The organism is Sulfitobacter sp. R18_1, from assembly GCF_017743915.1.
GTDB lineage: Bacteria > Pseudomonadota > Alphaproteobacteria > Rhodobacterales > Rhodobacteraceae > Sulfitobacter > Sulfitobacter faviae.
The window spans coordinates 1-109,754 of record NZ_JAGHRG010000007.1; the positions used below are offsets into that span (position 1 = coordinate 1).

General features: G+C 63.5%; 113 protein-coding genes and 1 pseudogene (1 of these 114 running past the window's edge). 54 read left to right on the top strand and 60 right to left on the bottom strand.

Annotated features, from left to right (window positions below):
* The 8 genes and pseudogenes from J7392_RS14165 to ruvC form a co-directional block, all read right to left on the bottom strand.
* Positions 1-444, bottom strand: a pseudogene (locus J7392_RS14165) (energy transducer TonB); the annotation flags it as partial.
* Positions 445-447: 3 nt separating this feature from the next.
* Positions 448-921: a protein TolR gene (gene tolR / locus J7392_RS14170; protein ID WP_209218187.1), complete on the bottom strand. Its 474-nt coding sequence runs from the start codon at positions 919-921 to the stop codon at positions 448-450.
* 3 nt (positions 922-924) lie between these two features.
* On the bottom strand, positions 925-1,620 hold the full coding sequence (tolQ, locus tag J7392_RS14175; protein ID WP_209218188.1) for a protein TolQ: 696 nt from the start codon (positions 1,618-1,620) through the stop codon (positions 925-927).
* 130 nt (positions 1,621-1,750) lie between these two features.
* Entirely contained in the window at positions 1,751-2,149 is a 399-nt protein-coding gene (locus J7392_RS14180) for a YbgC/FadM family acyl-CoA thioesterase (RefSeq protein WP_209218189.1), read from the bottom strand.
* The gene (locus J7392_RS14185) at positions 2,146-2,769 is read right to left on the bottom strand and encodes a hypothetical protein (RefSeq protein ID WP_067263567.1); all 624 of its coding nucleotides are present in this window, start codon (positions 2,767-2,769) and stop codon (positions 2,146-2,148) included. The genes J7392_RS14180 and J7392_RS14185 overlap by 4 nt, the downstream gene beginning before the upstream one ends.
* 30 nt (positions 2,770-2,799) lie before the next feature.
* Positions 2,800-3,819, bottom strand: a complete 1,020-nt coding sequence (gene ruvB / locus J7392_RS14190) for a Holliday junction branch migration DNA helicase RuvB (RefSeq protein WP_067263549.1) — start codon at positions 3,817-3,819, stop codon at positions 2,800-2,802.
* Between the two features lie 76 nt (positions 3,820-3,895).
* Positions 3,896-4,573 (bottom strand): Holliday junction branch migration protein RuvA, encoded by a 678-nt coding sequence (ruvA, locus tag J7392_RS14195; protein ID WP_209218190.1) that lies wholly within the window; start codon positions 4,571-4,573, stop codon positions 3,896-3,898.
* Positions 4,570-5,076, bottom strand: a complete 507-nt coding sequence (ruvC, locus tag J7392_RS14200) for a crossover junction endodeoxyribonuclease RuvC (protein WP_067263543.1) — start codon at positions 5,074-5,076, stop codon at positions 4,570-4,572. The genes ruvA and ruvC overlap by 4 nt, the downstream gene beginning before the upstream one ends.
* Before the next feature lie 354 nt (positions 5,077-5,430).
* Between ruvC and J7392_RS14205 the strand changes: the two genes are divergently transcribed.
* Entirely contained in the window at positions 5,431-5,649 is a 219-nt protein-coding gene (locus tag J7392_RS14205; RefSeq protein WP_209218191.1) for a DUF1127 domain-containing protein, read from the top strand.
* Positions 5,650-5,738: 89 nt separating this feature from the next.
* Here J7392_RS14205 and J7392_RS14210 read toward each other — a convergent pair whose 3' ends face one another.
* The 4 genes from J7392_RS14210 to J7392_RS14225 form a co-directional block, all read right to left on the bottom strand.
* The gene (locus tag J7392_RS14210; RefSeq protein WP_209218192.1) at positions 5,739-6,083 is read right to left on the bottom strand and encodes a hypothetical protein; all 345 of its coding nucleotides are present in this window, start codon (positions 6,081-6,083) and stop codon (positions 5,739-5,741) included.
* 110 nt (positions 6,084-6,193) lie between these two features.
* Positions 6,194-7,066, bottom strand: coding sequence for a 50S ribosomal protein L11 methyltransferase (locus tag J7392_RS14215; RefSeq protein WP_209218193.1), 873 nt, complete (start codon positions 7,064-7,066; stop codon positions 6,194-6,196).
* An 82-nt stretch (positions 7,067-7,148) separates the two neighbouring features.
* A complete protein-coding gene (locus J7392_RS14220) occupies positions 7,149-8,381 on the bottom strand; it encodes an MFS transporter (protein WP_209218194.1) in 1,233 nt (410 codons plus the stop codon).
* Positions 8,382-8,630: 249 nt separating this feature from the next.
* Complete coding sequence (locus J7392_RS14225; protein WP_209218195.1) at positions 8,631-10,820, bottom strand: primosomal protein N'; 2,190 nt, start codon at positions 10,818-10,820, stop codon at positions 8,631-8,633.
* Positions 10,821-10,942: 122 nt separating this feature from the next.
* Between J7392_RS14225 and fsa the strand changes: the two genes are divergently transcribed.
* Complete coding sequence (fsa, locus tag J7392_RS14230) at positions 10,943-11,596, top strand: fructose-6-phosphate aldolase (RefSeq protein WP_067623130.1); 654 nt, start codon at positions 10,943-10,945, stop codon at positions 11,594-11,596.
* Positions 11,597-11,659: 63 nt separating this feature from the next.
* On the opposite strand, the gene J7392_RS14235 is transcribed toward fsa, so the two are convergent.
* Positions 11,660-12,580 (bottom strand): nitrilase-related carbon-nitrogen hydrolase, encoded by a 921-nt coding sequence (locus tag J7392_RS14235; RefSeq protein WP_209218196.1) that lies wholly within the window; start codon positions 12,578-12,580, stop codon positions 11,660-11,662.
* A 269-nt stretch (positions 12,581-12,849) separates the two neighbouring features.
* Between J7392_RS14235 and J7392_RS14240 the strand changes: the two genes are divergently transcribed.
* The 3 genes from J7392_RS14240 (at position 12,850) to J7392_RS14250 (ending at position 15,033) form a co-directional block, all read left to right on the top strand.
* Positions 12,850-13,557: a DUF484 family protein gene (locus J7392_RS14240; protein ID WP_067263525.1), complete on the top strand. Its 708-nt coding sequence runs from the start codon at positions 12,850-12,852 to the stop codon at positions 13,555-13,557.
* A complete protein-coding gene (locus J7392_RS14245; RefSeq protein ID WP_209218197.1) occupies positions 13,554-14,498 on the top strand; it encodes a tyrosine recombinase XerC in 945 nt (314 codons plus the stop codon). The genes J7392_RS14240 and J7392_RS14245 overlap by 4 nt, the downstream gene beginning before the upstream one ends.
* A gap of 106 nt (positions 14,499-14,604) precedes the next feature.
* Positions 14,605-15,033, top strand: a complete 429-nt coding sequence (locus tag J7392_RS14250) for a PACE efflux transporter (RefSeq protein WP_067263523.1) — start codon at positions 14,605-14,607, stop codon at positions 15,031-15,033.
* On the opposite strand, the gene meaB is transcribed toward J7392_RS14250, so the two are convergent.
* Positions 15,030-16,004, bottom strand: a complete 975-nt coding sequence (gene meaB, locus J7392_RS14255; protein ID WP_209218198.1) for a methylmalonyl Co-A mutase-associated GTPase MeaB — start codon at positions 16,002-16,004, stop codon at positions 15,030-15,032. The two genes, J7392_RS14250 and meaB, sit on opposite strands and share 4 nt — an antisense overlap.
* An 80-nt stretch (positions 16,005-16,084) precedes the next feature.
* On the opposite strand from meaB, the gene hrpB reads away from it, so the two are divergent.
* A complete protein-coding gene (gene hrpB / locus J7392_RS14260) occupies positions 16,085-18,508 on the top strand; it encodes an ATP-dependent helicase HrpB (protein WP_209218389.1) in 2,424 nt (807 codons plus the stop codon).
* A 54-nt stretch (positions 18,509-18,562) separates the two neighbouring features.
* Here hrpB and msrB read toward each other — a convergent pair whose 3' ends face one another.
* From msrB to J7392_RS14280, 4 genes are all read right to left on the bottom strand, one after another.
* Complete coding sequence (gene msrB / locus J7392_RS14265) at positions 18,563-19,045, bottom strand: peptide-methionine (R)-S-oxide reductase MsrB (protein ID WP_209218199.1); 483 nt, start codon at positions 19,043-19,045, stop codon at positions 18,563-18,565.
* An 83-nt stretch (positions 19,046-19,128) separates the two neighbouring features.
* Positions 19,129-19,683: a fasciclin domain-containing protein gene (locus J7392_RS14270; protein WP_067268384.1), complete on the bottom strand. Its 555-nt coding sequence runs from the start codon at positions 19,681-19,683 to the stop codon at positions 19,129-19,131.
* 171 nt (positions 19,684-19,854) lie between these two features.
* A complete protein-coding gene (locus tag J7392_RS14275) occupies positions 19,855-20,547 on the bottom strand; it encodes an anti-sigma factor (RefSeq protein WP_209218200.1) in 693 nt (230 codons plus the stop codon).
* Entirely contained in the window at positions 20,544-21,044 is a 501-nt protein-coding gene (locus J7392_RS14280; protein WP_209218390.1) for a sigma-70 family RNA polymerase sigma factor, read from the bottom strand. Before J7392_RS14280 ends, J7392_RS14275 begins: the two co-directional genes overlap by 4 nt.
* Before the next feature lie 256 nt (positions 21,045-21,300).
* Here J7392_RS14280 and J7392_RS14285 point away from each other — a divergent pair, with 256 nt between their 5' ends.
* The 4 genes from J7392_RS14285 to J7392_RS14300 are packed head-to-tail and all read left to right on the top strand — an operon-like array spanning position 21,301 to position 25,390.
* Positions 21,301-22,503, top strand: coding sequence for an FAD-binding oxidoreductase (locus J7392_RS14285; protein ID WP_209218201.1), 1,203 nt, complete (start codon positions 21,301-21,303; stop codon positions 22,501-22,503).
* Positions 22,500-23,279: an aldolase/citrate lyase family protein gene (locus J7392_RS14290; RefSeq protein ID WP_209218202.1), complete on the top strand. Its 780-nt coding sequence runs from the start codon at positions 22,500-22,502 to the stop codon at positions 23,277-23,279. The genes J7392_RS14285 and J7392_RS14290 overlap by 4 nt, the downstream gene beginning before the upstream one ends.
* A gap of 12 nt (positions 23,280-23,291) precedes the next feature.
* On the top strand, positions 23,292-24,134 hold the full coding sequence (locus J7392_RS14295) for an NAD(P)-dependent oxidoreductase (protein WP_209218203.1): 843 nt from the start codon (positions 23,292-23,294) through the stop codon (positions 24,132-24,134).
* Between the two features lie 23 nt (positions 24,135-24,157).
* Positions 24,158-25,390, top strand: coding sequence for a mandelate racemase/muconate lactonizing enzyme family protein (locus J7392_RS14300; protein WP_209218204.1), 1,233 nt, complete (start codon positions 24,158-24,160; stop codon positions 25,388-25,390).
* Between the two features lie 224 nt (positions 25,391-25,614).
* Here J7392_RS14300 and J7392_RS14305 read toward each other — a convergent pair whose 3' ends face one another.
* Positions 25,615-27,789 carry a thiamine pyrophosphate-dependent enzyme gene (locus tag J7392_RS14305; RefSeq protein ID WP_209218205.1) on the bottom strand — a complete coding sequence of 725 codons (2,175 nt, stop codon included), beginning with the start codon at positions 27,787-27,789 and terminating at the stop codon, positions 25,615-25,617.
* A 127-nt stretch (positions 27,790-27,916) separates the two neighbouring features.
* Positions 27,917-29,140, bottom strand: a complete 1,224-nt coding sequence (locus J7392_RS14310) for an acyl-CoA dehydrogenase (protein ID WP_209218206.1) — start codon at positions 29,138-29,140, stop codon at positions 27,917-27,919.
* A gap of 97 nt (positions 29,141-29,237) precedes the next feature.
* Here J7392_RS14310 and J7392_RS14315 point away from each other — a divergent pair, with 97 nt between their 5' ends.
* Both J7392_RS14315 and J7392_RS14320 read left to right on the top strand, forming a co-directional pair.
* The gene (locus J7392_RS14315) at positions 29,238-30,137 is read left to right on the top strand and encodes a LysR substrate-binding domain-containing protein (RefSeq protein WP_067263618.1); all 900 of its coding nucleotides are present in this window, start codon (positions 29,238-29,240) and stop codon (positions 30,135-30,137) included.
* 89 nt (positions 30,138-30,226) lie between these two features.
* Positions 30,227-30,556 (top strand): hypothetical protein, encoded by a 330-nt coding sequence (locus tag J7392_RS14320; RefSeq protein WP_209218207.1) that lies wholly within the window; start codon positions 30,227-30,229, stop codon positions 30,554-30,556.
* Positions 30,557-30,626: 70 nt separating this feature from the next.
* On the opposite strand, the gene J7392_RS14325 is transcribed toward J7392_RS14320, so the two are convergent.
* Both J7392_RS14325 and J7392_RS14330 read right to left on the bottom strand, forming a co-directional pair.
* Positions 30,627-31,040, bottom strand: coding sequence for a VOC family protein (locus J7392_RS14325; RefSeq protein ID WP_209218208.1), 414 nt, complete (start codon positions 31,038-31,040; stop codon positions 30,627-30,629).
* 183 nt (positions 31,041-31,223) lie between these two features.
* Complete coding sequence (locus J7392_RS14330; protein WP_209218209.1) at positions 31,224-32,783, bottom strand: bifunctional metallophosphatase/5'-nucleotidase; 1,560 nt, start codon at positions 32,781-32,783, stop codon at positions 31,224-31,226.
* Positions 32,784-32,912: 129 nt separating this feature from the next.
* On the opposite strand from J7392_RS14330, the gene J7392_RS14335 reads away from it, so the two are divergent.
* The 3 genes from J7392_RS14335 to arsC are packed head-to-tail and all read left to right on the top strand — an operon-like array spanning position 32,913 to position 34,641.
* Positions 32,913-33,263 (top strand): DUF952 domain-containing protein, encoded by a 351-nt coding sequence (locus J7392_RS14335; protein WP_209218210.1) that lies wholly within the window; start codon positions 32,913-32,915, stop codon positions 33,261-33,263.
* Positions 33,260-34,303 carry a quinone-dependent dihydroorotate dehydrogenase gene (locus tag J7392_RS14340; protein ID WP_209218211.1) on the top strand — a complete coding sequence of 348 codons (1,044 nt, stop codon included), beginning with the start codon at positions 33,260-33,262 and terminating at the stop codon, positions 34,301-34,303. Before J7392_RS14335 ends, J7392_RS14340 begins: the two co-directional genes overlap by 4 nt.
* A complete protein-coding gene (arsC, locus tag J7392_RS14345; RefSeq protein WP_209218212.1) occupies positions 34,300-34,641 on the top strand; it encodes an arsenate reductase (glutaredoxin) in 342 nt (113 codons plus the stop codon). The genes J7392_RS14340 and arsC overlap by 4 nt, the downstream gene beginning before the upstream one ends.
* Here the strand turns inward: arsC and J7392_RS14350 are convergent.
* From J7392_RS14350 to J7392_RS14360, 3 genes are read right to left on the bottom strand one after another with little or no spacing between them, the layout of a single operon-like run.
* Entirely contained in the window at positions 34,638-35,975 is a 1,338-nt protein-coding gene (locus J7392_RS14350) for an MATE family efflux transporter (protein ID WP_209218391.1), read from the bottom strand. The genes arsC and J7392_RS14350 overlap by 4 nt on opposite strands.
* 37 nt (positions 35,976-36,012) lie before the next feature.
* On the bottom strand, positions 36,013-36,525 hold the full coding sequence (locus J7392_RS14355; protein WP_209218213.1) for a PaaI family thioesterase: 513 nt from the start codon (positions 36,523-36,525) through the stop codon (positions 36,013-36,015).
* On the bottom strand, positions 36,522-36,944 hold the full coding sequence (locus tag J7392_RS14360; RefSeq protein ID WP_209218214.1) for a PaaI family thioesterase: 423 nt from the start codon (positions 36,942-36,944) through the stop codon (positions 36,522-36,524). Before J7392_RS14360 ends, J7392_RS14355 begins: the two co-directional genes overlap by 4 nt.
* Before the next feature lie 118 nt (positions 36,945-37,062).
* Here J7392_RS14360 and J7392_RS14365 point away from each other — a divergent pair, with 118 nt between their 5' ends.
* Positions 37,063-37,443, top strand: a complete 381-nt coding sequence (locus tag J7392_RS14365; RefSeq protein WP_209218215.1) for a MerR family DNA-binding transcriptional regulator — start codon at positions 37,063-37,065, stop codon at positions 37,441-37,443.
* A 9-nt stretch (positions 37,444-37,452) separates the two neighbouring features.
* Here J7392_RS14365 and J7392_RS14370 read toward each other — a convergent pair whose 3' ends face one another.
* Positions 37,453-37,677 carry a hypothetical protein gene (locus J7392_RS14370; protein ID WP_209218216.1) on the bottom strand — a complete coding sequence of 75 codons (225 nt, stop codon included), beginning with the start codon at positions 37,675-37,677 and terminating at the stop codon, positions 37,453-37,455.
* A gap of 99 nt (positions 37,678-37,776) precedes the next feature.
* Complete coding sequence (locus tag J7392_RS14375; RefSeq protein ID WP_209218217.1) at positions 37,777-38,538, bottom strand: LuxR family transcriptional regulator; 762 nt, start codon at positions 38,536-38,538, stop codon at positions 37,777-37,779.
* Between the two features lie 185 nt (positions 38,539-38,723).
* Here J7392_RS14375 and J7392_RS14380 point away from each other — a divergent pair, with 185 nt between their 5' ends.
* The 7 genes from J7392_RS14380 (at position 38,724) to J7392_RS14410 (ending at position 46,620) form a co-directional block, all read left to right on the top strand.
* The gene (locus J7392_RS14380; RefSeq protein WP_209218218.1) at positions 38,724-39,125 is read left to right on the top strand and encodes a MerR family DNA-binding transcriptional regulator; all 402 of its coding nucleotides are present in this window, start codon (positions 38,724-38,726) and stop codon (positions 39,123-39,125) included.
* A 52-nt stretch (positions 39,126-39,177) separates the two neighbouring features.
* Complete coding sequence (locus tag J7392_RS14385; RefSeq protein WP_209218219.1) at positions 39,178-40,959, top strand: acyl-CoA dehydrogenase C-terminal domain-containing protein; 1,782 nt, start codon at positions 39,178-39,180, stop codon at positions 40,957-40,959.
* 50 nt (positions 40,960-41,009) lie between these two features.
* On the top strand, positions 41,010-41,222 hold the full coding sequence (locus tag J7392_RS14390; RefSeq protein WP_067261198.1) for a hypothetical protein: 213 nt from the start codon (positions 41,010-41,012) through the stop codon (positions 41,220-41,222).
* A gap of 23 nt (positions 41,223-41,245) precedes the next feature.
* The gene (locus J7392_RS14395) at positions 41,246-42,394 is read left to right on the top strand and encodes an acyl-CoA dehydrogenase family protein (protein WP_209218220.1); all 1,149 of its coding nucleotides are present in this window, start codon (positions 41,246-41,248) and stop codon (positions 42,392-42,394) included.
* A gap of 134 nt (positions 42,395-42,528) precedes the next feature.
* On the top strand, positions 42,529-43,167 hold the full coding sequence (locus J7392_RS14400) for a glutathione S-transferase family protein (RefSeq protein WP_209218221.1): 639 nt from the start codon (positions 42,529-42,531) through the stop codon (positions 43,165-43,167).
* Positions 43,168-43,182: 15 nt separating this feature from the next.
* Positions 43,183-44,397 (top strand): acetyl-CoA C-acetyltransferase, encoded by a 1,215-nt coding sequence (locus J7392_RS14405; protein ID WP_209218222.1) that lies wholly within the window; start codon positions 43,183-43,185, stop codon positions 44,395-44,397.
* A 21-nt stretch (positions 44,398-44,418) separates the two neighbouring features.
* Complete coding sequence (locus J7392_RS14410) at positions 44,419-46,620, top strand: 3-hydroxyacyl-CoA dehydrogenase NAD-binding domain-containing protein (protein WP_209218223.1); 2,202 nt, start codon at positions 44,419-44,421, stop codon at positions 46,618-46,620.
* A 224-nt stretch (positions 46,621-46,844) separates the two neighbouring features.
* On the opposite strand, the gene J7392_RS14415 is transcribed toward J7392_RS14410, so the two are convergent.
* Complete coding sequence (locus J7392_RS14415) at positions 46,845-47,486, bottom strand: sulfotransferase family 2 domain-containing protein (protein ID WP_209218224.1); 642 nt, start codon at positions 47,484-47,486, stop codon at positions 46,845-46,847.
* The gene (locus tag J7392_RS14420; protein WP_209218225.1) at positions 47,483-48,415 is read right to left on the bottom strand and encodes a DMT family transporter; all 933 of its coding nucleotides are present in this window, start codon (positions 48,413-48,415) and stop codon (positions 47,483-47,485) included. The genes J7392_RS14415 and J7392_RS14420 overlap by 4 nt, the downstream gene beginning before the upstream one ends.
* A gap of 94 nt (positions 48,416-48,509) precedes the next feature.
* On the opposite strand from J7392_RS14420, the gene J7392_RS14425 reads away from it, so the two are divergent.
* Both J7392_RS14425 and J7392_RS14430 read left to right on the top strand, forming a co-directional pair.
* Entirely contained in the window at positions 48,510-50,135 is a 1,626-nt protein-coding gene (locus J7392_RS14425; RefSeq protein ID WP_209218226.1) for a long-chain-fatty-acid--CoA ligase, read from the top strand.
* Positions 50,136-50,219: 84 nt separating this feature from the next.
* Complete coding sequence (locus tag J7392_RS14430) at positions 50,220-51,233, top strand: hypothetical protein (RefSeq protein ID WP_209218227.1); 1,014 nt, start codon at positions 50,220-50,222, stop codon at positions 51,231-51,233.
* A 69-nt stretch (positions 51,234-51,302) separates the two neighbouring features.
* Here J7392_RS14430 and J7392_RS14435 read toward each other — a convergent pair whose 3' ends face one another.
* From J7392_RS14435 to J7392_RS14455, 5 genes are all read right to left on the bottom strand, one after another.
* Positions 51,303-52,736, bottom strand: a complete 1,434-nt coding sequence (locus tag J7392_RS14435; RefSeq protein ID WP_209218228.1) for an SPOR domain-containing protein — start codon at positions 52,734-52,736, stop codon at positions 51,303-51,305.
* Between the two features lie 87 nt (positions 52,737-52,823).
* The gene (gene upp, locus J7392_RS14440; RefSeq protein WP_067263778.1) at positions 52,824-53,465 is read right to left on the bottom strand and encodes a uracil phosphoribosyltransferase; all 642 of its coding nucleotides are present in this window, start codon (positions 53,463-53,465) and stop codon (positions 52,824-52,826) included.
* A gap of 70 nt (positions 53,466-53,535) precedes the next feature.
* Positions 53,536-54,726, bottom strand: a complete 1,191-nt coding sequence (locus J7392_RS14445; protein WP_209218229.1) for a phosphopentomutase — start codon at positions 54,724-54,726, stop codon at positions 53,536-53,538.
* Complete coding sequence (locus J7392_RS14450; RefSeq protein ID WP_209218230.1) at positions 54,726-56,030, bottom strand: thymidine phosphorylase; 1,305 nt, start codon at positions 56,028-56,030, stop codon at positions 54,726-54,728. The genes J7392_RS14445 and J7392_RS14450 overlap by 1 nt, the downstream gene beginning before the upstream one ends.
* A 4-nt stretch (positions 56,031-56,034) precedes the next feature.
* Positions 56,035-56,427, bottom strand: coding sequence for a cytidine deaminase (locus J7392_RS14455; protein ID WP_067267269.1), 393 nt, complete (start codon positions 56,425-56,427; stop codon positions 56,035-56,037).
* A gap of 220 nt (positions 56,428-56,647) precedes the next feature.
* On the opposite strand from J7392_RS14455, the gene J7392_RS14460 reads away from it, so the two are divergent.
* Entirely contained in the window at positions 56,648-58,921 is a 2,274-nt protein-coding gene (locus J7392_RS14460; RefSeq protein WP_209218231.1) for an NADP-dependent malic enzyme, read from the top strand.
* Between the two features lie 42 nt (positions 58,922-58,963).
* Here the strand turns inward: J7392_RS14460 and J7392_RS14465 are convergent, their stop codons facing one another.
* Positions 58,964-59,725, bottom strand: coding sequence for a MipA/OmpV family protein (locus J7392_RS14465; RefSeq protein ID WP_209218232.1), 762 nt, complete (start codon positions 59,723-59,725; stop codon positions 58,964-58,966).
* A gap of 190 nt (positions 59,726-59,915) precedes the next feature.
* Between J7392_RS14465 and J7392_RS14470 the strand changes: the two genes are divergently transcribed.
* From J7392_RS14470 to J7392_RS14480, 3 genes are all read left to right on the top strand, one after another.
* Positions 59,916-61,808 (top strand): propionyl-CoA synthetase, encoded by a 1,893-nt coding sequence (locus J7392_RS14470; protein ID WP_209218233.1) that lies wholly within the window; start codon positions 59,916-59,918, stop codon positions 61,806-61,808.
* A 226-nt stretch (positions 61,809-62,034) separates the two neighbouring features.
* Positions 62,035-63,129 (top strand): carboxynorspermidine decarboxylase, encoded by a 1,095-nt coding sequence (locus J7392_RS14475; protein ID WP_209218234.1) that lies wholly within the window; start codon positions 62,035-62,037, stop codon positions 63,127-63,129.
* A 20-nt stretch (positions 63,130-63,149) separates the two neighbouring features.
* Complete coding sequence (locus tag J7392_RS14480; protein ID WP_209218235.1) at positions 63,150-64,391, top strand: saccharopine dehydrogenase family protein; 1,242 nt, start codon at positions 63,150-63,152, stop codon at positions 64,389-64,391.
* Between the two features lie 64 nt (positions 64,392-64,455).
* On the opposite strand, the gene J7392_RS14485 is transcribed toward J7392_RS14480, so the two are convergent.
* Positions 64,456-64,653, bottom strand: coding sequence for a CsbD family protein (locus J7392_RS14485; protein WP_067267282.1), 198 nt, complete (start codon positions 64,651-64,653; stop codon positions 64,456-64,458).
* Between the two features lie 123 nt (positions 64,654-64,776).
* The gene (locus J7392_RS14490) at positions 64,777-65,538 is read right to left on the bottom strand and encodes an NAD kinase (protein WP_067267283.1); all 762 of its coding nucleotides are present in this window, start codon (positions 65,536-65,538) and stop codon (positions 64,777-64,779) included.
* A 181-nt stretch (positions 65,539-65,719) separates the two neighbouring features.
* Between J7392_RS14490 and glyA the strand changes: the two genes are divergently transcribed.
* Together glyA and J7392_RS14500 are read left to right on the top strand one after the other, a co-directional pair.
* Positions 65,720-66,997 carry a serine hydroxymethyltransferase gene (gene glyA, locus J7392_RS14495; protein ID WP_209218236.1) on the top strand — a complete coding sequence of 426 codons (1,278 nt, stop codon included), beginning with the start codon at positions 65,720-65,722 and terminating at the stop codon, positions 66,995-66,997.
* A gap of 282 nt (positions 66,998-67,279) precedes the next feature.
* Entirely contained in the window at positions 67,280-67,678 is a 399-nt protein-coding gene (locus J7392_RS14500) for a cupin domain-containing protein (protein ID WP_209218237.1), read from the top strand.
* An 18-nt stretch (positions 67,679-67,696) separates the two neighbouring features.
* Here J7392_RS14500 and J7392_RS14505 read toward each other — a convergent pair whose 3' ends face one another.
* Positions 67,697-68,071 carry a hypothetical protein gene (locus tag J7392_RS14505; protein WP_209218238.1) on the bottom strand — a complete coding sequence of 125 codons (375 nt, stop codon included), beginning with the start codon at positions 68,069-68,071 and terminating at the stop codon, positions 67,697-67,699.
* Positions 68,072-68,125: 54 nt separating this feature from the next.
* Here J7392_RS14505 and J7392_RS14510 point away from each other — a divergent pair, with 54 nt between their 5' ends.
* Both J7392_RS14510 and carB read left to right on the top strand, forming a co-directional pair.
* Positions 68,126-68,911, top strand: a complete 786-nt coding sequence (locus tag J7392_RS14510; RefSeq protein ID WP_209218239.1) for an alpha/beta fold hydrolase — start codon at positions 68,126-68,128, stop codon at positions 68,909-68,911.
* 156 nt (positions 68,912-69,067) lie between these two features.
* Positions 69,068-72,427, top strand: a complete 3,360-nt coding sequence (gene carB, locus J7392_RS14515; protein WP_209218240.1) for a carbamoyl-phosphate synthase large subunit — start codon at positions 69,068-69,070, stop codon at positions 72,425-72,427.
* A 55-nt stretch (positions 72,428-72,482) separates the two neighbouring features.
* Here the strand turns inward: carB and J7392_RS14520 are convergent, their stop codons facing one another.
* From J7392_RS14520 to J7392_RS14530, 3 genes are read right to left on the bottom strand one after another with little or no spacing between them, the layout of a single operon-like run.
* The gene (locus J7392_RS14520) at positions 72,483-73,046 is read right to left on the bottom strand and encodes a hypothetical protein (RefSeq protein WP_209218241.1); all 564 of its coding nucleotides are present in this window, start codon (positions 73,044-73,046) and stop codon (positions 72,483-72,485) included.
* Entirely contained in the window at positions 73,043-73,573 is a 531-nt protein-coding gene (locus tag J7392_RS14525) for a TadE/TadG family type IV pilus assembly protein (RefSeq protein ID WP_067267295.1), read from the bottom strand. Before J7392_RS14525 ends, J7392_RS14520 begins: the two co-directional genes overlap by 4 nt.
* Positions 73,570-75,273 carry a TadE/TadG family type IV pilus assembly protein gene (locus tag J7392_RS14530; protein WP_209218242.1) on the bottom strand — a complete coding sequence of 568 codons (1,704 nt, stop codon included), beginning with the start codon at positions 75,271-75,273 and terminating at the stop codon, positions 73,570-73,572. The genes J7392_RS14525 and J7392_RS14530 overlap by 4 nt, the downstream gene beginning before the upstream one ends.
* Positions 75,274-75,689: 416 nt before the next feature.
* Between J7392_RS14530 and J7392_RS14535 the strand changes: the two genes are divergently transcribed.
* Positions 75,690-76,814, top strand: a complete 1,125-nt coding sequence (locus tag J7392_RS14535; RefSeq protein ID WP_209218243.1) for a beta-ketoacyl-ACP synthase III — start codon at positions 75,690-75,692, stop codon at positions 76,812-76,814.
* 76 nt (positions 76,815-76,890) lie between these two features.
* Complete coding sequence (locus J7392_RS14540) at positions 76,891-77,472, top strand: thymidine kinase (protein WP_067267300.1); 582 nt, start codon at positions 76,891-76,893, stop codon at positions 77,470-77,472.
* On the opposite strand, the gene J7392_RS14545 is transcribed toward J7392_RS14540, so the two are convergent.
* The 5 genes from J7392_RS14545 to J7392_RS14565 all read right to left on the bottom strand — a co-directional run bounded on the left by J7392_RS14545 (position 77,469) and on the right by J7392_RS14565 (position 80,639).
* Positions 77,469-78,419, bottom strand: coding sequence for a D-glycerate dehydrogenase (locus J7392_RS14545; RefSeq protein ID WP_209218244.1), 951 nt, complete (start codon positions 78,417-78,419; stop codon positions 77,469-77,471). The genes J7392_RS14540 and J7392_RS14545 overlap by 4 nt on opposite strands.
* Entirely contained in the window at positions 78,416-78,754 is a 339-nt protein-coding gene (locus J7392_RS14550; RefSeq protein ID WP_209218245.1) for a tRNA-binding protein, read from the bottom strand. The genes J7392_RS14545 and J7392_RS14550 overlap by 4 nt, the downstream gene beginning before the upstream one ends.
* Entirely contained in the window at positions 78,747-79,562 is an 816-nt protein-coding gene (gene proC / locus J7392_RS14555) for a pyrroline-5-carboxylate reductase (protein WP_209218246.1), read from the bottom strand. The genes J7392_RS14550 and proC overlap by 8 nt, the downstream gene beginning before the upstream one ends.
* Positions 79,563-79,592: 30 nt before the next feature.
* Positions 79,593-80,093 (bottom strand): YbjN domain-containing protein, encoded by a 501-nt coding sequence (locus tag J7392_RS14560; protein ID WP_209218247.1) that lies wholly within the window; start codon positions 80,091-80,093, stop codon positions 79,593-79,595.
* A gap of 303 nt (positions 80,094-80,396) precedes the next feature.
* Positions 80,397-80,639 carry an accessory factor UbiK family protein gene (locus J7392_RS14565; protein WP_209218248.1) on the bottom strand — a complete coding sequence of 81 codons (243 nt, stop codon included), beginning with the start codon at positions 80,637-80,639 and terminating at the stop codon, positions 80,397-80,399.
* A gap of 94 nt (positions 80,640-80,733) precedes the next feature.
* On the opposite strand from J7392_RS14565, the gene lgt reads away from it, so the two are divergent.
* The 5 genes from lgt to J7392_RS14590 all read left to right on the top strand — a co-directional run bounded on the left by lgt (position 80,734) and on the right by J7392_RS14590 (position 84,825).
* Positions 80,734-81,618: a prolipoprotein diacylglyceryl transferase gene (lgt, locus tag J7392_RS14570; RefSeq protein ID WP_209218249.1), complete on the top strand. Its 885-nt coding sequence runs from the start codon at positions 80,734-80,736 to the stop codon at positions 81,616-81,618.
* A complete protein-coding gene (locus tag J7392_RS14575; RefSeq protein WP_209218250.1) occupies positions 81,615-82,673 on the top strand; it encodes an SAM-dependent methyltransferase in 1,059 nt (352 codons plus the stop codon). The genes lgt and J7392_RS14575 overlap by 4 nt, the downstream gene beginning before the upstream one ends.
* Complete coding sequence (gene pgeF / locus J7392_RS14580; protein ID WP_209218251.1) at positions 82,670-83,425, top strand: peptidoglycan editing factor PgeF; 756 nt, start codon at positions 82,670-82,672, stop codon at positions 83,423-83,425. Before J7392_RS14575 ends, pgeF begins: the two co-directional genes overlap by 4 nt.
* Positions 83,426-83,696: 271 nt before the next feature.
* Positions 83,697-83,840, top strand: coding sequence for a hypothetical protein (locus J7392_RS14585; RefSeq protein WP_169306083.1), 144 nt, complete (start codon positions 83,697-83,699; stop codon positions 83,838-83,840).
* A 271-nt stretch (positions 83,841-84,111) separates the two neighbouring features.
* Positions 84,112-84,825, top strand: a complete 714-nt coding sequence (locus J7392_RS14590; protein WP_209218252.1) for a Hint domain-containing protein — start codon at positions 84,112-84,114, stop codon at positions 84,823-84,825.
* Positions 84,826-84,827: 2 nt separating this feature from the next.
* On the opposite strand, the gene J7392_RS14595 is transcribed toward J7392_RS14590, so the two are convergent.
* Positions 84,828-85,328: an Lrp/AsnC family transcriptional regulator gene (locus J7392_RS14595; protein ID WP_067267317.1), complete on the bottom strand. Its 501-nt coding sequence runs from the start codon at positions 85,326-85,328 to the stop codon at positions 84,828-84,830.
* A gap of 215 nt (positions 85,329-85,543) precedes the next feature.
* On the opposite strand from J7392_RS14595, the gene trxB reads away from it, so the two are divergent.
* Entirely contained in the window at positions 85,544-86,548 is a 1,005-nt protein-coding gene (gene trxB, locus J7392_RS14600; RefSeq protein WP_209218253.1) for a thioredoxin-disulfide reductase, read from the top strand.
* A gap of 193 nt (positions 86,549-86,741) precedes the next feature.
* The gene (locus tag J7392_RS14605; protein ID WP_209218254.1) at positions 86,742-88,454 is read left to right on the top strand and encodes a bifunctional sulfate adenylyltransferase/adenylylsulfate kinase; all 1,713 of its coding nucleotides are present in this window, start codon (positions 86,742-86,744) and stop codon (positions 88,452-88,454) included.
* 59 nt (positions 88,455-88,513) lie between these two features.
* Here the strand turns inward: J7392_RS14605 and J7392_RS14610 are convergent, their stop codons facing one another.
* The 3 genes from J7392_RS14610 to J7392_RS14620 form a co-directional block, all read right to left on the bottom strand.
* Positions 88,514-89,392: a PhzF family phenazine biosynthesis protein gene (locus tag J7392_RS14610; RefSeq protein WP_209218255.1), complete on the bottom strand. Its 879-nt coding sequence runs from the start codon at positions 89,390-89,392 to the stop codon at positions 88,514-88,516.
* A gap of 78 nt (positions 89,393-89,470) precedes the next feature.
* On the bottom strand, positions 89,471-89,689 hold the full coding sequence (locus J7392_RS14615; protein WP_007119022.1) for a DUF1150 family protein: 219 nt from the start codon (positions 89,687-89,689) through the stop codon (positions 89,471-89,473).
* Positions 89,690-89,693: 4 nt separating this feature from the next.
* The gene (locus tag J7392_RS14620) at positions 89,694-90,107 is read right to left on the bottom strand and encodes an Hsp20 family protein (RefSeq protein WP_067267324.1); all 414 of its coding nucleotides are present in this window, start codon (positions 90,105-90,107) and stop codon (positions 89,694-89,696) included.
* A 163-nt stretch (positions 90,108-90,270) separates the two neighbouring features.
* On the opposite strand from J7392_RS14620, the gene J7392_RS14625 reads away from it, so the two are divergent.
* The 3 genes from J7392_RS14625 (at position 90,271) to J7392_RS14635 (ending at position 92,139) form a co-directional block, all read left to right on the top strand.
* A complete protein-coding gene (locus J7392_RS14625; protein WP_067267347.1) occupies positions 90,271-90,495 on the top strand; it encodes a DUF465 domain-containing protein in 225 nt (74 codons plus the stop codon).
* A gap of 95 nt (positions 90,496-90,590) precedes the next feature.
* Complete coding sequence (purE, locus tag J7392_RS14630) at positions 90,591-91,076, top strand: 5-(carboxyamino)imidazole ribonucleotide mutase (RefSeq protein ID WP_209218256.1); 486 nt, start codon at positions 90,591-90,593, stop codon at positions 91,074-91,076.
* On the top strand, positions 91,069-92,139 hold the full coding sequence (locus J7392_RS14635) for a 5-(carboxyamino)imidazole ribonucleotide synthase (RefSeq protein WP_209218257.1): 1,071 nt from the start codon (positions 91,069-91,071) through the stop codon (positions 92,137-92,139). Before purE ends, J7392_RS14635 begins: the two co-directional genes overlap by 8 nt.
* Before the next feature lie 2 nt (positions 92,140-92,141).
* Here J7392_RS14635 and J7392_RS14640 read toward each other — a convergent pair whose 3' ends face one another.
* Both J7392_RS14640 and J7392_RS14645 read right to left on the bottom strand, forming a co-directional pair.
* Positions 92,142-93,284, bottom strand: a complete 1,143-nt coding sequence (locus J7392_RS14640) for an alpha-D-ribose 1-methylphosphonate 5-triphosphate diphosphatase (RefSeq protein ID WP_209218258.1) — start codon at positions 93,282-93,284, stop codon at positions 92,142-92,144.
* Positions 93,271-94,071: an alpha/beta fold hydrolase gene (locus tag J7392_RS14645; RefSeq protein WP_209218259.1), complete on the bottom strand. Its 801-nt coding sequence runs from the start codon at positions 94,069-94,071 to the stop codon at positions 93,271-93,273. The genes J7392_RS14640 and J7392_RS14645 overlap by 14 nt, the downstream gene beginning before the upstream one ends.
* 63 nt (positions 94,072-94,134) lie before the next feature.
* Here J7392_RS14645 and J7392_RS14650 point away from each other — a divergent pair, with 63 nt between their 5' ends.
* Complete coding sequence (locus J7392_RS14650; protein ID WP_209218260.1) at positions 94,135-94,599, top strand: NUDIX domain-containing protein; 465 nt, start codon at positions 94,135-94,137, stop codon at positions 94,597-94,599.
* Here the strand turns inward: J7392_RS14650 and J7392_RS14655 are convergent.
* The 3 genes from J7392_RS14655 to J7392_RS14665 form a co-directional block, all read right to left on the bottom strand.
* Entirely contained in the window at positions 94,565-95,413 is an 849-nt protein-coding gene (locus J7392_RS14655; protein WP_209218261.1) for a DMT family transporter, read from the bottom strand. The two genes, J7392_RS14650 and J7392_RS14655, sit on opposite strands and share 35 nt — an antisense overlap.
* Positions 95,414-95,599: 186 nt before the next feature.
* Positions 95,600-96,349 carry a HAMP domain-containing sensor histidine kinase gene (locus J7392_RS14660; RefSeq protein WP_209218262.1) on the bottom strand — a complete coding sequence of 250 codons (750 nt, stop codon included), beginning with the start codon at positions 96,347-96,349 and terminating at the stop codon, positions 95,600-95,602.
* A gap of 70 nt (positions 96,350-96,419) precedes the next feature.
* The gene (locus J7392_RS14665; RefSeq protein WP_348540704.1) at positions 96,420-97,868 is read right to left on the bottom strand and encodes an extracellular solute-binding protein; all 1,449 of its coding nucleotides are present in this window, start codon (positions 97,866-97,868) and stop codon (positions 96,420-96,422) included.
* A gap of 110 nt (positions 97,869-97,978) precedes the next feature.
* Here J7392_RS14665 and J7392_RS14670 point away from each other — a divergent pair, with 110 nt between their 5' ends.
* Together J7392_RS14670 and J7392_RS14675 are read left to right on the top strand one after the other, a co-directional pair.
* The gene (locus J7392_RS14670) at positions 97,979-99,958 is read left to right on the top strand and encodes an ATP-binding protein (RefSeq protein ID WP_209218263.1); all 1,980 of its coding nucleotides are present in this window, start codon (positions 97,979-97,981) and stop codon (positions 99,956-99,958) included.
* Positions 99,959-99,981: 23 nt separating this feature from the next.
* Positions 99,982-100,410, top strand: a complete 429-nt coding sequence (locus J7392_RS14675) for a response regulator (RefSeq protein ID WP_209218264.1) — start codon at positions 99,982-99,984, stop codon at positions 100,408-100,410.
* 99 nt (positions 100,411-100,509) lie between these two features.
* On the opposite strand, the gene groL is transcribed toward J7392_RS14675, so the two are convergent.
* From groL to J7392_RS14690, 3 genes are all read right to left on the bottom strand, one after another.
* Positions 100,510-102,153 carry a chaperonin GroEL gene (groL, locus tag J7392_RS14680; RefSeq protein ID WP_209218265.1) on the bottom strand — a complete coding sequence of 548 codons (1,644 nt, stop codon included), beginning with the start codon at positions 102,151-102,153 and terminating at the stop codon, positions 100,510-100,512.
* Positions 102,154-102,217: 64 nt separating this feature from the next.
* Positions 102,218-102,505: a co-chaperone GroES gene (gene groES / locus J7392_RS14685; protein WP_067267338.1), complete on the bottom strand. Its 288-nt coding sequence runs from the start codon at positions 102,503-102,505 to the stop codon at positions 102,218-102,220.
* A gap of 166 nt (positions 102,506-102,671) precedes the next feature.
* Positions 102,672-103,352, bottom strand: coding sequence for a DUF2161 family putative PD-(D/E)XK-type phosphodiesterase (locus tag J7392_RS14690; protein ID WP_209218266.1), 681 nt, complete (start codon positions 103,350-103,352; stop codon positions 102,672-102,674).
* 151 nt (positions 103,353-103,503) lie between these two features.
* Between J7392_RS14690 and J7392_RS14695 the strand changes: the two genes are divergently transcribed.
* From J7392_RS14695 to J7392_RS14720, 6 genes are all read left to right on the top strand, one after another.
* A complete protein-coding gene (locus J7392_RS14695) occupies positions 103,504-104,424 on the top strand; it encodes a manganese-dependent inorganic pyrophosphatase (protein ID WP_209218267.1) in 921 nt (306 codons plus the stop codon).
* Positions 104,425-104,474: 50 nt separating this feature from the next.
* A complete protein-coding gene (locus J7392_RS14700) occupies positions 104,475-105,347 on the top strand; it encodes a TIGR01459 family HAD-type hydrolase (protein ID WP_209218268.1) in 873 nt (290 codons plus the stop codon).
* An 89-nt stretch (positions 105,348-105,436) separates the two neighbouring features.
* A complete protein-coding gene (locus tag J7392_RS14705; RefSeq protein WP_067267345.1) occupies positions 105,437-105,880 on the top strand; it encodes a MaoC family dehydratase in 444 nt (147 codons plus the stop codon).
* 62 nt (positions 105,881-105,942) lie between these two features.
* Positions 105,943-106,875, top strand: coding sequence for a bifunctional riboflavin kinase/FAD synthetase (locus J7392_RS14710; protein WP_209218269.1), 933 nt, complete (start codon positions 105,943-105,945; stop codon positions 106,873-106,875).
* Positions 106,872-107,342, top strand: a complete 471-nt coding sequence (locus J7392_RS14715) for a YcgN family cysteine cluster protein (RefSeq protein WP_067262747.1) — start codon at positions 106,872-106,874, stop codon at positions 107,340-107,342. The genes J7392_RS14710 and J7392_RS14715 overlap by 4 nt, the downstream gene beginning before the upstream one ends.
* Positions 107,342-108,376, top strand: a complete 1,035-nt coding sequence (locus J7392_RS14720; RefSeq protein WP_209218270.1) for a beta-eliminating lyase-related protein — start codon at positions 107,342-107,344, stop codon at positions 108,374-108,376. Before J7392_RS14715 ends, J7392_RS14720 begins: the two co-directional genes overlap by 1 nt.
* 4 nt (positions 108,377-108,380) lie before the next feature.
* Here J7392_RS14720 and J7392_RS14725 read toward each other — a convergent pair whose 3' ends face one another.
* Positions 108,381-109,178: an alpha/beta hydrolase gene (locus J7392_RS14725; protein WP_209218271.1), complete on the bottom strand. Its 798-nt coding sequence runs from the start codon at positions 109,176-109,178 to the stop codon at positions 108,381-108,383.
* On the bottom strand, positions 109,175-109,754 hold the 3' portion of the coding sequence (locus tag J7392_RS14730; RefSeq protein WP_209218272.1) for a 2-hydroxychromene-2-carboxylate isomerase. The gene runs 17 nt beyond the window's last position; only the last 580 of its 597 coding nucleotides appear in the window; its start codon lies beyond the right edge, outside the window — the gene reads right to left on this strand; it ends in the stop codon at positions 109,175-109,177. The genes J7392_RS14725 and J7392_RS14730 overlap by 4 nt, the downstream gene beginning before the upstream one ends.

Below are 109,754 nucleotides of genomic sequence, written 5' to 3' on the forward strand. Positions count from 1 at the left end.
CGCCACGCGCGGGGCTTCGCGGGGGCGGGCCTCGGGGGCGATCTCGGGCACCAGAACGGCGGTGTCGCCGATAGGCTCGTTGAGTTCGGGCGCGCTGTCGTCCACTTCGGTCTGCGGCGGCAGTTCCAGCTCGGTCACTTCGGGCGGCCTGTCCTCGGGCGGAGTTTCGGTCTGCACCGGTTCGGGCTGTTCGATCTCTGTATCCGGCTCGGCGGTGACCTCGGGCGCCTCCTCGCTCGGCGCGGGCAATGCGGGCTGGGCCACTTCGGTGGTCGAGGCGGGCGGCTGCTGGGCCGAGACGAGCGCGTCATATTCCGCCGCCGAGATCACCGAGACCTCGGTCATCTCGACCGGGTCCGGCTCGGAGGTGAAAATGTTCCCGAGCAGAAGCCAGCCGATAAGACCCAGATGCCCGGCACCTGATATGTAATGCCCGGTATGCACCGCTCAGCCACCCGACGTGTCGCTGCCGTCCATCGCCGGGCCGCCGATGTCGGTCACCAGACCGATGTTTGAAAATCCGCCCGCGTTGAGCGCGCCCATGACCTCCATGACCTGCGCATAGGGCACGGCGCCATCGGCGCGCAGGAAGACCCGGTCGCTGGCGCGCTCCGCCGCGATGGCGCGCAGCTTGGTCACCAGCTGATCGCGTGGCGTGTCGGTGGTCTGGATCTGCACCGCGCCTTGGGCGGTGACGGTGACGGTCAGCGGCTCTTCCTGCTCGGCTGGCAGGGCCGTGGCGGCGGTCTTGGGCAGTTCCACCGGCACGCCCACGGTCAGTAGCGGCGCCGCAACCATGAAGATGATCAGCAGCACCAGCATCACGTCCACGAAGGGCGTGACGTTGATCTCAGCCATCGGCTGGGCGCGGCCCCGCCGCCGCCCCTTGCCGCCTTGCTTTTTCATGACACCCGCACCCATGGCTTAGCTGTCCAACTGGCGGCTGAGGATGGTCGCGAATTCGTCCGAGAAGGCCTCGTAGGTGCCCAAGATCCGGTCGCTGTCGGCGCTCAGCTTGTTGTAGAAGACCACCGCCGGGATCGCGGCGAGAAGGCCGATGCCGGTCGCCAGAAGCGCCTCGGCGATGCCCGGGGCCACGACGGCGAGGTTGGTGTTCTGCTGGGCCGCGATCTCGATAAAGGAGTTCATGATGCCGAAGACGGTGCCGAAGAGGCCAACGAAAGGCGCGGTGGAGCCCACGGTCGCCAGCACCGGCAACCCCTTTTGCAGGCGCTCGCCCTCCTTGGCGATGGCCACGTCCATCGACCGGTCGATCCGCGCGGTGGCGCCGGGGATGAGCGCGCCATCCTCGCGGTGCGAGCGGCGCCATTCCGACATGCCGGCGGCGAAGATCTTTTCCGAGGGGCCGTCGGGGTCCGCGCCGATGGTGTCAAAGAGACCGTCCAAAGGCTCACCCGACCAGAAGGCCTGATCGAACTGCGCCGCCTCGGCTCGGGCTTTGCGGTATTGGATGGTTTTCTGAATGATGATCGACCAAGACCAGAAAGAGGCCCCGATCAGCATGATCATTACAAGTTTGACCGTGACCGTCGCCTTCGCGAACAGACCCCACAGGGAGAAATCGATCCCCTGTGCCAATGCCAGCGTCTCTGCTTCCATTTAACTATGCTCTTTTACTGCCGCCCCTTCGGGGCATTCTGCCTCTGGGTTCTATCTCTGGGCCCTATTTTCCGGCCTCAATTTGGAGCAAAGCTAACGGACTGCAACCTAGATTGCCAGAATTATGGTATCACCGCGCCGGATCGCCGTCCGACAGGCGGAGTTTCGCTGGCAGCCGCGTGGGTTTTCCGCCCGTTGTCATGCAAACGGCGGTAACTTTGGCGCGAAAGATGACCTTGCCATCGCGCAGCACGTCTTGGTCGAACACCCAACGCACGGGCCCTTCGGCCTGGTGGGTGGTCTGCACCTCCAGCCGGTCGCCAAAGCGCGCGGCGCCGAGGTAATCCGCCTCCACCCGCGTCACGACAAAGACCAGCCCCTCGTCGCGCATGGCGCGTTGATCAAGGCCGATCTGTTCGACGATATCCGACCGCGCGCGTTCGATATAGCGCAGGTAGTTGGCGTAATAGACGACACCCGCCATATCGGTATCTTCATAGAAGATGCGGACCGGGAAGCTATGGCTCATGACGCCACCTGCACCCGTGCGGCAAGGCGCAGCGCGTGGCTGGCATCATTGGCGGCGGGGGGCATCACCGGGTCATAGGCCGCGCGGATCACATCCGCGACCTCGGGGCGCAGCACCAGCGCGTCGTCGGCCATCGCCAGTGGGGATTGCTCTTGAAAGGCATCCTCGGACCACAGCAGAATGACCTGCACCGCTTGGCTCAGCGCCAGCACCTGCGCGGACATGTCTTGCAGGCTCTCGTCCATGCGCAGGAAGACGAAAGCCGCCTTGATCGCGCCGTTCTCCTCAAAGCGGAAAAAGCGGTATTGGTTGGCCCCCGCCGCCTGCAACCGCTCGACCTGCGCGGCGAGGTCCGGCACCAGACCCTCCATCCCTGGCACGTCGAGCAGTTCCGCCCAATCGGCGAAGAAGAACATCATCAGGTTGCTGCCCAACTCCGGGTCGGTTTCGGCCATGTCGTGACCGGCAAGCTTGGCCACCGCTTCGAGCGCGCCTTTCACCACCGGCAGCGCCTCTTCTTCGATCCCGAAGGCCACGGGGGCGATGGGCCGGCCCCAGCGGGCAAAGGCGAACTGCCCGTCGCGGCGGGTGAAAAGGGTCTCGATCTGCTCTGCGGTCATCGTCATCTGGTCTACCTTCGCTCCGAAACGTCAGCCAAAAAGGTCGCTCTGCCCTCTGGGCGCGGCAAGCCCGAGATGGCTCCACGCCTTGGCGGCCAACATCCTGCCGCGCGGGGTACGCTGGATCAGCCCCTGCTGCAACAAGAACGGCTCAATGACCTCCTCCAGCGCATCGCGGCTTTCCGACAGCGCGGCGGAAAGCGTCTCAATCCCCACCGGGCCGCCTTGATAGTTCTCAGCCATCAGCCGCAGGTAGCGCCGGTCGGCCCCGTCGAGGCCGAGATGATCAACCCCGAGCCGGGTCAGCGCCATATCGGCCAGCTCGCGCGTCACGCGGCCATCGCCCTCCACCACCGCGAAATCCACCACCCGGCGCAACAGGCGCCCGGCGATGCGCGGCGTGCCTCGGGCGCGCTTGGCGATCTCGCGCGCGCCGCCTTCGTCCGCCGGCGCACCGAGTTTGCGGGCGTTGCGGTCGACAATGATGTAAAGCTCGTCCTCGGTGTAGAATTGCAGCCGCGTCGGAATGCCGAAACGGTCGCGCAGCGGCGTGGTCAGAAGCCCCATGCGCGTGGTGGCGCCGACCAGCGTGAAGGGCTGCAACTCGATCCGCACTGTGCGCGCGGCGGGGCCTTCGCCGATCACCAGATCGAGCTCGAAATCCTCCATCGCGGGGTAAAGCACCTCTTCGACGGAGGCATTCAGCCGGTGGATCTCGTCGATGAACAGCACGTCGCGCGCCTCAAGATTGGTGAGGATCGCGGCAAGGTCACCGGCCTTGGCCAGCACTGGGCCGGAGGTCATGCGAAAGCCGACGCCAAGCTCGCGCGCCATGATCTGCGCCAGTGTCGTCTTGCCCAAGCCCGGCGGCCCGTGAAACAGCGTGTGATCCATCGCCTCGCCCCGCTGGCGGGCCGACTGGATGAAGACCGACAGGTTCGCCCGCGCCTCCGCCTGCCCGACGAATTCGCCAAGCATCTGCGGCCGCAGCGCGCGGTCGGTGTCTTCGGGCAGCGGGTCGGGCCGCACGGTGGGGTCGATGTCGGTCATAGGGCCTCGTTATGCCGTAGGGTGCGTGGTTCTTCCAGCGGAAGGTTCACGCACCAGCCGCCGCGCGCATTCGTGCTCACCCCTTCGGCGCCAGCAGCTTCAGCGCCGCGCGGATGAGCGCTTTGGTATCGGCCTCGGGCGTCTCTCCGGCGGCCTGCGCCACGGCGCCCGCCGCATCGCCCGGCGCATAACCGAGGTTGCCAAGCGCCGAGAGTGCCTCGGACTGTGCAGAGGCGTTGGGTGCGGCAGGTTTCGGCGCGGGGCGCGGGGCGGCGGCCTCGATCACCGCCTCGTCGGCGGCGGCCTCAGTCTCGCCCATCGCATCAGCCACGGTGCCGGTCATCGCCATGACGCCGGGCGCCTTGTCCTTGAGGTCCAGCACCACGCGTTGCGCGATTTTCGGGCCGATGCCCTTCGCGGCCTTCACCGCGTTCCAATCGCCAAGCGCGATGGCGCGGCTCACGCCATCCGGCCCCAGCGTGCCGAGGATCGCGAGCGAGGCCTTGGCCCCCACCCCCTGCACCGAGGTCAGCAGCCGGTGCCATTCCTTCTCCACCAGTGTCTGGAAGCCGAAAAGCTGCATCAGGTCCTCGCGCACCACGAGGTCGGTATAAAGCGCCACCGCCTCGCCCATGCCGGGCAGCGCGGCCATGGTCCGGTCGGAGACATAGACGAGGTAACCCACCCCGCGCACGTCGATCAGCACGTGATCGGCGGCGCGGTAATCAATGCGGCCCGAAAGCTTGCCGATCATGCGCTTGCCCTCGCCACCGCCTGCGCCAGCGTGCTCGCCCCGCCGTGATGCGCGTGACAGATCGCGATGGCCAGCGCGTCGGCGGCATCCGGCCCCGCAATCTCGATCCCCGGCATCTGCATCTTGACCATATGCGCCACCTGTCCCTTATCCGCATGGCCGACGCCGACCACGGTTTTCTTGACCTTGTTGGGGGCATATTCGCCCACCGTCAAACCAAACTGCGCGGGCACCAGCATGGCGATGCCCCGCGCCTGCCCCAGTTTCAACGTCCCGGCCCCGTCCTTGTTCACGAAGGTCTGCTCAACCGCTGCCGCTTGGGGCCGCCATGCCGTCAGCACGCGCGTAAGCTGCCCATGCAAGGACAAGAGCCGCGCGCCAAGGTCGTCGCCTTCGGAGTGACAGATGCCATTGGCCACATGCGCGATTCGGCTGCCCGAGACATCGATCACGCCCCAGCCCAGATTGCGCAGCCCCGGATCTATGCCGATCACCCGTATCATCTCTGCCCCTCGATAAAATTGTTGCTTTTTTGGTGCACTAGCACGAAAGGCGAACATCGCAAAGCCCTGATGCGCCGCGGGCGCTTTGCGACAGGCGCTCTGTCGCTTTTAAACCGCGGTGTCGAATTGCGCCTCTCCATGGTTCAAAACCGACATGTCGGGCGGTGAATTTTTCCCTTAATGAGAGTGGGTTAACCCTATTTTCGACCCATGCAAAAAACGCAAGCCTCACCGTCGTTTTTGAGGGATTGCGCGGGGCGAATTTCGGGCATACTTGCCGAAAGTTCCGTTCGGTAAGGAAGGCCATCCTGTCCCCCTGCCGGCGCAACCTGAGATCAAACAAAGGACGGCCCCATGGCAGCTTTCGACACCACCCGCACCGCTTACGGCTCCCCCTCGGCCGTCACACGCATCCTTGGCTTTTTCGGCGCCTTCTTCGCTGCTGTCGAAGCTTGGCAAGACAGCCGCGCCACCCGCAAGGCGCTGTCGGACCTGACCGATCTTGAACTGCAAGACATCGGCTTGATCCGGGGCGACATTGACCTTGTCGCACAGAACCACTTCGTGCGTTGACCCTAAGGGATAAGCACCAGCCCAATTAGAAAAGCCGTAGCGGAGAGCCTCCGCTACGGCTTTTTCTTTACGCAAGGGGCGGTGCCACGTTACCGCATGATCGGGCCGGTCAGCTCGGCCAATGTCTGGGTCACCGGGTCGATGGCCATCATCTTGGCGCCGATCTGCTCAAGGTTCGACCCATTGGCGAGGCGTGAGAGGCGTTCGTTATAGGTCACCGGGCCGATTGCGGCGAGGGTGAACGCTTTGAAGCCGAAAAACACCAGCACGATCAGGAAAAGCCCTGTCAACGGGAACCCCCGGCGGGCGCGTTTCGGCAAGACAGAGATCAACCCATCGCGTCCGACGCGGGTGACATATCCTCGTTCCAACTTCCGATGCTTGCGCCCCAGAAGTTCGATCCGTTTCGCGAATTGAGCGTGTCCTTCAGCCATCACAGCCTCCGTAGCAATCCGGCCCCCACCGTTTGCTGCCAATTTGAATAAAGTCCAAATGTGGCAACAAAGCGGCAAAAGGGTCGAATGCAACGAAAATGAGGCGTGAATTATACTTTCGTTTGAAGCGTTAGTGTCGTCCAGTCACCAATACTCTCGCGGTGGGTCAGATTGATGCCGGATCGTGCATAAACCTCGATCACCTCTTCCGCCTGTTCGTTCAGCAGGCCGGAGAGAATCGCATAGCCGCCGGGTTGCAGCGCCGCCGCCATGTCGGGCGCCAGCGCCACCAGCGGGCCTTTGAGGATATTGGCGAAGACCAGATCGAAAGGCACGGCTTCGGCCAGCGCGGGGTGGTCAAAGCCCGCGGCTTCCACGCAGGTCACGCGGCCCGTTAGCCCGTTGGCGTCGACGTTGGCCTGCGCCACCTCCACCGCGACTTCGTCGATGTCACTGGCCAGCACGGTTTCCGGCCAGATGCGCGCGGCGGCCATCGCCAGCACCGCGGTGCCGCAGCCGATGTCGGCGACATTCTTGCCGTGGAACCCATCGCTTGCCAGCCGGTCGAGCGCCTTGAGGCAGCCCAAGGTGGTGCCGTGGTGCCCGGTGCCGAAGGCCATGGCGGCCTCGATCAGCAGCGGCTCGCAGTCTTGCGGCACCTTGTCGGCGTCATGGCTGCCGTAGACGAAGAAGCGGCCCGCCTCGACAGGCGCCAATTCGCGCCGCACATGGGCGACCCAATCGGTCTCGGGCAGTTCGGAGACGGTGAATTCCTTGGCGCCCATGGCCTTGGCCAGCACGGCAAGTGCTGCGGTATCGGGCGCTTCTTCGAAGTAGCCGCCGACTTCCCACAGGCCCGAGCCGTCCTCGACCTCGAAAACACCCACGCCGGTGGGCTCAGGGGTCAGCCGTTCCATCGCCTCGCCCAGAGCATAGGCGGGGTCGCGGCCTTCGAGGGTGGTCAGGGCGGTGAAAGTGGGCATGGCGCGGTCCTTTGCTGCGGTGCGGTTGCGTTTCGCCTAGGGCCGCGCGCGCGCCGGGTCAAGCCATGCCGGGTTTCGCGCCCTATTCGGCGGCCTGAGGCACGACAGGTTGAAAGATCGTCTCATGCCCCGGCGCGGGGTGGCGCGGGATCAGCAGCGACAGCATCAGCGACACAGCCGCCATGCCCGCCGCGAGGAAGAACACCGCCGCCGGGGAAGCGAGCCACAAGAGCCCCAAGAGCACCGGCAGAAAGACCGCGGCGATATGGTTGATGGTGAAAGCCACCGCCGCCGTGGGCGCGATATCCGCCGGTTCTGCGATCTTCTGGAAGTAGGTCTTCAGCGCCAGTGCGAGGGCAAAGAACATGTGGTCGATGACATAGAGCGCCGCCGCGATCACCACGCCCCAGCCGAGGTAGTAGACCCCGCCATAGGCCAGAAAGACCAAGATTAGCCCGATGTATTCCACTGCCAACGTCCGGCGTTCGCCGAAATGGCCCACCGCGCGGCCCATCAGCGGGGCAAAGAGCATATTGGCGACGAGGTTGATGAGGTAGAGCATGGTGATCTCATGCACTTCAAAGCCGAAGCGTTCGACCATCATGAAGCCCGCGAAGACCACGAAGATCTGCCGCCGCGCGCCGGACATGAATTGCAGAGCGTAATAAAGCCAGTAGCGGCGGCGCAGCACCATTTTCTTGTTCTGCACCGTGGGCGCCTCGAACTGCGGATAGGCCAGCATGGCGGTGAGTGCGATGGCGACGGTAACGCCCCCGCCGATCATATAGACGATGCTGTAGCTCAGGCTCAGCGTCTCCCAAAGCGCCATGATCGCGAGATAGGCCACCAGCGTGGCCAGCGAGCCCGCCGCCATGAGCCAGCCGATCATGCGCGGGGCGTCCTCAATCTTCAGCCATTGCAGTTGCAGCGACTGGTTCACCGTCTCGTAGTAGTGAAACCCGATGGAGCTGAGCATGGTGATCGTCAGGATACCGCCCATGGAGGGGAAATAGGCCGTGACCGCCGTGGCTGCGCCCAGAAGCGCGAGCGAGACCAGCCCCAACACCTGTTCGCGCATGAAGAGCAGAATGGCGATGACACCGATGGCGAAGAAGCCCGGGATCTCGCGCACCGTATGCAGCAGCCCGATGTCGGACCCGTCGAAATCGGCGACCTCGATGACGAAGTTATTGAGCAGCGCCGACCATGTGTTGAAGGCGATCGGCATGGCCAGCGCCATGAGGAACAGCAGGGCCACGGGACGGCGCCAGAACGGCAGGCGCTTGGCCTCTTCGAGGGTGATGAAACGGGTCATGGGATTTCATTACGCCGGGGTATCGGGAATGGCGAGAGAAAAGGCGCGGAGCCGGGCAGCGCCAGACCGGGGGCTGGCGCACACGAACTTTCAGGTGGGCACTTTATGGCAGCTACTCATATGACACATGCGCAAGCTGCCACTCCGATTGCAAAAGCGCCAGACCATGGGACGGTCTGGCGCTGCCCGGCGACCTTCGGCCTTGATTCCGGGCTGTTGCGCGAGGTGCAAACGTCTTGCCAGCCAGCTTCAATAAAAACTCTGCGGATCAATATCCACCGCCAGCCGCAAGTCCCCCTTGAGCCGCAGCCCCCCGACCCAGCGACCCAGCGCCTCCTGCAACGCCACGCCCTTATCCGCCTTAACCAACAACCGCACCCGATGCCGCCCGCGCACCCGGGCGATCGGCGCGGGCGCGGGGCCGAAGACCTGCGCCCCCACCGCACGCAAAGGCCCGTCATGCCGCGCCAGATGGTTGCCCAGATCAAAGACCGCCGCCGCATCGCTGCCGCTCAAGATGATCCCCGCCATACGCCCGTAGGGCGGCACCCCGGCTTGCCGCCGCTCTCCGGCCTCGGCGGCCCAGAAGGCCTCCTCCTCGCCCGCCAAGATCGCCCGGATCACCGGGTGCTCGGGCTGATAGGTCTGCAACAGCGCCGCGCCCGGCGCTTCGGCCCGGCCCGCACGCCCCGCCACCTGCCGCATCAGTTGAAAGGTCCGCTCCGCCGCGCGCAGGTCCGAGCCGGTGAGTCCGAGATCGGCGTCGATCACCCCCACCAGCGTCAGCTTGGGAAAGTTATGCCCCTTGGCCACCAGCTGCGTGCCGATGATGATATCCGCCGCCCCCTCGGCGATGCCTGCGATCTCGGCCTTGAGCGCGCGGGCCGAGCCGTACATGTCCGAACTCAGCGTCGCGATCCGCGCCTCGGGCCAGAGTGCTGCGGCCTCCTCGCCCAAACGCTCTACCCCCGGCCCCACGGGCGCGAGTTTGCCCTCGACCTCGCAGGAGGGGCAGGCCTCGGGCATCGGCTTACTCTCGCCGCATTGATGACAGATCAGCCGCTTGAGAAACCGATGCTCCACCATCCTCGCGTCGCATTGGTCGCAACCGATCTGCTCGCCGCAGGCACGGCAGAGCGTCACCGGCGCATAGCCGCGGCGGTTGATGAAGAGCATCGCCTGTTCGCCGCGCGCCAATCGCGCATCGACCTCGCGCTTCATCTCGCCCGAAATCCATTTATCCCCCGGCAGCCCCGCCTGCCGCATGTCGATCGCGCCCATCTGCGGCATCACGGCCGGTCCGAAACGCGAGGTCAGCTCCAGCCGCCGGTACTTCCCGGCCTCGGCATTGGCCCATGTCTCGAGGCTCGGCGTGGCGCTTGCGAGCACCACCTGCGCGCCGCAGATTGAGGCCCGCAGCACCGCCATGTCCCGCGCGTTGTAAAGCACCCCGTCCTCCTGCTTGTAGGAGGTGTCATGTTCCTCATCCACGACGATCAGCCCGAGGTTCTGGAACGGCAGGAACAGGGCCGAACGCGCGCCGATCACCAGTTGCGCGTTGCCCTGCCCCACCATGCGCCAGATGCGGCGCCGCTCGGTCATGGTCACGCCCGAATGCCATTCGGCGGGCTTGGCGCCGAAACGCTCTTCGACACGCTCCAAAAACTGTTCGGTGAGCGCGATCTCGGGCAGCAGCACCAGCGCCTGCCGCCCCGCCTGCACCGCCGCCGCCACGGCTTCGAGATAGACCTCCGTCTTGCCCGAGCCGGTGACCCCGCGCAAAAGCGTCGTGCCGTAGGTCTCGGACTTGATCCCCTCGCGCAGCACCGCCGCCGCCTTGGCCTGATCCTCGGTCAGCGCCTTGCCCGGCAGCGAGGGGTCGAGCGGGCGAAACGGCAGGTCGCGGGGGCTTTCCTCCTCGCGCACCGCGCCTTGGTCGACGAGGCCCTTCACGACCGAGGACGTCACCCCGGCCATCTCCGACAACTCCTTCAGCGTGAAAGCCAGATCGCCATATTCCTCCAGCACCGCCATGACCCTTTGTCGCGCATCGGTCATGCGCGACGGCATGCCATCGCCGGCGCGGTAAATCTTGCGCATCGACGGCGGATCGCCCAGGCCCGGGGCGCGGGTGGCGAGCCGCAGCATGGCGGGCAGCGGCGTGAGCGTATAGGCAGCGGACCGGAGCAGAAACTCTCGCATCTCCTCGCGCATCGGCGGCGCGTCGAGCACCCGGATCACATGGCGCACCTTGTTGATGTCATAGTCCCCGGCCCCCGGCCCCCAGACCACACCCATCACCTTGCGCGGCCCCAGCGGCACCTCGACAAAGGCCCCTGCATGGCAACCGCCCTCGGGCGCGCGATAATCCAGCGCGCGGCCCAAAGGCTGGGTGGTCATCACCGACAACAACTCACCATGGTGGTAGAATTCAGCCATACCTGCCGCATGCTCCGTGTCGCTTGGGGGAATTGAGGCTTTAAGCATCGCAGATCATGCGGTAAAGCCAAGGCAACGAATTGACCCGATAGCGATCACATTCCAACCCGGAAGGAAAGCCCATGAAATTCTTCGTAGATACAGCCGAGATCGACGCCATCGCCGAACTTAACGACCTTGGCATGGTCGACGGCGTGACCACCAACCCCTCCCTCATCCTGAAATCGGGCCGTAACATCCTTGAAGTCACCAAAGAGATTTGTGACCTCGTCGATGGCCCCGTTTCCGCCGAAGTCGTGGCGCTGGAAGCCGACGCGATGATCGCCGAGGGCCGCAAACTGGCCGAGATCGCCGACAACATCACCATCAAACTGCCGCTGACATGGGACGGGCTGAAAGCCTGTAAGGTTCTGTCGGGCGAAGGTCACATGATCAACGTGACGCTCTGCTTCTCGGCGAACCAAGCGCTGATCGCCGCCAAAGCTGGCGCGACCTTCATCTCGCCCTTCATCGGGCGTCTGGACGACATCAACCTCGATGGCATGGACCTGATCCAAGACATCCGCACCATCTATGACAACTACGGGTTCGAGACTCAGATCCTCGCGGCCTCCATCCGTAGCGTGAATCACGTGCTCGACGCCGCGCGCATCGGTGCCGACGTGATGACCGCGCCGCCAGAAGTGATCAAGAAACTGGCCTCCCACCCGCTGACCGACAAGGGGCTGGAGCAGTTCATGGCCGATTGGAAAAAGACCGGTCAGAACATCCTCTGATCCAGCCATAGCCTGCGAACATCAAACCCCTTCCGCCCGTGGCGGAGGGGGTTTTTCTTTGCCTTAGGCCGCATTCCCTTCGACAGTCAGGTGATCGCCCGACCACAGGCCGGGGCGCACCTCGGCCTCGGCCGCGCCTGCGCGGATGCGACGGCACTGCCCCACGGGAATCGCCGGAGCCTGCAACACCAAATCCATGCCCTGCGCCGCTGTCTGGGGCGGCAGGGCCGCATGCATTCCGTCCAAAGCCACCGAAACGTCGCAGGGTAGGTAAACGCTCGCCCCGCCCACGCCGGTATCCTGCTGCCACGGGGTCAGCGGCGCGCCCACTGCGCCGACACAGCAAACGGCGGTCTGCAATTCAATGGCCCGCGCCCGTGCACAGCTAAACACGCGGTTGTAGCCGGTGATCATGTCGGTCTTGGCGGGGATGATCACCAGATCAAGGTCCAGCTCGCCCAGTTTCGACCAGAGCGCGGTATATTCCGCATCCAGACAGATCGCGATGACACAGCGCAGCCCGTTCCACTCGAACAGGTTGATCCCGGTGCCCGCGATGGTCACGCCGCTGGCGCCATTTGCCTCAAGCGGCGTCAGGCTCAGCTTGTTTTGCACCTGCATTCCGCCATCCGGGGTCAGGAACCACGCCTGATTGAGATACCCCTCGGGCGCATCGACCGACGGAAAGGCCACGGGAAATGTGCCGGGCAGCAGGGCGACGCCTGTCTGCTCTACCATGCGGCGCATCGGGTCGAGCGCCAGCGCGGCGGTCTGCGCGAGCCAGCCCAGTTGCTGCTCTGCGGGCAGGTCCGCCGGGGCAAAACTCAGCCATTGTGCGCAGCAAAACTCAGGCATCACCAAAAGCTGCGCCTCGCGCGCGGCGGCTTGTTGCAGCCGCAGTTCCACACTGGCAAGCCAGCTTTGCAGCGAATCCGGCGTGACCTGAAGGTTGGCGGCCCAAAGATCGACAGAGACATGTTCCATGTAAGATTTCCTCTCCCGGCAAGGGCCATTTCGCCACATCCGGGGATATGCAGCAGGCTTCGATCAGGCGCGCGTGCCTTGCGGCTGAAATCCGCGCGTCGACCGGGGCCAACACACCCGCGCCGCTTTTGTTCCCGTGGGCTTCGTTCTACATCCCGGCCTGACGCAAGGCGGCAACAAAGACCGCAGGCGGCAAGACCCGTGACCAATTGGGGGCAGATCTTGACGCCCCAGCATGCTATGATACCGCAAATCAAAAAGAGACGCCCATGAGCAGCAGCCCCAAAATCGACGACGCCCTGCGGGAGGCGATCATCTCAGCGCCCGATGTCATTCTTGACGACAGCGACGTGATGCAGGCGCTGATTGCGGCGAATGAAAAGGCGATGGGCGGCAATATCGTCGATCTTCGCGGCATCGCGATGGAGCGGCTGGAGACCCGTCTCGACCGGCTGGAGGACACCCACCGCAGCGTCATCGCGGCGGCCTATGAAAACCTTGCCGGGACCAATCAGATCCACCGCGCCATCCTGCGCATGCTCGACCCGGTGGAGTTTGAGACCTTCCTGCGCGATCTCGGCGGCGAAGTGGCCGATATCCTGCGCGTCGATGCGGTGCGGCTGGTGTTGGAATCCACCCAGAACGACAATGACCCGGCGGTGCAGCGCTTGGGCGATGTGCTCAGCGTGGCCGAACCGGGGTTCATCGACGACTACCTTAGCCAAGGGCGCGGCGGCATGGTGCGGCAGGTGACCCTGCGCGCGCTGCAAGATGGATCCGAAGCGCTCTATGGCAGCAAGGCGGGGTGGATCCGCTCGGAAGCCTGCCTCAAGCTTGATTTCGGCCCCGGTCGGCTGCCCGGCCTGTTGGTCATGGGCGCCGAAGACCCGCATATGTTCGGCCCGCAACAGGGCACCGATCTGCTCACCTTCTTTACCGGCGTGCTGGAGCGCTCCATGCGCCGCTGGCTGTCTTGAGCGAGAAGGCAAATCCGCTGCTGATCAGCCCCGCCGCGCGGGACGCGCTTCAGACGTGGTTGGAACACCAAAGCGCGCTGAAGGATGCAGCCGAAAATACCATCATCGCCTACCGGGGCGATGTGACCGAATTCCTCACCTTCATGACGCTGCATAAGGGCGACACCCAAGGTCTGGGGGCGCTGGCCAAAATAACCATCAGCGATATGCGCGCATGGATGGCTAGCACCCGCAGCGGCGGGGCGGGGTCACGGTCAGTCGCGCGCAAGCTATCGGCGGTGAAAGCCTTTTACCGCTGGCTGGCCGAGCGGGAGGGGTTCGAGCCTACTGCGGTCCTCCTCGCCCGGTCGCCCAAGTTCACCAAGAAACTGCCCCGCCCGCTGGCCGAAGACGCCGCCCGCGCGCTGATCGACTGTGTCGAGACCCAAGCCCGCGCGCCATGGGTGGCGGCGCGTGACGTGGCGGTGCTGACCCTGCTCTGGGGCTGCGGACTGCGGATTTCTGAGGCGCTGGCGCTGAAAGGCGGCGATGCGCCCCTGCCCGCCAGCCTGCGCATCCTTGGCAAAGGCGGGAAGGAACGTGTCGTGCCGGTCTTGCCCGCCGCCCGCGCCGCGGTCGAAGACTACCTCGCCCTCTGCCCGCACCCGCATGAGGCGCAGGCCCCACTGTTTCGCGCCATCCGCGGCGGTGGTTTGGGCGCGCGCGCCGTGGCGCAGGTGATGGCCGATGCGCGGATGCAACTGGGCCTGCCCGCCAGCGCCACACCCCACGCCATGCGCCACAGCTTTGCCACCCATCTGCTCGACGCGGGCGGCGATCTGCGCGCCATTCAGGAGCTTCTGGGCCATGCCTCGCTCTCGACCACGCAGGCCTATACCGCCGTCGATACCGCGCGGCTGATGGAGGTCTATAACAACGCCCACCCCAAGGCGGGCCGCTGAGCCCCTTGCACCCCGCGCGTCAATCGCCATATTGGCCCCAAGCGAGGACGACCTCCCCCATTTGGGCAGCCACTCGGGACGACCCGACCAATACCGGGACCACCCCATGCGCAGCACCGCAGACCGCATCCGCCACGCCCTTAGTTTTGAGATCATCGCCCTGCTGATCGTCACCCCCGCCAGTGCTTGGCTCTTTGACAAGCCCATCGGCCATATCGGCGTCGTCGCCGTGGTCAGCGCCAGCATCGCGACGGGGTGGAACTATGTCTACAACCTCGGCTTCGACCACGCCCTGCGCCGGTTGCGCGGCACGGTGAAAAAGACGGTACCGATCCGCGTGCTTCATGCCGTGAGTTTCGAGATCGGGCTGCTCTTCGTGCTCTTGCCCTTCATCGCGTGGTATCTTGAGATTTCTCTGCGCGAAGCCTTCTTGATCGACGTGTCCTTGGCGGTGTTCTACCTGATCTACGCCTTCGTCTTTAACTGGATCTACGACGTGCTCTTCCCCGTCTCGGAACCCGCAAACGCGTCTTAATCTGCCCTGAGGCGGCGAACGAATTCCGCCGCCGCTTCCGCAGGATCACGCGCCCCATCGGCCACGGCATCGCTGAGCCGCGTCAGATCGTTCCTGGCCTGCGGGGTCTCAAGCTGCGCCAAAAGCCGCTGCTTCACATCCTGCTCGAACCAATAACGCGCCTGTGCGGCGCGGGTGCGGTCCCAGAACCCCTGTTCGCGGCGCCAGTCGGTCAGCTCCTGCAAGGCAGCCCAGGTCTCTTCCAGCCCGTTTTCCTCCAGCGCTGAAACGGCGGTGGCGCGCGGAAAGCCCTCAGGGTCCTGCGGCCGCTTGCGGAGCAGGCGCAGGGCACCGGCATAGTCGGCGCGGGTGCGCGCGGCGGTGGATTTCAGATCGCCGTCGGCCTTGTTGATGACGATGAGGTCGGCAATCTCCATGATGCCGCGTTTCACGCCCTGCAACTCATCCCCGCCAGCAGGGGCCAGAAGCAGCACGAAGGCATCCGACATCTCGGCCACCACGGTTTCCGACTGGCCGACGCCCACGGTCTCGATCAGCACCACGTCAAAGCCCGCCGCTTCGCAGAGCCGCACTGCCTCGCGCGAGCGGCGCGCAACGCCGCCAAGGTGGGTCTGGCTGGGCGAGGGCCGGATGAAGGCATTGGGATCACGGCTCAGCCGGTCCATCCGCGTCTTGTCGCCGAGGATCGACCCGCCCGAACGCGCCGAACTGGGGTCCACCGCCAGCACCGCGACGCGTTTGCCCTGCCCGGTCAGCATCATGCCGAAGCTTTCGATGAAGGTGGATTTGCCCACACCGGGCGTGCCCGAAAGGCCGATGCGCAGCGCCTGCCGGTCGGCGGGCAGCTTCGCCAGCAGTTCCGCCGCCGCCGCGCGGTGATCGGCGCGGCCTGATTCCACCAAGGTGATCGTCCGCGCCAATGCGCGGCGCTCTCCTGCTATGATGCCTTCGGCCAATGTCTCGATATCCATGGGGCAACTTTTGCGGGGGCGGCGTGGAATTGTCCATCCCCACCCTTGGCGCGGCGACGGCTTTGCCCGATAACCCCGCCATGTCCAACGCTGATTTCGCCCTGCCCATCGACGCCGTCCTGCCGGATGTAATCGCCGCCCTCCGCGACACCGGCCGCGTCGTGCTGCAAGCGCCCCCCGGCGCGGGCAAGACGACGCGGGTGCCGCTGGCGATGCTGGAGGCCGGGCTGACCCAAGGCCGCATCCTGATGCTAGAGCCGCGCCGCCTCGCCGCCCGCGCCGCCGCCGCGCGCATGGCGGAAAGCCTTGGCGAAGAGACCGGCCAGACCGTCGGTTTCCGCGTGCGCGGTGCCTCGGCGGTGTCGAAATCCACGCGCATCGAGGTCGTCACCGAAGGCATCCTGACCCGCATGTTGCAGGACAACCCGGACCTGCCGGGCGTCGGCGCGGTGATCTTCGACGAGTTTCACGAACGCTCGCTCAACGCCGATCTCGGCCTCGCGCTGGCGCTCGAAGTTGCGGGCGCCCTGCGCGACGACCTGATGCTGGTGGCCATGTCCGCCACGCTTGACGCCGCCCCGGTGGCCGCGCTGATGGCGGCACCGATCGTGACCTCAGAGGGGCGTAGTTTCGAGGTCGAGCCGCGCTGGCTCGACAAGCCGATGGGCAAACAACGGCTAGAGAACGCCGTGGCCGACCTCACGCTGACGGCGCTGTCGGAGGCGCCCGGCTCCGCGCTGGTCTTCCTGCCCGGCGAGGGGGAGATTCGCCGGGTCGAGGCGCTTTTGCGCCCCGCCCTGCCAGCAGATTGCACCCTCGCCCCGCTTTTTGGCGCGCTCGACTTCAAGGCGCAGCAGGCCGCCATCGCGCCCGCGCCCTCGGGGCGCAAGGTGGTGCTGGCGACCTCCATCGCCGAGACCTCCCTGACCATCGAAGGCATCCGCATCGTCGTTGACGCGGGCCGCGCGCGGCGCGCGCTTTTCGATCCGGCCTCGGGCATGTCCCGGCTGGTGACCGAGCGGGTGACCCGCGCCGAGGCGACGCAGCGCGCGGGCCGGGCCGGGCGGCTGGATACCGGGGTGGCCTACAAGCTCTGGACCCGGGGCGAGGAAGGCGCGCTGGCGGCCTTCCCCCCGGCGGAGATCGAGGCGGGCGACCTGACCGGTTTCGCGCTGGAACTGGCGCTCTGGGGCGCGCCGGCGAGCGAGTTGAGCTTCGTCACCCCGCCCCACGCGGGCCGTCTGGCCGAGGCGCAATCGGTGCTGCAGATGCTGGGCGCGCTGGACGCTGCGGGGCGCATCACCGAACATGGTCGCGCCTTGGCAAAACTCCCCCTGCACCCACGACTGGCGCATATGGTGGCACGCGGAGGACCGCGTGCGCCGATGCTCGCCGCCCTTCTGGCCGAGCGTGACCCGATGCGCGGCGCGCCCGTTGATCTTGCGTTGCGGATGGACGCGCTGGCCGGAAAACGCACCGCCACGCCGCCCCATGCCCCGACGCTGGCCCGTATCAAGGACGAGGCGAAACGCCTTGCACGCGGTGCGAAGGGCGACGGGCCGGACTCCTTGGGCGTGCTGGCCGCCCTTGCCTACCCCGACCGCGTCGGCCTGCGCCGCAAGGGCGAGGCACCGCGCTATGTGCTCTCGGGCGGCAAAGGCGCGGTGCTGCCAGAGGCCGACCCGATGGCGGGCGCGCGGCTCTTGGTGGCCACGGACCTTGACGGCGACCCGCGCGAGGCGCGTATCCGGCAGGCGGCGCTGATCTCGGACGCCGAGCTGCGCGCCACCTTTGCCGATCAAATCCGCTGGCAGGATGTCTGCCTATGGTCGCGCCGTGAGGGGCGTGGGCTGACCCGCAAGCAAGAGGTCTTCGGCGCGCTGGTTCTGGAGGACCGGACATGGCCCGATGCGCCCGCCGACGCAGTGGCGGTTGCGATGCTGGACGGTGTGCGGCAATTGGGGCTGAACCCCGGCAAGACGGCGGCGCTGTTTCTGGCCCGCGCCCGGCTGATGCCCGCGCCCTTCCCCGATTTCACCGAAGCGCATCTGATGGAGACGCTGGAAAACTGGCTGCTGCCGCATCTGACGGGCGTGCGCAGCAGCGCCGATTGGAAAGTGTTCGACATCACCCCGGCGCTCAAAGCCCGGCTGAATTGGGAGCAGCAGCAAGAGTTGGACCGCTCGGCCCCTGCCCATTTTGAAACCCCGCTCGGGCGGCGCGTGGCCATCGACTATAGCGGTGAGAACCCCGGCATCGCGCTGCGTTTGCAAGAGATGTTCGGCGTCACACAGCACCCGACGGTGGGCGGCCAGCCATTGCAAGTCACCCTGCTGTCGCCTGCGCAGCGCCCGGTGCAGGTCACGATGGATATCCCCGGCTTTTGGGCAAGCTCCTATGCCGATGTGCGAAAGGACATGCGCGGGCGGTATCCGCGTCACCCCTGGCCCGAAGACCCCACGGTGGCAGACCCGACCCTGCGCGCCAAACCGCGCGGCACCTGACAAGACAACGCGCGCCGAAAATGGCGCGCGATCCGTTTGGGTGAGACCTATCTGTTAAGCCGCGACGAACTTCAGCGAGACGCCGTTGATGCAATGCCGCTTGCCCGTGGGCTCCGGCCCGTCATCAAAGATATGGCCCAGATGGCTGCCACAACGGTCACAATGCACTTCGGTCCGGCGCATGAAGAAACTGTTGTCGGCCATGGTCTCAACCGCATTGTCGAGCGGCTGATAAAAGCTCGGCCAGCCGGTGCCGCTTTTGAACTTGGTCACCGCATCGTAAAGCGGCTGATCACAGCCCTTGCAGATGAAGGTGCCGGGGCGTTTCTCGTCGTTCAGCGGGCTGGTAAAGGCCCGCTCCGTATCGCCTTCGCGCATGACCGCATATTCCAAGTCGCTCAGCATCGCGCGCCACTCGGCCTCGCTGCGGGTAATCTCGAAGTCGCCCTCGACATAGGCCGCCAAGGTGCCGCGCGCACCCAACCCGATGGCGGTGGCGCCCAGAAAGGTCGATGTCAGAAAATGACGTCTGTTCATGGTGTTACTCCTCGCGTTCGGGTGGGATGGCGCCGGGCCAGCATGGGGGGTACTGGCCCGGCAACAGGGGTATAGGCTGCCTCTTACTTGGGCACCAGCACGCTGTTTACAACATGGATCACCCCGTTGGACTGGTTCACATCAGCGATAGTCACGCGCGAGGCATTGCCGCTTTCGTCGATGATATAGACGTTGCGGCCCTTCACCTGCGCCGACAGCGCATCGCCGGAGACGGCGTTGAAGTGATAGAACCCATCGCTGGAGGCGCGTGCCTTGGCGGCGATGTCGGCGGCGGACCATTTACCGGCCACCACATGGGCGGTCAGCACTTTTGTCAGCATGTCCTTGTTCTCGGGCTTGAGCAGGGTCTCGACAGTGCCTGCAGGCAGCGCGTCGAAGGCGGAGTTGACCGGGGCGAAAACGGTGAACGGCCCTTCGGAAGCCAGCGTATCCACCAGACCGGCAGCCTTGACGGCGGCGACCAGCGTGGTGTGATCGGCGGAGTTCACGGCGTTTTCGACGATGTTCTTATTCTCGAACATGGGCGCGCCGCCCACTTCGGGATTGGCGGCGATGGCACCGGTGGCCAGCAGAGCGGCAGTGGCGGTGGCGGCGGCGAATGTCTTGAGCGTCTTCATTGGGTTTCCTCCCTTGAATGCCTCCCGTTGTGGGCGGCGATACTGGACCCACGGGGCAGACGTGAGAGGAGTTTCAGAATGGTTCAGAAAATTCGCAACAAAATCATAACGCGTTGTAAGGGAGGTGAAAAATGAAACGCCCCGCTTAATCAAAGCAGGGCGTTTCGGGGTTTAGAGTTCCGCAACAGCACCAGCGGCCATGACCTCCCCGGTGGGGACACCGCCGGGTGCGCCGCCGGGCGGCTCATCGGTGATGGCCAGCGTGATCTGCGCCGCCTCGGGCGCCAGATCGGCGGGCAAGGCCACGCGGTTGACCTCCCCCTCAGGCAGCACGCCTAGAGAGATCGGCGCACGATCCGGCAGGATTGCCCAAAGCTCCAGCACGCGGCCCGCGGGCGCGTCGCCCGAGACGCGGCGCAGCGCGATATCGCCGCGCGACATATCCATGACGGCCAGCAATTCCAGCGCGCTGTCCTCGGCGGCCATGCGGGTGGCATAGACCTCGGCCGGGGGCTGCATCGGCGGCTCGCGCAGCATCGGCAGGGCAAGGAAGGCCACGGTGGCCAAAGCCGCCACCGAAACCCCCTGCCACAGCCAGAGCCGCTGCAACAGCGGCACCTGCCGCGCGGGGAAGAGCCGCGCCATCAGCGCGCGGCGCAGCTTCGCGGGCGGGGCGACGGGGGCGATATCGTCGGTCATCGCCACGAACCGCTCCTGCCAATCGGCCACGCGGCGGGCGAAATCACGGTCTTGCATCAGCCGGGCGCGTGCCGCGGCACGGTCTTCGCCTTCCAACAGGCCCAAGGCCATTTCGGCGGCCAGCAGATCGTCGTCTTCGGGCGGGGTGATGGGGGTGTCGCTCATATGCTCATACACTCCCGCAGGGCCATCAGACCACGGCGCAGCCATGTGCGCATGGTGTTGAGCGGCACGTTGAAACGCTGCGCAAGCTCGGCATAGCTGTCGCCATCAAGATACGCCCCGCGCACCGCAGCACCGCGATCCGCTTCAAGATCATCCAGACAATTGGTCAGCCGCTTGGCCTCTGACGCGGCCACGGCGGATTGCTCGGGGTTCGGCCCCGGCGCGGCCAGTTCCAGCCCCGGCGTGTCGATGTCCTGATGGCCCTTGCGGGTGGCGCGCAGACGGTCGATCGCGGTGTTACGCGCAATGGTGATCAGCCACGTCATCGGCGACAGGCCATTGGCCTGATAGCGGTCGGAATTATTCCAGATTTTGACGAAACTGTCCTGCATGGCATCCTCTGCTGCGGCGCGTGTATCCAACACACGCAGGCAGACCCCGAATAGTTTCGCAGACACCCGATCATAGAGCGCCTCAAAAGCGGCACGGTCCCCCATTGCGACCTGCGCAATCAGACGCTCAATCTCTTCGCGGTCGCTGTTCAAGGGCCACTCCTTTGGGCGGTCATCTGTGTTGCGGCATTGCGCTCATGGTGCGACAGCCGCAGTAAAAGTCAACCCTGCCTCATTCATGGGCACAGGCGCAACCCATCGCCGTAAAACGAAAATTCGCGCCGCGCTTCACAAAGATTGCAGGCTCTGAATGCTTAGGCTACCCACGATTCAGAGGGGAATGCGCAAAGGGAGACTGTGCATGCAAAACGCGCTTGAGACGTCCTATGACGTGGTGATCGTGGGCGGGGCCATCTATGGCTCGGCTTTGGCTTGGTGGCTGACCAACACGCCGGGGTTCGACGGCGAGGTGCTGGTGGTCGAGCGGGATCCGACCTATGAATTCGCCTCGACCAGCCATACGAATTCCTGCATCCGCCAGCAGTTCAGCGCCCCCGTGAACATCCAGATTTCGCAGTTCGGGGCCGAGTTCATCAAAAACTTCCGCCACTTCATGCATGACGATCCCGAGGTGCCGGAACTGGCGCTGCAAAGCTTTGGCTACCTCTATCTTGCTGACACGCCCGAGCTTGCCCAGACCCTGCGCGAGGCGCAGGGCATCCAGACCTCCATGGGCGCGCACACCCAGCATATGACCACGGATGAGATCGCCGCGCGCTATCCCTTCTACATGCTCGACGATGTGATTGCCGCCAATCACAACACGGTGAATGAGGGCTATTTCGACGGCGGCACGATGTTCGACTGGTTCAAACGCATGGCCAAGCGCCGCGGCGTGACCTTTGTGCATGACGAGGTGACCGGCATGGTGCTGAACCCCGCAGGCAGCGCGATGGATGCGGTGACCTTGAAGTCAGGTGCGACGGTGTCCTGCGGCACGGTCGTCAATGCCTCCGGCCCCCGCGCGGCGGCGACGGCGCAGATGGCGGGGATCACCCTGCCCGTGGTGCCGCGCAAACGCTACACCTTCATCTTTGATGCCGCCGAACCGCTTGAGATGGACCTGCCGCTGACCATCGACCCCAGCGGCGTGCATATGCGCCAAGAAGGCAAATATTACATGGCCGGCTGCCCGCCAGAGGATGACTATGACGCGGCCTATGACGATTTCACCTTTGACCATTCGATCTGGGAAGAGAAGGTCTGGCCCACCATCGCCACCCGCGTTCCGGCCTTTGAGAGGGTCAAGGTGATCAACGAATGGGTCGGCCACTACGCCTATAACACCGTCGACCAGAACGCGATTCTGGGGCGGCACGACAAAGTCGCGAACTTCGTCTTTATGAACGGCTTTTCCGGCCACGGCTTGCAACAGGCCCCCGCCATCGGGCGCGGCACGGCAGAGTTGATCACCCATGGCGGCTACCGCACGCTCGACCTCACCCCGCTAGACTACGCGCGGATCGTGCGTTCCGAGAAATTCGTCGAAAGGGCCGTGATATGAAACTGCGCGAGAACAGCTTCCTCAAGGCCATCCGTGCGGGGCAAAAGCAGCTTGGCCTCTGGGTCTCCCTCTCCAACGGCTATGCCGCCGAGGTGGTGGCCCACGCGGGCTATGACTGGGTGATGCTGGATATGGAACATGCGCCCAGCGACATGGCCTCGGTACTCGGCCAGTTGCAGGCGTTCTCGGGCAGTGAGACCACGGCGATGGTGCGGCCCGATTGGAACGATGCGGTCAAGGTCAAACGGCTGATGGACCTCGGCGCACCGGGCCTGCTATTCCCCATGGTGCAGACACCCGATGAAGCCCGCGCCGCCGTGGCCGCCAGCCGCTATCCGCCCCGCGGCATTCGGGGCGTGGCCGGGCTGAACCGCGCCAATCAATTTGGCCGGGTCGCGAATTACAACATCGAGGTCGAGAACCAGACCGCCATCCTGATCCAGCTTGAAACCCGCGCCGCCGTCGAAAACGCCGCCGCCTTTGCCGAGGTTGAGGGGATCGACGGCATCTTCTTTGGCCCCGCCGATATCGCCGCCGACATGGGCCATCTGGGCCAGACCCTGCACCCCGAGGTCTGGGAGGTGATCCGCCCTGCGGCCAAACTCTTGATGGACAAGGGCATTCCCGTCGGCACGCTGGTCACCGACCCCGATTTCGCCGCCCAGCTGCTGAACGAAGGCTTCACCTTTGTCGCCTGCGGCACGGATGTGGGCCTTTTGGCCCAAGGGGCCGATGCGCTGCGCGCGAAGGTGCGCGGCAAGATTTCTGAGACGTGAAAGGAAGATGTTATGAAATTTAAGAAACTGGTCCTGACGGGCGCCGCAGGGCGCCTCGGCTCCTACCTGCGCGAGCCGCTGGCCGCGATGTGCGAAGAACTGGTCAGCTCCGACATCGCCGAGGACATTGGCAAGCTTTACGACGGGGAGCGTTATCAGAAGGCCGATCTGGCGGAATACGACCAAGTCGCGGCGCTATTGGAGGGCGCTGACATGGTGGTGCATTTCGGGGCCATCGTGGATGAAAAACCCTTCATGGAATTGCTCGGCCCGAACTTCGTCGGCTCTTACAACGTGTGGGAAGCTGCCTATCAGGCAGGCGCACGCCGCGTCGTCTATGCCTCCTCGATCCACGCCGTGGGGATGCACAAGAAATCCGATTTCATCGGCATTGACGCCCCCCACAAGCCCGACACGTTCTACGGCCTCGCCAAATGCTTCACCGAAGACCTCGGCTCCATGTACTGGGACAAACGCCAGCTTGAGTCCGTGCATCTGCGCATCCTGAGTGCGGCACAGGTCAACAACTCCCGCGCGCTCGGCTCTTGGCTCAGTTATGACGACCTGATCCAACTGGTGACCCGCGCGGTGGACACGCCCTCGGTCGGTTTCTCGGTGATCTACGGCGTGTCGAACAACGACCGCGCCCCGGTGGACAACTCAAAAGCCTCCTTCCTCGGCTACCGCCCGAAGGACAACGCCGAGCAATTCGCCGAAAAAGTGCTCGCCGAAGAAGGCCCCGTCGACATCACCGACCCCGGCCAGATGTGCCACGGCGGCCCCTTCGCCAAGGTCGATCTGGGCGAAAGCGGCATCGCGCAGATGACCATCGTCGACGACAAGAAAGAGACCTAAGCGGCCAAACGAAAGGGACCGTCATGAAACTGCAAGACCTCGATATCATCGTGACGGCCCCGCCCGCCCCCGGCTGGGGCGGGCGCTATTGGATATTGGTCAAACTGACCACCGACACCGGCATAACCGGCTGGGGCGAATGCTATGCCGCCAGCGTCGGGCCCGACGCGATGCGCGCGGTGATCGAAGATGTCTTTGCCCGCCATATGCAGGGCGAAAACCCCGAGAATATCGAGCTGATGTTCCGCCGCGCCTATTCCGCGGGCTTCACCCAGCGGCCAGACCTGACGGTCATGGGCGCGTTTTCGGGGCTTGAGATCGCCTGTTGGGACATCTTGGGCAAGGACCGCGACCGCCCGGTGCATGCGCTGATCGGCGGGCGCACCAATGACCGGGTGCGCGGCTATACCTACCTCTACCCGCTGCCGCATCACAGCATGGCGGATTTCTGGACCTCGCCCGAGATGGCGGCGGAATCGGCGGCGGATTGCGTGGCGCGCGGCTATACGGCGGTGAAATTCGACCCCGCTGGCCCCTATACGCTGCGCGGCGGGCATATGCCTGCGATGTCGGACATCAGCACCTCGGCGGCGTTCTGCAAGGCCATCCGAGAGGCGGTGGGCGACCGCGCCGACCTGCTGTTTGGCACCCATGGGCAGTTCACCACCGCGGGCGCAATCCGGCTGGGCCAAGCGATCGAACCCTATAGCCCGCTGTGGTACGAAGAGCCGATCCCGCCAGACGCGCCTGAGCAGATGGCCAAGGTCGCACGCGGCGTGCGCATTCCGGTGGCAACGGGCGAGCGGTTGACGACAAAGGCCGAATTCGCGCCTTTGTTGCGGGCGGGCGCGGCGGAGATCCTGCAACCGGCCCTGGGCCGTGTGGGCGGCATCGCGGAGGCCAAGAAGATCGCCACCATGGCCGAGGTGTACAACGCGCAAGTGGCGCCGCATCTCTATGCCGGACCGGTGGAATGGGCCGCGAATGTGCAGCTTGCCACCGCCATCCCGAACATCCTGATGTGCGAATGTATTGAGACGCCGTTCCATGACCAATTGATCAAAGGGTCGATCCGGGTGGAGGACGGTTTTATCACCGCCCCCAAAGCGCCCGGTCTGGGGATCGAAGTGGATGAGGCGCTGGCCCGCGCGCATCCCTATACAGGCGATGGCCTGCATCTGGAGATGCGTGAAGAGCCTTGCGATTATGTGAATGGGAATAATTTCCAAGGCGGCGCACCGGCGGATAGCCACTAAGGGCCATCGCCTGCCCGCGGGTCGGCGATCCAACGTGCCTTCGTGCCGCTTTATGGTTCAACCATGATGTGCTTGAGCAATGTGCCACCCAGCCTCAACAAATCGCCTACCCGGTCGCACCGAAGGTGCGCCCAGCATATTCTGGCACGCCTTCGGCGTGACGGGCGGGCAGGCGATGGCCCGGCGCCTGCGGCTTGTTCCGGGCCGGGTGGCAGAAGCTAACCCTACCCCAGCAAGTCCCGCGCCGCAGCGACAATCCCCTCCCGCGAGGGCAACGTCGCCGCATAAGCCGGCCCCGTGGCGATGAAACTGTCCTCCGCCGTAAGCCGAGCAAACTTTGCCACACCACGCTCAGCCATCAGCGCCATCAGCGCCTCGGCCTGCCCACCCGTGCGGCGGCATTCGTCGACGATCAGCACCGGACGATCCCCGATGGCCTCGATCAACGCATCCTCCGGCAAAGGCGCCAGCCAGCGCAGGTCGATCACCCGCGCGTCGACACCTGTCTCGGCGAGATCCCGCGCCGCCTGCTGGCTCAGGTAATGCCCGTTGCCGTAGCTCACGATCGCCAGATCGCTGCCCGCGCCCGTGACCCCGACCTCGCCCAGCCCGATCCGCCGGTCCGGCGCCGGGTAGGTCCGCATCCAGCCGCCGTCCCCGGCCTCCATCAGGTCGCGCATCGGGTAGAGCGCAATGGGCTCGACAAAGACCACCACCCGCTGTTCCTCCCGCGCCAGACGATGCGCCTCGCGCAGCATCATCGCGGCGTCGTCCCCTGCCGAGGGGCAGGCGATGATAATGCCGGGAATGTCGCGCAACACGGCCAGCGAATTGTCGTTGTGGAAATGCCCGCCGAACCCTTTCTGATAGCCCAGCCCCGCGATGCGCAGCACCATCGGGTTGCTCCACTGCCCGTCTGAGAAGAAGGGCAGCGTCGCCGCCTCGCCGCGCAGCTGGTCCTCGGCATTGTGCAGATAAGCGAGGAACTGGATCTCCGGCATCGGCACGAAGCCGTTGTGCGCCATGCCGATGGCGAGGCCGAGGATGCTCTGCTCGTCCAGCAGCGTGTCGATCACCCGCCCGGGGCCAAAGCGGTTCTGTAGCTTCTGGGTGACGCCGTAAACGCCCCCCTTTCGGCCCACATCCTCGCCCATCAGCATGGTCTCGGGATGCGAGAGCATCAGGTCGTGCAGCGCCCAGTTGATCAGCCGCGACATCGGCTGGGGGTTGTCCATCTGCCCCATATCGCTGCCAAAGGTCTCGGCCCGCGCCTCGGCGCTCGGCCCGTTGCTCGGCACGCAGTCGCGCTTTGGCGGCACGAGGCTCGCCATTACGTCCGACGCTGTCTTGAGCCGAGGCCGTTTCACCACTTCCTCCGCAGCCTTGGCCACCGCATCCTGCGTATCGCGGTAGATCGCCATCGCCTCCTCGGCAGACGCCCCGGCCTCCACCAGCAGCCGCGCGGAATGCAGCAGCGGATCGTTGGCCTCATCTGCCTCCACCTCGGCGCGGGGCAGATAGGAGGTCGCTACATCCGCCCCGGCATGGCCATAGAGCCGCACGGTGCGCAGATGCAGGAACGCCGGCTTGCGGTGCACGCGCACGTAATCCGCCGCCTCTTTCGCCGCCGCATAGGCCGCGTGCAGATCGAGCCCGTCGCCCTCGAAATACTTCAGCCCCGGTCGGGCAGACATCGACGCCTTGATCCAGCCCGTCGGCGTCTTGGTCGAGATGCCGATGCCGTTGTCCTCGCAAACGAAGAGTAGCGGCAGCGGCACGCCCTGCACGGCGGTCCAGCAGGCAGCGTTGATCGCCCCCTGCGCCGTGGAATGATTGGCCGAGGCGTCGCCGAAGCTGCACATGGCAATGCCATCGCGCGGCAGGATCGCGTGCTCAGGCCGGTGCCGCCGCGCCATACCGATGGAATGCGCCGCCCCCACCGCCTTGGGCAGATGGCTGGCAATGGTCGAGGTCTGCGGCGGGATCATCAGTGGGCGCGAGCCCAAGACCTTGTGCCGCCCGCCGCTGGTCGGATCCTCCGCCGAACAGGCAAAACTGAGCAGCATGTCGCGCATCATATCCTGCCCACCCGCCTGATCGGCCCGGGCGATTTGGAAGGCCGCATCGCGGTAATGCAGGAAAGCGATGTCATCAACGCGCAGCGCCGCCGCAACCGCCGCCATCCCCTCGTGGCCTGAGGAGCCGATGGTGTAGAACCCCTGCCCCTCCTGCTGCATCACACGGCTTTGCAGATCGAGCGCTCGGCTCAGCACCTGCGCGCGGTAGAGCTGCGTTAACTGGTCGCGATCAAGCGCCTTTTGGGGGGAGGTGGAATCGGGAAAATCCCCCGCCGCGACGCGACGGAGGAAGTTCTCATGAACGATGGCAACGCGGTCCATGGGGCCTCTTAAAATAGAAATTAATCGCTCTCGGCGAAAGCATGTCGGCCAGAAAGAAAGGCGCCGCCCCTCTTTCTGGCCATAAGTATTTTCGGTGGCCGGGGGGAGTGCCCCCCGAAGCCATTGTTTAGAAGAACGCCTGCAGGCCGGTCTGGGCGCGGCCCAGGATCAGCGCGTGCACATCATGGGTGCCCTCGTAGGTGTTCACCGTCTCAAGGTTCATCATGTGGCGGATCACTTGGAATTCGCCCGAGATGCCGTTGCCGCCGTGCATGTCACGCGACATGCGGGCCACGTCCAGCGCCTTGCCGCAGTTGTTGCGCTTGACGATAGAGATCATCTCAGGCGCGGCGTTGGCGGCATCCATCAGGCGGCCCACTTGCAGGGAGCCCTGAAGGCCGAGCGAAATCTCGGTCATCATGTCCGCGAGCTTCTTCTGGAACAGCTGCGTTTGCGCCAGCGGCTTGTTGAACTGCTTGCGGTCCAGCCCGTATTGCAGCGCGGCGTGCCAGCAGAACTCGGCAGCACCCATCGCGCCCCAAGAGATGCCGTAGCGGGCGCGGTTAAGGCAGCCGAAGGGGCCTTTCAGGCCTTCTACATGCGGCAGCAGCGCATCTTCACCGACTTCAACACCGTCCATGACGATCTCGCCGGTGATCGAGGCGCGCAAGGAAAGCTTGTTGCCGACCTTCGGCGCGCTCAGGCCCTTCATGCCCTTCTCCAGCACGAAGCCGCGGATCTTGCCGTCATGCGCTTCGGACTTGGCCCAAACCACAAAGACATCGGCGATGGGGGAGTTCGAGATCCACATCTTGGAGCCGGTCAGCTTGTAGCCCGTGTCGGTCTTCACGGCGCGGGTTTTCATGCCCGCGGGGTCGGAACCCGCATCGGGCTCGGTCAGGCCAAAGCATCCGATCCATTCGCCCGAGCAGAGCTTGGGCAGGTATTTCTGGCGCTGTTCTTCGGAGCCATAGGCATAGATCGGGTACATGACGAGGCTCGCCTGCACCGACATCATCGACCGGTAGCCACTGTCCACGCGCTCGACCTCACGCGCGACGAGACCGTAGGAGACATAGCTGCCGCCCAGACCGCCGTATTCCTCGGGGATGGTGACGCCAAGAAGGCCCATCTCGCCCATCTCGCGGAAGATCTCGGGGTCGGTCTTTTCCTCGGCAAAGGCTTCGATAACACGCGGTTGCAGCTTTTCCTGCGCATAGGCGCGAGCGGAATCGCGGATCATGCGCTCGTCTTCGGTCAACTGGCTGTCGAGGCGGAAGGGATCCTGCCAATCGAAGGTTCCGAGATCGGGTTTGTCCTTGGCGCGCAGCTTGGGGGCGACAGCGGTCATGATGCATCCTTTCGGGTGATGTGATTTGCGGCAGTATTGCAAATCGGCGGCGCGAACTCTATCGCTGCTTTGTCCTGAGTTCATGAGAAAAAGTCATATGATCGCGCCGCGCCGCTTCCTGCCTTCGATCTCGGCCCTGCTGTCTTTCGAGGCGGTCGTGCGGCTCGGCACCGCCACGGCGGCGGCGCAGGAATTGAACCTCACGCAGAGCGCGGTGAGCCGTCAGATCAAGACGCTGGAGGAACAGCTGGGCGTGACGCTGATGATCCGTCAGGGCCGCCGTCTGACCCCGACGCAGGCGGGATTGGATTATGTAACGCAGGTGCGCGACATCCTGAACCGACTGGCGCAGGCCTCGGTCTCGGCCCGGACGAACCCTACGGGGGGCACGTTGAATTTGGCGATCCTGCCTGCCTTCGGGATGCATTGGCTGGCCCCGCGCCTGCGCGATTTCGCGCGGGATCACCCGGAGGTGACGGTGAACCTATCGACCCGGCTGCGGCCCTTTGCCTTTGCGGGCAGCCGATTCGACGCCGCCATTCATTTTGGTCATGAAGATTGGCCCGGCGTGCGCTACCTGCCGCTTTTGCCGGAAACGGTGGTGGCGGTCTGCGCGCCCGATCTGCTGCCCGCACCCTTGGAGGATGCACGCGACGTGCGCCATCTGCCGCTGCTTCACCTAGAGACCCGCCCGCGCGGATGGGCGCGCTGGCTGTCCTCGCTCGGGGTGACGGATGAGCCGCCCGGCGGCATGATGTTCGACCAGTTCTCGACCATGGCGCAGGCGGCCATTCACGGGCTGGGGGTGGCGCTGCTGCCGACCTTCTTCGCCCGCCCCTACCTGCGCGACGGGCAATTGGTGCTGGCCGCTTCACCGACCACGCAAAGCATCGGGAACTACTACCTCGTCTGGCCCGACGACCGGGATGAGACGGCGGCGCTTGCGTCATTCCGTGGCTGGCTGGCCCAGCAGGCGGAGCCTGCGACGGCGGGGTGAGCCGCGCAAGGCTGGCCCAAGTTATGCCGCATTTACCTTGTAAGAAACCGGCTAACCCGCCCGCATCGGGCGTTCCAAAGGAGCAGATGATGCCAAGTTCATACCGCAAAAGCACCGGCGCTCTGGCCCTTGCCCTGAGCCTCTGCGCCGCTGGCGCCACGGCCGAAAGCCGCAACGTGCTGATCGTCGACGGCGCCTATTTCCCATCGCTGTCCCATGTGCAGCCGGGCGATCAGGTGGTCTTTACCAACAACGCCACCGGCAGCCATACGATCACCGGCGAGGATGAGGCTTGGACCAGCGGCCCGATCCCCGTGAACGGCAGCTACACGCTCGACATCACCGCACAGACCCCGACGCGTTTCAGCGGGCAGACTTTGGAAGAGCCTGCTTTCGAAGGGGCGATCAGCTTCGACTGAGCCCGCAGCAGCATGAGCCACTCAAGGCCCCGCTTGTGACAGCGGGGCTTTGTCGTTTCAGCGCTTGGCCTTATTGGGCAAAGACGCGGTCCATATCGGCGAAACCCTTGACCTCGATCGGATTGCCCGACGGGTCGCGGAAGAACATGGTCGCTTGCTCGCCCGGCTCCCCTTCGAAACGCAGCGAAGGTTCGATTACGAAGTCGACCTCTGCGCCCTTCAGCCGCTCCGCCAGCGCCTTCCAATCCTCCATCCGCAGGACGATGCCCAGATGCGGCATCGGCACCATATGCTCACCGACCTTGCCGGTGGCCTCTGTCTTAAAAGGCTCGCCCAAATGCATGGAGATCTGGTGGCCGAAGAAGGAATAATCGACCCAAGTTTCGGTCGAACGGCCTTCGGTGCAGCCCAGCACATCGCCGTAGAAGGCGCGGGTCTCGTCAAGGTCGCGGACGTTATAGGCAAGGTGGAAGGGGGTGAGCATAGCGGTCTCCTGTTTGGTTGCCGCATGTGTATCCCTTGGCGGGAAAGGTGCAAGGGGCTGGCTTGCGGGGGGCGCGCAGCTTGGGCATCAGCCCGAAAGCAAGGGCGTAGGCCCTGCCCGGCTATTCACAAACAAAAAGGGCGCACCCCGCTGGACGCGCCCACTCGCTAAGGCCCGAGGCCCTTACTTCATCTTGATGCGGCCATCGGTGTAGGGCTTGTAGCTGCCGTTCTTCGCCAGATACTCCGCCGTCACATCCGCCAGATCGGGGCCGAAATCATAGGCATTCTCGGCGTCCTTGAACATCGCGTAGCCGTCGCCGCCATTGCGGACATAGTTGTTGGACACGGCGCCATAGGTCTTTTCGGGATCAATCGGTTCGCCACCCACCATCACATCGCTGATGCGGCTGCCGGGCTCGGCCTTGGGATCAAAGGTATAAGACATGCCCGCCACCTGCGGGAAACGGCCCGCGCCGTCTTCCAACTGGCTCACCCCGTTTTCCAGCGCTTCGAGCAGGGTCGCGCCGCTAATCTGGAAGGTCGAGAGCGTGTTCTGGAACGGCAGCACGGTCAGCACCTCGCCCATGGTCACCTCACCCGCGTCGATGGAGGCGCGCAGACCGCCCGCGTTGGAGATCGCCACGTCGATGCCCTGATCCTTCACCCGGTCCAGCATCGCGTCAGAGACAAGGTTGCCCATCGCACATTCCTGCGCGCGGCAGATGTCACGGCTGCCTTCGATGGTTTCCGACGTCTCGGCCACGACCTTCTGGCGCAGCTCCTCCAGCGGGGCGGCGCGTTCGGCCACCAGATCGACCGTCGCCTGATCCTCTTCGACCGAGGCGTCGAGCAGGATCGGATCGCCGGAAATCGCGGTCACCTCCCCCGCGTCGTCGAAGGTGACATTCACCTCGCCCAGATACTTGCTGTAGGCATAGGCCTGTACGATCGGCACGTCGTTGACCATGGTCGGGTAAGCGCCCTCGGCCCGTTCCTCGCTGTTGCTCAGAAGCGTGTGGGAATGGCCGCCGACGATCAGGTCGACGCCGGTCAACTCCTCGGCCAGCCGCTTGTCGCCCGCCAGCCCGATGTGGGTGAGCAGGATGATCTTGTTAACCCCATCCTCGGTCAGCGCGTCGATCTCGGCCTGTGCCGCGTCGGCTGCGGGGGAGAAGATCACCTCCGCCCCGGGCGAGGAGGTTTCGGGCGTATCTTCGGCAAGGACGGAAACGATGCCGATCCGCTCCCCACCAACCTCAACCACGGTGGATTTGCCGATCTCGCCCTCCAGCCCCTCGACACCGCTCACGTCGATATTGGCCGAGAGCACGGGGAAATCGACCTTGGCCACGAAATCGGCCAGCCCCTCGGGGCCGTCGTCAAACTCGTGGTTACCAACGGCCATCACGTCATAGTCGAGCTTTGACATGAACTCGGCCGCCATGTCGCCCTTGTAGCGCGTGTAGAAAAGCGAGCCTTGGAACCAGTCGCCCGCATCCAGCAGCAGGTGGTTCTCGCCCGCGCGTTCGCGGGCGGCTTCGATGGCGGTAACCATCCGCGCGACACCGCCAAAGCATTTGCCCTCGGCATTATCCTCGGCGCTGCAGGGGCCGTCATATTTGCTGATCGGCTCGAACCGGTCATGGAAATCATTGGTATGCAGAATGGTCAGATTATATTCAGCCGCCGCCATGCCGCTGGTCAAAGCCAGCGCGGCGGTCGCGGTCAGGAATCGTTTCATGATAGTTCCCCTGTTGCTTGTTATGCCGGTATCGTGGCGCGGGGTTTGGCCCGTGTCAAAGGTCATATGACCTGCCCTATGGTCACCCGCGGGTCTTGACCCCGCCCCGCCCGGCGGGCATCAGAAGCCATGCTGATTTTCAAGATATTCCGCGCAGACGAATGGGCTGCGCTGCGCAAGAATGGGGTCTCGGACGGGGCGCCGATCGACGTTACCGATGGCTATGTGCATTTCTCCACCGCCGAACAGGCGGCGGAAACCGCTGCCAAACATTTCAAGGGGGAGGACGGCCTGTTCCTGCTCGCGCTAGAGGCCGACGCTCTGGGCGATGCGCTGGAATGGGAGCCGTCGCGGGGCGGCGCGCTTTTCCCCCATCTCTACCGCCCGCTCAAGATCGAAGACGTGGTTTGGGCGCAGCCCTTGCCGCTGGTGGATGGCGTGCATGAATTCCCCGCAGGATTGGGCGAGGCCAGCAAATGACGCCGCTCTTGGAAAGGCTGGGCCTGCGGGCGCTGCACCGGGTCGATCCCGAAGCGGCCCATGGTCTGGCGATCCGCGCGCTGCGCGCAGGGCTTGCGCCCGCGCCGGGGCCGCAGACTTCGGCGCGGCTGCACACCACGCTTGCCGGGCTGGACCTGCCGAACCCGGTTGGGCTGGCGGCGGGGTTTGACAAGAACGCCACCGCAATCGCCCCCCTCTCCCGCGCCGGGTTTGGCTTTGTCGAAGTGGGGGCCGCCACGCCCCTGCCCCAGCCCGGCAATCCGCGCCCGCGCCTGTTTCGCCTGACCGAGGACCGCGCCGCGATCAACCGTTTCGGCTTTAACAACGAGGGGATGGAAGCGATCTGCGCCCGGCTTTCGCGCCGTGGCGCGGGGGTGCCGGTGGGGTTGAACCTTGGTGCGAACAAGACCAGCAAAGACCGGGCCGCCGACTTTGCCCGCGTGATGACCGCCGCGCGCAATCACGTCGATTTCGCGACGGTCAATGTCTCGTCCCCCAATACCGAGAAGCTGCGCGACCTTCAGGGCAAGGCGGCGCTCTCGGCCCTGCTCGAAGGGGTGATGGACGTGCGCGGCGCCACGCCGGTTTTCCTGAAAATCGCCCCCGATCTCAGCGAAGCCGAGATTGAGGATGTGGCCGAGGTTGCCCAAAAATCGGGCGTTGCTGCCATCATCGCGACCAATACCACGCTTGACCGGACTGGCCTTGCCAGCGCCCATGCAGGCGAAGCGGGTGGTCTGTCGGGTGCGCCGCTGTTCGACCGCTCGACCCGCGTCTTGGCGCGGCTGGCGGGGCTGACGGATATTCCGCTGATCGGCGTCGGCGGGGTGTCGGACGCGCAGACCGCCTATGCCAAGATCTGCGCGGGGGCCTCTGCCCTGCAACTTTACACCGCGCTGGTCTTCGGCGGTCTCGGACTGGTGCGAGAGATCACCACCGGGCTGGATGCACTCTTGGCCCGCGACGGTTTCGCTAACGTGGCCGAGGCCGTGGGCAGCAAACGCGAGGATTGGCTATGATCACCCTATGGCATAACCCGCGCTGTTCGAAATCGCGGCAGACGCTGGCGCTGATCGAAGCGGCGGGGGTGGAAGCAACCCTCCGCCGCTACCTCGAAGACGCGCCGACACGGGATGAGGTCATCGCCGCCCGCGACACCCTTGGTTTGCCTGCGATCAAGATGATGCGGACGGGCGAGAAGCTGTTCAAAGAGCTGGGCCTGAGCAAGGACAGCCCCGAAGAGGCTCTGATCGACGCCATGGCCGCCCATCCGATCCTGATCGAACGCCCCATCGCCTTTGCCAATGGCCGCGCTGTGATCGGCCGCCCGCCCGAAGCGGTGCAGGCGCTGCTCTAGCCCGCCGCGCGCTCCAACGCCGGATAGCGCAGCGCCAAGGTGATGCCGCGCACCACGAAGGACACCAGAAGCGATATCCAAAGCCCGTGATTGCCCAAGCTCGGCACCAATGCCAGCGCGGTCACGGCAAAGATCAGAAACGACACCAGCATCATATTGCGCATGTCGCGCGACCGCGTGGCGCCGATGAAGATGCCGTCGAACATATAGGCCGCACAGCCCAGCAGCGGCGCCGCGACCATATAGGGCAGATAGACCCGGGCGAGCTCTTGCACCTGCGGGGCCTTGGCCATCAGGTCGATAATCGCGCCACCGCTGGCGGCAAAGACCACCGCCAACAGCAGGCTAACCAACAGCGCCCAAGCGGAGGTCAGCACCGCCCCGCGCCGCAGCACATCACGCTGCCCCGCGCCGTAGGCCCGGCCAATGATCGCCTCGGCGGCGAAGGCGAAACCGTCCAGCCCGTAGGAGGTGATCATCAGGAATTGCAGCAGCACCTGATTGGCCGCCAAGGTCACATCGCCCAAGCCCGACCCCATGAAGAGAAAGGAGACAAAGATCGCCTGCAACAAAAGCGAGCGGATCAGGATATCGGTGTTCACCTGCATCATGCGCGTCCAGCGCGGCCCGTCAAAGACCTGCGCCCAATCGCGCCACGCCACCCCTGCGAAAGCCGCGCGGCAGAACCACAGGCCCAAGGCCGCGCCGCTCCACTCCGCAAGGAAGGTGGCGATGGCCACGCCCTCCACGCCCCAGCCGAGGCCCAGGACGAACCACAGATCCAGCAGAATGTTCAGCCCGTTCATCCAGACCTGCAACACCAGCACGGCGCGGCTGCGCTCCTGCGCGATGAGCCAGCCCGTGATCGCATAGATCGAGATCGCGGCGGGGGCAGACCAGATGCGGATCGCCATATATTGCCGCGCCAGCCCCTCGACCTCGGGCGATCCGGGGGCGATCTGGAACGAGGCCCAGAAAAGCGGCCATTGCAGCGCCATCAAGGCCAGCCCCGCCCCCGCGCCGATCAAAAGCCCGCGCGTCAGCAGCGCGGCGACCTCGCCCTCTTCGCCATTGCCCGCCGCCTGCGCGGTGAGGCCCACCGTGCCCATCCGCAGAAAGCCGAAAATCCAGTAGAGCGCCGAGAGGATGATCGCCCCCAGCCCCACCGCGCCAATCGGGGCAGCGGCGCCCATCTGCCCCACCACGCCGGTATCGACCGCGCCGAGGATCGGCACGGTGGCGTTGGAGATGACAATGGGAACCGCGATCTTGAGCACGCGGCGGTGGGTCACCACATCACGCGCCGCCAGCGTGCCACGCTCAACCGCGCGCACCTCTGCCTCGGTCAGCGGCTCTGTCTCTGATTGCGGCTCAGCCACGCCGTTGCGGCATCAGGAAATGGCCTGTGGCCTGCGCGAAAATACGGCTGCGGTTATCCTGCCATGCCTCGACATGGACGCTGGCATAGCGCCGCCCCGACCGGTTGATCCGCGCCCGCGCATAGGCATCGCGCGGCAGGCCCGACCGCAGGTAATCCACGGTGAAATCGATCGTCTTGGGCAGCCGCGGCAAGTGGTCGGCATCCAGATTGTCCAGATCGAGCGCGCCGCTTTCCATGTCCTCCCAGATCAGCCCCCAGCTGAGGGTGATGATCGCGGTCGCCTCAAGAAAGGCCGCCGTGGCCCCGCCATGCAGGGCGGGCAGGATCGGGTTGCCGATCAGTTGCTCGGAAAAGGGCATGATGCCGGTCAGCTCATCGCCACGGCGCTCGAACTCGATGCCCAGAAAGCGGATGTAGGGCACGCCTTCGACCATGGCGCGCAGCACCCCGTCGCGGCGTTGCTTGATGACCTGAACCGGCTCCGGCTTGCGACGTGTGGTCATGTGTGCCCCTCCACGGTGAAAGTGCCGGTCGCCGTGGCGACAAGGTTGTCGGCGTCCTCATCCGTCGTCGTGGCCCGCACGAAGGCGACCGAACGGGTGACGTGATAGCAGGTCGCGCGGGTGATGATCGTCTGCCCCGGTGTGGCGGCGCGCAGATATTCGATCCTAAGATCCATCGTGGCGGTGGCCGCCGGGTTGCTCGGATGGCTCATCACCGCAGCCCCGCAGCAAGTGTCCATCAGCGCTGAGACCGCCCCGCCGCTGATCACCCCGGTCTGCGGGTCGCCGATCAGCTTGTCGTCATAGGGCATGGTGATCACGGCAGAGCCATCGCCCAACTCCTGCAACTCCATCCCCAGAGCCAAGGAATGGGGCAGCGCCTGAATGAACTGTCGCGCCAGCTTTAATTTGTCAGACATGCAACCCAACCCTCTGCCTCTGGTTTTGTCCTTTATCAGGGCGAGATAGCCAAAGGGCAAGACCGCCTGTTGCGCATCCCCGCGCGTGACCATAGTTTGCCGGAAGGGAGAAGATGCTTTGGACGATGAACGCCTGACATTCAAAGAGATGTGCGCGGCATTTGACGTGACGCCACGCACGTTGCGCTATTACGAGTATATCGAATTGCTGCAACCGCACCGTGAGGGGCGCTCGCGTTTCTATGGCCCACGCGAACGGGCGCGGATGAAGCTGATCCTGCGGGGCCGCAAGTTCGGCTTCGCGCTGGAGGACATCCGCCAGTGGCTGCTGATCTACGAAAAAGAGGGGACCGAGGCGCAGATGCGCACTTGGGTCACCATGGCCGATGGTCAATTGGAAGAACTGGCCGAGCAGCGCCGCCAGTTGGACGAAGCCATGGCGGAATTGCAAAAACTGCGCGACGACACCGCCGCGGCCATCGCCTCGGACAAGAGCTGAGCGGCGGGCTCAGCGGCTGTTGCGCTGCGCCAACTGCCCGATGAGCATCTGCAAATCCGCCGTGATGCGGATGAGATCGGACACCACATCCGCGCTCGCGTCTCCGGCCAGATCGAATGCGCCGTTTTCGATGGTCTCGGACGCGCCTTTCAGCTCTGCAACCACGCGCGCGCGCGTTTCTACCACGGAACCGTTTTCAGCCCCGCTACCTGTCTGCTCTTGTTTTTCTGACATGCCTGGTGCCTCTTTAGGTCGAGCGCCCGCACCTACAGCCCCCACGACGTGGGGTCATGTCACGCAGTCACGCGACAGCGACGCGAGGTCAACCTTGCCCTAGGGCGCGCCCTCTTTCGGGCGGCGCAGCAGCCCTGCCCCCAGCCCGCGAATGGCCGCGGTGGTGCGGTCATTCACCTCAAGTTTGGAGAAAATCCGCCGCACAATCGTATCGACTGTATGAGGCGAAATCCCAAGTATCTCGGCAATGACCCCGTTGCTCTTGCCCGTGGCGATCCATTCCAACACCTCAACCTCGCGCGGGGACAGGCCGAAATCACGCGGCGATTGGCTTTCGGCCAAGGCGCAATAGCGCAGATGCGCGATCTGGGCGGCGCTGAGAAGTTTGTACAACGCCTCCGGCGACAGACGCGCCTGTTTGGCGGAAAACCCCAGTCCTACCACGGCGGAATCCCTGCCCGGGCCATGCACCCTGAGCGAAATGCCATCATTCGGATAGCGCCGCATCAACCCTTTCATATAGTGATTTTCCGCAGCAGTCAGCCGCGCGGTGCGGGCCACATCCGACCAGTAGATCGGCATCACCTGCTGCCGGGCCAGCGCCTCCACCGGGCTTTCGCGCAGCTTTTCCACATCCAAAAACTGCGAATGCCACTGCGCCCCCACCGCGCCCTTCCCGTCGAACTGATAAAGGATCGCGGGCGCGCCGGGGCTGTCCCCGTGATAGCTGACCAGATCGATCTCAAACCGTTGAAAATAGCCAAGACCGCAGGCCAAAATGCCCGCCGCACTCGTGGCGTTCTGCGCGCAGTGGACCAGCCCGTCCAGCGTCTTCGGCCCATTTTGATCGAAGTTTGCCATCTCCTACCCGTTTTGCTGCCCAGCGCCGTGGCGGCGGCACGCGCCCGATCCTCTTTCAAACCTAAAGGAAATTACCCTGCGCATAAAGTGACGCAACGTATCACTTACGTCAACGTCAACTCCCATTGTATCAGAAATGCCAGCCCCCAACTGAAGTCTCGAAACGACGATTGGAGAGTGATGAGATGACCGCCGACACGCTGACCATTCGCCAGATGTGCGACGCTTTCGAAGTGACACCCCGCACCCTGCGGTTCTACGAAGCGAAAGAGCTGCTCTTCCCATTGCGCGAGGGCCAGAAACGCCTGTTCACCAAAAGCGATCGCGCCCGGCTCAAGCTGATCCTGCGCGGCAAGCGCTTTGGCTTCAGCCTCGAAGAAATTCGCCAGCTGCTCGACCTTTATCATATGGGCGACCAGCAACAGACGCAGATCGCCGCGGCCTATGAGATCGCCCGCGCCCGTCTGACCGACCTCGAGTCGCGCCGCGAAGAGCTGAACGAGGCCATCGAAGACCTCAAGGACCAGTTGAAATGGGGGGAAAAGATGATCGCCTCCATGAACCAACCCCGCCGCGCCGCCGAATAGCCCCGGCGACGCCGCCCCTCACATCCATAAAAAGACGACCCGGAGAGCAAAGATGCCCAGTTACACAGCCCCCACCAAAGACCTGCAATTCGTTCTGCACGACGTGCTGAAGGTGACCGAAAGCAAGACCCCCGGCTATGATGAGCTGGAGCCTGATTTCACCTCCGCCATCCTAGAAGAGGCGGGCAAGCTCACCTCCGAAGTGCTCGCTCCGCTGAACGTCGTGGGCGACAAGGAAGGCTGCCGTCTGGAGAACGGCGTCGTCTATACGCCCAAGGGGTTTAAGGAAGCCTTTGAAAAAGTGAAAGAAGGCGGCTGGCCCGGCCTCGACATGCCCGAAGCCTACGGCGGGCAGAACATGCCCTACGTCCTCGGTACCGCCGTGGGCGAGATGTTTTCGGCGGCGAACCAAGCCTTCACCATGTACCAAGGCCTGACGCATGGCGCGGCCTCGGCGATCCTTGCCCATGGCACCGACGCACAGAAGGACACATACCTGCCCAAGATGGTCTCCTGCGAGTGGACCGGCACCATGAACCTGACCGAGCCGCATTGCGGCACCGATCTGGGCCTGATGCGCACCAAGGCGGCCCCGCAGGACGATGGCAGCTACAAGATCTCTGGCCAGAAGATCTTCATCTCCTCCGGTGAGCATGACATGGCCGACAACATCATCCACCTCGTGTTGGCCAAGATCGAAGGCGGGCCTGAGGGCATCAAGGGCGTGTCGCTCTTCATCGTGCCGAAGTTCATGGTCAACGAAGATGGATCTTTGGGGGAGCGTAACGGCGTCTCCGTCGGCTCCATCGAAGAGAAAATGGGCATCCACGGCAACTCCACCTGCGTGATGAACTACGACGGCGCCACTGGCTATCTGCTGGGGACCGAACACAAGGGCATGCGCGCCATGTTCACCATGATGAACGAAGCCCGCGTCGGCGTCGGCATGCAGGGTCTGGCACAGGCCGAGGTGGCCTATCAAAACGCGCTGGAATACGCCAAGGACCGCCTGCAGGGCCGTGCCGTCACCGGTGCCGTCGCCCCCGAAAAGCCCGCCGATCCGCTGATCGTGCATCCCGACATCCGCCGTTCGCTGATGGACCAGAAAAGCTTCGTCGAAGCCGCCCGTGCCTTCATCCTCTGGGGGGCCACGATGATCGACGCGGCGCACCGCGCCGAGGATAAGGACGCCGATGGCCTCGTGTCGCTGCTCACCCCGGTCATCAAGGGCTTCTTGACCGACCAAGGCTACGACATGACCGTAAAGGCGCAGCAGGTCTACGGCGGCCACGGCTATATCGAGGAATGGGGCATGTCCCAATTCACCCGTGACGCCCGCATCGCCCAGATCTACGAAGGGGCCAATGGCGTGCAGGCGCTTGATCTCGTGGGCCGCAAACTGGCGCAGGACGGCGGCAAGCACGTCATGGCCTTCTTCGACCTCGTGAAGGGCTTCATCAAGGACAACGCAGGCCAAAACGCCGAATTCGACGCGGCCTTCCTTGAGCCCCTGAAGGCGGCCAGCAAGGACCTGCAATCGGCGGGCATGTACTTCATGCAGAACGGCATGAAGAACCCCAACAACGCGCTCGCCGGGTCCAATGACTTCATGCATATGTTCGGTCATGTCTGCCTCGGCCTGATGTGGGCCAAGATGGGTCTGGCGGCGAAAGAAGCATTGAAGAACGGCAGCGGCGACGCCACCTTCTACGAGACCAAGCTTGCCACCGGCCGCTACTATATGGCGCGCCAACTGCCCGCCACGGCCTTGCACCTGACCCGCATCCAATCGGGCGCGGATACGGTCATGGCGCTGGAGGCCGCAAACTTCTAAAACGGGGGGTGGGGGCAAGCCCCCCGCCCTGCCCAACACCCGGAGAGACCATGCCCAAACGCTTCCGCCTGACCCGCCGCTTCCCCGTCGCCATGACCGAGGAGGGCTACCGCAGGCTGAAGAAGTTCAGCACCGACGCAGGTCTTGATGAGGGGGAAGCGCTGTCGTTCCTGTTCGAGAATTTCAACTCGGTCATGAACGAGGAAAACCTGATCGCGCGGCTGCGCCTGTTCAACGCCGAACTGGACGCCCGCAAACGCTGAACCCTTGGGGAGGGGGCCAGAAGATGCAGACCAAAACATCCAGCTGGATGACCGAAGAACACCAGATGATCGCCGACATGACGGCGCAGTTCATCAACACCGAATGGGCGCCGCATTTCGAGAAATGGCGCAAGCAGGGCCAGATGGACCGCGACACATGGGCCCAGGCCGGAGAGCTCGGCCTGCTCTGCCCCTCGGTCCCCGAAGAATACGGCGGCGCTGGTGGCGACTTCGGCCATGAGGCGGCGATCCTCATCGAAGGCTCCCGCGCCAACCTCGCCTCCTGGGGCCACGGCATCCACTCGGGCATCGTTGCGCATTACATCCTCGCCTATGGCACCGAGGACCAGAAAAAACGCTGGCTGCCCAAGATGGTCTCGGGCGAGCTGGTCGGCGCACTGGCGATGACCGAACCCTCGACCGGCTCGGACGTGCAGCGCATCAAGACCAAGGCGATCCGCGAGGGCAACGCCTACAAGCTCTCGGGCCAAAAGACCTTCATCACCAACGGCCAGCACGCCAACCTGATCATCGTGGCGGCCAAGACCGACCCCAAGGAAGGCTCCAAGGGTGTCAGCCTCGTCGTCGTGGAGACCGACAAGGCCGAAGGCTTCCAGCGCGGCCGCAACCTCGACAAGATCGGCCTGCATGCCGCCGACACCTCCGAGCTCTTCTTCGACAATGTCGAAATCCCCCCCGAGAACATCCTTGGCCAGGACGAGGGCCAGGGCTTCTACCAGATGATGCAGCAGCTGCCGCAGGAACGCCTGATCATCGGCTGCGGCGCGGTCGGCGCCATGGAAGGCGCCGTGGCGCGCACGATACAATACTGCAAGGAACGCGAAGCCTTCGGCGGCCCGCTGACCCAGTTCCAGAACACCCGCTTCCAACTCGCCGAGGTCAAAACCAAGACCGCGGTGGCCCGCGCCTTCCTCGACGAATGTATCGCGGAACACCTGCGCGGCGAACTCAGCGTCGACAAGGCGGCGATGCAGAAATACTGGCTCACCGATACCCAAGGCGAGGTGCTGGATGTCTGCTTGCAGATGCACGGCGGCTACGGCTTCATGCAGGAATATGCCGTCGGCGAAATGTGGGCCGATGCGCGGGTGCAGCGCATTTACGGCGGCACCAATGAGATCATGAAGGAACTGATCGCGCGCAACCTCTAGCCGCGCGCGGGTCGAAACACCGGTGCAGAGGTATTTGAAAAAGGATGAAGATAAGGCGCCCCCTGTCCCCTTCATCCTTTCATAAATACCGTCCGACATTACAGCGGGCGCCGACATAAGAGGAGGAACGACAGGTGACCATACAGCTTTATTGCTTTGGCGAATCGGGCAACGCCTACAAGGCGGCGCTGGCGCTCGAATTGTCGGGGCTCGACTGGGAGCCGGTGAAGGTGGACTTCTTCGGTGGCCAGACGCGCCAGCCCGACTACCGCGCGCAGATCAATAACATGGGCGAGGCGCCGGTGATGATCGACGGCGATCTGCGGCTCACCCAATCGGGCGTGATTCAGGATTACGTCGCGGAAAAGACGAGCAAATTCGGCGGGCGCGACGCGACGGAACGGCGCGAAATCCTGCGTTGGGTGCTATGGGATAACCACAAGCTTAGCTCCGTTGCCGGGATGACCCGTTTTCTGATGAACTTCCTGCCCGAAGACAAACGTCCCGCCGAGGTCATCGCCTTTAATCAAGGCCGGCTCAAGGCGGCCTATGGCGTGCTGAACGACCATCTCGACGGCCGCGACTGGATCGTGGGCGACGACATCACCAACGCGGATCTCAGTTGCTGCGGGTATCTTTATTACCCCGAGCCCTTTGGCTTTGACCGCAGCGACTGGCCGCATATCGACGCGTGGCTTACGCGTCTGAGCGAAACGCCGGGCTGGAAAGCCCCGTATGATTTGATGCCCGGCAGCCCTGCTGACCGCGCCTGACCCGGAGGACATGACATGACCCAAGACGTATACATCTACGACGCCCTGCGCACCCCGCGCGGCAAGGGCCGCAAGGACGGCGCTTTGCACGAGGTGACCTCGCTGCGGCTTTCCGCCCAGACCCTGAACGCCGTGAAAGAGCGCAACAACCTCGAAGGCCATGCCGTCGAGGACGTGATCTGGGGCAACGTCACCCAAGTGATGGAACAGGGCGGCTGCTTGGCCCGCTCGGCGGTGCTGGCCTCGGATCTCGATGAGCGCATCCCGGGTCTGGCCATCAACCGTTTCTGCGCCTCGGGCATGGAAGCGGTGAACCTCGCCGCGAACCAGGTCAAAGGCGGCGCGGGCAACGGCTATATCGCCGGCGGTGTCGAGATGATGGGCCGCGTAGCCATGGGCAGCGACGGGGCGGCGATCGCCGTGGACCCGACGCTGGCGATGGAGAAATACTTCGTGCCCCAAGGTATCTCGGCGGACATCATCGCCACCGAGTTCGGCTTCTCGCGTGACGAGGCCGACCAACTGGCCATGCAGTCTCAGCAGCGTGCCGCGCGGGCCTGGGAAGAGGGCCGCTTCGACAAATCCGTCATCACCGTGCGCGACCAGAACGGTCTCGCGATCCTCGACCGTGACGAATACATGCGCCCGCAGACCGACATGCAGTCGCTTGGCGGTCTGAACCCCGCCTTCCAGCAGATGGGCGAGGTGATGCCCGGCTTTGATAAGGTCGCGTTGATGAAATATCCCCATCTGGAGCGGATCAACCACATCCACCACGCGGGCAACTCGAGCGGTATCGTCGATGGTGCCGCCGCCGTGCTGATCGGCAACAAAGAGTTTGGCGAGCAGCACGGGCTGAAGCCCCGCGCCCGCATCCGCGCCACCGCCAAGATCGGCACCGATCCGACCATCATGCTGACCGGCCCGGTGCCGGTGACCGAGAAGATCCTCAAAGACAACGGCATGACGATCGGCGACATTGATCTTTTCGAGGTCAACGAAGCCTTTGCCGCCGTGGTGCTGCGCTTCATGCAGGCCTTTGATGTGGACGACAGCAAAGTGAACGTGAACGGCGGCGGCATCGCCATGGGGCACCCCCTGGGCGCCACCGGCGCCATGATCATCGGCATTCTGCTTGATGAGATGGAGCGCGCCGACAAGGAAGTGGGGCTCGCCACGCTCTGCATCGCCTCCGGCATGGGTGCCGCCACCATCATCGAGCGCGTGTAAGCCGCGTAAGGGAGCAAGAGAATGACCGATTTCACAATGAACAAGGATGCCGAGGGCATCGCCACCATCACCTGGGACGTGCCGGGCAAGAGCATGAACGTCATGTCCTTCGAGGGCCTGCGCGATCTGGAAAAGCACATCGACGATGCGCTGGCCGATGACGCCGTCAAAGGCATCGTCATCACCTCCGGCAAGGAAGGCTCCTTTGCCGGCGGCATGGATTTGAACCTGCTGGCGAAGATGAAGGAAGACGCGGGCGACGATCCGGCCAAGGGGCTTTTCGAGGGCACGATGCAGATGCACGCCCTGCTGCGCAAGATCGAGCGCGCGGGCATGGACCCCAAGACCAACAAGGGCGGCAAGCCTGTTGCCTGTGTGATCCCCGGCACCGCCGCGGGCATCGGGCTGGAGCTGCCGCTGGCGACGCATCGCACCTTTGCGGCGGATAACCCGAAGGCGCGGATTGGCCTGCCGGAAATCCTTGTGGGCATCTTCCCCGGGGCCGGTGGCACCACGCGGATGGTGCGCAAGCTCGGCGCCATGGCGGCCTCGCCCTTCTTGCTTGAAGGCAAAATGGTCGCCCCTGCTGCTGCCCAGAAGGCCGGGATTATTGATGAGGTCAGCGCAGATCCGATGGCCGCAGCGCGCGACTGGGTGCTGAATGCCAAGGACGCCGATATGGTGAAGCCGTGGGATGCCAAGGGTTATAAAATGCCCGGCGGCGCGCCTTATCATCCGGCGGGTTTCATGACCTTTGTTGGCGCCAGTGCGATGGTGAACGGCAAGACGCAGGGTGTCTATCCTGCGGCCAAGGCGCTTTTGTCGGCGGTCTACGAAGGCGCGCTGGTGCCTTTCGACACGGCTCTGAAGGTCGAGGCGCGCTGGTTCACCAACGTGTTGATGAACCCGTCGTCGGGCAACATGATCCGCTCGCTTTTCCTCAACAAGGAAGCGCTTGAGAAAGGGGCCGTGCGACCTGAAGGCGTGCCGGACCAGCGCGTGAAGAAGCTGGGCGTTCTGGGTGCGGGCATGATGGGTGCCGGCATCACGCTGGTCTCGGCGCAGGCCGGGATCGAGGTGGTGCTGATCGACCAGACGCAGGAGGCCGCCGACCGCGGCAAGGCCTATACCGAGGGCTATTTCGACAAGGGCATCGCCCGCAAGAAAGCCACGCCCGAGAAGAAGGCCAAGGCGCTTGACCTGATCACCGCCACCACCGATCTCGAGGCGCTGAAGGGGTGTGATTTGATCATCGAGGCGGTCTTCGAGGACCCCAAGGTTAAGGCCGAGATGACCCAGAAGGTCGAAGCCGTGATCCCCGAAGATTGCATCTTCGCCTCCAACACCTCGACCCTGCCGATTACCGATCTGGCCAAGGCGTCGAGCCGCGCGGAGCAGTTCATCGGCATTCACTTCTTCTCGCCCGTCGAGAAGATGCTGCTGGTGGAGATCATCAAGGGGCAAGAGACCGGTGACCGGGCCGTGGCCAAGGCGCTCGACTACGTGCGCCAGATCCGCAAGACCCCGATCGTAGTCAACGACGCGCGCTTCTTCTTTGCCAACCGCTGCATCATTCCCTACATCAACGAGGGTGTGCGCATGGTGCAGGAGGGTGTCGAGCCCGCGCTGATCGAGAACGCCGCGAAGCTGGTCGGCATGCCGCTTGGCCCGCTGCAGCTGATGGACGAGACCTCGATCGATCTGGGGGCGAAGATCGCCCGGGCGACCAAAGCGGCGATGGGCGATGCCTATCCGAACGACGACATCGACCCGCTGGTGTTCTGGATGGAGGAAGAGGGCCGTCTGGGCCGCAAGGCCAACGCCGGTTTCTACAGCTATGATGCCAAGGGCAAGCGCGAGGGTCTGTGGCAGGGCATGGGGGACAAGTACCCCGTGGCCGACGAGCAGCCCGAGTTGATCGAGGTGCAGCACCGCTTGCTGTTCTCGCAGACCTTGGAAGCCGTGCGTGCGCTGGAGGAAGGTGTCTTGATGGACATCCGCGAGGGCGACGTGGGCGCGATCCTCGGTTGGGGCTTTGCGCCCTGGTCCGGCGGCCCGCTGAGCTGGCTCGACATGATCGGCGCGCCCTATGCGGCGGAGCGTTGTGACGAGCTGACCGAGAAATACGGTGAGCGCTTTGCCTGCCCGGACCTGCTGCGCGAGATGGCGCAGAAAAACCAGAGCTTTTATGGACGGTTCAACCCGGACGCCAAGGCGGCGTAAGGGGCAGAGGGGCGCTTCGGCGCCCCTTTTTATTGGTAGGAGGGTCATCGCCTGTGATGCCACCCGGCCCGGAATCAAGCCGCAGGCGCCGGGCCATCGCCTGCCCGTCCCCCGGGTAGGCGATTTGGCGAGGTTGGGCCTGCCCTCGCGATGACACGCCACGGTTGAACGATAAAGTGGCAGCGACGCCGCGCGGGTCGCCAACCCACAGGCAGGCGCTGGCCCTAGTGCTCTTGGTAACCGTAGCCGAACCGCGCGATATCCTCGGCGCAGATCTCCGACACCAAATCGCGCAACTCGGGTGTATAGGCCGCCTGCCCCTCCGAGGCATTCACACGCGGCAATTCCAACTCAAACCCAAGATGCTCAAACAACGGCGCCGCATCTTCGGCAAAATGCTCCAGCCGAATATAGAGATCACAGCGCTCCCGCCCCGCCGCATCCTGCATATACCGCCGCGCAGGCCATGCCCGCAGGCTGGCTTGCGTCTGCGGATGCCGCAGAAACCCGGCAAAATCCGTGGCCTTCGCCAGCGCCACCGCCGGATGATCGAACCCCTGCCCCCGCAGCCAGCGATAGTAGCTCGCCACCCGGTCCCATGGGTTGCGCACCAGCGTGAAACAAAACAGCCCCGAGAGTTCCTCCTCCGTCACCAACCCGTCGATATCCGCCAGTGTCGAGTGCTTCCACAGCCGCCCCGCCGCCTGCCCCCCCTGCACCCGCCGCCGCCGCTTGCGCGCTTTCGGCGTATCGCCCAGCATAACGTCGTCTTTCATCGCGCGCTCCTCAAGCGCTAGCGCCAGTGAGGTGCCCCCGGTCTTGGGGATATGAACGAAGACGTAACGCCGACCGCGACTGATGATCACTCCACCGCCTCCGGCGCGCGCAGGGTCGAAGGCTCATCGCTGCGCAGGGCGATCACCGCCCCGGCCAGTGCGATCAACGCCATGCCCGCGAATGCCAAGGGCGGCACCTCTTGGTCCCAAAGGATATAGGCCCAGAAACTGGCGAAGATCAGCAGCGAATACTCGAAAATCGCCACATGCCCGGCCTCTCCCAATTGGTAGCCGCGCACCAGAAAGCCGATGCCGATGAGCGAGCCCACCGCCTGCACCGCGATCCAGAACCACATCGCGCCGTCAAGCGGCCCCCATGTGCGGCTGACGAAACCTTCGGCCCCCGCCACCTCCGCCCCCGGCAGGACCAAGACACCGATGCCGCCCATGACTGCCAACATGCCGAAGAAGCCCGCGGTCATCACCATCGTGCTCTCCCCCTCGCACCACGCCCGCGTCGCCACGGCACCGATGGCATAGAGCGCCCCGGCCAACAGCGGGAGGAAGGCCACGGGGTCAAGATCGCTCGGGTCCGGGCGGATCACCATCAAGGCCCCGGCAAAGCCCACGGCCACGGCTCCCCACCGCCACGGGCCGACGCGTTTGCCCTGAAACAGGGCCGAGATCATCAGCACGAAAAGCGGCGAGGTGAACAGCCCGGCCACCACCACCCCGATGGGCAGAAAAGCCAGACAGCCGAAATAGATCAACATCGCGCCCGCCTGAAACAGGCTGCGCCCGGCCACGGCCCAGAACCGCCGCGGGCGCAAGATGCCGAAACCCAGGGCCGCGAGCACCATCAGGATCGCCACCGCCATAAGCCCGCGCAGGAAGTGAAACTGCCAGAGCGACCCGCGCTCGGTGATGAAAGGGACGAAATTATCCGTCAGCCCCAAGGCCGCCATACCGCTCACCGCGCAAAGCGCCGCCAGCCCCGATTTTACCGCTGTGTCCTGCATCTGCCCTCCTTTTCCCTCCTGCCCTCTTTTCAAAGTCACGTCCGGGCAGCAATACTCAACCCCAAATCGCAACCAATGCCTTGGGAGGGGTCGCATGGGGTGGATGACGGATGAAAGCGGGCTTGAGAAATGCGCGGCGAATTTCGTGCCGCTCACGCCCTTGTCGCATTTGGCCCGCGCCGCAGAGGTTTTCCCAAACCAGACGGCAGTGATCCACGGCGATCACCGGGTCACCTATGCCCAGTACCATGACCGCTGCACCCGCCTCGCCGCGTTACTGGCCGAGATCGGCGTGCGCCCCGGCGATGTGGTCGCCACCCTCATACCCAACCTGCCCGCACAGGCCGAGGCGCATTTCGGCGTGCCCGCCTGCGGGGCCGTGCTCAACACCATCAACATTCGCCTCGATCCCGACACGGTGGCCTATATCCTCGACCACGGCGGCGCCAAGGTGCTCTTGGTCGATACCGAATTCCTGCCGCTGGCCGAGGATGCCTGCGCGCGAATGGAGGGCACCTGCCCCGCCATCATCGAAGTGCCGGACGCATCTGCCGGTTTCCCCGCCAGCGGACGGCACCCGCAATACGAAGAGTTGCTGGCGGAGGCCAATCCGAACTTTCCCTGGACCATGCCGCAGGACGAATGGGAGAGCCTCGCGCTCAACTACACCTCCGGCACCACCGGGCGGCCCAAGGGCGTGGTCTATCACCACCGCGGCGCCTATCTGATGACCATGGGCACGGTGATCTCATGGCAGATGGTGCTGCGCCCGGTCTTCATGCAGATCGTGCCGCTGTTTCATTGCAACGGCTGGAACCACACTTGGATGATGCCGCTTTTGGGCGGCACGCTGGTCTGCTGCCGCGACATCACCGCGGCGGCGATCTATGACGCCATCGCCGATCACGGCGTCACCCATTTCGGCGGCGCGCCCATCGTGCTGAACATGCTGGTCAACGCGGACGCAGAAGACCGCCGCGCCTTCGATCACCGGGTCGAGGTTTTCACCGCGGGCGCGCCCCCGGCCCCCGCGACCCTGTCGAAGATCGAAAAGCTGGGGTTCAACGTCACGCAGGTCTACGGGCTGACCGAGACCTTTGGCCATGTCACCGAATGTCTCTGGCAAGGCAAATGGGACGGGCTGCCCGAACCCGAACGCGCCGGGATCAAAGCGCGCCAAGGTGTCGCCATGCCGATGATGGAAGAGATCACCGTGATGGACGCCGAGATGGCCCAAACCCCACGTGACGGCGCGGCACAGGGCGAGATCATGATCCGCGGCAATGCGGTGATGAAAGGCTACCTCAAGAACCCCGACGCCACGACCGAAGCCTTTGCGGGCGGCTACTTCCACTCCGGCGACATCGCGGTGCAGCATCCCGACGGCTACATCCAGATCGCCGATCGCGCCAAGGACATCATCATCTCGGGCGGAGAGAATATTTCGAGCGTCGAGGTCGAGGGCGTGTTGATGGGCCACGGCGCGGTCAACCTCGCCGCCGTGGTGGCGCAACCGGATGAGAAATGGGGCGAAGTGCCCTGCGCCTTTGTCGAGTTGAAGCCGGGGTCGGAGGCCAGCGAAGAGGCGCTGATCGCCTTCGCCCGCGAACGTCTTGCCGGGTTCAAAACGCCCAAGCGGGTGATTTTCGGGGAGTTGCCCAAGACCTCCACCGGGAAGATCCAGAAGTTCGAGTTGCGCAAGCAGGCGGCGGACCTCTAAGGCGGGGCATTATGTCACCTGCCATTGCTGATCCCGCAGCGCGTGGTAGAGTGGCGAAAACTGACAGGCCCGCAGCAGAACCCCATGACCGCCTTGACAAAATACGCCCGGCTCGAAGCGACGGGCCTTTGGCGCGCCACGCCCGATGCGCAGCGGCGCGAGGTGATCGTCTCTATCGGTGACGCGACGCTGGTGATCAGCGATCTCAAGGATCAGGCGCTGACCCATTGGTCGCTGGCCGCCGTCGACAGGGCCAATCCGAACCAGACCCCCGCGCTCTATCATCCCGACGGTGACCCGGGCGAGACGCTGGAACTGCCCGAGAATGAAACCGAGATGATCGAGGCCATCGAAAAGCTGCGCCGCGCGATCAATCGCAGCCGTCCCAAGCCGGGGCGTTTGCGGTCGGTCGGCATGTTGGCCTCCGTCGCGGTGGTGGCGGCACTGGCGGTCTTTTGGATGCCCGGCGCACTGCGCGATCATGCGATCAAAGTGGTGCCAGAGGTCAAGCGCGTCTCATTGGGCACGGCGCTGCTCAAGCGGCTGGAACGCGTTTCTGGCCCCGCCTGCGAAAGCCCCGGCGGCAGCGCCGCGCTGGCGCGGCTCACCAAACGGTTGGAGGTCGGGCGCGTGGCCATCCTACCCGATATGACCCGCGCCAGCCTGCATCTGCCGGGGCGGCTCATCGTGCTCGACCGCGCGGTGCTGGAGGATTACGAAGAGCCCGATGTCGCCGCGGGCTATGTGCTGACCGAGGATGTGGCGCGCCGGGAACATGACCCGCTGCGCGCGCTTTTGGAGGCTGTGGGCCTGCGCGAGAATTTCCGCCTGCTGACCACCGGCGATATCTCTTCCGAGGCGCTGGATGCCTATGCCGAGCAACTGCTGATGCGCCCCGCCGCGACCCCGCCGGTCGAGGCTCAACTGGCGCGATTTGCCAAAGCCGAGCTGCGCAGCAAACCCTATGCCTTTGCGCGTGACATCACCGGCGAAAGCACCCTGCCCCTGATCGAAGGTGACCCGATGAACGGCAAGCTGACCGCGCCGCTGATGTCGGATGCCGATTGGCTGAGATTGCAAAGCATCTGCGGCGGCTGACGGACTGGCCCAAGAAAAAGGCCAGCCGGGGAACACCGCGGCTGGCCTTTTACCTTGATTGCAAAACGCTTAGCGCCGCAGATAGGCGTCCCGGTATCCTGCCCGGCGCAATTGGCCAAGCGCCGCTTGGGCAGAGCCGCCCGCGATGGGGCCTGCCTGAACGCTGTGATAGGTCTTGCCGCCACGGGTCTGTTTGCCGATGCGGGCGGGCAGGCCCAAGGCCGCGATCTGCCGCGCCGCGCGCTGCGCATTGGCGGGGCTGCCGAAGACACCGACCTGCACATAGCCCGCTTTGGTGCTGGGCTGGGCTGTCGGGGCCGAGCGGCTGGAATAGACGGGGGCCGTCTTGATCGGGCGGGCATCCCGATGGATCGGCGCGGCGTTGCGGTAGCGCAGCACCCGTTTCACCACTTGGCCATCCCGCTCGACGATCTTGACCCGTCCCAGCTTGCGGCGCTGCGTTTCGATATCGAGATAGGGATAGATCAGCGGCACCTTGGCGGTCACGTCTTCGCCGGTGGCCTTGTTGACCAAACGGCGCGGCAGGGTCTGGGTCCAGACCAACAGCATGTCGGCGCGGCCTTCCAAGGTCTGCTCGGCCCGGTGCGGGTTCAGACGGTCGTCCTCCCAAACCTTCCGGTATCCTTTCGGGACTTTCACATTGGTCGTGTTCACCCGATTGATCGCCACATGTTTCGGCACGATCCGCGTCTGCGTGCCCACGGCGCGGGCGGGTTTGGCGCTGACCACCGGGGCGGTGACGGCGGCAGGCGCTACGATCCGCGCGGGTGCAGCGGCAACGCCGGGCATCACACCCGCGCTGCGGTAGGGCTGCGGTGCGGTGCCGCGCTGCGGGCTCGAAGGGGCAAGACGGCCTGTCACAATCGGCTCCGCCTGCGGACCGCAGCGCACGCTATAGCCATCCCCGCGCCGCATATAGCGCTGCGACAGGGGCGAAGCGCCGGGACACGCGGTGACGAAGCCAGCCGGTGCCGGAGCGGCCAGTGCGACGGGTTTGCTGGGCACCACGGGCACGGGCCGCGGCGCGGTCTCGCGCACGACTTTGGGGGCAGTGCTACGCGCCGGGGCTGGCGCGACACGGCGCACCACCTTTTGCGGCGCGGGCCGAGCCACGGGGGCTTTCGGCTTCGCCTTGGGCGCGGGCGCTTCGGCGACACGGGCTGGGGGCCTCTTGGCCGGGGCGGGGTCGACTTTGGTCTGCGCCGCCTCAACCTTGGCCTCTGCCACTTTCACGCCGTTTGTGGGCTGGAACCCGCAGATTTGCTCGCGCGCGCGGCTCATGCGGGGCACCCAAGACACATTGCCGTCGATGCCCGCACGGATGAACACACATCCCGCGCTGTCGACATATTGCTTGCCCTTGTAAGAGGCCGGCGGAAACTCTGCCGGTTGGCTGCGGCTGTCCTGCGCTTGGGTCTGCGATCCGCCGACGCCCAAGGCTGCGACGATCATCGCCATGGCAATACTTCTGGTAAGTGTCATCTAATGCCCCCACACTATCTGGTAGAACGATGCATCAGTGCGCGGCCTGAGTAAAGCACCGCGCGCTGATTAGCGAAACTTACCCGATCACTTGGTGCCGAACATCCGGTCGCCCGCGTCGCCCAAACCGGGGATGATATAGCCCTTTTCGTTGAGGGACTCGTCCAGCGAGGCCGTGACGATGCGCACATCCGGATGCGCGGCTTTCATCGTGGCGACCCCCTCGGGCGAAGCCAGCAGGCAAAGGAAGATGATATTGGTGGCGCCTGCCTCTTTCAGCAGATTGATCGCCGCGACCGAAGAGTTGCCGGTGGCCAGCATCGGGTCCACGGCGATGACCAAACGGTCTTCCATCGCCTCGGGCACTTTGAAGTAATACTGCACCGGCTGGAGGGTCTCTTCGTCACGGTAGAGACCGACAAAACCGACCCGCGCCGAGGGGATCAATTCGAGCACCCCATCCATCAGCCCGTTGCCCGCCCGCAGGATCGAAATCAGCGCCAGTTTCTTGCCGTCAAGCGTTGGCGCGTCCATCTCTTGCATCGGGGTCTCGACCCGTTTGGTTGTCATCGGCAGGCCGCGCGTCACCTCATAGGCCAAAAGCTGGCTGATCTCGCGCAGCAACTGCCGGAAGACGGCGGTCGAGGTGGCTTTGTCGCGCATGATGGTCAGCTTGTGCTGCACCAGCGGATGGTCGACGATCGTCAGGTGATTGGGGGTATCGGTCATGCGGCAGGCTCCTTTATTTGCCCTGCTTCTAGCCGCACAAGCGCCCCGCTCGCAAGCAAAGGCTGCGCGGCTACTGCGGCACCTCTACCCCCAGATGCCCGGCGACGAGGGCTGCGACATCGGTAAAGCCGATCTGCCCCAACGCCCCCGCCCCGGTCCCGGCGACCAGTACCGGCACCCTTTCGCGGGTGTGATCGCTGCCCGCCCATGTCGGATCATTGCCATGGTCCGCCGTCACCACCAGCATGTCGCCCTCCCGCAGCGCCGCGATCACCTTGCCGATCTCGGCGTCGAACCACTCCAACGCGCGGGCGTAGCCCGACACATCGCGGCGGTGCCCGTAAAGACTGTCGAACTCCACGAAATTGACGAAGGTCAGGCTGCCCTCTTCGGCTTCATCCACCAGATCATGCAGATGATCCATCAGCTTGGCATCCGGCCCTTTGCGCAGCTCGTCGATGCCCTGCATGGTAAAGATGTCGCCGATCTTGCCCACCGCATAGACCCGCCCCCCGGCGTTCTGCACCCAGTTGGTCAGCACCGGTTTGGGCGGCGTGATGGCATAGTCGCGCCGGTTCGCGGTGCGCTCAAAGGCGCCCGGTCCGCCAGAGAAGGGCCGCGCGATGACACGGCCGACCTTCATCTCATGCAGCCGCGGCGCGATGTCTTCGCAAAGCTTCAGCAGGCGGTCGAGGCCAAAGGTCTCTTCGTGGGCGGCGATCTGGAACACGCTGTCGGCAGAGGTATAGCAGATCGGCCAGCCGCTTTCGCAATGCGCTGCCCCCAGCCGTTCGATGATCGCCGTGCCAGAGGCGTGGCAATTGCCCAAAATGCCATCGGTGCCCGCCAACCGCGCGACCTCTGCGGTGAGGTCTGCGGGAAAGGCAGGCGTCTCATCCGGGAAGTAATGCCATGCCCAGGGCACCGGCAGCCCGGCCAATTCCCAATGGCCCGAGGGGGTGTCTTTGCCCTGCGAAACCTCCGTCGCAGCCCCCCAGCGGCCTTCGGGCGCAGCACCCAGCCCCGGCGCCTCCATCCCGCTGGCCAGCGTCAGCGCAGCGCCCAGGCCCAACCGGTCGAGATTGGGCAGGGCCAGCGGCCCGCTGCGCCCCTCTTCAGCCTCTCCCGCGGCACAGGCCTGCGCGATATGGCCCAGCGTATTGGCCCCGGTGTCAGGCAGGTCGCCATTAAAGAAATCCCCCGCGTCTGGCGCGCCGCCGATGCCGACGGAATCGATCACGACCAAGAATGCACGTCCCATCAGCCGATCCTTTCCAAGATCAAATTCGGCGCTTCAACCGCCCTGTCACCAAGCGTGATCGCCGCTAGAACCGCCGCCTCTGCCGCATCCGCAGCCGCCTCTTCCGCCGCGTGGACCGTGGCCAAAGGCGCGCCCGCGCGGACCTCTTCGCCCAAGCGCCGCACCTGCGACAGGCCCACCGCCGGGTCGATCTGGTCCGCCTCGACCACCCGGCCCCCGCCGAGGTTGACCACCGCCATGCCGAGTGCCGCGCCGTCGATCGCGCTCACGTAGCCGCCGCGCGGCGCGGGGACTGCGCGGATCACGGGGGCTTTGGGCAGAATACGCTCCCAGTTTTCGGCGAAATCGGCGGGTGCGCCCATGGCGCTGAGCATCCGGGTGAAACGCTCCAGCGCGCGGCCATCGCGGACCGCCGCGCGCAAGGCTTCGGCCCCCGCCTCAGCCGTCGCGGCCAAACTGCCATTGGCAAGAAGCCCACCACCCAATTCAGCCGCCACATCAAGGATCGGCCCCGTCACCGCCCCGGTCAGCACCCGCATCACCTCGGCCACTTCCAGCGCGTTGCCAAGGCTCGGCACCAGCGGCTGGTTCATGTCGCTGATCACCGCCGTTGTGGGGCAACCCGCCGCCGTGGCGGTGCCGCTCAGCGCCTCGGCCAAGGCGCGCGCCTGCGACAGTTCCTTCATGAAAGCGCCCGAGCCGACCTTTACATCCAGCACCAGCCCATCCAGCCCAGCGGCGAGCTTTTTCGACAGGATCGAGGCGGTGATCAGATCGAGCGAATCCACGGTCGAGGTCACATCCCGCACCGCATAAAGCCGCCGATCCGCCGGGGCGATGTCGCCGCTGGCGCTGACGATGGCGCAACCCACCTCCCTCACGACATCGCGAAACTGCGCCTCTTCCAACTGGGTGCTGACGCCGGGGATCGCCTCCAGCTTGTCGAGCGTGCCGCCCGTATGCCCCAGCCCCCGGCCCGAGATCATCGGCACATAGGCCCCGCAGGCGGCCAGCGCGGGGGCGAGGATCAGCGAGACGCAATCGCCCACCCCGCCGGTCGAATGTTTGTCGAGCACGGGGCCGTCCAAGTCCCAGTCCAACACCTGCCCCGAATCGCGCATCGCGAGGGTCAGTGCCACGCGGCCCTGCTGGTCCAAGCCATTAAGGCAAATGCCCATGGCAAAGGCCCCGGCCTGCGCGTCACTCACACCGCCATCGGCCAGCGCACCGGCCATCCAGGTCAGCGCCTCTGCATCCAATGCCTCACCATGGCGCAGCCGCGCCAGAATGTCCCGCGCGCTCATGCGGTTAACCCTGCATATGGGCGGCGCCAAAGGCCCCCGGCAGCAAGTCGCCCATGGTGGTCTGCTGCTCCTTGCCCGCCACGGTGGCCATGGTCACGGATACATCCCCGCCCGAGAATTCCGCCAATTTCTGGCGGCAGCCGCCGCAAGGCGTCACCGGCATATCGCTGCCCGCCACGACATAGACCTCGGCGATCTCACGCTCGCCCGCCGCCACCATGGCGGCAATCGCGCCTGCCTCGGCGCAGGTGCCCTGCGGGTAGGCTACGTTTTCGACATTGCAGCCGCTGAACACCGCCCCCGAGGCGGTGCGGATCGCCGCGCCGACCTTGAAATTCGAATAGGGCGCATGGGCGTTTTCCCGCACCAACACAGCCGCGTCGCGCAAATCAGTCATTAGGCTCTCCCTTTTCTCGGACTATAGAAAATTGCCCCGCCCTGTGCGATGCAAAACCACATGTCCCCTCAATCGCCTCTTAAAGCCCGCGCAAAATGACCTGCAAGGGCGACGCTGGGGCAAAGCCATCCGGCACCCAGACCGCCCCCGCCAAAAGCCGCTTTGCTTGCGCGCGAAAATTAGTTTAACGCTAAACCATTATTCGGGAGAAGCATAAACGATGTCCGACACCCCCAACCTGCGCCAAGCTGCATTGGATTACCACGAACACCCCCGGCCCGGGAAACTGGAGATCCGCGCGACCAAACCGCTGGCCAATGGCCGCGATCTGGCGCGGGCCTATTCACCGGGCGTGGCCGAGGCCTGCATCGAGATCAAGAACGACCCCGACACCGCCGCGCGCTATACCTCGCGCGGCAATCTGGTGGCCGTGGTCAGCAATGGCACGGCAGTGCTGGGGCTGGGCAATATCGGCGCGCTGGCCTCGAAACCGGTGATGGAGGGCAAGGCCGTGCTCTTCAAGAAATTCGCCAATATCGACTGTTTCGACATCGAGCTTGATCAATCCGACCCCGAGAAACTGGCCGAGATCGTCTGCGCGATGGAGCCGAGCTTTGGCGCGATCAACCTCGAAGACATCAAGGCCCCCGACTGTTTCGTGGTCGAGAAGATCTGCCGCGAGCGCATGAACATCCCCGTTTTCCATGATGACCAGCACGGCACCGCCATCGTCGTCGGCGCTGCGGTCAAGAACGCGCTGCATGTGGCGGGCAAACGTTTCGAGGACATCAAGATCGTCTCCACCGGGGGCGGGGCTGCGGGCATCGCTTGCCTCAATATGCTGCTGAAACTCGGCGTAAAGCGTGAGAACGTCTGGCTCTGCGACATTAACGGGCTGGTCTATGAGGGCCGGTCCGAGGATATGAACCCCAGCAAGGCCGAATATGCACAGAAGTCCGACCTGCGCACGTTGGATGATGTGATCGACGGGGCCGACCTCTTCCTTGGCCTCTCCGGTCCCGGTGTGCTCTCGCCCGAGATGGTGGCGAAGATGGCCAAACGCCCGATCATCTTTGCGCTGGCGAACCCCACGCCGGAAATCCTGCCCGATGTGGCCCGCGCCGTGGCACCGGATGCGATCATTGCCACAGGGCGCAGCGATTTTCCCAATCAGGTCAACAACGTGCTCTGCTTCCCCTTCATCTTCCGGGGGGCGCTGGATGTGGGTGCGACCACGATCAACGACGAGATGAAGATCGCCTGTATCGACGGCATCGCCGCCCTCGCCCGCGCCACCACGAGCGCGGAGGCGGCAGCGGCCTATCAGGGCGAACAGCTGACCTTTGGCGCGGAATATCTGATCCCAAAACCCTTCGATCCGCGCCTCATCGGCGTCGTCTCCTCCGCCGTGGCCAAGGCCGCGATGGAGACGGGCGTCGCGGCGCGGCCCATCGAAGACCTCGACGCCTATAAACGCAAACTCGACGGGTCGGTGTTCAAATCCGCGCTGATCATGCGCCCGGTCTTCGAATCCGCCCGCTCCTCCCCCCGCCGTCTGGTCTTTGCCGAGGGTGAGGACGAACGCGTGCTGCGCGCAGCCCAAGCGATCATCGAAGAGACGGTGGAACGGCCCATTCTGATTGGCCGCCCCGAGGTGATCGAACGGCGCATCGAAAAGGCGGGTCTGAACCTGCAACTGGGCCAAAACGTCGATCTGGTGAACCCCGAGAACGACCCCCGCTACCGCGATTATTGGGAGACCTATCACAGCCTGATGTGCCGCCGCGGCGTCAGCCCCGACATCGCGCGGGCAATCATGCGCACCAACACCACCGCCATTGGCGCGGTCATGGTGCATCGCGGTGAGGCCGACAGCCTGATCTGCGGCACCTTTGGCGAATTTGGCTGGCACCTCAATTATGTCAACCAAGTGCTGGGCCGCGACGGTTTCCGGCCGCATGGCGCGCTTTCGATGATGATCCTCGAAGACGGGCCGCTTTTCATCGCGGATACCCAAGTGAACCTGCACCCCACCCCCGAACAGATCGCCGAGATCGCCATCGGGGCCGCCCGCCACGTCCGCCGTTTTGGCATCGAGCCGAAAGTGGCGCTCTGCTCACAAAGCCAGTTCGGCAATCAGGGCGAAGGGTCGGGCAAACGTCTGCGCGCGGCGCTGGAGATCCTCGACGCGGGCAACCATGATTTCGTCTACGAAGGTGAGATGAACATCGACACCGCGCTTGATGCCGAGTTGCGCGCGCGGCTGCTGCCCTGCAACCGGATGGAAGGGGCCGCCAATGTGCTGGTCTTTGCCCATGCCGATGCTGCCTCGGGCGTGCGCAACATCCTGAAAATGAAGGGTGACGGGCTTGAGGTCGGGCCGATCCTGATGGGGATGGGCAACCGGGCGCATATCGTGTCGCCCTCGATCACCGCGCGCGGGCTGCTGAACGTGGGCGCCATCGCGGGCACGCCGGTCGCGCATTACGGCTAAGGCCAGACAAGGCGCCACCCGCAAAGGGCGGCGCAAAGCCGTTTAGAACCGCCAAGTAAAGGCGCGGCTGACGCCGATGCGCATGGTCCATTGATCCTCTGACCCGGCCTGCGTGATCGGGCTGTCGGCGGCGTCATTCAGCAGGCGTTGATAGGCCACGGCCCCTTCCAGCGCCCATGCGTCATCCAAACGATAGGTCGCCTCAACCTCAACCCCCGCGCCGAGCAGACCGCCACCGGCCTCATAAGCGGCGAAGTTCGTGGTGGCGGTGTCGACGCCGTAATAGGTGTCAGCATAGGTGTCGTTGCCAAGGCTGAAACGCGGGCCTGCGGTGATGGTCCAACGCTCATCGGGGCGGAAGATCACATCGGCGCCGATGTCGCCGGTCACGCCTTCATGGCCGCCAAAGCCACGGCGGACCTTGCCGAAGACCTGCCAATTCACCTCGCGGTAGACCACGCCAAAGCCCAGTTCGACCGCCGCGTCGATATCCTCAAGCCCCGCAAGCTCCGCGTGATCGGAACTGTCACGTTCGCCCAGATAGCGGAACGCGCCGGTGAAGCCGAAACCGGTCTTGGGCGCTTCGCCGATGTTGGTGCCGATCTTGCGCCCGCCCCATTCCAGCGAACCGAAGGTGAAGGCCAAATCCGGCGTCGCGCGATAGCTGCTGGCGCCCGGATAATCCGGCGCCGCCCCGACACCGCCGCGCAGGGCGAAGTTGATGCTACGGTCCTGCGCCGCCGCAGGCAGCGCGGCAACGATGGCAAGGCAGGATGCAAGAGGCAAAGAAAGGGCGAGACGCATAATGGCAGGCTCCGGAAAAACAGTGAATTTCCGCCCAATCTAGCATGACGCGGCGCGACTGACAGGAACAATAGCGTTCCGCTTGCCGAAATCTTTCTAAGCGGCCAGAGTGGCTGGAAATATTTGCGCGACACTGCACCTATACCCGGCCCGCGGGTTTGCCGCACAGCGCAACAGGAGGAGGAACACCATGGGATATCGCGACACCTACGACCGCTGGAAGGCCGACCCAGAAGCCTATTGGCTAGAGCAAGCCGAGGCGATCGACTGGGACATCGCGCCGACGCGCGCGCTGTTTGACCGGGGCGACCATATCTACGAATGGTTCGCGGATGCCAGTGTGAACACCTGCTACAACGCCGTCGACCGCCATGTCGACCAAGGCAACGGCAAACGCGTGGCGATCATCCATGACAGCCCGATCACCGGCAGCAAATCCACCCTGACCTATGGGGAGTTGCAGGCCCATGTCGCCTCGCTCGCCGGGGCGCTGGTGGCCCAAGGCGTGGAAAAGGGCGACCGCGTGGTGATCTATATGCCTATGGTCCCCGAAGCGGTTGAGGCGATGCTGGCCTGCGCGCGCATTGGCGCGATCCATTCCGTGGTCTTTGGCGGCTTCGCCTCTAGCGAATTGGCGGTGCGGATCGACGATTGCAAACCCAAGGCGATCATCGCCGCCTCCTGCGGGGTGGAGCCGTCGCGGGTGGTGGATTACAAACCGCTGCTTGACGGAGCCATCGAACAGGCCAGCCACAAGCCCGACACCTGCATCATCCTGCAACGCGGCCAGAAACCCTGCGAATTGAACCCCGAGCGGGACATCGATTGGTACGCCGCCCAAGACGGCGTGCGCCCCGCCCCTTGCGTCGCGGTTGAAGGCAACCACCCCGCCTATATCCTTTATACCTCCGGCACCACCGGCGCGCCCAAAGGCGTGGTGCGCCCCACGGCGGGGCATCTGGTGGCGCTGAACTGGACGATGAAGAACGTCTATAATGTCGAACCGGGAGAGGTCTTTTGGGCCGCCTCGGACGTGGGCTGGGTCGTGGGCCACAGCTACATCTGCTATGCGCCGCTGATTGCTGGCAACACCACCGTTGTGTTCGAAGGCAAGCCCGTGGGCACCCCCGACGCAGGCACCTTCTGGCGGGTGATCGAAGAGCATGGCGTGTCGAGCTTCTTCACCGCCCCCACCGCGATCCGCGCCGTAAAACGCGAAGACCCCAAGGGCGAAGAGATCAAGAAATACGATCTGTCGAGCCTGCGTGCGCTTTACCTCGCGGGGGAACGGGCCGATCCGGATACCGTCGAATGGGCGCAGGAAAAGCTGGGCAAACCGGTCTACGATCACTGGTGGCAGACCGAAACCGGCTATACCATTGTCGGCAACCCCGCCGGGCTTGAGGCGCTGCCGGTCAAGGTCGGCTCGCCCACCGTGCCGATGCCGGGCTATGACGTGCAGATTTTGGATGAGCGCGGCGAACCGCTGCCTGCCGGAGAGTTGGGCGCGATTGCCATCAAGCTCCCCCTGCCCCCCGGCACCCTGCCCGGCCTGTGGAACGCCGATGACCGCTTTCGCAAGTCCTACCTCACCACCTTCCCCGGCTATTATGAGACCGGCGATGCGGGGCGGATTGATGAGGACGGCTATGTCTGGATCATGGCGCGCACCGATGACGTGATCAACGTCGCGGGCCACCGTCTGTCGACCGGCGCGATGGAGGAGGTTCTAGCAGGCCACCCCGATGTGGCCGAATGCGCGGTTGTGGGGGTCAGCGATGACCTTAAGGGCCAATCGCCCGTTGGTTTCTTGTGCCTCACCAAGGGCGTCGACCGCCCGCATGAGGAAATCGTCGCGGAATGCGTCACCCGAATGCGCGAACAGATCGGCCCCGTTGCCGCCTTTAAACAGGCCGTGGTGGTAGACCGCCTGCCCAAAACCCGATCGGGAAAAATCCTCCGCGCGACCATCGTGAAAATCGCGGATGGAGAGGATTTCAAGCCACCCGCAACCATCGACGACCCGGCGATTCTGGACGAGATCCGTGACGCGCTAAGGGGCATCGGCTACCCGCAAAGCTAACCAATCAGACCTATCGCGGTGGACCTTTGCAGGACTGGCGCTAAACTCAGACCCAAGGAAACGCGCGTGCCGTCCAGCCCGCGCGTTTTTTACAATTGCGTTGCTTGCGCGAAATATGCGAAGCGCCACCGGAAATGCCCTCTAGCGGGGCCAACCACGACAGCACATTCAGTGGGTCTTTTCCCTCCCGGAGCTTGCCCTCCGGCCGCGCAGAAAGGTTTTCGACGTGCAGACACCCTATTACCTGATCGACAAGGCCAATCTTCGCGCCAATATGGAGAAGATCGCCCGCCTCCGCGCGCTTTCCGGTGCGCGTTGCCTGCTGGCGCTGAAGTGCTTCGCCACATGGTCGGTCTTTGACTTCATGTCCGAGTATATGGACGGTTCGACCTCCTCGTCGCTCTACGAAGTGCGGCTCGGGGCCGAGAAATTCCCCGGTGAGACCCATGCCTATTCGGTGGCCTATGCCGAGCATGAGATCGACGAGGTGTTGGGCCATGCTGACAAGATCATCTTCAACTCCATCGGCCAGCTCGACAAGTTCGATGCGCAATCGCAGGGCCACATCCGCGGGCTGCGGGTGAACCCCGGCGTCTCCACCTCCGACTTCGATCTGGCTGACCCCGCGCGGCCCTTTAGCCGTCTGGGTGAACACGACCCTGCGGCGATCGACGCGGTCGCAGACCGGATCACCGGGCTGATGTTCCACAACAATTGCGAGAATGACAGCTTCGAGCGGTTCGACGAAATGCTGACCCTGATCGAAGACCGCTTTGGCGCTGTGCTGCACAAGATGGACTGGATCAGCCTTGGCGGCGGCATCCATTTCACCGGCGCGGACTACCCGCTTGATGATCTGGCGCTGCGGCTGAAATCCTTCGCCGAAGCCTTCGGCGTGCAAGTCTTTCTTGAGCCGGGTGAGGCCGCGATCACCGGGGCCGCGACGCTGGAGGTCACCGTGCTCGACACCATGCACAACGGCAAGAACCTTGCCATCGTCGACAGTTCCATCGAGGCGCATATGCTCGATCTGCTGATCTACCGCGAACCGGCCAAGATCGCCCCCAACACGGGCGACCACGAATGGATGATCTGCGGCAAATCCTGCCTTGCGGGCGATATCTTTGGCGAGTTTCGTTTTGATGCGCCGCTAAAGGCGGGCGACCGCCTCTCGTTCCAAGACGCTGCCGGTTACACGATGGTCAAGAAAAACTGGTTCAACGGCGTCAAGATGCCCGGCATCGCGGTGCGCGAGTTGGACGGAACCACCCGAATGGTGCGCGATTTCGACTATGACGATTTCGCCGCCGCCCTGTCGTGACAAGGAAAGAGGTCAACACTATGAAACGCAATGTTCTTATCATCGGCGCGGGCGGCGTCGCACAGGTCGTGGCGCATAAATGCGCGCAGAATAATGACCGTTTGGGTGACTTGCATATTGCCAGCCGCACCCTCTCCAAATGCGAGGCGATCATCGCCAGCGTGCATGAGAAAAACGCGATGAAGCAGGACGGCGTCTTCAAGGCGCATGCCGTCGACGGGATGGACACCGATGCCGTGGCCGCCCTGATCAAGGAGACAGGCTGCCAGATCGTCATCAACGTGGGCTCGCCTTTCGTGAACATGACGGTGCTTCAAGCCTGCATCGACACCGGTGCCGCCTATATCGACACGGCGATCCACGAAGACCCGACCAAGATTTGCGAGACCCCGCCGTGGTACGGCAACTACGAGTGGAAGCGCCGCGAGGCCTGCGCCGAAGCGGGGGTGACCGCGATCTTGGGCGCTGGCTTCGACCCGGGCATGGTCAACGCCTTCGCCCGTTTCGCGGTGGATGAATTCATGGACGAGGTCAAATCCATCGACATCGTTGACATCAACGCGGGCAACCACGGCAAGTATTTCTCGACCAACTTCGATCCCGAAATCAACTTCCGCGAGTTCACCGGCACGGTCTACAGCTGGCAGGAAGGCGCGTGGCAAGAGAACAAGATGTTCGAAGTGGGCCGCGAATGGGACCTGCCCGTAGTCGGCAAGCAGAAGGCCTATCTGTCGGGCCATGACGAGGTGCATTCACTGTCGGCCAACTACCCGCAGGCCGATGTGCGCTTCTGGATGGGTTTTGGCGATCACTACATCAACGTCTTCACCGTCTTGCAAAACCTCGGCTTGCTCTCCGAACAGCCCGTGACCACCGCCGAGGGGCTGGAGGTCGTCCCGCTGAAGGTGGTGAAAGCCGTGCTGCCCGACCCGTCGAGCCTTGCGCCCAACTACACCGGCAAGACCTGCATTGGCGATCTGGTGAAAGGCGTGAAGGACGGCGAAGAGGTCGAGGTCTTCGTCTATAACGTCGCCGATCACAAGGACGCCTACAACGAAGTGGGCAGCCAAGGCATTTCCTACACCGCGGGCGTGCCGCCGGTGGCCTTTGCGATGCTGATCGCCGATGGCACCTATGACACCGCCACAATGGTCAATGTCGAAGAGTTGGACCCCAAGCCCCTCTTCGGTCTGCTCGACGACATCGGCCTGCCCACTCGCGTCAAAGACGACAAGGGTGACCGCGCGTGGCACGAGGCTTGAACCTCTCCTGAAACGCAAAAGGCGACCCTCAAAGGGTCGCCTTTTCTAATTCTGCCGACGAAACTCAGTATTTCGCGGCGAAGTCATCAACTTGACGCTCGGCCTCATCTTTGGCGATGCCATAGCGTTCTTGAATCTTACCCACCAGCTGCTCGCGATTGCCACGGGCTTCGGCGATTTCGTCATCGGTCAGATCGCCCCATTGCGATTTCACCGCGCCGGTCATCTGGTTCCAATTGCCTTCGATACGGTCCCAATTCATCTTAGGTCTCCTTTCTTCGGCTGTTAAGACGCGGGAGGATCCCGCTCTTGCAGGCTCAACGCTGGCGCGAAGTCAGGGTTCCGGCGGGCGCAAGGTGCAGCGGAAATGCGCCGCCCTTGGCGTTCAGTTGAACTGCTCCGAGATCAACCGCTCTTCCAGCCCATGGCCGGGATCGAAGAGGATCCGGTGGCTGACGCTGGGGTCTGACGAAACTTCGACCGTCGTCACATCGCGGTGCGACTGGCCGTCGGCATCGGCCATCACGGGGCGTTTTTGCGGTTCTTGCACATCGAAACGCACCGTGGCCCGTTTCGGCAACAAGGCCCCACGCCAGCGGCGCGGGCGGAAAGCGGCGATCGGAGTCAGGGCCAAAACGTCAGAGCCGATGGGCAGGATCGGCCCATGGGCGGAGTAGTTATAGGCGGTGGAGCCCGCAGGGGTCGCCACCAACGCCCCATCGCAGACCAGTTCCTCCATCCGCTGACGCCCGTCTATCGTGATGCGCAGCTTGGCCGCCTGCGGCCCCGCGCGCAGCAAAGACACCTCGTTGATCGCCAGCGCGGTCGAGATGGTCCCATCGATATGCGTGGCGCGCATGACCAAAGGGTTGATCACCGCCTCTTCCGCCGCAGCAAGCCGCGCTTGCAGGTCGCCCTCGCGGTAGGCGTTCATCAAAAAGCCGATGGTGCCCCGGTTCATCCCATAGACCGGCGCGTCCATGTCTTGGGTGCTGTGCAGCGTATGCAGCATGAACCCGTCGCCCCCAAGCGCCACGATCACCTCGGCCTGACGCAGTGGCACATCGCCATAACGCCCGATCAAAGCGGCCCGCGCCGTCTGTGCCACGCTGGCCCGGCTGGCCACAAAAGCGATCTTTAAGGACATGTCAGCAGGCTCATTCCGGCGAAGTTTCCGATCATCGGCGTTTGGGGCCAAAACAATCACATTATTCCGTGCGCCACCAGTGTTGACGCACATATCTTGCAACCTGTCGGTTTACAGCCTTCACCTTAGGCCGGGTTTCCGATAGGCAACACGCGAAACCAGCTCCAATGAGGATCCCCTGATGTCCGATTTCTTCACCAAATCTCTCGCTGATTCCGACCCTGCCCTTGCCGCTGCGATCGATGCCGAACTGGGCCGCCAGCGCGACGAGATCGAGTTGATTGCCAGCGAGAACATCGTTTCGGCTGCGGTGCTTGAGGCGCAGGGCAGCATCATGACCAACAAATACGCCGAAGGCTATCCGGGGCGGCGCTACTATGGCGGCTGTGAGCATGTCGACGTGGCCGAGAACCTTGCCATCGAACGCGCCTGCGCGCTGTTCGACTGCGCATTCGCCAACGTCCAGCCGAACTCGGGCAGCCAAGCGAACCAAGGTGTCTTTACCGCGCTGCTGCAACCCGGCGACACCATTCTGGGGATGAGCCTTGATGCCGGGGGTCACCTGACCCACGGGGCCAAGCCGAACCAATCCGGCAAATGGTTCAACGCTGTACAATACGGTGTGCGCAAGCAGGACAACCTGCTGGATTACGATCAAGTAGCCGAACTGGCGGCTGAGCATCAGCCCAAGATGATCATCGCAGGTGGCTCCGCCATTCCGCGCCAAATCGACTTTGCCAAAATGCGTGAGATTGCCGACAGCGTGGGTGCCTATCTGCTCGTCGACATGGCGCATTTCGCGGGCCTCGTGGCTGCGGGTGAGCACCCCTCTCCCTTCCCGCATGCGCATGTGGCCACCACCACGACACACAAGACCCTGCGCGGCCCGCGCGGCGGCATGATCCTGACCAATGACGAAGCGATCTCGAAAAAGATCAACTCCGCCATTTTCCCCGGCATTCAGGGTGGCCCCCTGATGCATGTGATCGCAGCCAAGGCCGTGGCCTTTGGCGAAGCACAGCGCCCCGAGTTCAAAACCTATGCCAAACAGGTCATCGCCAATGCGCAGGCGCTGTCGGATCAGTTGATCAAAGGCGGCCTCGACACCGTGACCCACGGCACCGACACCCATGTGGTGCTGGTCGATCTGCGCCCGAAAGGCGTGAAGGGCAACGACACCGAGAAGGCTCTGGGCCGGGCGCATATCACCTGCAACAAGAACGGCGTGCCGTTTGACCCGGAAAAGCCAATGGTGACGAGCGGCATCCGCCTCGGTTCCCCCGCGGGCACGACACGCGGCTTTGGTGAGGCCGAGTTCCGCCAGATCGCCGATTGGATCATCGAAGTGGTCGACGGGCTGGCGGCCAATGGTGCCGATGGCAATGCCGAGGTCGAAGCCAAGGTGAAAGCCGAGGTCGAAGCGCTGTGCCAGCGTTTCCCGATGTATCCGAACCTGTAAGCGATTTGGCCCTCGCAGCGATGCGGGGGCCTTTTTCTAAGGAATTCCTTTGCCCGGAATCAAGGCGCTCCGCGCCGCCGGGCAGCGCCCGACCGCCCCATGGGCGGGCGCTTCTGTGCCGAAGCACGCCAAATCACCCCCACATCAAACTTAAGAAATTAAGTGGTCTCGGCGCGTTTGCGATGCCCACCCGCGGTCGGGCGCTACCCTCTGTTGCACTGTCAGGCTCCCCCTTGCCGATCCCCCCTCCCCGCGCCACATTCTTCTGCAAAGGAGAACCGCATGATCATTCACCCCAAGGGCAGCCGCCCCTCTGAACCCGGCCCTGACGATTACTTCACCGGAGAGGTCGAGATGACCCCGCTGATCTCGGCCCCGGCCCCTGCCCGCCTCCGCGGCGTGACGGTGACCTTTCACCCCGGCGCGCGCACGGCGTGGCATGTCCACCCTCTGGGCCAGACCCTGATCGTTACCGAAGGCACCGGCCGCGCCCAGACCGAAGGCAGCCCGGTGCAGACGCTGAACAAGGGCGATGTCGTCTGGTTCGGCCCCGGTGAGAAACACTGGCACGGGGCCGCGCCCGACAGCGCCATGACCCATATCGCCCTGCAAGAGGCGCAGGTCGGCGAGGCGGTCGAATGGATGGAAAAGGTAACGGACGCGGATTACGACCCGGCCTGAGCCCATCGGCGCGGCGGCTTACACGTAGCCGCGCCACCAAAGCCAGATTACGAAACCCACGATAACCACCAAAATATTGAAGGCCGCTCCGGCCAGCCGGTCAAGGATGATGCCGCGCCGCCGGGCCTTTGGGTCGATCTCTTTCAAATGCGCCGTAACCCGGTTGAAGGCGGCCCAAACCGGGGCATCCTCCAACTGGCGGGCGATATGGGGATTGGCAACCAGATGCTCGGTCTTGCTGAGCAACACCCCATCGCCGCGAATGCCGCGCGGCAGTTCCGGCCCGGCGCGGTGAAACGCCTCACGCAGATCGCGGGCCTTGATGCGCAAACGGTCCTCGAACAGAGGGCGTAGCGCCTCGGCGCGGGTGTCGAAATTTTGACGGTCAATCATGGGCGCATCTAATCGCTCTGGTCCCCGGGCTGCAATGCCCTTAAATTTGCCCGCATGTTGAATTACTCCGAATATGGCGAAGCCGCCGCCGACCGCCCGACCCTGCTTATCGTCCATGGCCTCTATGGCTCTGGCCGCAACTGGGGCGTGATCGCCAAACGGCTTGCGGACGCGCGTCATGTCGTCACCGTCGACATGCGCAACCACGGCGGCAGCCCGCATCACGATACCCACAGCTACCCCGAAATGGCGCAGGATCTGGCCGAGGTGATCACGCATCTGGGCGGCCCGGTGGACATCTGCGGCCACTCCATGGGCGGCAAGGCGGTGATGATGCTGGCGCTGACCCGGCCCGAGCTGCTGCGCCGCGTGATCGTCGCCGACATCGCGCCCGTCGCTTACGGCCACACGCAGCAAATGTTCATCGACGCCATGCGTGGCGTGAACCTCAGCGGGGTCGAGCGCCGCTCGGACGCCGAGGCGCAGCTGGCCAAGGCGGGGGTGGAGCGCGCCTTGCAGAGCTTTTTCACCCAATCGCTCGACCTGCCCGGCAAGCGCTGGCGGCTGAACCTCGACGCGCTTGAGGCGGAGATGCCCAAGATCATCGGCTGGCCCGAGGATGTGACCGGCCAGTTCGCGGGGCCGACCCTGTTCCTGTCGGGCGGTGCCTCGGACTATGTGCAGCCCGAACATCGCGCGTCGATCAAGGCGCTGTTTCCACAAGCGCGCTTTGCCAAAATTCCCGGCGCGGGGCATTGGCTGCACGCAGAGAAACCGCGAGAGTTCGAAGCCACACTGCGCATCTTTCTAAACGCCGAAGGGGCCGCGCCTACGGGCTGACCGCTTCCGCCCCGGCGGATCGCCCCCGCATAGCGCCCGCAAGGGTTGAACAGACGGCCCCGCCCTTATTTCTGGGGCCGTCAAAGCCATTCCCCCCTTGCAGCCCGTGCCGCCATCCCTATAAGGCAGGACAATTTGCAAAATTAGGGGGCCGCCATGCCGAAACGTACCGACATCCAGTCGATCATGATCATTGGTGCGGGGCCGATTGTCATCGGACAAGCCTGCGAGTTCGACTATTCCGGCGCCCAAGCCTGTAAAGCGCTGAAGGAGGAAGGCTACCGCGTCATCCTCGTCAACTCCAACCCGGCCACGATCATGACCGATCCCGGGCTCGCCGATGCCACCTATATCGAGCCCATCACGCCAGAGATCGTCGCCAAGATCATCGAGAAAGAGCGCCCCGATGCGCTGCTGCCCACCATGGGCGGGCAGACGGGCCTCAACACCTCGCTCGCGCTCGAAGAAATGGGCGTGTTGGAGAAATTCGGCGTCGAGATGATCGGGGCCAAGCGCGAGGCCATCGAGATGGCCGAAGACCGCAAACTCTTCCGCGAAGCGATGGACCGCCTGGGCATCGAAAACCCCAAAGCCACCATCGTCACCGCCCCGACCCGCGAAGACGGTAAGAAAGACCTCGCCGCGGGCGTGAACCTCGCCCTTGAGGCGCTGGAATACGTCGGCCTGCCCGCGATCATCCGCCCCGCCTTCACCATGGGGGGCACCGGCGGCGGCGTGGCCTACAACCGCGAGGATTACGAATTCTACTGCCGCTCGGGCATGGATGCCTCGCCGATGGGCCAGATCCTCGTCGACGAGAGCCTGCTGGGCTGGAAGGAATACGAGATGGAGGTGGTGCGCGACACCGCCGACAACGCCATCATCGTCTGCTCGATCGAGAACATCGACCCGATGGGCGTGCACACCGGCGACAGCATCACCGTGGCGCCTGCGCTGACGCTGACGGACAAAGAATACCAGATCATGCGCAACCACTCCATCGCGGTGCTGCGCGAGATCGGGGTGGAGACCGGTGGCTCCAACGTACAATGGGCCGTAAACCCCGCCGATGGCCGCATGGTGGTGATTGAGATGAACCCGCGCGTCAGCCGCTCCTCGGCGCTGGCGTCCAAGGCCACGGGTTTCCCCATCGCCAAGATCGCCGCGAAGCTCGCCGTGGGCTTCACGCTGGATGAGCTCGACAACGACATCACCGGCGTCACCCCCGCCTCCTTCGAGCCGACCATCGACTATGTGGTCACCAAGATCCCGAAATTCGCCTTCGAGAAATTCCCCGGAGCCGAGCCCAACCTGACCACCGCGATGAAATCGGTGGGTGAGACCATGGCCATTGGCCGCACCATCCACGAGAGCCTGCAAAAAGCGCTGGCGTCGATGGAATCGGGTCTTACAGGCTTTGACGAAGTCGAAATCGCCGGGCTCAACAGTGACCTGCCCGGCGACGCGCCCGAGAATATGGCGGCGCTTATCAAAGCCGTATCGGCGCCCACGCCCGACCGGATGCGCACCATCGCCCAAGCGATGCGCCACGGCATGTCGGATGACGATCTGCACGCGCACACCATGTTCGACCCGTGGTTCCTTGCCCGCATCCGTGAGATTATCGAGGCCGAGGAAGGCGTTCGCGCAAACGGCTTGCCAAGCGATGCCGATACCTTCCGCGAGTTGAAGATGATGGGCTTCACCGACGCCCGCCTCGCCATGCTGACCGACAGCCGCGAGGGACAGGTCCGCGACGCGCGCCTCGCGCTTGGCGTCAAGGCCGTGTTCAAACGCATCGACACCTGCGCCGCCGAGTTCGAGGCGCAGACGCCCTACATGTACTCCACCTATGAGACCCCGCTGATGGGCGAGGCGGAATGTGAAGCGCGGCCCTCGGACCGTAAGAAGGTGGTGATCCTCGGCGGCGGCCCGAACCGGATCGGTCAGGGCATCGAGTTCGACTATTGCTGCTGCCACGCCTGCTATGCGCTGACGGATGCGGGCTATGAGACCATCATGGTCAACTGCAACCCCGAGACGGTTTCGACCGACTATGACACCTCCGACCGCCTCTACTTCGAGCCGCTGACCTTTGAGCACGTGATGGAGATCCTGCGCGTCGAGCAGGAGAACGGCACGCTGCACGGCGTCATCGTTCAGTTCGGCGGCCAGACCCCGCTGAAGCTTGCCAACGGCCTGCAGGAGGCGGGCATCCCGATCCTCGGGACCACGCCCGACATGATCGATCTGGCCGAAGACCGTGAGCGTTTCCAGCAGCTTGTGCTAAACCTCGGCCTCAAACAGCCGCGCAATGGCATCGCCCATTCCGATGCGGAGGCGATGGAAATCGCCAAGGAGATCGGCTTCCCGCTGGTGATCCGCCCCTCCTATGTTCTGGGCGGCCGCGCGATGGAGATCGTGCGCGATCAGGCCAGCCTTGAGCGCTACATCACCACCGCCGTCGTCGTCTCGGGCGACAGCCCGGTGCTGCTCGACAGCTACCTCAGCGGCGCGGTGGAGCTTGACGTCGACGCGCTCTGCGACGGCGAGAATGTCCATGTGGCGGGCATCATGCAGCACATCGAAGAGGCGGGCGTCCACTCCGGCGACAGCGCCTGTTCGCTGCCGCCCTACTCCCTCCCGCGCGAAGTGATCGACGAGGTCGAAGAGCAGACCCGCGCGCTGGCCAAAGCGCTCAACGTTGTGGGTCTGATGAACATCCAGTTCGCGGTGAAGGACGGCGAGATTTACCTCATCGAGGTGAACCCCCGCGCCTCGCGCACCGTGCCCTTCGTGGCCAAGGCGACCGACAGCGCCATCGCCTCCATCGCCGCGCGGATCATGGCCGGTGAGCCGCTATCGAACTTCCCGCAGCGCCCCGCCTACCCCGATCAGGCCGCCTATGAAGACACGCTGCCCTTGGGCGACCCGATGACGCTGGCCGACCCCAACATGCCGTGGTTCTCGGTCAAAGAAGCCGTGCTGCCTTTCGCCCGTTTCCCCGGCGTCGACACGCTGCTGGGGCCAGAGATGCGCTCCACCGGTGAGGTCATGGGCTGGGACCGCGACTTCCCCCGCGCCTTCCTCAAGGCGCAGATGGGCGCGGGCAACCCGCTGCCGCGCAAGGGCTGCGCCTTCCTGTCGGTCAAGGATGCGGATAAGGGTCAGAATATGCTGGATGCCGCGAAAATCCTTCTGGACCAAGGCTTTACCCTCATCGGCACCCGTGGCACGGCGGAATGGCTCACCGCCAATGGCCATGCCTGCGATGTGGTGAACAAGGTCTACGAGGGGCGCCCCGACATCACCGATATGATGAAGAACGGCGAGGTGCATCTGGTGATGAACACCACCGAAGGCGCGCAGGCGGTCGAAGACAGCAAGTCGATCCGCTCCATCGCGCTTTACGACAAGATCCCCTATTTCACCACCGCCGCAGGCGCCCATGCCGCCGCATTGGCGATCAAGGCGCAGGCCGAGGATGCGATCGGCGTGAAAGCGCTTCAGGGATAAGGAAAAGGGGCTGCCCATCGGGCGGCCCCTTTCGCATTTGGGCATCGGTGCCCGCTTAGCTGATGATGCACCGGATCCAGCAAAGCTGGGGCGCGAAACGCATCCGTGTGGCATGCGAGACGTTGACCTCGGTGCCTTCCAAGCCGATCTGGGCAATCGGCTCATGCATGAAAGAAGTCTCCACCAGCACCAGACGGTCACCATTGGCCATCAGCGGCACCCGCTCGCGCGAAAGCCCCGCGATAAAGTCGAGGTCGAGCAGGCTGTCCAGCCCGATACCTTGCGAGAAATCCACCGCCAAAATCCGACGGTCCAGACTGTCGCAATTCAGAATGCACCGCACCTGCGTGACGCGCAGAGAGACTTCGTAGCCGGTGAGCTGCTCCGCGACCGACTGCAGGCCCAAGAGATCAGCGGCGTTGATCGGCGTCGTCTGCCGCGACAGGCTGTCGGCGATGACGGCGGTGGCATCGGTCGCCATCCCGCGCACCCGAAAGGCATCGGTAAAGGTCAGCATCGCCATGATCGACCAGACCAACAACGGCAGCAGAACCAGAAAGGCAATCGTCTGACTGCCCTCTTCAGACCGGACGAAACCTTTGAATACGATCCCCCTCATCCGCGCGGCTCCGTCACGAAAGCGGTGGTGACCCGCACGCCATATGTGCCATCCGACCCTTCGGGCAATTTCCGGCCCAAGCCTGTCCCCGGCAAAAGCGGATCGAACAAACGACAGACCCGCATCATCATCAGGTTGTTTTGCTGGCCGGGCAGAAAACCATTTGCCGGGTCGAAATCCTCATCCCGGTCGACACAGGGGGCAGCCCCGCTCAGATCAGCCCAGTCGGCAATCGGCATGGCGCGCATCTCGATCCGGATATTCTCGATGCAGCCCGCATCGAAAACCGACCGCTCACAAATCAGCGCTTTCATCGCATCATAGCCTGGCACAGAACCGGTGGCCAAACGCACGTCCCGCACGGCCAAATTCGTGGCCCGCCGCAACATGATCTCACGCGCGCTCCACAGGCCCGTCTCAAGCGCGAGGAAGAAGAAGTAGAAGACGAGCGGCAAGAGGATGACAAACTCAATGGTGACCCCGCCCGCCTCGGACCGGCGAAAGCGGTCTTTGACGAAGCGGATCATTTGGTCAGCCTCAACATAGAGATGGACGCCGCGATCATGTCAAACGCGGTTTGGATCTCCAGACCCTGAACGTCGAAGTAATGGGCCTCGGAAGAGGCGCAGTCTTTCAAAAGGCTGAGGGAGTTGGTGCTGTCGACATCCATGCCGATGGAATAGACCACGACGCCAGCGGTGTTCGCGACGCCGCAGATTTGGCGCAGACGGCGGTCCTTCTCGCTCGCGCTGATGGTGTCGTGCATGTTGTTCCAAAAACTGTTCGCGCGCGAACTCCAAGTCTGTGATCCGCCCCACCAGCTCGTCGTCCGCCGCCGGCCATAGAGATTATATCCGTAATAGTAAGGGGACATCTCGGCCCAAACCTCGGGCCAGTCGAGCCGTTCTTCCTGCCCCTGATCCCTATATTGCCGTAGACTGGGGTGATTGAGCAGTGTGTAATCATCCCACCTACGATCAGAGCCCCAAGGGTGGGTCGCATAAAAGTAGTCTTCAGGGTAGGAATTATCCCCGTCGTATTCGTTGGAGCGTTCAGCAGAATCCACTGTATAGAACACCACCGACCCGTAGTCGGTGCGGATCACATCCGACTCGCCGGAAGCATACTCAGGCTCAAGACGGTATTCCGGAAAGTTCTCACCATCCGTCATCAGCACCAGAACCTTCATACTGTTATCAGCCCCGTGCGGGTGCGGACGGCCTTGAAACTCCTGCGGGACCAGACCGGCGTCGATCAAGCCGCTCACCGGCCCCTGCGCGGATGGGTCGAGCAAGGCTAGCCCCCACTTCGCACCAACGTCGATCGACGTCGACCCTTCGGCGGTCAAAGCGAGGATTTGCGATCTCAGCGCCGCGACCGAGTCTGACAAAGGAGTAATTTCAAAGCCTGCGTCTTTACGGCAAACCCATTGGCCCCTTTCCTGATTGGAACTCGACATGCTCTGGAACTGGAAGTGCCCTGTCCGTTGCATCTGTTGTTGGGGGTCGATCGCCAAGGAACCATAGTCATTCCCATCGAAATCCACGCAGTGGGAATAGCTATGTTCGGTGGTTGTCGAATATTGGCCCAGCAGAGCTTCTCCCGCATTTACCTTGGTCGAATAGGGAATGATCGAAATCGATACGCGTCCCTCTTCGGTATCGCTTAGGATCGTATCGACGAAGTCGATGGCCGCATTCTTCAGCAGGGTCAACTTGATCCCGCTCCGGTCGCTGGTCCTCTCCCCCATCGACCCTGACACATCCAACACCAGCGAAATCTCGATGTCCTCGACCCGTTCGGTCGCCTCAGAGCTGATCGTCATCCCGAGTGAATCGATGTCGAAAAACCGAAAGAAATAGGTGTTCAGCCCGGCGGGAAGCGAGGCTTCGACGGTGCGCCCCACCAGAATGCCGCCGATCTTTTCTTCGCTTGAATCGATGACCACTTCGGATGCATCAAGCCCGGCGGAAGTCAGGTAGCTGCGCACGACCTCTTCTGGGTCGAGGTCTTGCGACAGGCTCGCCGCGGCGAGCACGGCATTGTCGAGGTGGGTCTGAAAGGTGGTCCGCGTCCGCTCGTGGTTCGCCAGGTCCACGGCCAGCCCGCCAAAGATCGTGATCCCGAAGAACACGACCAACATGAGGACCAGCATGCCGCCGCCCTCGTCCTTGCGAAAACGCTTTGCCCGCTTGCAAAGCATTCGACTGATAGTACTGCGCCTCATGACACCTCTCTTTTTCGGAGGTTGAATCCGTAAGCAAATTCTGTGCTTTAGGCTGCGGCATCCGCGGATGGTGGACCTGTAAATCACGCGCCGGAGGGGCCGCTGCCTCAAAAAAACCCTGACTGTTCTCGTTCAATTAATGATTGCTAATGATCAATCACTGCGCGCTTCCGGTTGCATAGTCAAGCCAGCGCGCGGGGGCCGGGGCGATCAAAATTCTCAACTGTAGCGGCATTCACACGTCTGCCCCGTCAAAGCCGTGGCAAGTCCTGTGCGGTTTCGCTAGAGTATGGAACCTGCACCTTGCTGCCCCCTGCATCAAAGTGCACCGACATGACAACGGCCCTTGCAATTCGTTCGGGGCTGCTCAGCTTTATCAGACCAGCCATGCCGTTGGAGAGAAAGGGATCACACCGATGTATCAAGCCGCCATCACCGGTACGGGCGTTTTTACGCCGCAGCAAACCATCACCAACGCCGAACTGGTCGAAGCCTTCAACGCCTATGCCGACCTCTACAACGCCGAAAATGCCGAGGCGATCGAAGCGGGCACCCTAGAGGCCAAGGCGCATTCCTCGGAAGAGTTCATCGTCAAAGCCAGCGGCATTGAACAGCGCTATGTCATGGATAAATCCGGCGTGCTGGACCCCAATGTGATGCACCCTCTCCTGCGCCAGCGCGCGGATGAGGAGCCTTCCCTCATGGCCGAAATGGCCATTGATGCCGCGCAAAAGGCGCTTGCCGCCGCGGGAAGGAGCGCCGAGGATGTGGACGCGGTGATCTGCGCCGCCTCCAACCTCGAGCGGGCCTATCCTGCCGTGGCCATCGAGATTCAGGAGCTTCTTGGCGTAAAGGGTTTTGCCTTCGATATGAACGTCGCCTGTTCTTCGGCCACTTTCGGCATTCAGGCAGCGGCGGATATGATCCGCTCCGGCTCCATCCGTTCCGCCCTCGTGGTGAACCCCGAGATTTGCTCCGCCCACCTCGAATGGCGTGACCGCGATTGCCACTTCATCTTTGGCGACGTGGCCACCGCCACGCTGCTGGAACGGGCCGAAGATGTCGACGGCCCCTGTTTCGACGTCATCTCGACCCGCTGCGCGACCGAATATTCCAACAACATCCGCAACAACAACGGCTTCCTCCGCCGCTCCCGCCCCGATGGGCTGAGCGACCGCCGCGATATGCAGTTCATGCAGAATGGGCGCAAAGTGTTTAAGGAAGTGTTACCCATGGTGGCCGACCACATCGGCGGGCATATGGCCGACAACGAGTTGGAGTCTGCCGATCTCAAGCGCATCTGGCTGCATCAGGCGAATAAGTCGATGAACGATTTCATCGGGCGCAAAGTGCTGGGGCGGGAGCCTGAGCCGGGCGAACAGCCCAACATTCTGCAGGACTACGCCAATACCTCTTCCGCCGGGTCGATCATCGCTTTCGCCAAGAACTCCGGCGATCTGGAAGACGGCGACACGGGGCTGATCTGTTCTTTCGGGGCGGGCTATTCCGTCGGCTCCGTCATCGTCAAAAAGCGCGGCTGACGCGCAGCGCCCGGCCCTAAGATCAGGCGGGGTTTGCATCTTGATCCGCTGTCATGGGCGGCGTAACACCCTGCCTATGGCAAAGCTCTACTTCAATTACTCCACCATGAACGCCGGTAAATCCACGGTGCTGCTTCAAGCGGCCCATAACTATGTGGAACGCGGCATGGTGCCCTTTTTGCTCACCGCGCAGTTCGACAATCGCGCGGGCGAAGGGCGCATCGCCTCCCGTATCGGCATCGGGCAAGAGGCCGATACTTTCGCCCCGGGCGAAGACCTTTTGGCCAAGATCGAAGCCCGGTTGGAGCAAGGCCCCTGCGCCTGTATCTTTGTCGATGAGGCGCAGTTTCTTGAGGTCGAGCAGGTGTGGCAACTGGCCCGCGCGGTGGATGATCTGGGCGTGCCGATCATGTGCTTTGGCCTTCGCGTCGATTTCCGGGGTGAGCTTTTCCCCGGTTCCGCCACCCTGCTGGCGCTGGCCGATGAGATGCGCGAAGTGCGCACCATTTGCCATTGCGGCAAGAAGGCCACGATGGTCGTCCGCCGCGACGCCGAAGGGCAAGCGATGCGGGACGGCGCGCAGGTGCAGATCGGCGGGAACGAGACCTATGTCTCGCTCTGCCGCAAACACTGGCGCGCCGCCGTGGGCGACGGTTAAACCCGGTTTGGCGGGGTCTCTCCGTCAATGAAGGCTTGTAGATTGGCAACGGCCATCAGCCCCATATCGACACGGACTTCATGCGCCGCCGTGCCGAGATGCGGCAGCAGCACAGCATTGTCGAGATCACGCAGCGCCTGCGGCACTTTGGGCTCAAACTCATAGACATCCAAACCCGCACCGCCAATGCGCCCCGCTTGCAGGGCTTCGATCAACGCGGCCTCCTGCACCACATCGCCGCGGGCGATGTTGATCAGATGGGCATGGGGCTGCATCGCGCCGAGAACGGCTTCATCGATCAGATGCCGGGTCTCGCCGCCGCCGGGCACGGCGATGACGAGCACATCCACGGTTTCGGCCAGCGCGGTCAGGCTCTCGACACGGGTGGCGGGAAAATCGAGGTCTTTCTCACTACGGTTGAAATAGCTGACCTGCATTTCGAACCCATAGTGGCAGCGCCGCGCGATGGCCTGCCCGATCCGGCCCATGCCAACGATGCCGACCCGCTTGCCAGTCAAATGCAGCCCCAACATCTGCGTCGGGTGCCAACCGGCCCAAGCGCCGGAGCGCACCAGCCGCTGCCCTTCGGCAGCGCGGCGGGCGGACATCAGCATGAGCGTCATGGCGACATCCGCCGTGGCATCGGTGACGGCGCCGGGGGTGTTGGTCACCTCCACCCCCGCCGCGCGGGCCGCTGCCGCGTCGATGTGGTTATAACCGACGCCGAAATTGGCGAGGATCTTGCAGCGCGGCTCGGGCACATCGGCGAAAACCTCGGCCGAGAAAGCATCCCCCAGGGTCGGCATCACCCCGTCATAGTCGCGCAGCGCCGCGCGCATTTCTTCGCCCGAAAGCGGCGCGGTTTCTTCGCGCACCGTCACTTCGCAGCCCTTCAACGCCTCGGTGACTTCTTTGGGCAAGGGTCTGGCAATCAATATCTTTTTCAATGCATCCGCCCTCCTTCGGGCACTTTTTGATCGGGCGACAAAAGCACGATCTCTCCGTCCTTGTCGGGCAGGCCGAGCACCAGCACCTCGGACATGAAAGGCCCGATCTGGCGTGCGGGGAAGTTAACCACGGCCACGACCTGCCGCCCCACCAGCGTCTCCGGCGTATAATGCGCGGTGATCTGGGCCGAGGTCTTACGCTCGCCGATCTCCTCGCCGAAATCTACCCAGAGTTTGATCGCCGGTTTCCGCGCTTCGGGAAAGGCTTCGGCCCGGGTCACGGTGCCGACGCGAATATCGACCTTGAGGAAATCGTCGAAAGTGATCTCAGCCATTGGCCAGCTCCCGCGATCTGTCCGCCGCGGCGGCGACTGCGCGCTTGAGAAGGGGCGGGAAGCCTTCGGCCTCGTCCATCAAAACCTCAAGCGCCGCTTGGGTGGTGCCATTGGGGCTGGTGACGTTGACGCGCAGCTGGGCCGGATCCTCTTCAGCCTGCATCGCCAGCGCCCCTGCCCCGGCGACCGTCGCCTTGGCCAATTGCATCGCCAATTCCTCGGGCAGGCCTTGGGCCACACCGGCGGCGGCCATGCATTCGATCATGTGAAAGACATAGGCCGGGCCGGAGCCGCTGACCCCGGTGACCGCGTCGATCTGCGCCTCTTCGGTCAGGCGGACGACCTCACCCACCGCGCTCAGCAGCGTTTCGGCTTCATCCAAGGACCGGCTGCCCGCCTTAGCGTTGCCGACGATGGCGGTGATCCCTTTGGAGACGGCAGCAGGCGTGTTGGGCATGGCCCGCACAATGGGCGTGTCGCCGCCGAGGACGCTTTCGAAATAGCCGATGGTCGTGCCCGCCGCGACGCTGACGAACAGCGTCTCACCATTGCCCATCGCCTGAAGCGTCGGCAGCGCATCCGCCATCATCTGCGGTTTGACCGCCACCAGCACCACCGCTGGCGCGGCAGGCAGGTCGGCGTTCAGGTTTACGCCGGTATCTTGCAGCCAATCGGACGGTTTCGGGTCCACGACCCAGACCGCGCTTGCCGGCAGCCCCTGCGCCAGCCAGCCTTCCAACATGGCCGATCCCATTTTGCCACAGCCCAGCAAAACCAGACCGTCGCGTGCCACTCTCCCGTCTTTCATCCTATCCCCCGAAGTTGTTCGGGGACTTTGTTACGCCCGGCCGTAAGCCTCTGCAATGGCGACGTCCATCGCGGCCTTGGGGGTTTGATCGCCCCAGACCAGCAATTGCAGCGCGGGATAGTAGCGTTCCGCGCTCATGACGGCGGCACCGATCATCGTGTCGATCTGCTCTGGTCCCGCGACCTGTCCGCCCGCCAAAACCAGCCCGTAGCGGTAGACCATCAACTGCTGATCGGCCCAGAAGCTGAAGGCCCCCGCCCAGCATTGATCGTTGACGAGGTTTAACAATTCGTAAAGTTCCGGCAGTTTTTCAGCCGGAGGCTCCATCTCGAAGGTGCAGATCAGCCGCAGCGTTTCGTCGTAAGCCGACCATGCCAGCGTGATCGAATAGGTCCGCCACTGCCCCTCGACCGCCATGGCGATCTGATCATCCGCCACGCGGTCGAATTCCCAATCGTGATGCGCCGCGAGATTTTCAACGATATCAATGGGGTGGATTTCTTCTTCAAGGTAATGCTCGGACAGGGCCATTTCGCCACCTCTCAATCTGTTCCACGGGGCGGGACTTGGCCCACCATGCATGGAAGCCTGCACAAATAGGCGTGTAGGTTCACATCACCTATACAAGATATGGTGCTTGCAGCGGAACAGTCTGGCAAGGTTTTTCTTGGGGATAACCACAATTGATAGGGGATAACCGCAATAACTTGTGGGTAAATCGCGGAAATCGTCTATAAATTGGAGGGAGAGGGCGCGACGGGCCGCAAACGGCCTCTGTCCACGCGGAGGATCGCCGCCCCAGACCGGGGCGGCTGATCGAATTTGAGCTAAAATTCAGTCTTTGCCTTCGAGCTTGTCGAGCCGCGCTTTCAGCGCTTCGTTCTCTTCGCGGGCCTTCTGCGCCATGGCGCGCACCGCGTCGAACTCCTCACGGGTGACGAAATCACGATCGGCGAGCCAGCGGTCGAGCATTCCCTTGAAGGCGGTCTCGGCCTCGTCCTTGGCGCCTTGGGCGACGCCCATCGCGTTTGTCATCATCTGTGAAACATCGTCGAAAAACTTGTTGCGGGTCTGCATGTCTGGCCTCCGGAGGTTTGTTAGCCTCTATATGGGGCGCGGCGCCCTTGCTCGCAAGGTTGACTTCCCCGCGCGGCCTTGCTCAATCAGCAGCATGATAGCCATGCTCCCCTTCCCCGATATCGCGCCGGAAATCTTTTCGGTGACCCTGTTTGGTTCCACCTTCGCGCTGCGCTGGTATGCGCTGGCCTATATCGTGGGCATTCTGCTGGGCTGGCGCATCGCCACCGCGGCGGTCAAACGGCCCCATCTGTGGAAGAACGACACGCCGGTCATGAAGCCCGGTCAGGTCGAGGACCTGCTCTTTTGGGTCATTCTGGGCGTGATCCTTGGCGGGCGTTTGGGCTATGTGCTGTTTTACCAACCGGCCTATTACCTGTCGAACCCCGCCGCGATCTTGCAGCTTTGGGAGGGCGGCATGTCCTTCCATGGCGGGGCGCTTGGGGTCATTCTAGCGGGGCTTTTCTATACATGGCGGCACCGGATCCCGGTGATTTCGACCGGGGATATGGTCTGTCTGGGGCTGGCGCCGGGGCTGTTTCTGGGGCGGCTGGCGAATTTCATCAATGCCGAACTTTGGGGCCGCCCGACCGATCTGCCTTGGGGCGTGGCCTTCCCCGGTGAAGCGGCGCAGTTCTGCCCCGATGTGGCGGCCATCTGCGCGCGCCACCCCTCGCAGCTTTATGAGGCGCTGCTGGAGGGGCTGCTCCTGGGCAGCGTGCTGCTGTGGATGGCGTGGAAACGCGGCGCGCTCAAAATGCCGGGGCTGATCGGCGGCACTTTCCTTGCAGGCTATGGCGCGGCGCGGTTCGCGGTGGAATTCCTGCGCCAGCCCGACGCGCAATTCGTCACCCGCGGCAACCCGCTGGGGCTGGCGTGGCATATCGGCGGCTGGGGCCTGACCATGGGCCAAATCCTGTCGCTGCCGATGATTGCCGTGGGCGTCTTCCTCATCATCCGAGCGCGGCGGCAGGCATGAGCCTGAAGGACCATCTGCTCACACGGATCGCGCTGGAAGGGCCGATGCGGCTGGACGCCTATATGCAGTCCTGCCTGCTGCATCCCGACTGGGGGTACTACACCACCCGCGCGCCTTTCGGCCCGGAGGGGGATTTCATCACCGCCCCCGAGATCAGCCAGATGTTTGGTGAGTTGATCGGCCTTTCGCTGGCGCAAAGCTGGCTAGATCAGGGCGCGCCCTCCCCCTTCACACTGGCCGAGCTTGGGCCGGGCCGGGGGACATTGATGGCCGACATTCTGCGCGCCACGGCGCGGGTGCCGGGGTTTCAGGACGCGGCGCAGGTCACGCTGGTCGAAGCCTCTCCTTCTTTACGCGACGTGCAGCGCGAGACGTTGCGAGGGGCCGAGGTCACTTGGGCCGAGAGTGCCGCTGACCTGCCAGATGCGCCGCTGTTCCTGATCGCCAATGAGTTTTTCGATGCCCTGCCAATCCGGCAATTCATCCGCCAAGGCGCAGGCTGGGCCGAGCGCCGGGTGGGCGCGGCAGAGGGGGCGCTGACCTTTGGCCTCGGCCCCGTGACCCCACAGCCCGCCCTTGCCCATCGGCTGGAGGATACGAAAGACGGCGACCTTGTTGAGCTTTGCGCCCCGGCGGCGGAGATCATGCAAGAGATCGGCAAACGCATCGCGGCCCATGGCGGGGCGGGGCTGATTATCGACTATGGCGACTGGCGCGCCTTGGGTGACACGCTGCAAGCGCTGGAAAACCACAGCCCCGCCGATCCGCTCGCCAATCCCGGGCAGGCCGACCTGACCGCCCATGTCGATTTCGAGGCGCTGGCACGCGCCTGCCCCTGCCCCCATAGCCGCGTGGTCACCCAAGGCGTTTTTCTGGAGCGATTGGGCATCACCCCCCGCGCGCAGAAACTGGCCGAGGCGCTGACCGGCGACGCGCTCAGTAACCATATTGCCGCACATCGACGGTTGACGCACCCGGCGGAAATGGGAAACCTGTTCAAAGTGATGGGGCTCTACCAAAAAGGTCAGACCCCGCCCCCGGGGACAGAAATATGACGCTCGAAATTCTGACATCCGATGCGCTTGCGCCTTTGCGGCACGGGTTTTTCACCCGCCGTGGCGGCGCGTCATCGGGGGTGTTTTCCGGGCTGAACTGCGGCAGCGGCAGCTCGGACCAATCCGAAATCGTGCGCATCAACCGCGCCCGCGCCGCCGAGGCGATGGGCCTACCTGCCGACCATCTTGTCGGCGTGCATCAGGTGCATTCCGCCACCGTCGTCACGGTGACGGAGCCGCAGGACGACAAACCCCGCGCCGATGCCTTGGTCACCAAAACCCCCGGCATCGCCCTGTCGATCCTGACCGCCGACTGTCAGCCCGTGCTCTTCGCCGATGCGCAGGCCGGTGTGGTGGGCGCGGCCCATGCGGGCTGGCGCGGTGCGCTTGACGGGATACTCGAGGCGACGGTCGACGCGATGGTCGATCTCGGCGCCACCCGCGAAAAGATCACCGCGGTGATCGGCCCCTCCATCAGCCAGCGCGCCTATGAGGTCGGGCCGGAGTTTCTGGACAACTTCATGAATGCCGACCCCGAGTTTGCCCGCTACTTTGCCCAAGGCGAAGGCGACCGGCTGCATTTCGACCTGCCCGGCTTTGGCCTGAACCGGCTGCGCGCGGCAGGCGTGGGCCATGCGGAATGGACGCGGCATTGCACCTATGCCGATGCCGCGCGATTCTATTCCTACCGGCGTACGACCCACGCCAAGGAAGCGGACTATGGCCGCTTGCTCTCGGCAATCACCCTCTGAACGGGGCGGGATTGCGGCAAAGCCTGCCCGTTTCGCGCCGCATTGCTGTCGCGAAATCTGGCACAATCAGCCCCTTGCGGCACTATTGTTTCTCGCACCCCCTGTAAACCACCGAAAATTAACGTTTTTCGAAGTATGGCAAAGGCGCCCAAAACCGCCCTTCCAAGCCGTCAAATTTCCACAAGTTTCTCGCCCACGGTCAAAAACCGGCCCGATTGCACTGCGATAGTGGATGCAACGATGCCCGCGTGACCCGAAGAGGAACAGAGCCATGAAAAAGAACCCGCGCTTCATCAAATCCGTTGTCGAGACAGCGGCCAAGACCGACACCGTCATGCCTTGGGCCCGCGGTGCGCGCCGCGCCGCTTTCATCGCCAAACGCTCCGGCAACGCCCCGGTCCGCAAGACCGCCTGAAAAGTTTCCCCCGGTACCGGCGCCACGCGCCCGGTATAGCAGACCGCCCCTCGTGCCGTTGATTCGTTGCGAGGGGCGTTTTCATGCGAATATGGCGCTCCCACGCCAGACGGGGAAACAGCCCCCCGCATTCAGCCGAGATTGGCGCGCAAAGCGCAGCACTCAGGCCGGATATTTTGACAAACCCCGCAGAACATGGCGCAGTATCCGTCAGCCTGCGCCGGTGCATGCCGCCCCGGCACCGCTACGCCGGGCCGACAAAGGGTTTTGCATGACTGAGACCGCCACCAAAGCCGAAGGCCCACCGCCCGCGCCGATGCGCAGCTATGAAGTCGCCGCGCTCCGCGCCGACGGGTCGCTCTATATCGGCCAAGACACCGCTCCCGCCGCGCCACTTCTCGAAGCCGCCTTTGCAGCCTTCGCCCGCGGGACGCCGATCCAAACGGTGCAGGGCGACATCGCCATCGAAGATCTCCAGCCCGGCGACATGATCCACACGAGTGCCGGAGGTCCGGCGCAGTTGATCTGGATCGGGTCGAGCCGTTTCATCCCGGCAGACAGTGGGCGGCTGCCCCTCATCCGCATCATGCCCGACAGTTTCGGCGAGGGGCGCCCCAGTTCGTTCCTAACCCTCGGCCCCGCCGCACGGGTGCTCCAGACGCCGCCCCACCTGCGGGCCGAGGCGGAGGGCAGCCGCCTGCTCACCCCGCTGTGCGAATTCGTGGATGGGGTCAATGTGATCGAGGTCACCCCGCCAACTCCGGTGCGCCTGTTTCATATCTGCCTGTCGCGCCATGCGGTGATCAAGGCAGGCGGGCTAGAGATGGAGACCTTTCACCCCGGCGCTCAAGCGCTGCGTGACGCAACACCCGGCCTGCGGGATCGCTTTCTATCCATGTTTCCGCAGATCGCGCATGGGCGGGATTTCGGCCCCCTCGCCCATCCCCGCGCGCCTGAAGCGGCAGAAGACCGCGCCGACAGCTGATCTCAAGGCGCTGTCGACAGCCGCGCTTCCAACACGTCGAAGGGCACGCCGGGCTCATCCTTGGCCCCGCGGATCACGAGGCTGGTCTTCACGCTCTCCACATTGGGCGTGGTCAGCAATTGCCCGGTCAGGAAACTTTGAAAGCTCGACAGATCCGGTGCCACGCATTTCAGGATGAAATCGACCTCACCGTTCAGCATATGGCACTCGCGCACCAGCGGCCAACCACGGCATTTCTCTTCAAACGCGCTCAGATCAGCCTCGGCCTGACTGGCCAGCCCGACCATGGCGAAGACCTGCACCTCAAAGCCCAGTTCCCGCGCATCGACATCCGCATGATAGCCTTTGATATAGCCCTGCTCTTCCAAGGTACGCACGCGGCGCAAACAGGGCGGTGCGGAGATGCCGACGCGTTTGGCCAGTTCGACATTCGTCATCCGGCCATCAGATTGCAACTCGGCCAAGATCATCCGGTCTATCGGATCAAGTCGTGTACCCGCCATAACATCCTCAGTGAATTTTCGATTCTTATAGCAGCCTGCGTGGTGCGCGCAATAAAGTTTCACACAAGCGCAATATTCTTTATCACGGCCTTTGAGGCCAGCCGCCCGTCCGTTCACGCAAGCGTAATGACGGGGCGGTGACGGCAGGGGTTTAACGGCTTCGCGGCTATCGCTATATGAGGCGGGCAATATCAATGACAGCCCGGGGGCGCCAGATGGCCGAGACACGTAAAACCAAGGTACTGATCATCGGCTCCGGCCCCGCAGGCTATACCGCCGGGGTCTACGCAAGCCGCGCCATGTTGGAGCCGATCCTCGTGCAGGGGATCGAGCCGGGCGGCCAGCTGACCACCACCACCGAGGTCGAGAACTGGCCCGGCGACAGCGAGGTGCAGGGCCCCGACCTGATGATCCGTATGCAGGACCACGCCAAGGCCATGGGGACTGAGATCATCGGCGACATCATCACCGACCTCGACCTGTCGAGCCGCCCCTTCCACGCCAAAGGCGACAGCGGCACGACATACGTCGCAGATTCCGTGATCCTCGCCACCGGCGCCCGCGCGAAGTGGCTGGGGCTGGAGAGCGAAGAGAAGTTCAAGGGCTTTGGCGTCTCTGCCTGTGCCACCTGCGATGGCTTCTTCTACCGCGGTCAGGAGATCGTGGTCATCGGTGGCGGCAACACCGCCGTGGAAGAGGCGCTGTTCCTCACCAACTTCGCTTCCAAGGTCACGCTGATCCACCGCCGCGACGAGCTGCGCGCCGAGAAGATCCTGATCGACCGGCTGATGAAGAACCCCAAGATCGAGCCGCTGTGGTTCCACGAGTTGCATGAGGTCTACGGCACCGACAGCCCGCTGGGCGTCGAAGGTGTGAAGGTCAAACACGTTAAGACCGGCGAGATCACCGACATTCCCGCCAAGGGCGTCTTTGTCGCCATCGGCCATGCGCCCGCCAACGAGTTGGTCAAAGACACGCTGGAAACCCACATGGGCGGCTATGTCGTGACCAAACCCGACAGCACCGAAACCTCGATCCCCGGCGTCTTTGCCGCGGGCGATCTGACCGACCACAAGTACCGCCAAGCGGTGACCAGCGCCGGCATGGGCTGCATGGCAGCACTCGAAGCCGAGCGTTTCCTTGCCGAAGTGGGCGATGATGACGGCAAAGATACCTCCCTCCCGCTCGGCTACGGGGCCGAGGTGAAGGAAGACGTTTAACTCAGACGAAGGCGCGGCGGAGATAATTCCGGTTTCCGCCGCCCCTCAGCACCCGAATTGCAGGCCACCCTCGGATCATGGGATTTCGGCCTTTAACGGGGCGACACCCCTTAGTTCTATAGACTTTTCACATCTTTTGCAGCTATGGCAGCCGAGACCGAAGCCGCCTGTTCCCTGAAGAAAAGTGATAGTCATGATGCCCAGCAACCTCACGCCGATCCCCGAACTCTACGTCTCTTACGAGTCTTCGCAGAAGCTGAAGGTGGAGGCGGGCAATCTGGTGAGCCTCGACCTCACCCCGCGTCAGATCTGCGATCTGGAACTCCTGATGAACGGCGGCTTCAACCCGCTGAAAGGGTTCTTGGGTGAAGAGGACTACGACAGCGTGGTCGAGAATATGCGTCTGGCGGATGGCTCCCTCTGGCCGATGCCCATCACCCTCGACGTGACCGAGGCTTTTGCCGAGCAGCTCGAAGTAGGGCAGGACATCGCCCTGCGCGACCAAGAGGGCGTGATCCTCGCGACCATGACCGTGACCGACCGCTGGACCCCGAACAAATCGCGCGAGGCCGAGAAGGTTTTCGGCGCGGATGACGAGGCGCATCCGGCGGTAAACTACCTGCACAACCAAGCGGGCAACGTATATCTCGGTGGTCCGGTGACCGGCATTCAGCAGCCGGTGCACTACGACTTTCGCGCGCGCCGCGATACGCCCAACGAATTGCGCGCCTATTTCCGCAAGCTGGGCTGGCGTCGCGTTGTCGCCTTCCAAACCCGCAACCCGCTGCACCGCGCGCATCAGGAACTCACCTTCCGCGCCGCGCGTGAGGCGCAGGCCAACCTGCTGATCCACCCGGTTGTCGGCATGACCAAACCGGGCGACGTGGATCACTTCACCCGCGTGCGCTGCTATGAGGCGGTGCTCGACAAATACCCCGCCGCCACCACCTCCATGTCGCTCCTGAACCTCGCCATGCGCATGGCCGGCCCGCGCGAGGCCGTCTGGCACGGGCTGATCCGCAAGAACCACGGCTGCACCCATTTCATCGTCGGTCGCGACCATGCGGGCCCCGGCAAAAACTCCGCCGGTGAGGACTTCTATGGCCCCTATGACGCGCAGGAATTGTTCCGCGCCCATCAGGAGGAAATGGGCATCGAAATGGTCGATTTCAAACATATGGTCTGGGTGCAGGAACGCGCGCAATATGAGGCCATGGATGAGATCGAGGACAAGGAAAGCGTCACCATCCTGAACATCTCGGGCACAGAACTGCGCCGTCGTCTGCGCGAAGGTTTGGAGATCCCTGAGTGGTTCTCCTTCCCCGAGGTCGTGAAAGAACTGCGCCGCACCTCCCCGCCGCGCTCCAAGCAGGGCTTCACCGTCTTCTTCACCGGCTTCTCCGGCTCGGGCAAATCCACCATCGCCAACGCGCTGATGGTCAAGCTGATGGAAATGGGCGGCCGCCCGGTGACGCTGCTGGATGGTGACATCGTGCGGAAAAACCTCAGTTCCGAACTCGGCTTCTCGAAAGAGCACCGCGACCTGAACATCCGCCGCATCGGCTATGTCGCCTCCGAGATCACCAAGAACGGCGGCATCGCCATCTGCGCCCCGATCGCGCCCTATGCCGCCACCCGCCGCGCCGTGCGCGAGGATGTAGAGAACTTTGGCGCCTTCGTCGAAGTGCATGTCGCGACCTCTATCGAAGAGTGTGAACGCCGCGACCGCAAGGGGCTCTACAAGCTGGCGCGCGAAGGCAAGATCAAGGAATTCACCGGCATTTCTGACCCCTACGACGTGCCGCAGAACGCCGAACTGGTGTTGGAGACCGAGAATGTCGAGGTCGACAACTGCGCGCATCAGGTGTTGCTGAAGCTCGAAAACATGGGGCTGATCGCGGAGTAAACCGATCAGTCTTTGCCAAGAACAGCGCAGCCCCTCGGGGCTGCGTTTTGCGTTTGGGGTCAGGCCACCTCGGGCATGAAAACTTGGCCCGACATTACCACGCGCCCCTGCCCCGCCACGCGGACACCGGTGATCGCATCGCGGGGGCCAAGCACCTCGACCTCCGCCCGTCCGGGGCGGCCCATGAGGTGACCTTGTTCGGCCACGAAGGCTGGGCTGTCGATCAACCCGCGCGCCCAGAGATAGGCCGCCATGGCACCCGTCGCCGATCCGGTGAAAGGGTCTTCGGCGGGGCTGGGTGGCGCCAGCAGCAGCCGCGCATAGGTATTGCCCGCAGCGGTCGCGCCTTCGAGGGTGACCCAAAAAGGCTCCATCATATCGCTGCCCTGCCCCAGATGGGCATTATAGGCCGCGAGCGCCTCGGGGTTGAGTTTCAGCCCTTCCAAGGCGGCGCGACTGCGCAGAACGGTGACACAGAACGGCAGTCCGGTAGAAACTACCTGCGGCGGGGCGATGATATCCTCGGGTGCCACACCGCCCACCTTGGCGACGAGATCGGCGGGCACTTCTTCCCCGAAAACCGGCGCGATCTGGGTCATGGCGATTTGGGAGCCGCGTACCTCGACCTCGACGATCCCCGCGCCAGTCTCCAACCGCAGTGGCCCTTCGCCGATCAACCCGCGATGGCGCAGCGCTGCGACGGTGGCGATGGTGGGGTGGCCCGCAAAGGGTATCTCACGACTGGCGAGATAGTATTTCACCTTGAAATTCGCGACCTCCGACGGGCCGGTAAAGGTGCATTCCACGAGGGATGTTTCGCGCACATAGGCCATGCATAGCTCATCCGGCAGCCCTGCCCCGCCATGCACCACGGCGCAGCCATTGCCGCCGAAGACTTGGTCGGTAAAGGCGTCTACCCAGTCGAAATCGAAATCCATAAGACCGCTCCCAATAAAAAAGGCCGCAGCGGACTGCGGCCTTGCATCGGGCTTAGCGTATCGTCGCGCCGCGCGGCGTCAATGCACCATCACTGGCCGGTAGTCATGCTCTCGCGCCAATGAGAAGGCGAGTTTCTGATCGCCGACCAGCGCCAGCTGCTGCCCTTCGGCATCATGAACGGCATAGAGAAGCTCAAGCCCCTCGGCCTGATCGCGCACCTCGCGCGGCAGATCGGCGACAGCGATGGTTTTGACATAGACCATACGGTCGTTTCCGTGGGTGATTGCGTCTTGCATGATGTTACCCCTTCTTGATCTTGATGGTTTGAACCACCGTTTCAGGCTTGGCGCGGGTCAGGTCGACATGCAGCAGACCATTCTCCATAACCGCCTCGCCCACATCGACCCCATCGGCCAGTACGAACGAGCGCTGGAATTGACGCGCGGCGATTCCACGGTGCAGGAACACCCGGTCTTCGCCATCGTCGGACTGACGCCCACGGATCACGAGCTGTCTATCCTCAACGGTTATCGACAGATCCTGTTCCGAAAAACCCGCTACCGCCAGCGTGATGCGATAGCTGTAGTCCGAGGTTTGTTCGATGTTGAACGGCGGATAACCTTCGTTTCCGGCCTTGGCGCTGCGTTCGAGCACCCGTTCCAATTGTTCAAACCCAAGCATATGCGGGTAAGAGGCAAGCGTTAATTTCGTCATGCGACACGTCCTTATCAGGTCAAGCGACAGTGTTTCACAGGCCCCGCAACCGGCAGCCCGTTGCATTGAATATGGGGGGGCTTGGGCAAGGGCGCAAGGGCTATGCCAAATGATCTCAACCGCTTATATTCAAGGTTCAGATGCCCAACGGAATCACCTGCCCATGAATGCCCCTACCGATCTGTCGATGAAAACGGACGAAGTGCTGCGTGTCGAGCTTGAGGTCTTTCGACGGGAACATCGCGATCTGGATGACGCCATCCATGCGCTGGTCGAACGCGGCACCGGGGATCAACTGACCCTGCAACGGCTCAAGAAACGCAAACTGCGCCTCAAGGATTTGATCGCCCAGATCGAAGACCGGTTGACGCCCGATATCATCGCCTGACCCATTATCCCCATGGCCCGCGGCAATCGGCGTTGCCAGATGGGCCATGATGGGTATAGTGCGCGCTCTGATCCACCAAGAGAAGGCCCGCAGCAATGACCACGCCCCCGGTTGGCATCATCATGGGGTCCCAGTCCGACTGGGCCACCATGCGCGAAGCAGCAACCCTGCTGGACGAGCTTAACATCCCCTTCGAGGCGCGCATCGTTTCGGCCCATCGCACCCCGGACCGGCTCTGGGACTATGGCAAGACGGCGGTGGACCGGGGTTTGCAAGTCATCATCGCGGGCGCAGGCGGGGCGGCGCATTTGCCGGGCATGATGGCCTCCAAAACCCGGGTGCCGGTGATCGGTGTGCCGGTGCAGACCAAGGCGCTGTCGGGGGTGGATTCGCTCTATTCCATCCTGCAAATGCCGCGCGGCTTCCCGGTCGCGACCATGGCCATCGGTGCCGCAGGCGCGGCCAATGCCGCCCTGATGGCGGCGGGCATCCTTGCGCTGCAAGACCCGGAATTGGCCAAACGGCTGGACGATTGGCGCGACGCGCTCAGCGCTTCGATCCCCGAGGTGCCGCATGACTGAACCCCTGCAAACCGGCGCCACCATCGGCATTCTGGGCGGCGGCCAATTGGGCCGTATGCTTTCTGTCGCCGCAGCACGGCTTGGCTTTCGCACCCATATCTTCGAGCCGGGCGCCAACCCGCCCGCCGCCGATGTGGCCCATGCGGTGACCACCGCCCCCTATGACGACCACAAGGCGCTGGAGGCTTTCGCCCGTGCCTGTGACATCGTCACTTTCGAGTTTGAGAACATCCCCACCGAAGCGCTCGACGTGGTCGAGGCGATCACCCCGCTGCGCCCGGGCCGCGAGGCGCTGCGCATTTCCCAAGACCGGCTGACCGAGAAGACCTTCCTCGGCGATCTTGGCCTGCGCGTGGCCCCTTTCGCCGATGTGACCGACGCCGCCAGCCTGAAGGCCGCCGTGGCCCAGATCGGCACGCCTGCGATCCTCAAAACCCGCCGTTTCGGCTATGACGGCAAGGGGCAAGCGCGGCTGAAAGACGATGCCGACCTCGACGCCGCATGGGCCGAGATGAACGGCGCGCCTTCCGTGCTCGAAGGTTTCGTGAACTTCAGCGCCGAAATCTCTGTCATCGCCGCGCGCAGTGCCACGGGCGAGGTCGCCTGTTTCGACCCCGGTGAGAATGTCCACCGCGATGGCATCCTGCACACCACCACCGTGCCCGCCAAGATCAGCAATGCACAGCGCACCGACGCGGTGCTGCTTGCCGGTCGCGTGCTGAACGCGCTGGATTACGTCGGCGTCATGGGGGTCGAGCTTTTCGTCACGCCGCAGGGGCTGATCGTGAATGAGATCGCTCCGCGGGTGCATAACTCTGGCCATTGGACCCAGAACGGCTGCACCATCGACCAGTTCGAGCAGCATATCCGCGCCGTGGCCGGATGGCCCTTGGGCGATGGGCAGCGCTATGCGGATGTGGTGATGACCAACCTCATCGGCGATGACATGGACCGCGTGCCCGAACTCGCCCGCGCCCGCGACACCGCACTGCATCTCTACGGCAAGGCCGAGGTCAAACCGGGCCGCAAGATGGGTCATGTCAACCAGATCACCCGCGGCTGAGGTCAGCCGAAGAACTGTTCCGCCACCGCGCCGGACATGAAGCTCACCCGCCCCGCCGCGAAAGTGGCGGCGACGCGGCCCGTGGCCTTGTCCAAGACGACGATATCGGCGCGTTTGCCCGGCGCCAGCGTGCCGCGATCCGAAAGTCCCAGCACCTGCGCCGGCCCGGATGAGACAAGCGCCCAAGCGCCCGCAAGGTCCAGCAATCCGCTCTGCGCCAGCATCAAGGCGGCGCGGCGCGGCGAGGGGTAATGGTAATCCGACGCCAGCGCGTGACAGAGCCCCATGCTGATCAGGTCCAGCGCCGAAAGGTTGCCGTTATGCGACCCGCCGCGCACCACATTGGGCGCGCCCATGATGACCGCATCCCCTGCCCCATGCGCGGCCTCGGCAGCCTCCTGCGTTTCGGGGAATTCCGCCAGCGTCACGCCCCGCGCCCGCCAAAGGGCGCGGCCCTCGGCGGTCTGGTCATCATGGCTGCCCATTTTAACGCCACGCTGCGCCAGTTCCGCGCAAAGCCCGTCCAGCGCCGCGGGCACCTCATCGCGCCGCGCGTGCATCTCCTGCATCTGTGCCAAATGGATCTCCGGGCTGCGCCCGGCCTTCAGGGCCTGCCCGACCAGCCGTTTCGGGGTCTTGCCCGCCGCCAAACGGTCATGCGGCAGGTGATCGTTGAACACCACATAGCCCACGCCCCACTCCGCCATGCGCTGCGGCAGGCTGTCGTAGAGGTCGAGCATATGGGTCTCAAACCGAAGCTGCGGGCGGATGTCGGTGACCAAATCCGGCGCGGTGTCGCGGATGCCGCTAAAGACTTGATCGGCGAACGCCAGCCCCCGCAGCCCGCCTTCCCAGCTGACTAATTGCGCCAAAACCGCGGTGGTCATGCCATTCGCCGCGAGCTCTGCCTCCGCTGCGACCAACCCTTCGGATAGTTGTTTCATCGCCCCGCGACGCGGTGCCAGATGCCGCTCGAACGCGTCGCCATGCAGATCGACGATCCCCGGCAAGACTTGAAAGCCGGTCAGATCAATGGGCCGCCCGACCGGGGCATCGGCAATCACCCCGTCGGCAAAAGACAACGGCGCGCGGCTCAGCCCCTCGGGGTGGAGCACCTCCGCATTGACGAGATCAAGGTTTGGCATCGTCCCCTCCCACCCCCGGCAGGCAGCCCGCTTCCGGGCAGCCGATCGCATTCAGGACGCCATCGATAAAGGTCATCGACCGGTCAAAACTGCCGGTTCTCAGAAAGGCCATGGTCTGGGCGATAACGCGCGGGTTGTTCATCATAAAGGTATGGGTCACCGGCAGGACGATATGGTCTTTCATCCCCGCCACACGGGTCGAGGCGACCGAGACCTTTCCGTCATCCGGCCCCGGCAAAAGGCTCGAAAAATAGGGGTTGAGCGACTGTGAGCCGGCAATCACGCCTAATTCGAAAGGGACCGGCGGCAATTGGTTCGGCAAGGCCGCGTCATCGGTGCCGATCTCGGCCCCGGCGGGCCCGTTCAACCATTCGAACGCAGGGTTCTCGACCAATTCGTCCACCACCTCGCTGCCGTGATTGGGCGGCCCCAGCATCACCACGCGCCCGACCCGGTCGGCCCCGGCCTCGACCACCCATTTGCGCACCAAAATACCGCCCATGGAATGGGTCACGAAATCGATCCGCGCGGTGCCGCAGGCCTCAATCGCGCGCGGCAGGGTCTGTTTCGCCAATTCCGCGATATTGGCCTCAGTCGAAGCGTAGCCCGGGCGCACCACGCGGTAGCCTTCGGCGGCCAAGGCGGCTTCCATCACGGCAAAAGACATCTCGGTCCTAGCCAGCCCATGCAGCAAAACAACACAGCGCCCCGCCGCGTTTTCGGCCGCGGCAGGCAGGGGGATCGCCAAGAAGATCGCGGCAATCAGCAGGGTGAAAAATCTCATCATGCCCTCCAGATAGACTGATTGCCCCGACTGTGAAATGGTCTTGGCGCGTTACCTGACGAAAGTATGCCGATGCCCCGACCCTGCCCTCGATTGGCCGCCCGCGCCGTGCTGCTGCACGAAGACCGGCTGTTGCTGGTCAACGCCTATGCCGATGATCGGCTGGGCCTGATGTGCGCCCCCGGCGGCGGGGTGGAGGCCGGTGCCTCCCTCCCCGACAACCTGCGCCGCGAGGTGTTTGAGGAAACGGGCCTCACGATCTCGGTCGGCGCGCCCTGTTTGGTCAATGAGTTCCACGACCCCGGCGGCGATTTCCATCAGGTGGATATCTATTTCAGATGCCACATCCTCGGATCCGCCCAAATCGCCCCCGATTGGCAAGACCGAGAGGCCATCGTCACGCGGCATCGATGGGTCACCCAAGCGGAACTGGCACAAGTTCCCCACAAGCCCGATAGCCTCGGCACAGTCGCTTTTGGCCCGGCGAAGGCGGCGATCACCTACGATCCTTTGGAGCCGATTTTGCGCTGATCGCCCAAGCGATCCCGCCCAGAACCAAGGCCGTCGCGAGGATAAGCGTCAAGCTCAGCGGCTCACCCAAGAGCAGCGCCCCGGCGAGGATCGCGATGATCGGCACGCTCAGCTGCGCCACCGCCGCCGTGCCCCCGTCGATCCGCGTCAGCACCGCATACCACAGGGCATAGCCAAGGCCCGAGGTCAGCCCGCCGCAAAGCGCGCCCAACAAAAGCCCCGTCAGGCTGAACTGCGCCCCCGCAAAAGCGGGCAGGATGAGCATGAACGGCAAACACAGCAAAAAGTTCGCCGAAGTCGCCGCCAGCGGATCGCCCGATGTGCGACCGATGATCGTATAGGCGGCCCAGCCGATCCCCGCCAGAACCATCAGCCCGGCGCCGATTGGATCAGTGGAACCCTGCCCATCCGGCCAGAGGACCAAAACCAATCCCGCGAAAGCCGCCGCAGCACCTGTGATCTGCCGCGCGGTGGGCGCCGCGCCGGTCAAAGCGGCGTAGGTGAACATGGTAATCTGCACCACGCCAAAAAGGATGAGCGCCCCGAGCCCTGCGTCCAACGTCAGATACGCCAGACTGAACCCGATCATATAGACAGCCAGGCTCACGGCCCCGCCGATCCTGTTGCGCCGCAAAAGCGGCAACCGTCCACCCCGCAGCGCAACCAAGATGGCCAAAACCAATGCCCCCGCACCGACCCGCACAAGGGCAAAGCCCGCCGGATCGATATGCCCGCCGTCCACCGCCATTCGGGTCAAAATTGAGTTCGCCGCAAAAGCGCACATGGTGAGGGCGGAAAGAAAGAGAAGCTGCATGGCCTCTCGCTTAGCCTCACTCTCGAGCCGCGCCAAGCGCGGAATGCCTTTGGCACAAGGTTCTAACTGGGACGTGATGATCTCCTCCTTCGCATTGATTGGCGTGGACGAATAAAGCGGTACGCGCGCTGCAATTAGATAGTGGCGCCAGAAGGAATTCCATGACTCCCCGGGGTTTCACCTGTGCTATGTCATAGCCACGCCCTCCAAACGCACGGATACAGTCGTACCACGCTCAGCACCGGTGGATACCAAACAGGCATGGCCCCCATAAGCTCCTGCGATTTTGCGAACCAAGGCCAGCCCCAAGCCCGATCCTTCAACCTCATCGCGCGATCGCAATGTTGTCATCGGCTGGAAGACACGCTCATGATAACGCGGCGGTATTCCCGGCCCATCATCGGAAACGGTCAGCATCATGGCCTCCCCTTCGCTTTTTACCACTACCTTGACCCGCCCGGAAAACCGATCATGATGCTTGATCGCGTTCCCAATCAACGCCACGAAAAGCGAGTGCAGGTCCTGCTCGTCGAAGCGAAAAGAGTCGCACCCGAAGTGATGATTAACCCGGAAACCACTGGGCGGCCCGACTTCCTCTACCGCGGCATGAAAGGCCTGCTTAAGTTCGACCTCAGACGCATCGCGCCCTCTTCCGGCGCGTGAGTATTGAAGCAGGTCGACTAACATCCGATCCAACCGCCGCGTGTGCCGCTTCATCAAGGCGATAGAACTGTGGACCGAAGCGTTTATCTCCAATCCCGCGTACTCAATATCCTCGGCGATCCATTCAGGCAGTTCCAACAGCGCGCGAATGGAACTGCGCAGATCGTGACTTACCAAATGGATAAACTCCTCTGCATCAGGCCCGGCAGGCTGCGGCTCTTCGCACGATGGTAGCTCATGGTCGGCAGGTAACTTTAACAGCCGCTGCGTCATATCGCGACCTCCCTGCGATCAGCGCATGAGCAAAACGCCCTGCTAGCCCGAATTAGGACCAAAGGTTCCATCAAGCTTTAACCCGTAGCAATCGACGCGCATTGGGGGGATATTTCGCACGCAGGCGCGCCCACCTTTGTATTTGCCTTTCGCGTCCAACCCGGCTTGTGATCAACTGCCATTGCTGTGCAACCCGGGTCAGGGCCATTTTAGGCGAAACCTCACCCTGAAGGGCCTTATCCAATCCCCTTCCCAATGTTTGGTAATACTCTGATTGCCCTTTCAAATAGAAATCGGGAATCGCCCCTTTAAGCGCCGCGCGATGCACCTCGAGAAAGGGCTTTGAATAGGCCGCCTCCACTCCCGGGTCGCTGTAGTGCTCATTACGAAAAGGGTCGAAAAACCCATCCGGCTGCCGAACGGCAAGTGTCGACATTGCTGGCGTGACCGCGAAGAGGGCGAACAGATAGGCGAGTTCTTTCTGGGTCGATGCCGCGCTGATGACAAAGCTCCATCCCCAATTGAAAGAGGGGATTTCGAGCAGTTCCTCCCCCACCTGCCCTCCGGGGGTTGGCCCATAAACCATCCGTCCGCGCATCGATGATCGACGAGAGTTAAGGTATTTCTGCGTTCCGCCCCAGCCGATGTTACAATAGACATCGCCCTTCGCGTATCGCGCCCAATTTCCAAACAGCCCCAGGCTCGAACTTTCGGGGGCAAGGCAGTCCGTGATCGCGATCAACTCTTCCAGCGCCGCCACCCCCGGATTATCTGCAATTTGCGGAGTCATATCGGGGGACAGAGGCCAATAGCCCTTGGCGTGAAACCGCACCCACCATTCCCATGCGAGGTACCCCGGCGTGCGGAACAACAGTCCGCCATATCGACCGGCCTCTGGTGCATGAAAGAACCGGATCTGCCGGTCCAGTTCCTGCCAAGTTTCTGGCTGAACAAGTGGATAGCCGAAACGATCGGCGTAGCGCGCTTGTTCATGCGGATCGCGCAGCATCTCGCGATGGTAGAACATCAAATAGGCGTCGCCATCCGTTTGAAATCCATAAGTTTTACCGTCGAACCTATCCCCTTCTTGATAAAGCATAGGGTCGCGAAACCCCGGCGGTTCATAGCGTGCGGCGAAGCCATCCAAAGCATGGACCGCCCCCGCGGCCACCAGATCTGCGACACCAAAAGTCGCGGGCAAAGCGACGTCATATCGCGCGTCACCGAGTACGCTATTGAGCATCAGTTCCGCGTTGATCTGATCTACATGCACTTCTTGTAGGTCAACCGCGACCCCGGTCCGTTCTGTAAAGGCTTTTGCAACCGGCGCGAGATTGGCCCGCGACCCTTCAGGCAACAGCACCGAAAGCGTCTTGGCGTTTCCCCCCAATTCGCGGGCCTGCGCGGCCACCTTTATATCGATCGCCTCACCGAATGCCGGAGCGGCGATCAGCGTGCTGAGACCGGCGCCCAATCCGATTGAAACCGTTCGCCTTGTCAATCTGCGGCCGCCTGACACGATTCGATCCTCCAATCCGCCGGGGCAGGAACCCCTCCCGCTGTCATGGCGCTGGTTTTAGGGCCACGGCGATTAACATTGCGTTAATCGGTCACGGCTATTCACAAGGCATGAAAACGATGCACCCCCCTTGGCGCCTCCTGCAGCTTTTCGGCAGCCGCATCAGCACCCGTCTCAGGGCAGCTTTTCTGCTCGTTGCGTGCATCATCGGGCTAGCGGGGTGGGTTGCTACGGGGCAAATGCGCGCTGTGTTGGCCAGTCATGCTCATCTAAGCCAATCGGCGCTACCGATGTTGGGCGTCTCCCAGCAGATTGAGCGTTCTTTGAATGGTGTATTCCTTTCGATTGAGCAGTTAAATCAGCAAGATACCACTGCTTCGCGATCTGTCCTTGGGCAGGAAATCGGGACAAAGATCAGCGAAATCTCCAAACTTTTGGCTGATCTGTCGACGTCCGAGATCGCGCCCCCCTTGGCCGCCCGACTGGAACAGCGTCTGCAGATGGCACGGCGTGCGACGGATGCGACAGTAGTCAGCCTTCAGGAGATGCGGCGCGCAGAGGCGCAAATCGTCTCAACCCTCGATCTTGTCGAGCAAATTCAAGAGCAAAGTCACCTCATTATCGACGATCTGGCCTATCGGCTTTCTCGGCAGACCGAAGCTGTTCTGGACGAACCCTTTGGGAACTCGGGTTCCGGCCAGCTTGAAAATCCTACGTCTCGCTTTCCCGAATTGCTGTTAAGTGCGGTCAATTTGAATGACATTCGGCTCAGTCTCGACACGCTGATCAATATCGTCATGTCGCAAGGGCTACAGAACCAACCCCTTCAACTCGCGCGCGCGAAACTGCTTGTCGAAGAACATTTTCAGGATGCTATAACCCGCTTACCGCGCATTCACGAGGCAGCAAGCAGGCGGTCACTTGCACGCCAAATTGACGCGTTGCGCGACCTGCTGCTGCGTCCCAAAACAGGGCTCTTTGCTCATACAACGGCCCGCCTGCGGTTCCATAGTAGCTTCGAAAGGCTGCAAGCCGAACACCTTCCCATGATCGTGGAAATTTCCGATATCTCCTCCGATCTGACCAAAAACACCCTAGAGCGGGTGGATGCTGCGACGCAGGCCCTGCGTGATACCATCAGCCAGGTCATTTGGACCGTGGGTCTCACCATGGCCTGCGCCTTTCTCGTGATTGCAATGACCAACGGCTTGGTTATCGAACGGCAGTTTAATCGCCGGATCAGACGCTTGACCGATTCCGTGACCGCGATCGCTCGGGGGGATCTCGACCATCCGATTACCGTGAGAGGGCGGGACGAGCTTGGAGAGATGGCGCGCGCATTGACCGTCTTCCGCACCACAGCAGAGGAGCTTCGGCGCTCGAATACCGAGTTGGAGAAATTTGCCTATGTCGCTGCGCACGACCTGCGGTCGCCCCTCCGGGCGGTGCATGAATTGAGCCTTTGGGTGCTGGAGGACGAGGACAACGCGCTAAGTGCCGAAAGCCGAAGCTATTTGCTGATGTCTCAACAACGGATCGACCGGCTAAACCGTCTTTTGGCCGATCTTTTGGACTACGCTCGCGCAGGGCAAGACCAACCTGCGTCGGAGCCCGTGCATCTTGGGCGTTTGGTGACGGAGCTCGCTCGCTACATCGATACCGAAGGCCGTTTCAAAATCACCTTCACCGGCGCGGACCAGGTCGTCGACGCGCAGCTCACACCCTTGCAGCAAATCTTGGGCAATCTCATCTCGAACGCCATCAAACACCATGACCGGGATCATGGGGCGATCCATATCAGTGCGCAGCGTCGGCAGGACCACCTTGTCTTGACCGTCCGCGATGATGGTCCGGGGATAGAGCTTCGGCATCAGCAAAAGATATTTGAACTCTTTCAAACCCTTAAACCACGCGATGAGGTTGAGGGGAGCGGCTTGGGCCTCGCCATCGTAAGCAAGCTTGCGGCCCACCAAAAAGGCAAGGTCACGCTATTTTCCGACCCTGACAAAGGGCGCGGCGCGACCTTTGTGGTTGAGCTTCCATTGGCACCTCAAACGCATCAACCCCTGCCCGTGGCGGCCGCAGCGTGACGAAAGTCGGAAAGGAGTATCGGATGGAAACGACGCCCGCGAAATTTCTTATCGTCGATGACGACAAAGTCAGCGTGATGGCCATGCAACGGGCAATGCGCAAGTTGAAGATCGTCAATGAGACGGCGGTTTGCCATGACGGACAGCAAGCGCTTGAGTTTCTGGCCGAGGAAGTGAAACGGCACGGGCGATTGCCGCCCTATATCATCACGCTCGACCTCAATATGCCGCGCATGGGGGGGCTTGAGTTCTTGGAGGTCGTTCGGGCCGATCCCGCCTTGGAGCGTATGGTGGTCTTCGTCTTCACCACCTCCGACATGCCCACGGATGTGCAATCGGCCTATAGCAAGAATGTCGCGGGCTATATCGTGAAGGAGAACCCGTCAGAGACCTTTGCCAATGCGCTCGACATGCTTAACACCTACGCGCGGATCGTGGAGCTGCCCAGTTAGCCCGATGAGAACCGGATAACCGCCAGTCTAAGCCCCCCGAAACGAAAAGAGGCGCGCCATCGCTGGCGCGCCTCCGGAACCTTAGCCGAAAGGGCTGGCTTACATCATGCCGCCCATGCCGCCCATGTCGGGCATGCCGCCTACGGGGGCTGCGCCCTCTTTGGCGGGCTTGTCAGCAACCATCGCTTCGGTGGTGATCAGCAGACCTGCGATCGAAGCTGCATCTTGCAGTGCGGTGCGCACCACTTTCGCCGGGTCGATGACGCCGAAGGAGAACATGTCGCCATATTCTTCGGTCTGTGCGTTGAAGCCGAACTTCAGGTCGTCGCTTTCGCGGATTTTGCCGGCCACAACCGAACCGTCCACACCAGCGTTCTCAGCGATCTGACGCAGCGGTGCTTCCAGCGCCTTACGGACGATGGAGATACCGACGTTCTGGTCGTTGTTGTCGCCTGTGAGGCCTTCCAGCTTCTTGGCGCCTTGAACCAGAGCCACACCACCGCCAACGACGATGCCTTCTTGAACAGCGGCACGTGTCGCGTTCAGCGCGTCATCGACGCGGTCTTTGCGCTCTTTCACTTCGACTTCAGTCATGCCGCCAACGCGGATCACGGCAACACCGCCTGCCAGTTTGGCAACGCGCTCTTGCAGCTTCTCACGGTCGTAGTCGGAGGTGGTCTCTTCGATCTGGTTGCGGATCTGAGCCACGCGGGCTTCGATCTCGGCCTTCTCGCCAGCGCCGTCAACAACGGTGGTCTCGTCTTTGGTGATCGACACTTTCTTGGCCGAACCCAGCATGTCCATGGTCACGGACTCGAGCTTCATGCCGAGGTCTTCGGAGATCACTTGACCACCGGTCAGGATTGCGAGGTCTTGCAGCATCGCTTTGCGACGGTCACCGAAGCCCGGCGCCTTCACAGCAGCAATTTTCAGACCACCACGCAGCTTGTTCACGACGAGGGTCGCCAGGGCTTCGCCCTCGACGTCTTCGGCGATGATCAGAAGCGGCTTCTGGGACTGGATCACCTGCTCGAGCAGCGGCACCATCGGCTGAAGGCTCGACAGTTTCTTCTCGTGCAGCAGGATGATCGCGTCTTCCAGCTCGACAGTCATCTTGTCGGAGTTGGTGACGAAATAGGGGCTGAGGTAGCCACGGTCGAACTGCATACCTTCGACGACATCGGTCTCGGTTTCCAGACCTTTGTTCTCTTCGACGGTGATCACGCCTTCGTTGCCGACTTTCTGCATCGCATCTGCGATTTGGCGGCCGATTTCACGCTCGCCGTTGGCGGAGATGGTGCCAACCTGCGCGACTTCGTCGCTGTCGGACACGTCACGTGCGGCGGCTTTGATCGCGTCGACGACCTTGGCAGTCGCCAGATCGATACCGCGCTTGAGGTCCATCGGGTTCATGCCAGCGGCAACCGATTTCATGCCTTCGCGCACGATGGCTTGGGCCAGAACGGTCGCGGTGGTGGTGCCGTCACCGGCTTCGTCGTTGGTCCGGGAAGCGACTTCCTTGACCATCTGCGCGCCCATGTTCTCGAACTTGTCTTCCAGTTCGATTTCCTTCGCCACGGATACACCGTCTTTGGTGATGCGCGGTGCGCCGAAGGATTTGTCCAGAACCACGTTCCGGCCTTTGGGGCCGAGTGTGACTTTCACCGCATCGGCAAGGATGTTCACACCCTTGAGCATCCGGTTGCGGGCATCGGTGTCAAATTTGACGTCCTTAGCAGCCATGTTGTCTTCTCCTAAAATCTTGGATTGATGTCAGCGTCTTCAAAGGGTCGGCAAGCCGGGTGGCTTACGCGATGATCCCCATGATGTCGCTTTCTTTCATCATCAGCATTTCTTCGCCGTCGACGGTGACCTCTGTGCCGGACCACTTGCCGAAAAGGATTTTGTCGCCGGGTGCGACGGCCATTTCGATCAGCTCGCCGTTGTCTTTGCGGGCGCCGGTGCCGACAGCCACGACTTCACCTTCGGAAGGCTTTTCCTTGGCGGAATCGGGGATGATCAGCCCGCCGGCGGTTTTTTCTTCGCTTTCTGTGCGCTTGACCAGCACACGGTCATGAAGCGGTTTCAATGCCATCTTTGCAGCTCCTTAAGGCTCAAAGTTACTCTTCCAAGCCACCCCCTCCGGGCGAGGGGTGCAGCCGTTAGCACTCGACCCATGTGAGTGATAACGATGCATAGCTAAGGAGCGGCCCGCGGCCTGTCAACAACGGCGTTGAAAAATTTTGCGCGCATTGGAACCATCATTCGGCCCCCAAAATGCGCCCCGCAGTCGCAACGGCCTCGGCCCCCTTTGGGGTCAGCCCGTATATGCCTTTGTCGACCTTTTCAAACCAACCATAGTGATCGTCCCGCATCATGCGGGTCGCCGCCGAGACGCCAGTCGCGCGGGCCACATCCGCGCCTTTGCTGGCGCCCGCTTCGAACAGATAAACCGCGAGCTTCAGCGCATCCTGTCGGTAAGCCGTCACCAGCCCCGCCCGGGTCTGGCCGCCGTCGTTCGGATCCCCTTGCCGCCGGGCAAACTCCCGCAAGAGCAGCGCCGCCCGTTTGGCATTCTTGCGCGGGGCATAGGGACCGGGATCGCAATGCACCTCAACCAGCCCGTCCGACAGCCGCACGGTGATCAGCCCCAGCCCCAGCCGCCGGGCCAGCGTGACGTTGTCCTTCACCGCCTTGGCAAAGCGCTTTCCCGGTTGGCGCGCCACGGCAAGGTAGACATCATCCGCCACTTTCAGCCGCGCCAGACATTGATGAAACAGCGCCAGCGAGAAGCCGAGCTTCAACTCGACCACCACCGGCGGCTCTGCCCCGCGCACGGCCACCACATCCGCCGCGCCGACCTCGGCCTTCACCACATAGCCCTGATCCTCAAGGAAGGCTTTGATCGGCGGGTAAAGATCGGTTTCGCGCGGATTGCTCATGGCACGCAACTTGCCCCATCGCGCGGCGCTATGCAAAGGGCGGCGGCGGCTGAAAGTGCCGCGCAATGCCGCATTGCAGCGCGCGCAGGTGACAAGCCTATTCAACCTGCTATAAGGCGCGCAAATCCACCCGAACAGACAGGACCGCCCCATGACAACGCTTGTTTTTGGCCATAAATCCCCCGACACCGACAGCACCGGCAGCCCGATCGTTTGGGCATGGTATCTCAATGTGATCAAAGGCATCCCCGCCAAACCCGTCCTGCTGGGCGAGCCGAATACCGAAGCGCTGTTCATGCTCGACAAATGGGACCTCGAAAAGCCCGAAATCCTGACCGAGCTTGAGGCCGACACCAAGGTTGTCATCGTCGACACCAACAACCCCGCCGAACTGCCCGACAACATCAATGACGCCGATATCACCGGCATCATCGACCACCACCGTCTGGTGGCGGGGCTTGAGACACGCGGCCCGATCGAGATCAACATCCAGCCGCTCGCCTGCACCGCGACGATCATGTACAAAATGATCGGCAAGGATTGGGCACAGGCCCCGCGCGGTGTGAAGGCCGCGGCCCTGTCCTGCATTCTGTCGGACACGCTTGAGTTCCGCAGCCCGACCACCACCCAAGAAGACCGCGCCATCGCCCATGACATCGCGCAGGATCTCGGCGTCGATATCACGGATTACGCGACCGAAATGTTCGCCGCGAAATCCGATGTCTCTGCCTTCAGCGAAGCGGAACTGCTGCGCATGGACAGCAAGGGCTTTGACCTTGACGGCACCAACCTGCGCGTGAGCGTGTTGGAAACCACCTCCCCCGCGCCGCTGCTCGAGCGTAAGGACGCGCTGATGGCCGAAATGCCCAAAGTGGCCGAAGCCGACGGTGCCGCGCAGGTGCTTTTGTTCATCGTCGACATTCTGAAAGAAGAGGCGACGCTCTTGGTGCCCAACGACATGGTCAAACACATCGCCGAGCAGAGCTTTGGCGCTGAGGTCTCCGGCGACACGGTCGTGCTGCCCGGTGTGATGAGCCGTAAAAAGCAGATCATCCCGAACCTCAAGATGTAAGCCAATCGGGCGGGCCAAGTGCCCGCCCTCACTTTTTGAAAGGCCGCCCCATGACCCGCATTATCTCTGCCCTGCCCGACGTATCCGATCAATATGACGCGCTTTTCGTCGATCTTTGGGGCTGCGTGCATGACGGGCGCAAAGCGCTGCCCGCGGCGGTGGCGGCCTTGCAGGCATATCGCAAGACCGGCGGCAAGGTCGTCTTGGTCACCAACTCCCCCCGCCCCCGTGGAGGCGTGGAGAAACAGTTGCAGCAATTCGGCGTGCCGCAAGACGCATGGGACAGCATCGCAACCTCCGGCGATTCCGCGCGGTCAGCGATGTTCCGGGGGGCCGTGGGCGAAAAGGTCTGGTTCATCGGCCATCCCGGAGAGCGCAAGTTTTTCGAGCCGCTGACCATCCTGAAAGACCCGGTTGAGATCGAGACCGTCCCGCTGGCGCAGGCCGAGGGCATCGTCTGCACCGGCCCCGTCGATGCCATGGCTGACCCGGAAGTCATGCGCCCCGAGTTTGAGCAGGCCATCGCCCGCGGGCTGAAGCTGCTCTGCGCCAACCCCGATATCGTGGTCGACCGGGGCGAGGTGCGCGAATGGTGTGCCGGTGCGCTGGCTGCCCTCTATACGGAAATGGGGGGCGAAAGCCTCTATTTCGGCAAGCCCCACGCCCCGATCTATGACCTCGCCCGCCGCCGCCTTGCCGCGCTCGAGGTCGACATCCCCGACAATCGCATCCTCGCCATCGGTGACGGCATCCTGACGGATGTCAAAGGCGCAATGGACGAAGGCATCGATTCGCTCTTCATCACCGGGGGGCTGGCCGCCGCGGAAACCGCCACGACCGAGCAGCCAGACGAAGCCAAGCTCCGCGCCTATCTCGACCGCGAAGCATCGGCCCCGACCTATGCCATCGGATTCTTGCGCTAACCCAGAAAGAGCTTGATTTTCTGCAACTGCGAAGTAATAAAGTTGCAACTCGGCGCAGCCTAGCGTCACTTTGTTACCAAGGAGCCGTCATGTTGGACAATATGCCACGCGGGACGATCTGCATCGAAGATATCGAAATCGGCATGTCGCGCCATCTGCGCAAAGTCGTGACCGATATGGATATCGAACTTTTCGCGCAGGTCTCGACCGACCGCAACCCGGTGCATCTGGATGACGACTATGCCCGCGAGACGATATTCGAGGGGCGCATCGCCCATGGGATGCTGACCGCTGGGCTGATCTCGGCGGTGATCGGGGAACAGCTGCCCGGCCATGGCACGATCTACCTTGGGCAATCGCTCAAATTCCTCGGCCCCGTGCGCCCCGGCGATATGGTGCTGGCGGAAGTCACCGTGACCGACATGGACATCGCCAAACGCCGCGTGAAAATGGACTGCCGCTGTACGGTCGACGGCAAACCCGTGCTGGCCGGAGAGGCCACGGTGCTGGCGCCCTCGGCCAAGCTCGACTAAGCAGGCGGTTTTCGCCGCCTGTGCATCTTGCTCTTGCCCCGCAGCACGGCTAGGCAAGGCGCATGCGGATCATCCGAGATTATCAATTCGTCGACCTGCCAGATCGCGGTGCCACCGCCGCGATCGGCAATTTCGATGGCGTCCACCTTGGCCACCGGTCGGTGATCGAACTGGCGCAGCAGGCGGCGCCCGATGCGCCCCTCGGCGTCGTTACCTTTGAGCCGCATCCCCGCGAATATTTCGCCCCCGGCGCCCCGCCCTTTCGCCTGATGGGCCGCGAGGCCCGCGCGCATCGGCTGGAAAAGATCGGCGTCAAACGGCTCTATGAACTGGCCTTCAACAGCACGCTTGCGGGCCTCTCGCCCGAGGCTTTTGCCCGCGACGTGCTGCATGAAGGGCTGGGGCTGGCCCATGTGGTCGTCGGCGCTGACTTCTGCTTTGGCAAGGGCCGCGAAGGCACGGCTGAGGATCTGGTTCGCTTCGGCGCGCAATATGGCTTTGGCGTCACCATTGCCCCGCTGATGGCGCGTGATGAGCTGACCGTGTCGTCGACCGCCATCCGCGAGGCACTGACGCGCGGCGCGCCGCGTGAGGCCGCCGCCATGCTGGGCCATTGGCACCGCATTGACGGGCCGGTGATCTCGGGCGAGCAGCGCGGCCGCGAGCTGGGCTTTCCCACCGCGAATATGTCCATCGACGGTCTGCACCCGCCCGCCTTTGGCGTCTATGCCGTGCTGGTCGACGTGCTGGAGGGGCCGCATAAGGGCAGCTATCACGGTGCGGCCAGCATCGGCACCCGCCCGATGTTCGGTGAGAACAAAGCCAATATCGAGACCTATGTCTTTGACTTCAAAGGCGACCTTTATGGCGCGCCACTGTCGGTCGGGCTGGTCGAACATCTGCGCGGCGAAGAGAAGTTTAACAGCCTCGATGCGCTGATCGCCCAGATGGGGCAGGACTGCGACCGCGCCCGGACCATTCTGGCGGCGTTATGAGCGATCCGATCCCCCGCAAGGGCCTGACCCCGAAGTTCTGGGAGAAGAAACCCCTGACGGAGATGTCCCAGACCGAATGGGAAGCGCTCTGCGACGGTTGCGGGAAATGCTGCCTTAACAAGCTGGAAGACGAAGACAGCGGCGAAGTGGCCCTGACTCGCGTCGCCTGCCGCCTGCTCGACGACAGCAGCTGCCGCTGCGTGCATTACGAGAACCGGCATGAATTCGTGCCCGACTGCATCGTGCTGCGCCCCGACAACCTTGATACCCATGCCTATTGGATGCCCCAGACCTGCGCTTATCGCCTGCTCTGGGAGGGCAAGCCCCTGCCCGAGTGGCACCCGCTCAAGACCGGCACGCCGGACAGCGTGCATGACGCCGGGGTCAGCGTGCAATTTGATACCGTGTCCGAATTTGATACCCCGTTCGAAGAATGGGAAGACCATATTATCGAGGAGCCCACCTGATGTTTTTCGCCTCTGACAACGCCGGTCCCGTCCACCCCAAGGTGATGGAGCGCGTGATCGCCGCCAATACCGATTACGCGATGCCCTACGGCAAAGACCCGATCATGGAGGAGGTCCGCGACCAAATCAGGCAGCAGTTCGAGGCGCCAGAGGCCGAGGTCTACCTCGTTGCCACCGGCACCGCGGCCAATGCGCTGGCGCTGGCCTGCTACACCCAGCCGTGGCAGACGATCTTCTGTTCCAAGGTCGCGCATATCGAAGAGGATGAGTGCAACGCGCCCGAGTTCTACGCAGGCGCGGCCAAGCTGACGCTGGTGGAGACCGAAGACAAGATGACCCCCGAGGCCCTGCGCCGCGCCATCGTGGCGCGGGTGGCGGGCGACGTGCACACGCCGCAACGCGGCCCAGTGTCGATCACGCAAGTCACGGAACGCGGCGGGGTGCACAGCCTTGAAGAGCTGCGCGCGCTGACCGCGGTGGCCAAGGAATACGACCTGCCCGTCCATATGGACGGCGCGCGTTTTGCCAATGCGCTGGTGGCACTGGACTGCACCCCGGCTGAGATGACGTGGAAATCGGGCGTCGATGTGGTGAGCTTTGGCGGCACCAAGAACGGCTGCATGGGTGTCGAAGCGGTGGTCTTCTTCGACCCCAAAAAGGCGTGGGAGTTCGAGTTGCGCCGCAAGCGCGGGGCGCATCTCTTCTCCAAACATCGGTATCTCTCGGCCCAGATGGCGGGCTACCTTGCAGATGGCACATGGTTGGAAACGGCCAAGGCGGCCAATGCCAATGCCGCCCATCTTGCCCAAGGGCTGCGCGCGGCGGGGGCGGAATTCCTGCATGAGCCTGCGGCGAACATGATTTTCGCCCGTTTCCCCCGCGCCATCCACCGCAAGCTGCATGAAGCGGGCGCGCGCTATTATCTGTGGGACGGCACGCTGGACGGTGATGATGATGAGATGGTCGCGGCGCGCATGGTCTGCGACTGGTCGATCAGCCGTGAGCAGATCGACCAGTTCCTGAGCCACTTCTAAACGCTCACGCCAGCGGCACGTCGTTCAGGAAATCACGGATCGCTTCGGCGACCTCGGCGGCATGGGTGATGGGCACCATATGCCCTGCCCCCTCGACCGAGACGCGCCGCGCGTCCGGCAAGCGGCGCATCAGCGACGCGTTGATCGCATGGGCCGCCTTGGGAGAGGCGCTGCCTTCGACCAAAAGCGCGGGCATCGACGCACGGTCGAACATGCCCGGCGCGAGTAGTCCTGCGCTGTCCTCGCCCAAGAAGGGCGAAGAGGCGGGGATGAAGCCGATGCGATCGACCATATAGGCGCGGGTCGGCTCGGGGATTTGATCCCATTTCGTGCCATCGCCCCAAACGCGGTTGAACAGCCGCGCGGCGGTTTCCGCGTCGCCGCCGGCCAAAGCCGCCTCAAAGGCCGCGTTCTGTTCGTTGTATTCGGCCATCGCCTCGGGGTCATCCTGTTTGGCGGCGGCGAAATAGACCGGCTCGATCAGCGTGATGCTGCGCACCAGTTCGGGATGTTCAATCGCCAACCGCATCGCCACCGTCGCGCCAAAGGAATGGCCGATCAGGTCCATCGGCGCTTCGAGCAGGCTCAGCGCCATCTCTGTCGCCACGTCGTGGATATTCCCCTGCCCGTCCCAATCGCCCGACCGCCCGTGCATCGGCAGGTCGAAAGCGCGCAGGGTCAGCTCATCCGACAGTGCGACCCCGATGCCCCGCCACGCGCCGGAATGCGCCAGCGAGCAATGGATCGCCAAGGCCGGGCGCGGGCCGTGACCAAAACGGCGCGCGTTAATCTCTGGAATCACAGCTTGCCCCCGAGGTGCTGGTCGAGGTCCTCCAAACGGTCCTGCCCCCAGAACTTCTGATCTCCGACGATATAGAACGGCGCGCCAAAGACACCCTGCGCGACGGCCTCTTCAAGGTTCGCGGCATAGGTTTCGGCCCCTTGCAACAGCCCGCTGTCAGCCAGCGCGGGATCGAACCCCGCGTCACTCAGACAGGCGCGGACCACATCGTCATGGCCGATGTCCTTTTCTTCGGCCCAGACGGCGCGGGTGATGGCATGGGTCAGCTTGCCCAAATCGCCCCCGCCCGCGTTCTGCGCCGCGATCACCGCATAGGCCGCGGGCGCGCCATTCGTCGGCCAATGCGCGGGCTTAAGGTTGAATGGCAAGCCCAGCTTGCGCGCCTGCCGCGGCAGGTCTTGGGCGCGGTATTCATTCCGGCTGGGGTGACGCTCTGCCGGGGGCAGCCCGCCGGTACGCGGGAAAGCGGCCACGATGTCGAAAGGTTTGTAAACGATCTCGACCCCGTGCTTTTCGGCAATCGCCTCAAGCCGATTCCCGGCGAGGTAGCAATAGGGTGACAGCGTTGCGAAAAAA

Excerpts from the sequence above, each read along its gene's own strand:
- tolR (WP_209218187.1), bottom strand. The coding sequence starts at position 921 with ATGGGTGCGGGTGTCATGAAAAAGCAAGGCGGCAAGGGGCGGCGGCGG.
- tolQ (WP_209218188.1), bottom strand. The coding sequence starts at position 1,620 with ATGGAAGCAGAGACGCTGGCATTGGCACAGGGGATCGATTTCTCCCTG.
- J7392_RS14180 (WP_209218189.1), bottom strand. The coding sequence starts at position 2,149 with ATGAGCCATAGCTTCCCGGTCCGCATCTTCTATGAAGATACCGATATG.
- J7392_RS14185 (WP_067263567.1), bottom strand. The coding sequence starts at position 2,769 with ATGACCGCAGAGCAGATCGAGACCCTTTTCACCCGCCGCGACGGGCAG.
- ruvB (WP_067263549.1), bottom strand. The coding sequence starts at position 3,819 with ATGACCGACATCGACCCCACCGTGCGGCCCGACCCGCTGCCCGAAGAC.
- ruvA (WP_209218190.1), bottom strand. The coding sequence starts at position 4,573 with ATGATCGGCAAGCTTTCGGGCCGCATTGATTACCGCGCCGCCGATCAC.
- ruvC (WP_067263543.1), bottom strand. The coding sequence starts at position 5,076 with ATGATACGGGTGATCGGCATAGATCCGGGGCTGCGCAATCTGGGCTGG.
- J7392_RS14205 (WP_209218191.1), top strand. The coding sequence starts at position 5,431 with ATGGCAGCTTTCGACACCACCCGCACCGCTTACGGCTCCCCCTCGGCC.
- J7392_RS14210 (WP_209218192.1), bottom strand. The coding sequence starts at position 6,083 with ATGGCTGAAGGACACGCTCAATTCGCGAAACGGATCGAACTTCTGGGG.
- J7392_RS14215 (WP_209218193.1), bottom strand. The coding sequence starts at position 7,066 with ATGCCCACTTTCACCGCCCTGACCACCCTCGAAGGCCGCGACCCCGCC.
- J7392_RS14220 (WP_209218194.1), bottom strand. The coding sequence starts at position 8,381 with ATGACCCGTTTCATCACCCTCGAAGAGGCCAAGCGCCTGCCGTTCTGG.
- J7392_RS14225 (WP_209218195.1), bottom strand. The coding sequence starts at position 10,820 with ATGGCTGAATTCTACCACCATGGTGAGTTGTTGTCGGTGATGACCACC.
- fsa (WP_067623130.1), top strand. The coding sequence starts at position 10,943 with ATGAAATTCTTCGTAGATACAGCCGAGATCGACGCCATCGCCGAACTT.
- J7392_RS14235 (WP_209218196.1), bottom strand. The coding sequence starts at position 12,580 with ATGGAACATGTCTCTGTCGATCTTTGGGCCGCCAACCTTCAGGTCACG.
- J7392_RS14240 (WP_067263525.1), top strand. The coding sequence starts at position 12,850 with ATGAGCAGCAGCCCCAAAATCGACGACGCCCTGCGGGAGGCGATCATC.
- J7392_RS14250 (WP_067263523.1), top strand. The coding sequence starts at position 14,605 with ATGCGCAGCACCGCAGACCGCATCCGCCACGCCCTTAGTTTTGAGATC.
- meaB (WP_209218198.1), bottom strand. The coding sequence starts at position 16,004 with ATGGATATCGAGACATTGGCCGAAGGCATCATAGCAGGAGAGCGCCGC.
- hrpB (WP_209218389.1), top strand. The coding sequence starts at position 16,085 with ATGTCCAACGCTGATTTCGCCCTGCCCATCGACGCCGTCCTGCCGGAT.
- msrB (WP_209218199.1), bottom strand. The coding sequence starts at position 19,045 with ATGAACAGACGTCATTTTCTGACATCGACCTTTCTGGGCGCCACCGCC.
- J7392_RS14270 (WP_067268384.1), bottom strand. The coding sequence starts at position 19,683 with ATGAAGACGCTCAAGACATTCGCCGCCGCCACCGCCACTGCCGCTCTG.
- J7392_RS14275 (WP_209218200.1), bottom strand. The coding sequence starts at position 20,547 with ATGAGCGACACCCCCATCACCCCGCCCGAAGACGACGATCTGCTGGCC.
- J7392_RS14280 (WP_209218390.1), bottom strand. The coding sequence starts at position 21,044 with ATGGGGGACCGTGCCGCTTTTGAGGCGCTCTATGATCGGGTGTCTGCG.
- J7392_RS14285 (WP_209218201.1), top strand. The coding sequence starts at position 21,301 with ATGCAAAACGCGCTTGAGACGTCCTATGACGTGGTGATCGTGGGCGGG.
- J7392_RS14290 (WP_209218202.1), top strand. The coding sequence starts at position 22,500 with ATGAAACTGCGCGAGAACAGCTTCCTCAAGGCCATCCGTGCGGGGCAA.
- J7392_RS14295 (WP_209218203.1), top strand. The coding sequence starts at position 23,292 with ATGAAATTTAAGAAACTGGTCCTGACGGGCGCCGCAGGGCGCCTCGGC.
- J7392_RS14300 (WP_209218204.1), top strand. The coding sequence starts at position 24,158 with ATGAAACTGCAAGACCTCGATATCATCGTGACGGCCCCGCCCGCCCCC.
- J7392_RS14305 (WP_209218205.1), bottom strand. The coding sequence starts at position 27,789 with ATGGACCGCGTTGCCATCGTTCATGAGAACTTCCTCCGTCGCGTCGCG.
- J7392_RS14310 (WP_209218206.1), bottom strand. The coding sequence starts at position 29,140 with ATGACCGCTGTCGCCCCCAAGCTGCGCGCCAAGGACAAACCCGATCTC.
- J7392_RS14315 (WP_067263618.1), top strand. The coding sequence starts at position 29,238 with ATGATCGCGCCGCGCCGCTTCCTGCCTTCGATCTCGGCCCTGCTGTCT.
- J7392_RS14320 (WP_209218207.1), top strand. The coding sequence starts at position 30,227 with ATGCCAAGTTCATACCGCAAAAGCACCGGCGCTCTGGCCCTTGCCCTG.
- J7392_RS14325 (WP_209218208.1), bottom strand. The coding sequence starts at position 31,040 with ATGCTCACCCCCTTCCACCTTGCCTATAACGTCCGCGACCTTGACGAG.
- J7392_RS14330 (WP_209218209.1), bottom strand. The coding sequence starts at position 32,783 with ATGAAACGATTCCTGACCGCGACCGCCGCGCTGGCTTTGACCAGCGGC.
- J7392_RS14335 (WP_209218210.1), top strand. The coding sequence starts at position 32,913 with ATGCTGATTTTCAAGATATTCCGCGCAGACGAATGGGCTGCGCTGCGC.
- J7392_RS14340 (WP_209218211.1), top strand. The coding sequence starts at position 33,260 with ATGACGCCGCTCTTGGAAAGGCTGGGCCTGCGGGCGCTGCACCGGGTC.
- arsC (WP_209218212.1), top strand. The coding sequence starts at position 34,300 with ATGATCACCCTATGGCATAACCCGCGCTGTTCGAAATCGCGGCAGACG.
- J7392_RS14355 (WP_209218213.1), bottom strand. The coding sequence starts at position 36,525 with ATGACCACACGTCGCAAGCCGGAGCCGGTTCAGGTCATCAAGCAACGC.
- J7392_RS14360 (WP_209218214.1), bottom strand. The coding sequence starts at position 36,944 with ATGTCTGACAAATTAAAGCTGGCGCGACAGTTCATTCAGGCGCTGCCC.
- J7392_RS14370 (WP_209218216.1), bottom strand. The coding sequence starts at position 37,677 with ATGTCAGAAAAACAAGAGCAGACAGGTAGCGGGGCTGAAAACGGTTCC.
- J7392_RS14375 (WP_209218217.1), bottom strand. The coding sequence starts at position 38,538 with ATGGCAAACTTCGATCAAAATGGGCCGAAGACGCTGGACGGGCTGGTC.
- J7392_RS14380 (WP_209218218.1), top strand. The coding sequence starts at position 38,724 with ATGACCGCCGACACGCTGACCATTCGCCAGATGTGCGACGCTTTCGAA.
- J7392_RS14385 (WP_209218219.1), top strand. The coding sequence starts at position 39,178 with ATGCCCAGTTACACAGCCCCCACCAAAGACCTGCAATTCGTTCTGCAC.
- J7392_RS14390 (WP_067261198.1), top strand. The coding sequence starts at position 41,010 with ATGCCCAAACGCTTCCGCCTGACCCGCCGCTTCCCCGTCGCCATGACC.
- J7392_RS14395 (WP_209218220.1), top strand. The coding sequence starts at position 41,246 with ATGCAGACCAAAACATCCAGCTGGATGACCGAAGAACACCAGATGATC.
- J7392_RS14405 (WP_209218222.1), top strand. The coding sequence starts at position 43,183 with ATGACCCAAGACGTATACATCTACGACGCCCTGCGCACCCCGCGCGGC.
- J7392_RS14410 (WP_209218223.1), top strand. The coding sequence starts at position 44,419 with ATGACCGATTTCACAATGAACAAGGATGCCGAGGGCATCGCCACCATC.
- J7392_RS14420 (WP_209218225.1), bottom strand. The coding sequence starts at position 48,415 with ATGCAGGACACAGCGGTAAAATCGGGGCTGGCGGCGCTTTGCGCGGTG.
- J7392_RS14425 (WP_209218226.1), top strand. The coding sequence starts at position 48,510 with ATGGGGTGGATGACGGATGAAAGCGGGCTTGAGAAATGCGCGGCGAAT.
- J7392_RS14430 (WP_209218227.1), top strand. The coding sequence starts at position 50,220 with ATGACCGCCTTGACAAAATACGCCCGGCTCGAAGCGACGGGCCTTTGG.
- J7392_RS14435 (WP_209218228.1), bottom strand. The coding sequence starts at position 52,736 with ATGACACTTACCAGAAGTATTGCCATGGCGATGATCGTCGCAGCCTTG.
- upp (WP_067263778.1), bottom strand. The coding sequence starts at position 53,465 with ATGACCGATACCCCCAATCACCTGACGATCGTCGACCATCCGCTGGTG.
- J7392_RS14445 (WP_209218229.1), bottom strand. The coding sequence starts at position 54,726 with ATGGGACGTGCATTCTTGGTCGTGATCGATTCCGTCGGCATCGGCGGC.
- J7392_RS14450 (WP_209218230.1), bottom strand. The coding sequence starts at position 56,030 with ATGAGCGCGCGGGACATTCTGGCGCGGCTGCGCCATGGTGAGGCATTG.
- J7392_RS14455 (WP_067267269.1), bottom strand. The coding sequence starts at position 56,427 with ATGACTGATTTGCGCGACGCGGCTGTGTTGGTGCGGGAAAACGCCCAT.
- J7392_RS14460 (WP_209218231.1), top strand. The coding sequence starts at position 56,648 with ATGTCCGACACCCCCAACCTGCGCCAAGCTGCATTGGATTACCACGAA.
- J7392_RS14465 (WP_209218232.1), bottom strand. The coding sequence starts at position 59,725 with ATGCGTCTCGCCCTTTCTTTGCCTCTTGCATCCTGCCTTGCCATCGTT.
- J7392_RS14470 (WP_209218233.1), top strand. The coding sequence starts at position 59,916 with ATGGGATATCGCGACACCTACGACCGCTGGAAGGCCGACCCAGAAGCC.
- J7392_RS14480 (WP_209218235.1), top strand. The coding sequence starts at position 63,150 with ATGAAACGCAATGTTCTTATCATCGGCGCGGGCGGCGTCGCACAGGTC.
- J7392_RS14485 (WP_067267282.1), bottom strand. The coding sequence starts at position 64,653 with ATGAATTGGGACCGTATCGAAGGCAATTGGAACCAGATGACCGGCGCG.
- J7392_RS14490 (WP_067267283.1), bottom strand. The coding sequence starts at position 65,538 with ATGTCCTTAAAGATCGCTTTTGTGGCCAGCCGGGCCAGCGTGGCACAG.
- glyA (WP_209218236.1), top strand. The coding sequence starts at position 65,720 with ATGTCCGATTTCTTCACCAAATCTCTCGCTGATTCCGACCCTGCCCTT.
- J7392_RS14500 (WP_209218237.1), top strand. The coding sequence starts at position 67,280 with ATGATCATTCACCCCAAGGGCAGCCGCCCCTCTGAACCCGGCCCTGAC.
- J7392_RS14505 (WP_209218238.1), bottom strand. The coding sequence starts at position 68,071 with ATGATTGACCGTCAAAATTTCGACACCCGCGCCGAGGCGCTACGCCCT.
- J7392_RS14510 (WP_209218239.1), top strand. The coding sequence starts at position 68,126 with ATGTTGAATTACTCCGAATATGGCGAAGCCGCCGCCGACCGCCCGACC.
- carB (WP_209218240.1), top strand. The coding sequence starts at position 69,068 with ATGCCGAAACGTACCGACATCCAGTCGATCATGATCATTGGTGCGGGG.
- J7392_RS14520 (WP_209218241.1), bottom strand. The coding sequence starts at position 73,046 with ATGAGGGGGATCGTATTCAAAGGTTTCGTCCGGTCTGAAGAGGGCAGT.
- J7392_RS14525 (WP_067267295.1), bottom strand. The coding sequence starts at position 73,573 with ATGATCCGCTTCGTCAAAGACCGCTTTCGCCGGTCCGAGGCGGGCGGG.
- J7392_RS14530 (WP_209218242.1), bottom strand. The coding sequence starts at position 75,273 with ATGAGGCGCAGTACTATCAGTCGAATGCTTTGCAAGCGGGCAAAGCGT.
- J7392_RS14535 (WP_209218243.1), top strand. The coding sequence starts at position 75,690 with ATGTATCAAGCCGCCATCACCGGTACGGGCGTTTTTACGCCGCAGCAA.
- J7392_RS14540 (WP_067267300.1), top strand. The coding sequence starts at position 76,891 with ATGGCAAAGCTCTACTTCAATTACTCCACCATGAACGCCGGTAAATCC.
- J7392_RS14550 (WP_209218245.1), bottom strand. The coding sequence starts at position 78,754 with ATGGCTGAGATCACTTTCGACGATTTCCTCAAGGTCGATATTCGCGTC.
- proC (WP_209218246.1), bottom strand. The coding sequence starts at position 79,562 with ATGAAAGACGGGAGAGTGGCACGCGACGGTCTGGTTTTGCTGGGCTGT.
- J7392_RS14560 (WP_209218247.1), bottom strand. The coding sequence starts at position 80,093 with ATGGCCCTGTCCGAGCATTACCTTGAAGAAGAAATCCACCCCATTGAT.
- J7392_RS14565 (WP_209218248.1), bottom strand. The coding sequence starts at position 80,639 with ATGCAGACCCGCAACAAGTTTTTCGACGATGTTTCACAGATGATGACA.
- lgt (WP_209218249.1), top strand. The coding sequence starts at position 80,734 with ATGATAGCCATGCTCCCCTTCCCCGATATCGCGCCGGAAATCTTTTCG.
- J7392_RS14575 (WP_209218250.1), top strand. The coding sequence starts at position 81,615 with ATGAGCCTGAAGGACCATCTGCTCACACGGATCGCGCTGGAAGGGCCG.
- pgeF (WP_209218251.1), top strand. The coding sequence starts at position 82,670 with ATGACGCTCGAAATTCTGACATCCGATGCGCTTGCGCCTTTGCGGCAC.
- J7392_RS14585 (WP_169306083.1), top strand. The coding sequence starts at position 83,697 with ATGAAAAAGAACCCGCGCTTCATCAAATCCGTTGTCGAGACAGCGGCC.
- J7392_RS14590 (WP_209218252.1), top strand. The coding sequence starts at position 84,112 with ATGACTGAGACCGCCACCAAAGCCGAAGGCCCACCGCCCGCGCCGATG.
- J7392_RS14595 (WP_067267317.1), bottom strand. The coding sequence starts at position 85,328 with ATGGCGGGTACACGACTTGATCCGATAGACCGGATGATCTTGGCCGAG.
- trxB (WP_209218253.1), top strand. The coding sequence starts at position 85,544 with ATGGCCGAGACACGTAAAACCAAGGTACTGATCATCGGCTCCGGCCCC.
- J7392_RS14605 (WP_209218254.1), top strand. The coding sequence starts at position 86,742 with ATGATGCCCAGCAACCTCACGCCGATCCCCGAACTCTACGTCTCTTAC.
- J7392_RS14610 (WP_209218255.1), bottom strand. The coding sequence starts at position 89,392 with ATGGATTTCGATTTCGACTGGGTAGACGCCTTTACCGACCAAGTCTTC.
- J7392_RS14615 (WP_007119022.1), bottom strand. The coding sequence starts at position 89,689 with ATGCAAGACGCAATCACCCACGGAAACGACCGTATGGTCTATGTCAAA.
- J7392_RS14620 (WP_067267324.1), bottom strand. The coding sequence starts at position 90,107 with ATGACGAAATTAACGCTTGCCTCTTACCCGCATATGCTTGGGTTTGAA.
- J7392_RS14625 (WP_067267347.1), top strand. The coding sequence starts at position 90,271 with ATGAATGCCCCTACCGATCTGTCGATGAAAACGGACGAAGTGCTGCGT.
- purE (WP_209218256.1), top strand. The coding sequence starts at position 90,591 with ATGACCACGCCCCCGGTTGGCATCATCATGGGGTCCCAGTCCGACTGG.
- J7392_RS14635 (WP_209218257.1), top strand. The coding sequence starts at position 91,069 with ATGACTGAACCCCTGCAAACCGGCGCCACCATCGGCATTCTGGGCGGC.
- J7392_RS14640 (WP_209218258.1), bottom strand. The coding sequence starts at position 93,284 with ATGCCAAACCTTGATCTCGTCAATGCGGAGGTGCTCCACCCCGAGGGG.
- J7392_RS14645 (WP_209218259.1), bottom strand. The coding sequence starts at position 94,071 with ATGATGAGATTTTTCACCCTGCTGATTGCCGCGATCTTCTTGGCGATC.
- J7392_RS14650 (WP_209218260.1), top strand. The coding sequence starts at position 94,135 with ATGCCGATGCCCCGACCCTGCCCTCGATTGGCCGCCCGCGCCGTGCTG.
- J7392_RS14655 (WP_209218261.1), bottom strand. The coding sequence starts at position 95,413 with ATGCAGCTTCTCTTTCTTTCCGCCCTCACCATGTGCGCTTTTGCGGCG.
- J7392_RS14660 (WP_209218262.1), bottom strand. The coding sequence starts at position 96,349 with ATGACGCAGCGGCTGTTAAAGTTACCTGCCGACCATGAGCTACCATCG.
- J7392_RS14670 (WP_209218263.1), top strand. The coding sequence starts at position 97,979 with ATGAAAACGATGCACCCCCCTTGGCGCCTCCTGCAGCTTTTCGGCAGC.
- J7392_RS14675 (WP_209218264.1), top strand. The coding sequence starts at position 99,982 with ATGGAAACGACGCCCGCGAAATTTCTTATCGTCGATGACGACAAAGTC.
- groL (WP_209218265.1), bottom strand. The coding sequence starts at position 102,153 with ATGGCTGCTAAGGACGTCAAATTTGACACCGATGCCCGCAACCGGATG.
- groES (WP_067267338.1), bottom strand. The coding sequence starts at position 102,505 with ATGGCATTGAAACCGCTTCATGACCGTGTGCTGGTCAAGCGCACAGAA.
- J7392_RS14690 (WP_209218266.1), bottom strand. The coding sequence starts at position 103,352 with ATGAGCAATCCGCGCGAAACCGATCTTTACCCGCCGATCAAAGCCTTC.
- J7392_RS14695 (WP_209218267.1), top strand. The coding sequence starts at position 103,504 with ATGACAACGCTTGTTTTTGGCCATAAATCCCCCGACACCGACAGCACC.
- J7392_RS14700 (WP_209218268.1), top strand. The coding sequence starts at position 104,475 with ATGACCCGCATTATCTCTGCCCTGCCCGACGTATCCGATCAATATGAC.
- J7392_RS14705 (WP_067267345.1), top strand. The coding sequence starts at position 105,437 with ATGTTGGACAATATGCCACGCGGGACGATCTGCATCGAAGATATCGAA.
- J7392_RS14710 (WP_209218269.1), top strand. The coding sequence starts at position 105,943 with ATGCGGATCATCCGAGATTATCAATTCGTCGACCTGCCAGATCGCGGT.
- J7392_RS14715 (WP_067262747.1), top strand. The coding sequence starts at position 106,872 with ATGAGCGATCCGATCCCCCGCAAGGGCCTGACCCCGAAGTTCTGGGAG.
- J7392_RS14720 (WP_209218270.1), top strand. The coding sequence starts at position 107,342 with ATGTTTTTCGCCTCTGACAACGCCGGTCCCGTCCACCCCAAGGTGATG.